The 115,343-nt window shown below is 44.4% G+C and carries 102 protein-coding genes, 1 tRNA gene and 3 pseudogenes (1 of these 106 running past the window's edge); 54 read left to right on the top strand and 52 right to left on the bottom strand.

The window, feature by feature from the left end:
- Positions 1 to 1,158, top strand: the 3' portion of a protein-coding gene (locus tag ACFI6J_RS01505; RefSeq protein ID WP_239246607.1) for a TonB-dependent receptor plug domain-containing protein. Its footprint begins 729 nt before the window's first position; the window shows 1,158 of its 1,887 coding nt (coding positions 730–1,887); its start codon lies beyond the left edge, outside the window; its stop codon occupies positions 1,156 to 1,158.
- A 10-nt stretch (positions 1,159 to 1,168) separates the two neighbouring features.
- Entirely contained in the window at positions 1,169 to 1,612 is a 444-nt protein-coding gene (locus tag ACFI6J_RS01500; RefSeq protein WP_462556266.1) for a DUF6314 family protein, read from the top strand.
- A gap of 18 nt (positions 1,613 to 1,630) precedes the next feature.
- On the opposite strand, the gene ACFI6J_RS01495 is transcribed toward ACFI6J_RS01500, so the two are convergent.
- Both ACFI6J_RS01495 and ACFI6J_RS01490 read right to left on the bottom strand, forming a co-directional pair.
- Entirely contained in the window at positions 1,631 to 2,494 is an 864-nt protein-coding gene (locus ACFI6J_RS01495; protein WP_462556263.1) for a DMT family transporter, read from the bottom strand.
- Between the two features lie 92 nt (positions 2,495 to 2,586).
- Positions 2,587 to 2,778 carry a hypothetical protein gene (locus tag ACFI6J_RS01490; protein WP_462556260.1) on the bottom strand — a complete coding sequence of 64 codons (192 nt, stop codon included), beginning with the start codon at positions 2,776 to 2,778 and terminating at the stop codon, positions 2,587 to 2,589.
- Positions 2,779 to 3,016: 238 nt separating this feature from the next.
- Between ACFI6J_RS01490 and ACFI6J_RS01485 the strand changes: the two genes are divergently transcribed.
- From ACFI6J_RS01485 to ACFI6J_RS01475, 3 genes are all read left to right on the top strand, one after another.
- Positions 3,017 to 3,397, top strand: coding sequence for a Dabb family protein (locus tag ACFI6J_RS01485; protein ID WP_462556257.1), 381 nt, complete (start codon positions 3,017 to 3,019; stop codon positions 3,395 to 3,397).
- A 193-nt stretch (positions 3,398 to 3,590) separates the two neighbouring features.
- Positions 3,591 to 3,923 carry a DUF1904 family protein gene (locus tag ACFI6J_RS01480; RefSeq protein ID WP_283627746.1) on the top strand — a complete coding sequence of 111 codons (333 nt, stop codon included), beginning with the start codon at positions 3,591 to 3,593 and terminating at the stop codon, positions 3,921 to 3,923.
- 127 nt (positions 3,924 to 4,050) lie between these two features.
- Positions 4,051 to 5,223 carry a thiolase C-terminal domain-containing protein gene (locus ACFI6J_RS01475; protein WP_462556253.1) on the top strand — a complete coding sequence of 391 codons (1,173 nt, stop codon included), beginning with the start codon at positions 4,051 to 4,053 and terminating at the stop codon, positions 5,221 to 5,223.
- Between the two features lie 114 nt (positions 5,224 to 5,337).
- Here the strand turns inward: ACFI6J_RS01475 and ACFI6J_RS01470 are convergent, their stop codons facing one another.
- Together ACFI6J_RS01470 and ACFI6J_RS01465 are read right to left on the bottom strand one after the other, a co-directional pair.
- Positions 5,338 to 6,657 (bottom strand): histidine kinase dimerization/phospho-acceptor domain-containing protein, encoded by a 1,320-nt coding sequence (locus ACFI6J_RS01470; RefSeq protein ID WP_348670620.1) that lies wholly within the window; start codon positions 6,655 to 6,657, stop codon positions 5,338 to 5,340.
- Positions 6,658 to 6,662: 5 nt separating this feature from the next.
- Entirely contained in the window at positions 6,663 to 7,328 is a 666-nt protein-coding gene (locus ACFI6J_RS01465) for a response regulator transcription factor (RefSeq protein ID WP_283626948.1), read from the bottom strand.
- Positions 7,329 to 7,436: 108 nt separating this feature from the next.
- On the opposite strand from ACFI6J_RS01465, the gene ACFI6J_RS01460 reads away from it, so the two are divergent.
- The 3 genes from ACFI6J_RS01460 to ACFI6J_RS01450 all read left to right on the top strand — a co-directional run bounded on the left by ACFI6J_RS01460 (position 7,437) and on the right by ACFI6J_RS01450 (position 10,179).
- The gene (locus ACFI6J_RS01460) at positions 7,437 to 8,246 is read left to right on the top strand and encodes a prolipoprotein diacylglyceryl transferase family protein (RefSeq protein ID WP_283626949.1); all 810 of its coding nucleotides are present in this window, start codon (positions 7,437 to 7,439) and stop codon (positions 8,244 to 8,246) included.
- Between the two features lie 23 nt (positions 8,247 to 8,269).
- Positions 8,270 to 9,016: a thiol:disulfide interchange protein DsbG gene (dsbG, locus tag ACFI6J_RS01455; RefSeq protein WP_348670619.1), complete on the top strand. Its 747-nt coding sequence runs from the start codon at positions 8,270 to 8,272 to the stop codon at positions 9,014 to 9,016.
- A 152-nt stretch (positions 9,017 to 9,168) separates the two neighbouring features.
- Positions 9,169 to 10,179, top strand: a complete 1,011-nt coding sequence (locus ACFI6J_RS01450) for an NAD(P)-dependent alcohol dehydrogenase (RefSeq protein WP_348670618.1) — start codon at positions 9,169 to 9,171, stop codon at positions 10,177 to 10,179.
- Positions 10,180 to 10,472: 293 nt separating this feature from the next.
- Here the strand turns inward: ACFI6J_RS01450 and ACFI6J_RS01445 are convergent, their stop codons facing one another.
- From ACFI6J_RS01445 to ACFI6J_RS01430, 4 genes are all read right to left on the bottom strand, one after another.
- Complete coding sequence (locus ACFI6J_RS01445; protein ID WP_348670617.1) at positions 10,473 to 11,909, bottom strand: PepSY-associated TM helix domain-containing protein; 1,437 nt, start codon at positions 11,907 to 11,909, stop codon at positions 10,473 to 10,475.
- A gap of 1 nt (position 11,910) precedes the next feature.
- Positions 11,911 to 12,468, bottom strand: coding sequence for a hypothetical protein (locus tag ACFI6J_RS01440; protein WP_049588169.1), 558 nt, complete (start codon positions 12,466 to 12,468; stop codon positions 11,911 to 11,913).
- Between the two features lie 11 nt (positions 12,469 to 12,479).
- Positions 12,480 to 14,651 (bottom strand): TonB-dependent siderophore receptor, encoded by a 2,172-nt coding sequence (locus tag ACFI6J_RS01435; RefSeq protein ID WP_348670616.1) that lies wholly within the window; start codon positions 14,649 to 14,651, stop codon positions 12,480 to 12,482.
- A gap of 193 nt (positions 14,652 to 14,844) precedes the next feature.
- Complete coding sequence (locus ACFI6J_RS01430) at positions 14,845 to 16,005, bottom strand: AI-2E family transporter (protein ID WP_348670615.1); 1,161 nt, start codon at positions 16,003 to 16,005, stop codon at positions 14,845 to 14,847.
- A 191-nt stretch (positions 16,006 to 16,196) separates the two neighbouring features.
- Between ACFI6J_RS01430 and ACFI6J_RS01425 the strand changes: the two genes are divergently transcribed.
- Positions 16,197 to 19,028 (top strand): hybrid sensor histidine kinase/response regulator, encoded by a 2,832-nt coding sequence (locus ACFI6J_RS01425; RefSeq protein WP_462585619.1) that lies wholly within the window; start codon positions 16,197 to 16,199, stop codon positions 19,026 to 19,028.
- Between the two features lie 237 nt (positions 19,029 to 19,265).
- Positions 19,266 to 20,354 (top strand): Gfo/Idh/MocA family protein, encoded by a 1,089-nt coding sequence (locus ACFI6J_RS01420; RefSeq protein WP_278343891.1) that lies wholly within the window; start codon positions 19,266 to 19,268, stop codon positions 20,352 to 20,354.
- A gap of 83 nt (positions 20,355 to 20,437) precedes the next feature.
- On the opposite strand, the gene ACFI6J_RS01415 is transcribed toward ACFI6J_RS01420, so the two are convergent.
- The 3 genes from ACFI6J_RS01415 to ACFI6J_RS01405 form a co-directional block, all read right to left on the bottom strand.
- Positions 20,438 to 21,511, bottom strand: a complete 1,074-nt coding sequence (locus ACFI6J_RS01415) for an ADP-ribosylglycohydrolase family protein (RefSeq protein ID WP_069944886.1) — start codon at positions 21,509 to 21,511, stop codon at positions 20,438 to 20,440.
- A gap of 89 nt (positions 21,512 to 21,600) precedes the next feature.
- Positions 21,601 to 22,389, bottom strand: coding sequence for a lipase family protein (locus ACFI6J_RS01410; RefSeq protein ID WP_014950619.1), 789 nt, complete (start codon positions 22,387 to 22,389; stop codon positions 21,601 to 21,603).
- Between the two features lie 223 nt (positions 22,390 to 22,612).
- Complete coding sequence (locus tag ACFI6J_RS01405) at positions 22,613 to 22,792, bottom strand: transposase (protein WP_053103825.1); 180 nt, start codon at positions 22,790 to 22,792, stop codon at positions 22,613 to 22,615.
- Positions 22,793 to 22,866: 74 nt separating this feature from the next.
- Between ACFI6J_RS01405 and ACFI6J_RS01400 the strand changes: the two are divergent.
- Positions 22,867 to 23,209: pseudogene (locus tag ACFI6J_RS01400) on the top strand (integrase core domain-containing protein); the annotation flags it as partial.
- A gap of 41 nt (positions 23,210 to 23,250) precedes the next feature.
- On the opposite strand, the gene ACFI6J_RS01395 reads toward ACFI6J_RS01400, so the two are convergent.
- Together ACFI6J_RS01395 and norR are read right to left on the bottom strand one after the other, a co-directional pair.
- Positions 23,251 to 24,156: an HPP family protein gene (locus ACFI6J_RS01395; protein WP_156078793.1), complete on the bottom strand. Its 906-nt coding sequence runs from the start codon at positions 24,154 to 24,156 to the stop codon at positions 23,251 to 23,253.
- 67 nt (positions 24,157 to 24,223) lie between these two features.
- Entirely contained in the window at positions 24,224 to 25,804 is a 1,581-nt protein-coding gene (gene norR, locus ACFI6J_RS01390) for a nitric oxide reductase transcriptional regulator NorR (RefSeq protein WP_061095597.1), read from the bottom strand.
- A 197-nt stretch (positions 25,805 to 26,001) separates the two neighbouring features.
- Here norR and hmpA point away from each other — a divergent pair, with 197 nt between their 5' ends.
- From hmpA to gdhA, 3 genes are all read left to right on the top strand, one after another.
- Entirely contained in the window at positions 26,002 to 27,192 is a 1,191-nt protein-coding gene (gene hmpA / locus ACFI6J_RS01385; RefSeq protein WP_348670614.1) for an NO-inducible flavohemoprotein, read from the top strand.
- Positions 27,193 to 27,596: 404 nt separating this feature from the next.
- A complete protein-coding gene (locus tag ACFI6J_RS01380) occupies positions 27,597 to 27,998 on the top strand; it encodes a GreA/GreB family elongation factor (protein ID WP_049588182.1) in 402 nt (133 codons plus the stop codon).
- A gap of 25 nt (positions 27,999 to 28,023) precedes the next feature.
- Positions 28,024 to 29,376, top strand: a complete 1,353-nt coding sequence (gene gdhA / locus ACFI6J_RS01375; RefSeq protein WP_049588184.1) for an NADP-specific glutamate dehydrogenase — start codon at positions 28,024 to 28,026, stop codon at positions 29,374 to 29,376.
- A 189-nt stretch (positions 29,377 to 29,565) separates the two neighbouring features.
- Here the strand turns inward: gdhA and ACFI6J_RS01370 are convergent.
- From ACFI6J_RS01370 to ACFI6J_RS01345, 6 genes and pseudogenes are all read right to left on the bottom strand, one after another.
- Positions 29,566 to 30,369: pseudogene (locus ACFI6J_RS01370) on the bottom strand (cytochrome d ubiquinol oxidase subunit II).
- A 156-nt stretch (positions 30,370 to 30,525) separates the two neighbouring features.
- A pseudogene (locus ACFI6J_RS01365) lies at positions 30,526 to 30,753 on the bottom strand (IS5/IS1182 family transposase); the annotation flags it as partial.
- A gap of 109 nt (positions 30,754 to 30,862) precedes the next feature.
- Positions 30,863 to 31,648 carry an alpha/beta fold hydrolase gene (locus tag ACFI6J_RS01360; protein WP_348670613.1) on the bottom strand — a complete coding sequence of 262 codons (786 nt, stop codon included), beginning with the start codon at positions 31,646 to 31,648 and terminating at the stop codon, positions 30,863 to 30,865.
- Between the two features lie 9 nt (positions 31,649 to 31,657).
- The gene (gene pcaF / locus ACFI6J_RS01355; RefSeq protein WP_069944880.1) at positions 31,658 to 32,860 is read right to left on the bottom strand and encodes a 3-oxoadipyl-CoA thiolase; all 1,203 of its coding nucleotides are present in this window, start codon (positions 32,858 to 32,860) and stop codon (positions 31,658 to 31,660) included.
- A complete protein-coding gene (locus ACFI6J_RS01350; RefSeq protein ID WP_069944879.1) occupies positions 32,860 to 33,678 on the bottom strand; it encodes a CoA-transferase subunit beta in 819 nt (272 codons plus the stop codon). The genes pcaF and ACFI6J_RS01350 overlap by 1 nt, the downstream gene beginning before the upstream one ends.
- 2 nt (positions 33,679 to 33,680) lie before the next feature.
- Positions 33,681 to 34,493 carry a CoA transferase subunit A gene (locus ACFI6J_RS01345; protein WP_348670612.1) on the bottom strand — a complete coding sequence of 271 codons (813 nt, stop codon included), beginning with the start codon at positions 34,491 to 34,493 and terminating at the stop codon, positions 33,681 to 33,683.
- Positions 34,494 to 34,690: 197 nt separating this feature from the next.
- On the opposite strand from ACFI6J_RS01345, the gene ACFI6J_RS01340 reads away from it, so the two are divergent.
- A complete protein-coding gene (locus ACFI6J_RS01340) occupies positions 34,691 to 35,470 on the top strand; it encodes an IclR family transcriptional regulator domain-containing protein (RefSeq protein ID WP_187447495.1) in 780 nt (259 codons plus the stop codon).
- Positions 35,471 to 35,476: 6 nt separating this feature from the next.
- Here ACFI6J_RS01340 and ACFI6J_RS01335 read toward each other — a convergent pair whose 3' ends face one another.
- Positions 35,477 to 36,385, bottom strand: coding sequence for a LysR family transcriptional regulator (locus tag ACFI6J_RS01335; protein WP_348670611.1), 909 nt, complete (start codon positions 36,383 to 36,385; stop codon positions 35,477 to 35,479).
- Between the two features lie 103 nt (positions 36,386 to 36,488).
- On the opposite strand from ACFI6J_RS01335, the gene ACFI6J_RS01330 reads away from it, so the two are divergent.
- The 19 genes from ACFI6J_RS01330 (at position 36,489) to ACFI6J_RS01240 (ending at position 57,935) form a co-directional block, all read left to right on the top strand.
- Positions 36,489 to 37,604, top strand: a complete 1,116-nt coding sequence (locus tag ACFI6J_RS01330; protein ID WP_348670610.1) for a muconate/chloromuconate family cycloisomerase — start codon at positions 36,489 to 36,491, stop codon at positions 37,602 to 37,604.
- Between the two features lie 9 nt (positions 37,605 to 37,613).
- Positions 37,614 to 37,892 carry a muconolactone Delta-isomerase family protein gene (locus ACFI6J_RS01325; RefSeq protein ID WP_014977317.1) on the top strand — a complete coding sequence of 93 codons (279 nt, stop codon included), beginning with the start codon at positions 37,614 to 37,616 and terminating at the stop codon, positions 37,890 to 37,892.
- A gap of 49 nt (positions 37,893 to 37,941) precedes the next feature.
- Positions 37,942 to 38,880 (top strand): catechol 1,2-dioxygenase, encoded by a 939-nt coding sequence (gene catA / locus ACFI6J_RS01320; protein WP_069944874.1) that lies wholly within the window; start codon positions 37,942 to 37,944, stop codon positions 38,878 to 38,880.
- A gap of 25 nt (positions 38,881 to 38,905) precedes the next feature.
- Complete coding sequence (locus tag ACFI6J_RS01315) at positions 38,906 to 40,273, top strand: Rieske 2Fe-2S domain-containing protein (RefSeq protein ID WP_187447493.1); 1,368 nt, start codon at positions 38,906 to 38,908, stop codon at positions 40,271 to 40,273.
- Positions 40,274 to 40,285: 12 nt separating this feature from the next.
- The gene (gene benB / locus ACFI6J_RS01310) at positions 40,286 to 40,768 is read left to right on the top strand and encodes a benzoate 1,2-dioxygenase small subunit (RefSeq protein ID WP_187447492.1); all 483 of its coding nucleotides are present in this window, start codon (positions 40,286 to 40,288) and stop codon (positions 40,766 to 40,768) included.
- A gap of 15 nt (positions 40,769 to 40,783) precedes the next feature.
- Positions 40,784 to 41,806 carry a benzoate 1,2-dioxygenase electron transfer component BenC gene (benC, locus tag ACFI6J_RS01305; RefSeq protein WP_187447491.1) on the top strand — a complete coding sequence of 341 codons (1,023 nt, stop codon included), beginning with the start codon at positions 40,784 to 40,786 and terminating at the stop codon, positions 41,804 to 41,806.
- Positions 41,803 to 42,582: a 1,6-dihydroxycyclohexa-2,4-diene-1-carboxylate dehydrogenase gene (locus ACFI6J_RS01300; RefSeq protein WP_187447490.1), complete on the top strand. Its 780-nt coding sequence runs from the start codon at positions 41,803 to 41,805 to the stop codon at positions 42,580 to 42,582. Before benC ends, ACFI6J_RS01300 begins: the two co-directional genes overlap by 4 nt.
- A 53-nt stretch (positions 42,583 to 42,635) precedes the next feature.
- A complete protein-coding gene (locus tag ACFI6J_RS01295; protein WP_187447489.1) occupies positions 42,636 to 43,991 on the top strand; it encodes an MFS transporter in 1,356 nt (451 codons plus the stop codon).
- A gap of 154 nt (positions 43,992 to 44,145) precedes the next feature.
- Positions 44,146 to 45,339 carry a benzoate/H(+) symporter BenE family transporter gene (locus tag ACFI6J_RS01290; RefSeq protein ID WP_187447488.1) on the top strand — a complete coding sequence of 398 codons (1,194 nt, stop codon included), beginning with the start codon at positions 44,146 to 44,148 and terminating at the stop codon, positions 45,337 to 45,339.
- Positions 45,340 to 45,773: 434 nt separating this feature from the next.
- Positions 45,774 to 46,943 carry a DcaP family trimeric outer membrane transporter gene (locus tag ACFI6J_RS01285; protein WP_187447713.1) on the top strand — a complete coding sequence of 390 codons (1,170 nt, stop codon included), beginning with the start codon at positions 45,774 to 45,776 and terminating at the stop codon, positions 46,941 to 46,943.
- Positions 46,944 to 46,974: 31 nt separating this feature from the next.
- The gene (locus ACFI6J_RS01280; protein WP_187447712.1) at positions 46,975 to 48,159 is read left to right on the top strand and encodes an ABC transporter substrate-binding protein; all 1,185 of its coding nucleotides are present in this window, start codon (positions 46,975 to 46,977) and stop codon (positions 48,157 to 48,159) included.
- Between the two features lie 48 nt (positions 48,160 to 48,207).
- Entirely contained in the window at positions 48,208 to 49,071 is an 864-nt protein-coding gene (locus ACFI6J_RS01275) for a branched-chain amino acid ABC transporter permease (RefSeq protein ID WP_069944866.1), read from the top strand.
- A gap of 9 nt (positions 49,072 to 49,080) precedes the next feature.
- Positions 49,081 to 50,049: a branched-chain amino acid ABC transporter permease gene (locus ACFI6J_RS01270; protein ID WP_069944865.1), complete on the top strand. Its 969-nt coding sequence runs from the start codon at positions 49,081 to 49,083 to the stop codon at positions 50,047 to 50,049.
- Positions 50,046 to 50,804, top strand: coding sequence for an ABC transporter ATP-binding protein (locus tag ACFI6J_RS01265; protein WP_069944864.1), 759 nt, complete (start codon positions 50,046 to 50,048; stop codon positions 50,802 to 50,804). The genes ACFI6J_RS01270 and ACFI6J_RS01265 overlap by 4 nt, the downstream gene beginning before the upstream one ends.
- 1 nt (position 50,805) lies before the next feature.
- Entirely contained in the window at positions 50,806 to 51,519 is a 714-nt protein-coding gene (locus ACFI6J_RS01260) for an ABC transporter ATP-binding protein (protein ID WP_069944863.1), read from the top strand.
- Between the two features lie 67 nt (positions 51,520 to 51,586).
- Complete coding sequence (locus ACFI6J_RS01255) at positions 51,587 to 52,408, top strand: IclR family transcriptional regulator (protein ID WP_069944862.1); 822 nt, start codon at positions 51,587 to 51,589, stop codon at positions 52,406 to 52,408.
- A 1,538-nt stretch (positions 52,409 to 53,946) separates the two neighbouring features.
- The gene (locus tag ACFI6J_RS01250; protein ID WP_015067954.1) at positions 53,947 to 54,579 is read left to right on the top strand and encodes a cation diffusion facilitator family transporter; all 633 of its coding nucleotides are present in this window, start codon (positions 53,947 to 53,949) and stop codon (positions 54,577 to 54,579) included.
- Between the two features lie 203 nt (positions 54,580 to 54,782).
- On the top strand, positions 54,783 to 55,994 hold the full coding sequence (locus ACFI6J_RS01245; RefSeq protein WP_061095220.1) for a permease: 1,212 nt from the start codon (positions 54,783 to 54,785) through the stop codon (positions 55,992 to 55,994).
- Positions 55,995 to 56,648: 654 nt separating this feature from the next.
- On the top strand, positions 56,649 to 57,935 hold the full coding sequence (locus ACFI6J_RS01240) for a site-specific integrase (RefSeq protein WP_348670606.1): 1,287 nt from the start codon (positions 56,649 to 56,651) through the stop codon (positions 57,933 to 57,935).
- Between the two features lie 23 nt (positions 57,936 to 57,958).
- Here ACFI6J_RS01240 and ACFI6J_RS01235 read toward each other — a convergent pair whose 3' ends face one another.
- Both ACFI6J_RS01235 and ACFI6J_RS01230 read right to left on the bottom strand, forming a co-directional pair.
- Positions 57,959 to 58,474 (bottom strand): PIN domain-containing protein, encoded by a 516-nt coding sequence (locus ACFI6J_RS01235; RefSeq protein ID WP_015067951.1) that lies wholly within the window; start codon positions 58,472 to 58,474, stop codon positions 57,959 to 57,961.
- A complete protein-coding gene (locus ACFI6J_RS01230; protein WP_069944860.1) occupies positions 58,458 to 59,528 on the bottom strand; it encodes a helix-turn-helix domain-containing protein in 1,071 nt (356 codons plus the stop codon). The genes ACFI6J_RS01235 and ACFI6J_RS01230 overlap by 17 nt, the downstream gene beginning before the upstream one ends.
- Before the next feature lie 698 nt (positions 59,529 to 60,226).
- Between ACFI6J_RS01230 and ACFI6J_RS01225 the strand changes: the two genes are divergently transcribed.
- Complete coding sequence (locus ACFI6J_RS01225; protein ID WP_015067949.1) at positions 60,227 to 60,811, top strand: hypothetical protein; 585 nt, start codon at positions 60,227 to 60,229, stop codon at positions 60,809 to 60,811.
- Between the two features lie 783 nt (positions 60,812 to 61,594).
- On the opposite strand, the gene ACFI6J_RS01220 is transcribed toward ACFI6J_RS01225, so the two are convergent.
- Positions 61,595 to 61,900, bottom strand: coding sequence for a hypothetical protein (locus ACFI6J_RS01220; RefSeq protein WP_139125438.1), 306 nt, complete (start codon positions 61,898 to 61,900; stop codon positions 61,595 to 61,597).
- A gap of 82 nt (positions 61,901 to 61,982) precedes the next feature.
- Here ACFI6J_RS01220 and ACFI6J_RS01215 point away from each other — a divergent pair, with 82 nt between their 5' ends.
- From ACFI6J_RS01215 to ACFI6J_RS01195, 5 genes are all read left to right on the top strand, one after another.
- Positions 61,983 to 62,879 carry a tyrosine-type recombinase/integrase gene (locus ACFI6J_RS01215; RefSeq protein ID WP_049588295.1) on the top strand — a complete coding sequence of 299 codons (897 nt, stop codon included), beginning with the start codon at positions 61,983 to 61,985 and terminating at the stop codon, positions 62,877 to 62,879.
- Between the two features lie 7 nt (positions 62,880 to 62,886).
- Positions 62,887 to 64,920 carry an AAA family ATPase gene (locus ACFI6J_RS01210; RefSeq protein ID WP_462585613.1) on the top strand — a complete coding sequence of 678 codons (2,034 nt, stop codon included), beginning with the start codon at positions 62,887 to 62,889 and terminating at the stop codon, positions 64,918 to 64,920.
- 18 nt (positions 64,921 to 64,938) lie between these two features.
- Entirely contained in the window at positions 64,939 to 65,385 is a 447-nt protein-coding gene (locus ACFI6J_RS01205) for a DUF6641 family protein (protein WP_348670604.1), read from the top strand.
- A gap of 199 nt (positions 65,386 to 65,584) precedes the next feature.
- The gene (locus ACFI6J_RS01200) at positions 65,585 to 65,995 is read left to right on the top strand and encodes a DUF2787 family protein (RefSeq protein ID WP_348670603.1); all 411 of its coding nucleotides are present in this window, start codon (positions 65,585 to 65,587) and stop codon (positions 65,993 to 65,995) included.
- 65 nt (positions 65,996 to 66,060) lie between these two features.
- Positions 66,061 to 66,204 (top strand): ribonuclease H1 domain-containing protein, encoded by a 144-nt coding sequence (locus tag ACFI6J_RS01195; protein ID WP_458726395.1) that lies wholly within the window; start codon positions 66,061 to 66,063, stop codon positions 66,202 to 66,204.
- Positions 66,205 to 66,378: 174 nt separating this feature from the next.
- Here ACFI6J_RS01195 and ACFI6J_RS01190 read toward each other — a convergent pair whose 3' ends face one another.
- The 12 genes from ACFI6J_RS01190 to ACFI6J_RS01135 form a co-directional block, all read right to left on the bottom strand.
- The gene (locus ACFI6J_RS01190) at positions 66,379 to 67,128 is read right to left on the bottom strand and encodes an NYN domain-containing protein (RefSeq protein WP_348670602.1); all 750 of its coding nucleotides are present in this window, start codon (positions 67,126 to 67,128) and stop codon (positions 66,379 to 66,381) included.
- A 12-nt stretch (positions 67,129 to 67,140) separates the two neighbouring features.
- Positions 67,141 to 67,899 (bottom strand): DUF2034 domain-containing protein, encoded by a 759-nt coding sequence (locus ACFI6J_RS01185; protein WP_348670600.1) that lies wholly within the window; start codon positions 67,897 to 67,899, stop codon positions 67,141 to 67,143.
- A gap of 312 nt (positions 67,900 to 68,211) precedes the next feature.
- On the bottom strand, positions 68,212 to 69,099 hold the full coding sequence (locus ACFI6J_RS01180) for a DNA adenine methylase (protein WP_020746530.1): 888 nt from the start codon (positions 69,097 to 69,099) through the stop codon (positions 68,212 to 68,214).
- Complete coding sequence (locus ACFI6J_RS01175; RefSeq protein WP_348670599.1) at positions 69,099 to 70,625, bottom strand: ParB/Srx family N-terminal domain-containing protein; 1,527 nt, start codon at positions 70,623 to 70,625, stop codon at positions 69,099 to 69,101. Before ACFI6J_RS01175 ends, ACFI6J_RS01180 begins: the two co-directional genes overlap by 1 nt.
- A gap of 203 nt (positions 70,626 to 70,828) precedes the next feature.
- Positions 70,829 to 70,915, bottom strand: a tRNA-Leu gene (locus ACFI6J_RS01170).
- Positions 70,916 to 71,241: 326 nt separating this feature from the next.
- Positions 71,242 to 72,375, bottom strand: a complete 1,134-nt coding sequence (locus ACFI6J_RS01165; RefSeq protein WP_348670608.1) for a HupE/UreJ family protein — start codon at positions 72,373 to 72,375, stop codon at positions 71,242 to 71,244.
- Positions 72,368 to 73,438 (bottom strand): hypothetical protein, encoded by a 1,071-nt coding sequence (locus tag ACFI6J_RS01160; RefSeq protein ID WP_342325778.1) that lies wholly within the window; start codon positions 73,436 to 73,438, stop codon positions 72,368 to 72,370. Before ACFI6J_RS01160 ends, ACFI6J_RS01165 begins: the two co-directional genes overlap by 8 nt.
- A 62-nt stretch (positions 73,439 to 73,500) precedes the next feature.
- Positions 73,501 to 74,079: an Ig-like domain-containing protein gene (locus tag ACFI6J_RS01155; protein WP_342325779.1), complete on the bottom strand. Its 579-nt coding sequence runs from the start codon at positions 74,077 to 74,079 to the stop codon at positions 73,501 to 73,503.
- An 11-nt stretch (positions 74,080 to 74,090) separates the two neighbouring features.
- Entirely contained in the window at positions 74,091 to 75,683 is a 1,593-nt protein-coding gene (locus ACFI6J_RS01150) for a DUF4331 domain-containing protein (protein ID WP_348670598.1), read from the bottom strand.
- Between the two features lie 153 nt (positions 75,684 to 75,836).
- Positions 75,837 to 76,574, bottom strand: coding sequence for an anti-sigma factor (locus ACFI6J_RS01145; protein WP_462585609.1), 738 nt, complete (start codon positions 76,572 to 76,574; stop codon positions 75,837 to 75,839).
- Entirely contained in the window at positions 76,571 to 77,104 is a 534-nt protein-coding gene (locus ACFI6J_RS01140; protein ID WP_014977297.1) for a sigma-70 family RNA polymerase sigma factor, read from the bottom strand. Before ACFI6J_RS01140 ends, ACFI6J_RS01145 begins: the two co-directional genes overlap by 4 nt.
- A gap of 151 nt (positions 77,105 to 77,255) precedes the next feature.
- Positions 77,256 to 79,331, bottom strand: a complete 2,076-nt coding sequence (locus ACFI6J_RS01135; RefSeq protein ID WP_341459741.1) for a TonB-dependent receptor — start codon at positions 79,329 to 79,331, stop codon at positions 77,256 to 77,258.
- A gap of 175 nt (positions 79,332 to 79,506) precedes the next feature.
- Here ACFI6J_RS01135 and ACFI6J_RS01130 point away from each other — a divergent pair, with 175 nt between their 5' ends.
- Positions 79,507 to 80,091 (top strand): RDD family protein, encoded by a 585-nt coding sequence (locus ACFI6J_RS01130; RefSeq protein WP_156086876.1) that lies wholly within the window; start codon positions 79,507 to 79,509, stop codon positions 80,089 to 80,091.
- A gap of 96 nt (positions 80,092 to 80,187) precedes the next feature.
- Here the strand turns inward: ACFI6J_RS01130 and lptG are convergent, their stop codons facing one another.
- Entirely contained in the window at positions 80,188 to 81,249 is a 1,062-nt protein-coding gene (gene lptG / locus ACFI6J_RS01125) for an LPS export ABC transporter permease LptG (RefSeq protein WP_014977294.1), read from the bottom strand.
- Positions 81,250 to 82,350: an LPS export ABC transporter permease LptF gene (lptF, locus tag ACFI6J_RS01120; RefSeq protein ID WP_014950603.1), complete on the bottom strand. Its 1,101-nt coding sequence runs from the start codon at positions 82,348 to 82,350 to the stop codon at positions 81,250 to 81,252. It lies immediately after the preceding gene.
- Between the two features lie 263 nt (positions 82,351 to 82,613).
- On the opposite strand from lptF, the gene pepA reads away from it, so the two are divergent.
- From pepA to ACFI6J_RS01105, 3 genes are read left to right on the top strand one after another with little or no spacing between them, the layout of a single operon-like run.
- A complete protein-coding gene (gene pepA / locus ACFI6J_RS01115; protein WP_014950602.1) occupies positions 82,614 to 84,119 on the top strand; it encodes a leucyl aminopeptidase in 1,506 nt (501 codons plus the stop codon).
- A 6-nt stretch (positions 84,120 to 84,125) separates the two neighbouring features.
- Positions 84,126 to 84,548: a DNA polymerase III subunit chi gene (locus ACFI6J_RS01110; RefSeq protein WP_039226120.1), complete on the top strand. Its 423-nt coding sequence runs from the start codon at positions 84,126 to 84,128 to the stop codon at positions 84,546 to 84,548.
- Between the two features lie 35 nt (positions 84,549 to 84,583).
- On the top strand, positions 84,584 to 87,358 hold the full coding sequence (locus tag ACFI6J_RS01105) for a valine--tRNA ligase (protein WP_168462826.1): 2,775 nt from the start codon (positions 84,584 to 84,586) through the stop codon (positions 87,356 to 87,358).
- A gap of 85 nt (positions 87,359 to 87,443) precedes the next feature.
- Here the strand turns inward: ACFI6J_RS01105 and ACFI6J_RS01100 are convergent, their stop codons facing one another.
- Both ACFI6J_RS01100 and ACFI6J_RS01095 read right to left on the bottom strand, forming a co-directional pair.
- Positions 87,444 to 90,122 (bottom strand): ATP-binding protein, encoded by a 2,679-nt coding sequence (locus tag ACFI6J_RS01100; protein ID WP_462585606.1) that lies wholly within the window; start codon positions 90,120 to 90,122, stop codon positions 87,444 to 87,446.
- A 55-nt stretch (positions 90,123 to 90,177) separates the two neighbouring features.
- Positions 90,178 to 91,461, bottom strand: a complete 1,284-nt coding sequence (locus ACFI6J_RS01095) for an ABC transporter substrate-binding protein (RefSeq protein WP_269350658.1) — start codon at positions 91,459 to 91,461, stop codon at positions 90,178 to 90,180.
- A 187-nt stretch (positions 91,462 to 91,648) separates the two neighbouring features.
- Here ACFI6J_RS01095 and ACFI6J_RS01090 point away from each other — a divergent pair, with 187 nt between their 5' ends.
- Entirely contained in the window at positions 91,649 to 92,497 is an 849-nt protein-coding gene (locus ACFI6J_RS01090; protein WP_014980187.1) for an SPFH domain-containing protein, read from the top strand.
- A 70-nt stretch (positions 92,498 to 92,567) separates the two neighbouring features.
- Positions 92,568 to 92,774 carry a type II toxin-antitoxin system antitoxin gene (locus ACFI6J_RS01085; RefSeq protein ID WP_039235341.1) on the top strand — a complete coding sequence of 69 codons (207 nt, stop codon included), beginning with the start codon at positions 92,568 to 92,570 and terminating at the stop codon, positions 92,772 to 92,774.
- Between the two features lie 56 nt (positions 92,775 to 92,830).
- On the opposite strand, the gene ACFI6J_RS01080 is transcribed toward ACFI6J_RS01085, so the two are convergent.
- The 3 genes from ACFI6J_RS01080 to ACFI6J_RS01070 all read right to left on the bottom strand — a co-directional run bounded on the left by ACFI6J_RS01080 (position 92,831) and on the right by ACFI6J_RS01070 (position 94,916).
- Positions 92,831 to 93,643: a choice-of-anchor H family protein gene (locus ACFI6J_RS01080; RefSeq protein ID WP_462585604.1), complete on the bottom strand. Its 813-nt coding sequence runs from the start codon at positions 93,641 to 93,643 to the stop codon at positions 92,831 to 92,833.
- Between the two features lie 116 nt (positions 93,644 to 93,759).
- The gene (gene rraB / locus ACFI6J_RS01075; protein WP_014950594.1) at positions 93,760 to 94,158 is read right to left on the bottom strand and encodes a ribonuclease E inhibitor RraB; all 399 of its coding nucleotides are present in this window, start codon (positions 94,156 to 94,158) and stop codon (positions 93,760 to 93,762) included.
- A gap of 32 nt (positions 94,159 to 94,190) precedes the next feature.
- Entirely contained in the window at positions 94,191 to 94,916 is a 726-nt protein-coding gene (locus ACFI6J_RS01070) for a 1-acylglycerol-3-phosphate O-acyltransferase (RefSeq protein WP_014950593.1), read from the bottom strand.
- Positions 94,917 to 95,121: 205 nt separating this feature from the next.
- Between ACFI6J_RS01070 and ACFI6J_RS01065 the strand changes: the two genes are divergently transcribed.
- Positions 95,122 to 96,261 carry an HD-GYP domain-containing protein gene (locus tag ACFI6J_RS01065; protein WP_462585603.1) on the top strand — a complete coding sequence of 380 codons (1,140 nt, stop codon included), beginning with the start codon at positions 95,122 to 95,124 and terminating at the stop codon, positions 96,259 to 96,261.
- 62 nt (positions 96,262 to 96,323) lie between these two features.
- Here ACFI6J_RS01065 and glnG read toward each other — a convergent pair whose 3' ends face one another.
- From glnG to glnA, 4 genes are all read right to left on the bottom strand, one after another.
- Positions 96,324 to 97,733: a nitrogen regulation protein NR(I) gene (gene glnG / locus ACFI6J_RS01060; protein WP_014980179.1), complete on the bottom strand. Its 1,410-nt coding sequence runs from the start codon at positions 97,731 to 97,733 to the stop codon at positions 96,324 to 96,326.
- The gene (gene glnL / locus ACFI6J_RS01055; protein WP_014950590.1) at positions 97,723 to 98,808 is read right to left on the bottom strand and encodes a nitrogen regulation protein NR(II); all 1,086 of its coding nucleotides are present in this window, start codon (positions 98,806 to 98,808) and stop codon (positions 97,723 to 97,725) included. The genes glnG and glnL overlap by 11 nt, the downstream gene beginning before the upstream one ends.
- 130 nt (positions 98,809 to 98,938) lie before the next feature.
- Entirely contained in the window at positions 98,939 to 99,565 is a 627-nt protein-coding gene (locus ACFI6J_RS01050) for a hypothetical protein (protein WP_014980178.1), read from the bottom strand.
- A 239-nt stretch (positions 99,566 to 99,804) separates the two neighbouring features.
- Complete coding sequence (glnA, locus tag ACFI6J_RS01045) at positions 99,805 to 101,214, bottom strand: glutamate--ammonia ligase (RefSeq protein WP_462573570.1); 1,410 nt, start codon at positions 101,212 to 101,214, stop codon at positions 99,805 to 99,807.
- A 456-nt stretch (positions 101,215 to 101,670) separates the two neighbouring features.
- Here glnA and typA point away from each other — a divergent pair, with 456 nt between their 5' ends.
- From typA to ACFI6J_RS01030, 3 genes are all read left to right on the top strand, one after another.
- Positions 101,671 to 103,503 carry a translational GTPase TypA gene (gene typA, locus ACFI6J_RS01040; protein WP_462585601.1) on the top strand — a complete coding sequence of 611 codons (1,833 nt, stop codon included), beginning with the start codon at positions 101,671 to 101,673 and terminating at the stop codon, positions 103,501 to 103,503.
- A gap of 362 nt (positions 103,504 to 103,865) precedes the next feature.
- Positions 103,866 to 104,243, top strand: a complete 378-nt coding sequence (locus ACFI6J_RS01035) for a response regulator (protein WP_014950586.1) — start codon at positions 103,866 to 103,868, stop codon at positions 104,241 to 104,243.
- Between the two features lie 263 nt (positions 104,244 to 104,506).
- Positions 104,507 to 105,682, top strand: coding sequence for a MalY/PatB family protein (locus ACFI6J_RS01030; RefSeq protein WP_462585599.1), 1,176 nt, complete (start codon positions 104,507 to 104,509; stop codon positions 105,680 to 105,682).
- A gap of 215 nt (positions 105,683 to 105,897) precedes the next feature.
- Here the strand turns inward: ACFI6J_RS01030 and ACFI6J_RS01025 are convergent, their stop codons facing one another.
- The gene (locus ACFI6J_RS01025; protein WP_462585598.1) at positions 105,898 to 107,094 is read right to left on the bottom strand and encodes an Nramp family divalent metal transporter; all 1,197 of its coding nucleotides are present in this window, start codon (positions 107,092 to 107,094) and stop codon (positions 105,898 to 105,900) included.
- Positions 107,095 to 107,347: 253 nt separating this feature from the next.
- Between ACFI6J_RS01025 and ACFI6J_RS01020 the strand changes: the two genes are divergently transcribed.
- A complete protein-coding gene (locus ACFI6J_RS01020) occupies positions 107,348 to 108,049 on the top strand; it encodes a UPF0149 family protein (protein WP_462585596.1) in 702 nt (233 codons plus the stop codon).
- Between the two features lie 61 nt (positions 108,050 to 108,110).
- Here ACFI6J_RS01020 and ACFI6J_RS01015 read toward each other — a convergent pair whose 3' ends face one another.
- The 3 genes from ACFI6J_RS01015 to ACFI6J_RS01005 form a co-directional block, all read right to left on the bottom strand.
- Positions 108,111 to 108,302, bottom strand: a complete 192-nt coding sequence (locus ACFI6J_RS01015) for a hypothetical protein (RefSeq protein WP_187447142.1) — start codon at positions 108,300 to 108,302, stop codon at positions 108,111 to 108,113.
- 196 nt (positions 108,303 to 108,498) lie between these two features.
- Positions 108,499 to 108,927, bottom strand: coding sequence for a CopD family protein (locus ACFI6J_RS01010; protein ID WP_014950581.1), 429 nt, complete (start codon positions 108,925 to 108,927; stop codon positions 108,499 to 108,501).
- Position 108,928: 1 nt separating this feature from the next.
- A complete protein-coding gene (locus ACFI6J_RS01005; protein ID WP_039235311.1) occupies positions 108,929 to 110,605 on the bottom strand; it encodes a chloride channel protein in 1,677 nt (558 codons plus the stop codon).
- Between the two features lie 106 nt (positions 110,606 to 110,711).
- Here ACFI6J_RS01005 and ACFI6J_RS01000 point away from each other — a divergent pair, with 106 nt between their 5' ends.
- Entirely contained in the window at positions 110,712 to 111,419 is a 708-nt protein-coding gene (locus tag ACFI6J_RS01000) for a DUF6776 family protein (RefSeq protein WP_049588142.1), read from the top strand.
- A gap of 58 nt (positions 111,420 to 111,477) precedes the next feature.
- Here the strand turns inward: ACFI6J_RS01000 and ACFI6J_RS00995 are convergent, their stop codons facing one another.
- Positions 111,478 to 112,587, bottom strand: coding sequence for a putative manganese transporter (locus tag ACFI6J_RS00995; protein WP_462585593.1), 1,110 nt, complete (start codon positions 112,585 to 112,587; stop codon positions 111,478 to 111,480).
- 202 nt (positions 112,588 to 112,789) lie between these two features.
- Positions 112,790 to 113,239 carry an azurin gene (azu, locus tag ACFI6J_RS00990; protein WP_462585591.1) on the bottom strand — a complete coding sequence of 150 codons (450 nt, stop codon included), beginning with the start codon at positions 113,237 to 113,239 and terminating at the stop codon, positions 112,790 to 112,792.
- Positions 113,240 to 113,429: 190 nt separating this feature from the next.
- Here azu and ACFI6J_RS00985 point away from each other — a divergent pair, with 190 nt between their 5' ends.
- Positions 113,430 to 113,768, top strand: coding sequence for a hypothetical protein (locus tag ACFI6J_RS00985; protein ID WP_014980170.1), 339 nt, complete (start codon positions 113,430 to 113,432; stop codon positions 113,766 to 113,768).
- Between the two features lie 153 nt (positions 113,769 to 113,921).
- Positions 113,922 to 115,295 (top strand): class II fumarate hydratase, encoded by a 1,374-nt coding sequence (locus ACFI6J_RS00980; protein WP_239218456.1) that lies wholly within the window; start codon positions 113,922 to 113,924, stop codon positions 115,293 to 115,295.
- Positions 115,296 to 115,343 lie beyond the last annotated feature (48 nt).

The following is a 115,343-nucleotide window of genomic DNA, read 5'->3' as shown; positions in this document are numbered from 1 at the left end:
TACACGCCTTTTAATGTAAACGAGACAGAAGACATTCAAACCCGTTTGGTCATGCTAAATCACAAACAGCGCTACGGCGAAGAGAGCATGAAAAACACCTTTGAAGTTTCTGCTTACTACAGAGAAAATGACGACCATTACGTATACTCACGTGAAAATCCTGAAGCGTTTCAGGCGTTTCACGAAACCAAAGTGAAGTCATTGGCGTTTTCCGGTACTCATCATGTATCGCAAGAATTTGGTATCAACTACGCAGCACAGTTTACTGCAGACGACATCACATCAACCACGCTAGAGAACAATTTCACCTCTCGCGACTACTACAAAATAAGCCTAGTGCCCGAGTATCGAACTCAGTTGAACAGCAATGAATCGCTTACCGTTCGTTTAGGTGCGGCGTTTGACGATACAAATCGCGACGACGACCGACTGTCTTTTGTGGGCGATATTAGTTGGCTTACCCAAACAGGGGGCAATGCCTCGCGTACACTCTATCTTTCGTATGCAGAGGCGACGCAGGTGGCTGGCTACACTGCTGTAGGCGGCAGCACCACAAGGGGTCTGTTTAGAAGTAACAACCAGTTACAGCGAGAAGTCAGCAAAAACTTAGAGTTTGGGGCGTCATTTGATAAAACGTCTTTCAAAGTTGATACCGCTGTATTCTATCGCTGGGATAACGAGCTGACAGATTGGACATATAGCTTCGACGCTACTTCAGCACGCAGTGCAAACCCCGTTGATATCGAAACCCTGGGTGTTGAGGTAATTGCCATTAAACGCTTTGATAGCGCAGATGTAGTTGCCAGCTATACCTATTTAGATAAGTCTGAAGACTACCGAATTGACGAGGTAGACGCGAGCTTTTACGCGCTTAACTATCCGCCGCATCGCGCAACCCTAGGGGTAGTGTGGTTTGCAACTGATACGATTGAAATTCGCGTGGATAATGAATGGAGAAAACAAGAAAACAATGCCCTTAGAAAAGGGAGTGACTCTGCATTCTTTTCTCATGTCGCCCTCACGTATTCACCGGCGCAGATTGAAGGGTTAAATCTGGTGTTGGCAGTCGATAATTTGTGGGATGAACGCTTTGAAGAAATCCCAGGAACGCCGGGTCGCGGCGACCAATATTCTGCCACTGTTACCTATTTTTGGTAAGGACGGCGCAATGACAGTTAATTCTCCTCATACCTCGGACGATTTTGCTGGACGATGGACGCTAACGCGCAAAATCATCCAGCGAAATGGCGATGTATTTACCTTTTCTGGCGAGGCTGAATTCAGCTGGCTGGAAGGCAGTGTACAAAAAGAAAAAAGCGGCTTGGCGTATTACGAAAAAGGCGAAGTAACTGCGCCTAACGAAAGCGTAATGCCCGCAGAACGTCGGTATTTCTGGCAGCAGCCTCAAACTGGTTTATTTGAAGTGTTGTTCGATGATGAACGTTATTTTCATTCTTTCAGTGCGACCAACCCAAACGCTGAGCACTTGTGCGGCGATGATAATTACGTGGTGCGCTATGACTTTACAGCGTGGCCTGTGTGGCGCACTACGTGGCAGGTCATTGGGCCGCGCAAAGACTACACCATGGTGAGTGAGTATAGTCCTGTGTAGCTTTGGCCTTTTTGAGGCTTATAACTGTTTCTGCTTCTTAGCGTGTTGATGGGACATCCAAAGTGCAATAGCAATGATGACACCACCAAGAAGCAGGCGAGAAAAGTCGGTGTCTTTTTGCCAAAGCAGTAAATTAACCACAAGCCCCGCTGGAATAAGTGCGTTATTCATAATAGCTAACGTACCACTAGAAACGGCCAGCGCCCCCTGGTTCCAAAAGTAGTATCCAAGCCCTGATGCCACAATACCCAACCACAGTAGCACTCCCCACTGCTCGGTATTTTGCGGTAGTTGACTTGGGTTGCCGAATAGGAAAAATGCGGGCAAGGCTACAACTAACGCGCCTAAATAAAACCATGCGAATACGTTGTGATAGGGTACTTGAGCTGTAAAAGTCGAGGTCAGCTTTTTATAACCCACTTGTCCTAGTGCAAAGGAAAGATTAGCACCCTGAACAATGGCAAAACCAAACCAGTAGTTATCAGTCACGCCATCAAAGCGAATTATGGCTGCACCTGCGGTGGCAATAAGTGCGCACAATAAATAAAACGGGGTAAACCGCTTAAACAGGGCGTCGTTCAAAATGGCGACATAAAGCGGCGTAAAAATGGTGAAAAGCAACACTTCTGGCACGCTTAAAAACAAAAATGCGTGATAGAAGAAGATATACATCAGCCCTAACTGCACAGCGCCTAAGCTTGCCAAAATCGCTTTTTGTTTAGCACTTAGCAGTGACAATTTAAGAAAGGGAAGGAATACAGCCGAAGCGAGAATAATGCGAGTTAATACCGAAAAGTAGCTATCTACTGCGCCCGCCAAAAACTCACCAATAAGTGAAAAGGAAAAAGCCCATAGGACAGTAACTGCAACAAGGTAAAGCACGCGATTCTCTTCTTCAAAATAATACGCGCGCTAAGGTATTTCAATGTGCCGTTTTAATCAACCAATGCTTGCTTAAACCTTAATTTATAAGGCTAGTGAACAGCGCTAGATATTACAGGTGTCGGCGTGGGTTTTGATTTTTTATCGTCCTTGAGTTCACCAGCCTCTTCAACCAGTGCCGTCATGGCGTCAATAATATCTAGGAAACTCGACAGTTGTTCTGGCGTTAGGCCGTTAGATAAGTGCTCGATTTTATTGATAAGCTGTTTAGTAGGTAAGCGCATAGCGTCAAAATCTCGTTGTTTACGTGTTTAAATTTCGTTTCTTTTAAATGTCTTTCAAGTTGCTTGCCAAGATGCAAATTATTAAGTTCAAAAGCCTTGTTAATAGATGGCAATTTATGCCGCTGCGCAATGTTAGGTGACAGATGACTCATCAACGGGTTCTTATTGCTTCAATGCGCGTCCAGTGTCATTGTAGAAATTCAGTTTTTTTACCCGTTATGAAAAAAGGATGAAGGCAATGACAGATACAAAAAGAAGACAATTTTTAGCAACCGCAGGAGCGCTAGCTTCACTATCTGCATTGCCGGCTTCTGCACAGGCAACCCCCCGTGCTAGCGCTGAGTTACCACCTATCCTTCACATGGTTTACTTCTGGCTTAAAGACACAACGTCAACAGAAGATAAGCAAAAGCTTATTGACGGCTTACAATCGTTGCGCGCCATTCCACAGGTTCACTCGCTCCACATAGGCGTGCCTGCGAATACACTCAAGCGGGATGTAATCGATAATTCCTTTGATGTCTCTGAGCTTATGTTTTTTGAAAGCGTTGAAGCACAAGATGAGTATCAGATTCATCCTATCCATAAAAAATTCATAGAAGACTGCGCTCACTTATGACGCGAGGTAGTGGTGCGCGATTCCATATCGGTTTAACTATCCGTAATTCCCAAAATAATATATCTGTCGATGTTATACGGAGCCTTTAAGCGTGCTTAAAAAAGCCCTTAGTTTAGCGATTTAAAATGCGTGGTATGATGTCGGTAAAGACATGATAAACAACAATTTGAGCGCTTTAAAAAGGACCAAGAAAATGCCACATATTCGCGCAAGAGGTATTGAGCAAACTGTATTAGAGAAAGTCGCAGGGGACATTGTTGAGCAGTTTGCGAAGCTCACTGATACCCCCAACGATCACTTCACGGTAGAGCATATTGCGAGTCAGTTTGTTGCGGCTGGTGGAGCCTCATCAGGCTATCCTTTCATAGAAGTGTTGTGGTTTGATCGCGGGCAAGATACCAAAACCGCGGTGGCTACCCTTATCGATGAAGCGCTTCGTCCGTTCGTAGGAAAACATACGGACATTACCGTACTTTTTGAAGACCTAAACGGCAAAGATTATTACGAGAATCGCGAGCACTTTTAGGGCGTGTGCTCAATTCTTTACGTGTTGAGCAAAGGCCGCTGGTAGCAGGTTGAACGAAATAATACGCTTTAATTTGTACAAGTCTCATTATCAGCGTCGCCCGAGGCAAATATTGACAGAGACAGACATGAACAACGTTAAAATTATAGGTGCCGGCATGACAAAGTTTGTTAAGCCAGGTAGCCAGTTACCCTATCGCATTATGGCTTCGAATGCCGTGGAATCAGCCCTTAAAGATGCAGATATTGACAAAAAGCATATTCAGCAAGTTTTCGCATCTTATATCTATGGTGACAGCACCTGTGGTCAACACGCTTTTTACGACGTGGCACAGCTTGGCGTGCCAGTTGTCAATGTAAATAACAATTGTGCAAGCGGAGCCAGTGCTATTTATCTTGCCCGACAGGCAATTCTTTCCGGAGAGGTCGACTGCGCTGTAGCTTTTGGTTTTGAGGAGATGCAGCCGGGAGCTTTGGGCAGTCATTGGCAGGACAGAGAAAGTCCGTTTGACCGTTTCACGCCTGTTTATGATGAGTTTGATGTGCCTCCAGCTCCTATTGCGTTGAGAGCGTTCGGTTCAGCTGGTAAGCACTACATGGAAAAATTCGGTGTAAGCCCAAATCTTTTTGCTGAAGTTTCGGTTAAGTCTCGACAGCACGCTATCAACAACCCTTTTTCTTTGTTCACTTCTCCACTTAGCGTGCAAGAAGTGCTAGCAGACAAGGTGATTTTCGATAGCTATTTAACGCGAACAATGGCTTGTCCACCTACCTGTGGCGCTGCAGCAGTAGTGTTGTGTAGTGAAACATTTGCCAAGAAACACGGCATAACAAATGCGGTGTCTATTCTTGGACAAGGAATGGCTACGGATACTGTTGACTCTTGGCGTGACCCCATTTCAGCGGTGGGGAGTGAGATGACAAAAATAGCATCTCACAAGGCATACGAGGCTGCAGCGGTCTCTCCACACGATATAGATGTAATAGAGCTGCACGATTGCTTCACAACGAATGAGATTATCACTTATGAAGCACTTGGGTTGTGCCTTGAAGGTGAAGCTGAAAAGCTCGTCATTGACCGAGACAATACTTATGGTGGTAAATACGTTGTTGGACCGTCAGGTGGTTTGATGTCAAAAGGCCATCCCATAGGGGCGACGGGTATAGCGCAGTGTGTGGAATTATCATGGCATTTAACTAACAGAGCAGGGCAGAGACAGGTAGAAAATGCAAAGCTTGCTCTGGCTCATAACATTGGTCTGGGTGGCGCGGCGGTAGTGACTATCCTTGGCGCCGACTAGCTTACAATACATGCCCAGCAGTAAAGTGTAGCTGAACTGTGTTTGGGCTTGACGGGCTAAACGGGCTCGTTGAGCTAAAAAGAAGCTTTCGCTCAACTACAGATTCGGTGTGCCTTACTCGGTATTTGTTGAAGTGGGGAAGGTGATCATTACGTGTAGCTGGTCACCTTCGTAATTGACGTTAAATGTTCCATTCAGCGCTTCTACCAGTGCGTTCACTATCGCTAATCCAAGCCCGTTTCCTTGTGAATGACTTTCACGCCAAAATCGTCTTTTCATGTACGCTAGCGTTTCAGTATTAAGCGTTGCATGATTGGAAACGCGAATAACAAACACGTTGTCGTCTTCTTCAATGGCTATTGAAATCGGCATGCCTTTAACACCGTGTTGACGGGCGTTATCTATAAGATTTTTCATGACAATAGTGAATGCGAATACGGGGATGTGTGATAACCGTTTTGAAGCATTGGTATGAACCTGAATGTCGCTATTTTCACAGCTTAACTCTGTCAGCAGGTTATTAAGTTCTTTAGATAGTTCCCACGGTTGCACATGCTGCTCAATTGGCGCTTTGTCTATTCTTGCCAGCAACAGCAAATTTTCTAATAAGCTTTGCAAGCGACTTGCACTAAATAAACTCTTCTCAATAGCACGCTGTTGCGTTTCTCCTTGCGTGACTTTTGCTACCTGTAGTTGACTAATAATGCCCGTCAAAGGTGTTCTTAATTCATGAGCAGCGTTATCGGTAAACGCTTTTTCCCTTTCAATAGCGTTTTCAAGCTTGGTGAACAACTGATTCTGGCTATCAATTAGGGGAGTAATTTCTTGCAGGTTATGCTTTAACCGAATTGGATTTAAATCGTTTGGTGAGCGATTGGTGATGGCGTCTTTTAGTCGCTGAAGCGGCCTCAACTCTCTTCCTAAGGCAAACCAGATCACAAGCAGCGAAACCACGAGGGAAATGAGTGTTGGAAGGGCGCTGACGATTACCATCTGGACAAATATTGCATGTCGCTCAGAAAGCTTTTCAGCGATAGAAATGGTGTGCTTTTCTGTTTTTAAAGAAAATACCCGCCACTCGATGTTTTCAACAATAACGGTATCAAGTCCCGATGGTAGCGTATTAGGTAGTGTTAGCTCTTGAGGGTGGCTATTGGCAATAATTTCACCATTTAACGCGCTTATCTTACAGGCAAGTCCTTTTAAGGTGCCCGCATCGTTGAACGTACCGTTTGGGGAAAGACCCAAGTTGCTCAGTGAATTTTGGTCGGACAGCATAAGGTTATTCATCATTCTTGCCGTGGAGGCAAGGCGGCTATCCATGGCTTGGTTTATCTCGCTTTTCAGCTGGGTAATAGAGAAATAACTGGCTGTCAGCCACAAGACAAAAAATACAGGAGCAATAATTGCGATGAGCTTTAGTCGAAGACTCATGTTTCTTATTCCTGCTGATGAGCGAGGCGGTAGCCCAGACCACGTTCCGTGATAATGATATGTTTACCTACTTTTTTTCTAAGATTAAACAAATGCACGTTTAAGGCGTTGCTATTCACATCATCGTTGACGCCATATAAGTAGTCTTTAAGCTGTGCTTCACTTAAAATTCTGCCTGGGTTTGATAAGAATAAATACAGAAGTTTCAGCTCACATGGAGATAAGGATAACTGCTCGCCGCGCACTTCTACGCGTTTGGCTTTAGCATCAAACGTAAGCTCTTCAAACTTCAATATCTCGTGTAAATGCTGATCTTGTCTTCTCGTTACGCTGTAAATCCTTGCAATTAACTCTTCAAAGTCAAAAGGCTTTGTCACGTAGTCATCTGCACCTTTATTCAGCCCCGTCACCTTATCTTCAATGGCATCTCTTGCCGTTAAAAGAATGATCGCCATTGGCAGCTTTTTCTTCCTGACTAACGATAACATTTCCAGTCCGCTTCCATCGGGCAGTGCGATATCTAACAAGCACACGTCAAACTGGTTAATTGATACATAGTGCTTAGCCTCACTTAACGTGACGGCGTGGGTGACTTGCATGAGTTTGCTTTGAAGGTAAACACATACTGCGTCTGCAATAACGAGGTCGTCTTCAACGAGAAGAATATTCATAGTTTTTCACAAAGCGGTTTGATGCGTAGTAGCTAATGGGTGAACATTAATATTAAATTAATCTTTGGTAATTAGTTTACCAGCTTAAACTTACTAAGTGCATTTAACGTGAATACGATCAATTTAGGCCCTTTCGCTATGATGACCAGCACCGCATTAATTATTGCGGGTGTAATTATTTTCTGGAGCCTTGTCGGCTATTTGGCAAGAGCCAGCACGCAGAAGAACGAAGCTACTGACACTATATTCTGGTCTATCGCAGCCGGGCTAGTTGTGGCACGTTTAATCTTCGTCATAGATTTGTGGGAGATTTATCAAAAAGACTGGCTTTCCGTACTCAATATTAGAGATGGTGGTTTCAACAGCTATTCTGGGTGGTTTGCGGGCTTAACGGTTCTTTTGGTTAGAGCAAAAAAGCATCGTCAGCTTATGTCGTTTTATCTTAAATCTGGGGCTATCACCGCGGCTGCGTTGTTTCCACTAGTTGTAATTCAAACCTTATATAATACCTCTCCTAGTCCGCTAAATATCAATGCTCAGACTTCAAGTGGCGAGTATCAATCACTAGAGCTAAATATCGGTAAACCTGTCGTCATCAACTTTTGGGCTTCATGGTGCCCTCCGTGTCGCCGCGAAATGCCCGTTTTAGCGCGGGCACAACAAACGCAGTCAGACGTAAAATTTATTTTTATCAATCAAAGCGAAGCGCCCACGAAAGCAGAACGCTTCTTAATGAGCCAAGGTGTTGACCTTGAAAATACTTACTTTGATTTTGCAGGCAATATCTCAAAAAGCTTTGGCGCATATGGCCTGCCAACTACGTTATTTTTCAATGCAAAAGGCGAGTTAGTTGACCGCCACATGGGTGAGCTGTCTGAGGCTAGCCTTCAGCATTACCTCCGTCCTCTTCTCAAGTAAATTAAGTACCTCAAGGAATAAGAATGCTAAAAGTAGTCTCTTGGATGTTAGCTTTCTCTAGCTCATCATTCGCCACTGATAGTGAGCTTCCAAAGCCTCTCGGCATCGTTGAAAAGCAAGGCGGAGAGGTGATAAGTCGCTTTGATGCGCCATCCCAAATGACAGGCTATGTCATTGACTTCAAAGGTAATGCAATCACGGTTTATGTCACGGAAGATGGTCAGTATATGTTGGCTGGAAAAATGTTCGACGCAAACGGACAAGATGTTGGAGCTAACGAATTAAATAACTACATAAACGGTGCGCAAAGCGAAAAAATATGGCAGCAGTTGAGTGAGTCGAGTTGGGTTTTAGATGGTAACCCTAATGCTAGTAGAGTTGTCTATGCCTTTACCGATCCGAACTGCCCTTATTGTCAAAAGTTTTGGCAGCAGGCCCGACCGTGGGTTGACGCCGGTAATGTTCAAATTCGGCATATCCTGGTCGGTATATTGAAGGCTGATAGTTATGGAAAATCTGCAGCCATTCTTAGCGCAGAAAACCCTAGTGAGATTCTTCACAACCATGAAGCTGGTCAATTAGCGCCGCTTAAGCCTTTGAATAACCCGACACCAGAGGTGAAAAAGGAGCTTGATGACAACCACAGGCTTATGCGACGACTGAGCCTTTCCGCTACGCCTGCCATTTATTTTAGGGATGAGTCTGGTGCTGTGAAATTACAAATGGGGCTTCCGACCACAGCTCAATTAGAAACGGTGCTAGGCGATTGAAGATAAAGGGAGAGACGGAATTAACAATGGGTACAAAATGTTCCCTTAAGTCAGGAGCTACATTTACTATTTATCTCAGATAAAAACCTTCAGTAATCTCATTTGAATCGTTTACGTATATTACTAATCAAAATTAAAAGAGATATCCGTACATGAGAAAAGTTGTTATTGGAACCCATGATGAAGGGCTTAAAAGATTAAAGACGACAGACGTTGACGAGCCTCAAACAGTTGGAAGTAAAGAAATTAAAGTACGTGTTCATGCGAGTTCATTGAATTACCATGACCTTAGCGTTGCTAATGGCACTATTCCTACGGCGCAGAATCGTGTACCTCTGTCTGATTGCTCTGGCATCATTACTCAAGTTGGTGAGGACGTTGATGAGTTCAAGGAGGGCGATCATGTTGTGTCGACATTTTTTCCGGATTGGCTGAACGGTGAACCTAGGTGTAGCGATTTCAGTCGAACGCCTGGTGATGGCCTTGACGGATACGCAACAGAATATGTCGTTCGACCAGCCACATGGTTTACTAAAGCTCCACAAGGATGGAGCCATGCAGAGGCCGCCACAATTACAACGGCAGGGTTAACAGCGTGGAGAGCATTAGTTGTTGAGGGGAAGCTAAAAGCTGGCGACAAGGTGCTGTTGCTAGGTACTGGTGGTGTCTCAATATACGCACTTCAAATAGCCAAAGCGATGGGGGCATATGTGGCTATCACTTCCTCCTCGGATGAAAAGCTTGCAAAGGCTAAAGCCCTTGGCGCTGATTTCACCGTGAACTATAAAGCAGAACCCGAGTGGGGGAGTGCGGTTAACGCGTGGAGCGGAGAAAAAGGTGTAGACCACGTCGTGGAAGTGGGTGGGCCCGCTACCCTAGCACAGTCAATCAATGCGTGTCGTGTGAATGGAAATATTGTCCTCATTGGCGTATTGACCGGCGTGAAAGGAGATGTTCCAACAGCAGCGCTGATGGCAAAGCAGATCAATCTTAAAGGGATTATTGTTGGGAGCAGGGAGCATCAAAATGACTTCGTAAATGCCCTAGAGGCGAGCGGAATAAAGCCTGTAATTGAAACAAGTTTTTCACTCGATGAACTCGCTAAAGCGTTTGAATATGAGGTTAATGGCAAACACTTTGGCAAGATTTGTATTGATATCTAAGAGTGCTGGCATTGTTTGTGACGCTATCAAAGGTAATGCTTTGCAAATCAAGTGATGCATTGATAACAAGACTTCTTTGTCATCGTTGGATCATTGGCAGTTAAGTCGCCACTTGAATTAAATGATAATGGGTTAAGTGTACCAGCGATGTTTCTCAACAGACTTCAAAAGCAAAAAGCCTTCCACACGGAAGGCTTTTAAATATCAATTATGCTCAGACTTAGACTATGTAAAAATGCTAATTTTTACTCAAACTCAAACTCAAACTCAAACTTCACCTTCATCTGGTTGAGCTAAATGTTCCAGCCTTTCTTTAATCGCGAGTACAGGTATCGCCACACGCATAGGGCAAAAACGATAAACGCACTGTCTATAATGAGCGAGTTCATCACTAGTGAACTGGGGTAGTGAACAACAAAGTGAGTAATTGCCAATACAACTAACAAGGTGGCGAGACAATTCAACAGCATTAAGTGGGTTTTCATAAGCACTTTTTGCATTAGTGAAGCGATAAGAATAGCTGTCAATGTTACCCAGAAAACAGGTTTTGTGGGCAGCGCCAGCGTTAACTCTAACAATGCAGCCCAAATAAATGCGATAGGCGTGCCCCACACAAAACCGAGCCAAAGCTGGTTTAAGGCATCTTGCTTAGCGCGTTTTGCCAGCCACAAATTTATGCCGGTAACAGAGATAATGGTTAACGCGAACCCCATTAATCCGAAGAATATCTTCATTGCTTCTGGACCAAAGTGGCCGAAGTGTATGCGATATACAGAAAATATCGCTTGTTGGCCAGCATCACCATCTGAATAACCGACTTTATCGATGTATTGTCCACTGGCATCAAAGCGGTATTGTTCTGAATAAATGAGCTTATCCAAGTGCTGAGAGCCGAGCAAAATATACTGATTGTCTTTGGTCGCGTTTTCCAAAGTAACAAAAATGGGCTGGGTATTGGGCTCCATTTTCATTATGTCGGTCAGCGCTTTTTCTATATTCGCAATGGCTGGCTGATGTTCAAGCTGAATTGATGAACCATAAATGTCGGCAAACAGATCAAGCTTGTTTCCTTCATATAAGGTATCGGCATAAATGGACGTTAAAAACGATGCTAAACCAAAATAAACGCCGGTTAGTGCAATCATCAAGTGAAAAGGCAAGCCCCACACGCTCATTCTGTTGTGTAAGTCGCCTTGTGTAAGTTGCTCGTTGTTACCTGTTCGCAAGCGAAAGGCATCTTTAAAAATACGTCTGTGAGCAACAATGCCAGAGATAATCAATGCACTCAAAATAGCACCCAATACACTGACGGCCATCATTCCGATGTCTTCTGGCAAATGAAGAGCGGTGTGTAAATCAACGATTAAATCAGTAATAGGTGTTGTGGATGGTTCACTTAATTCGCCGGTTGGAGAAATATTCCAATACTCACCGTCTGCACTAATGCGTGCGCGTGGCAAATCGTGCGTAGGCAAGCGAATGACAATGTTTCCCTGTGTTTGACCCTCTTTCATTGTGAGAAAGCGTTCATAAGCATTTTGAATGCTGCCAGGGGTGTAATCTAGATTATCTGCAATATGGGGTTGTTCCCACCGCAGAAGTTCTTGAGAGAAAACAGATAAAGTGCCTGAAAAGCACACCCAATACATCAATACACTAACGGCTAGTCCTAACCAAGCGTGACTTTTTAAGGCGCTTTTATTTGCGCTGGGAGAAATAGAAATACTCATTTTATATACTATACAAGTAGAAGTAACTTAACGCGCTAAGTACACTCAACACCCCAACCGGGCGCCATAGTTTACTGTCTGCACACAGCCAGTATGCGCCACATCCCCATAAAAGAGGCATGGTGTAAATTCCAAGTGCAATCTGATTCACTTTGCTCATGCTAAGTGCTGTTGTCCACACTACAGTAACTAACATGGCGCAAATAGCACTTAAAAACACACTGCCAAGTAGTTTTACAAGGGCGTTAAAAGCAATAGAGGTAGACGGGGTAGTCAATCCAGATGCGAACGGTAAATTGACGCGTTTTACATCTTTACTTATTCGTTGTCGGGCGAGATAAATCCAACTCCATGCTTGTAACGAGAAAGCGACCACTGCGTAACAGGTACCTAATTCAGGGCCGTACTCTGTAACCCAAAGGCTTAAACTCGCCAGCATTAACAACAATGCCGAGAGTTTAGATATACGTTTAAAGGCGATCTGTGTGCTTTGCCAAGCGCGGTAAAACAAACCTATCGCCAATGCGCTGCCTAAAAAGGCAGCGATTGACAGCAGCATAACTTAATCCGTTAAAAATTGAATGAAGCAGACAGTCTGAATGTCCGAGGTTCACTTAATACAAGGTAGTTTGAGCCAGGGAAGCCTCCTACCGACGCCCAGTAATTATTGTCAAAGACGTTATCTACACGAGCGCGAAGTGTGATGTCGGTCATTCCTGCAAAGAAGCTGTAACGAACGCCTAAATCGAAACGATTGGATGCATCGACTTCAAGGCTATTATCGGCACTGGCATATTGTTTCGATGTATAGGCCGCACGTGCATCGACAGTAAGCCCTGGAAGGGCATCAACATCCCACTCAATATTAATGTTAGCTTGTAAATCAGGAACACCAATGGCCGTTTTGCCATCTAGTGTACCGTCTTGAGTTTTCGTCATTTCCGCATCGAGCCAAGTGAATCCGCCCAAAACACGTAAATTTGAAGTTGGCATGCCAAATACGCTTAACTCAAGCCCTTGGTTTTGCTGTTCACCATCGGTACTGAAAACATTGTCTTTAATAATTGAGCTTTGCTTTGAGGTGTTGAAAACACTCAATGAACCACCGTATTGGCCAGCATCATATTTCACACCTACTTCTATTTGCTCGGCGCTGTATGGGTCAAAAGCTTCACCCGCGTTTTCAATTGGTTCACCACCGCTTGATGCAGGCGCTACCTCACCAGGAAGCAGCCCCTCGATATAGTTGGCGTAATAAGACACCTGTTCTGACGATTTATAAACAATGCCCACAACCGGCGTGAATTGAGATTCGTCGTACCCTGACAACTCATCACCTGTATTGTAATCAAAGGTGCGGGTTTCAATGTTTTGAACACGGCCACCAAGGGTTAAGAGAATTTTTCCATCGTTAAACGAAATCATGTCTGCAAGAGCAAAACTAGAAAGGTCTGTTTTTTCTGTGATTAGTGGGTTGCTAAGGTCGCCACCAATAAAGAAGTCAGCATCGGGCACGGTTGCCGTTACCGGGTTATAAATATTTCCAGCAAAGCCGCTAAAATCTGAAAACGCATAGGCATTTTCAGATTCTAGAAAAAACGTTGATGCAGACGTAATGATCGTGTGTCCCACGCTTGCGGTTTTGAATTCGATATTGAGACCCACTTCACCTGAGCGAATTTCATCATTTCTAACGTTATCAAAACGGTAAGCGGAAAAGTCGCCATTTGCTTCTGCCTGTCTAGGGTTAGCAAACACATTATCTTCTTCACCCGATCTGAAACCATACGCCGCCCATGCAGTGATGTTGTCGGTAAAATCGTATTCTCCACGAACCGCACCGAAAAATTGACGCTCGTTAGTGTAAGTCCACTCTTGGGCAAAATTGGTGTCGCTGTCAGGCGCTTCTGGAATTGCACTGCCAGGAGTGACTGCAGGGCGTGGTGAGTCAACCTGATGGTCTTGGTAGCCCAAATCCAAAGAAAGACGGAAGTTATCGCTATCGTGATCAATGCCAATAGCAGCAACGCTCAATTCACGATCTTGGTTATCGATACTTGTTTCGCCGCCTCGTTGTACAAAGTTAGCTCTTACGCCGGTACTTTGACTGTCGTCGCCAAATCTGCGGCTAACATCTGCTGCGCCATACCAATGTCCTTGAGACTCGTATCCAAGTGTTACACGGTTTAATGGGTCATCGCCCGCGCGCTTAGGTACTATATTTACCGAACCACCTAAGCCGCTTCCTCCCGGTGCTGCGCCGTTTAGAAATGCACTGGCACCACGGAAAACCTCAACGCGTTCTGACAACTCTGCAGCAACATATTGGCGAGGTAAAACACCGTACAATCCGTTGTAAGTCATATCGTCAGAATAAACGGGAAACCCGCGCATTACGTATAGCTCTTGAAAATTACCGAAGCCTTTTGCCACACGAACCACCGGATCGTTTTGCAACACATCGGCGATACTTCTTGCTTGCTGTTCCCTTATGATGTCTGCGGTAAAGTTGGTGCTTGCAAATGGAGAGTCCATCATGTCGAGATTACCTAAAATACCCGCACGACCACCGCGAGATACTTGGCCTCCTGCAAAGCTATCTCGTAATTCAACCTGAGATGCATCAACAGTAATATGCTCAATGTCATCATTATTATTATTTTTTTCTGTCTGTGCATATACAGGCGCGCCTGCACACGACAGGCCGATCATCACGGCCAAGGCACTTTTAAGCAAATTCATGGGAGCTCCAAAAATCAAAAGACAACGAATATGATAACTATTTTCATTTTAAAAAGGCAGGATATGTTCCTTTAAAATATGCATTTCGTCTTTTATTTGAAGAGGACTATCGTGCTTTGTGCCTAGATTTTAGGTAAAAGTCCGCACACGCTGCTATCCATGCAACGTGGTTGATGGGGCGAAAAGAGTGAAATTATTTTGACTCGAGAAGTTTAATCCAGTGATCAAATACGCCCAGATTCTCGAGTATGATCTTAAAACACATTAGAATAGGCACGGCGAGTAAAACGCCTACCACACCCCATAGCCAACCCGTTATTGCTATCCAAATTATGATTATTAACGGGTTAAGCTGCATACTTCTTCCTAGCACCGCAGGCGTGATGAGTTGTGATTCAATAATATTCAATACTAAAAACAGACCCGCAGGCAGAAATGCACTGCTGGTAAGCCCAAACTGCACAAGCCCAACTACCAGCAATACCACGCAGCTCGCCACACCACCCAAGTAAGGGACAAAGTTCATCAGCGCAACCAACGCTCCCCAAAGTAACGCATCGTCTATTCCTAAATAGTAAAACACGCCTGCTGTAGCTAGCCCTAAGCAAGAGTTTATGATGCTGATGGTGACGATATACGAAGACAGCTCCCGTTGAATTTGATCTACCAACACCAGCGTTCGTCGCTTGTTAGTAACTATGGGGAAGTCTCTTACAAAAACATTGAATAGGTTGGGGCCAAAAACCAACAAGAAGAAAATTAAAACGATACAGGCGAGCACCTGTGCCAGTAAAAATGGCGCGTTACTGAAGAGTGTGAGCCCAATATCTATTCCGCTTTGTTTAATTTTGTCCGTCACAGAGTTTGTGTTGTCTTGTGATGGAGAAAGTTCAGGTGACTTTTCATCGTCACCAAACCAGCTAAAGAATGAACGTTCTTTTTCAACGGGTTCAGCTGGAGGCGTTGCATAAGCGTCGATGTTGCTGCTTATCTCTTCAATTTCTTTGGATATCTCGGCAGCAATTTTGGGGAGAGATTGCATCCAGCGTTCTGCCGGCTCAGCAAGCTCTATACCTAAAAATGTAAACGGCGCGACCAGCAAGACAATCAGGGCTCCTGCTGACAGGGTACGAGGTATGAATAACTTGCGTGCGAATGCAACAAGAGGGCTCAAAAGCAGAGCAACAAAGGCGGAAAAGAAAAGAGGAACAAGTAAAGATTTGGCAAGGTACAACGTATAAATGACAGCAAAAATCACAAGAATATTTAGCAGTCTGGTTTGTTGGGCTATTTTGGGGAACTTCCCAGCATACTTCCCGTTCCCTTTATCTTGATTCGAGCCAGCGTTGTCCATGTCTTAGCCTTGGTAGAAAGTGATCTTGGTAGAGCTTTTACTTGTAACAGCGTAAGTGTTACGAAAATTTAATCATTTAAGTTCACTTACCGCACCGCTAGAGAAGTCGCTTTGTACTGCTTAACGTAAATCGTTAGCTAAATAGTGATTTCTACTTTAGTATAATTTTTTCTACATTATTTGAGCGAATTATGTCTGAGCCAATAAGTAAGGCTTCATCTTCTTTTACCGACGACATCCCCTTTCAAGCTCTTATAGAAAATATAACTGATGCGGTGATATTTGCCGATGTTAAAGGCAATGTTATTTACGCTAACCATCAGGCCCGTTCCATCTGTGGATTAGACAAATCTGATCTCTTTGACAGCTCGGTGTTTAGTTTGTTTCCCCAGTCGCAAGTACCGAATATTACTCAGCAGTTTGAACTGGCAATAAAACAGGAATCCGGTAAAACAACGGAAATTCGGTTTGGTATTGACCACGCCTGGTTCAAGCTCACCATTTTCCCCGTTGCGGCAGGTGTAGTGGGGTTTTCGTTTCATGACTTCTCTATGAAGCGCAGGCTACAGATCATTTCTCAGTCTCAAAGAGACGCCATGAGACTCGCGTTATCTGGCGCTACACTAGAAGATGTGTTGACCGTTTTAGTCAATGCAGTAGAAAAGGTGACAGATTTTCAAGCTGTAAGTGGAATATCCTTGGTATCTGAAGATGGGTTATCACTCATTAGCGCGGCTGCACCGTCGATGCCAGAAGAAACTAGGCGGTACTTCAAGAATATTACAATTGATGAACTAACGCCGTTAGGACAGTGTTGTCAAACTCGTGATGTGGTAAATGTTCATTTCAACGCCCAAACTGATTCGAGTGATTTTAGTCTCTCCACTCAGGCATTAGGACTTCAATCATTTTGGTGTCGTCCCATTTTATCTGCAGAAAGTCGCACGGTACTGGGTACCTTCTGTTTATTTCATCGCGAGCGATTTACCCCATTACCCGATGACATTGACGTCATTAATGCACTGTCTAAAACCGCTGCAATCATTATTGAGCGCAACAACGAAAATCGCGCCCGACGGGTTGCGGAGTCGGCGTTACTAGAGAACATTGAGTCTTTTAATAAACAGCGCAGGCTTTACGAAACGGCTCTGTCGAATACGCCCGATTTGCTTTATATCTTCGACCTTGAGGGGCATTTTACGTATGCCAACGACGCGTTGCTGCAAATGTGGGGGCTGAGTTGGGACGAAGCGATTGGCAAAACATGTTTAGAGCTTGGGTATGAACCTTGGCATGCAGATATGCACATGCAGGAGATTCGTCAGGTAATTGAAACAAAGCAACCAATTCGTAGTGATGTTCCTTTTACCGGTACTCATGGTCGCCGTATATATGACTACATATTTGTTCCTGTTATTGGTGAAGACGGAAACGTTGAAGCCATTGCTGGTTCGACGCGAGATGTTACTGAGCGTAAACACGCTGAAGAAATGGCCAAGCGAGCAGAGTCTCGCAGACGCTTAGCACTGGAAGCATCACACAGCTTTGGTATTTGGGATTGGGATATTAAGCAAAACTTGTTCACGGCAGATGAGCGTTTGGGAGAACTCTTTAACCTCAGTAGCGATGAAGCTGAAAACGGTGTAGCCATTGAAGTGCCCAAACAATATATCCACCCAGACGATTTAGCTGCGTGTGAAGCTGCTATTTGTGAAAGTATTAATAACCGCACCCCATTTGATGAAGAATACCGTATCTTACAAAAAGACGGCACTGTCCGCTGGGCTTCCTTCAGAGGACGAGCCATTTATAACAGCTCTGGCGAGCCGGAGCGTTTTCCGGGAGTAGGTGTAGACACCACGAGAGAACGAAATGCGATAGACGCGCTTCAAGAGGCCGATCGCCGCAAAGATGAGTTCCTTGCTACGTTGGCACATGAATTACGTAATCCGCTTGCACCAATTCGCAATGCGTTGGAAATTCTGCAGTCAGACGACTACAGCCAAAATCAGAAGAGTGAGGCGTTCGGTCGAGTCGAACGACAAGTAACGCAAATGATACGGCTTGTCGATGACCTTATGGATGTGTCACGAATTACCCGAGGGAAAATTCGAATTCATCGAAAACCTGTGAACTTGTGTGAGATTTTGGGTACGGCGATTGAGACTATTCAGCCCCTGATTGATGAAAAACAGCATACGCTGCTGGTGGAAAAAGTAGCAGAGCCTGTTTGGGTAAACGGAGACCTTATTCGGTTGTCGCAGATTTTCTCGAATATTATCAACAATGCTGCAAAGTACACTCCACCGGGTGGCAATATCGAGGTCTGCATTAGTACTTGCGACGGTAAGGTAACCATTGCATTTAAAGACAATGGAGAGGGCATTCCAGCAGACAAACTTAAATCGGTTTTCGATATGTTTACTCAGGTAGATGGTGCCCTTGAACGTTCTCAAGGCGGGTTGGGGATTGGTCTTACTCTGGTGAAGAAACTCACTGAATTACACGATGGAACGGTAATTGTGCAAAGTGATGGCGTTGATAAAGGTACAACGTTTATCGTTACCTTACCCGTTTTAAGTAAAGTACCCAAATTAGCCAGTAAACCGGAAAAGGCCCATGACGTAGTAGACGCTACCGCTGAAAAGCTCAACGTTTTAATTGCCGATGATAATCAAGATGCCGCTATTACCATGGGATGGATATTGGAGGTAAAAGGGTGTCAGGTTCAAGTAGTGGAGGATGGGCCATCTGCATTAAAGACTGTCGCGTCTTTCACGCCCGATTTAGTGTTGCTGGATATCGGCATGCCGGGTATGAATGGTTACGAATTATGTACGGCACTTCGTCAAAATCGCGCGTTAGCTGACGCAGTATTTGTCGCGCAAACGGGGTGGGGACAACCATCGCACATCCAGCGTTCGAAAGAAGCTGGATTTGACCATCACCTTGTTAAACCTTTGGATTTGAGCGACCTTGAACCTATCGTGGCAGAAGCTTGGCGGGCAAAGCGCAAACAGTAAATTATGCTGTCGATAAAAGTGGGCTGCTTTTCGTCTGATATTGTTGTAAATCGTTTCGCGTTACCAAACGGCACGATGCGCCATAGGGCTTTAAAGCTGTATTGATTGTCAGCTATAAACCTTCGATGGTGTTACAGGTAACACATTCGATAATATCGCAACGGTGTTGTGATCTTTCTGAGTAAGAAAGGTACTACTAAAACCATGCACGGATTAATTTCTTAATGGAGAGTACTAATGCCCCGCATTACTCGTCGTCACTTCCTTCAACTAGCCGGCTCAGGTTTGCTGGTTGCGCACAGTCCTTATTTAATGGCACAGCCTTCGAAAAGGAAAATAGGCGTGGCGCTGTTAGGGTTGGGCAATTACAGCACAAATTTACTCGCACCTGCCTTACAGGACACTAAACACTGTGAATTACGGGGGATAATTACGGGGAGTGAGAGTAAAATCCCGCAGTGGCAGAAAAAGTACGGCATTAAAGACAGTAATGTGTACACGTACAGCACCATGGAAGATATTGCGAATAATGACGATATTGACGTTATTTATGTCGTAACGCCTACCGGAACACACAAGGACTTTGCGGTACAAGCCGCAAATACTGGAAAGCATGTGTGGTGTGAAAAGCCAATGGCCATGGATAGCGAGGAATGCCAAGCTATCATCGATGCGTGTGACAAAAATGGCGTGCAGTTGTCGATAGGTTATCGCATGCAGCACGAACCCAATACCCGCACTTTTCATCAGTATCTTGAAACCAAGCCGTATGGAAACTTGACCGCGGTATCGAGCTTTGCTGGTTATGCAGGACAAGGAAGAGCGCCTGACAACTGGCGAATGAAAAAGCACATGGGCGGCGGTGCACTCTATGATATGGGCGTTTACGCGATAAACGGCGCGCGCTTTTTAACGGGCCGTGAGCCATTAGCGGTAACGGGAAGTCATCCACCACAGCGCTTTCCAGAGAAGTTTACTGAGGTTGATGAAACGACCTTGTTTACGATGGATTTCGGCGACGGACTAGTGGCCGATTGCGGAACCAGTGTAGTGAAAGGGTTCAATCATTTTAAAGCTGATTGTGAAAAGGGCTGGTATCAACTTAAACCCATGCAGAGCTACAGCGGGGTAACGGGCACCACGTCTGATGGAAAAACGCTGGCTCCTATAAACGGTATGCAGCAAACGCTGCAAATGGATAACGATGCACTGGCCATATTAACTAGACGACAGCCTATGGTGACTGGCGATGAAGGTCTGGCCGATATCCGCATTGTGAACGCTATATTCAAGGCGGCGAAAACAGGGGAAACGGTAGCGTTATAAGGCGCTTTACGCGAATACGCTACCGGACAGTGAATGCCATTTGCTCATTTTGCGACTGGGTCTACCAGACTTTTGTGTCTTAGTTACCGTTCATCAAGAAGGTTAATTAGCGCTTCCAAGTCCTTTTTGTCAGCTAATTCACTAAACCATTGGGACAGTTCCGTTGCCTGAATTAGCCCCATTATGGCCCCCAATACAAAACCGCGGTGCACGTTGTCGCCCCCCACGTTGGTGTTCGCAATCAACGCCTTTTTAGGCGTATCAGCATAACGGTAAGCGAAGTACAAAACGGCGGGCCACGCGTCTGAGATATAACACGCTGGCGAATACATACGCCCAACAATTTCGATATCGCTTTTGTTTTTTGCCGCTATCGCAGCCAAATTCATGTGCGCAGATTTACGGGCAATATCTTCTAAAATGGCCTTGGCTGATTCACCTTCGCGATGCACTAATTTGTAGATTAACTCCACATAGAAATCGCACACCGATGCTAAAGACTCATCTGGGTGAGTTAAATAAAGGTGACTACGACACAGGCGTTTGACGTCCTCAAGGGCTGTGCTTTTGCTTGCTTCTACTACCGCCAAAGGTGTTACCGACACAAAAGCGCCTATTGAAGCCGTATCATGTGTAACCGCCCCACATTTGTGTGCTGGAGTACCTTGTTCTAAGTTCGCAAAAAAGCCTCTGTGATAAGACTCAGCGTATGTGTCAGGATGTTTAGGTTCATCAGCGCGCATAAAGCTAATATATTGAGTTAAAAACTCGTTTTCGTCATACCCTTTAAGTGCGCATGATAAAACGATACGCGCGCAATGTGCATTGAGTGTATTTTCTCCCGCTTTCATACCATGATGGTAATGAATGTTGTCCTTGCCCCAATACTGCCTTTTACCTTTGAGAATAACGTCGCCCACTATCTCTTTTTGATTTGCAGATGCCTTATTCGCGCGCCCACCTTGCTGCGTGGAATGTAGCGACATTATTGAAGACGGATGAAATGATGGCGCATCCTCAAATTGCTCTATCCCTAACGGAAATGCCTTATAAATATCTGCTGGGTTGTAATACCAATGTACCGGCATAGCCAACGCGTCGCCGATAAACGCGTTCTTGAGTGCCGCTTTTGCTCGTTTGATTGACAGTGAAGACATTTCTTTAAGCCTACCTCTTACGCAGTACTGTGCGGGATTGAATAATCAAGTACCTTTAAATTACGCACTGTAGGTCGAAAATGATCGTTCTAATGCTCATCGAAAAGCGACTTGTTGCGGATATATTTTCGCATGTAGTGATAGGTAATTGGGCGTAACAACCAGCTGTGAAGCGACATCAAAAAGCGTTTATGGGTAGGCGTGTTTTCGTAAATTTTATCATCGTGCAGCCACAGCATCTTGCCAACGTGCCAGAAGTAAAAAGGGAAGGGCGGCATAAAGGTTATTACATCTAAATCGCAGCAAATGCGATACGTTCTATGGTGTAGCGTGTAGTGCTTATACCAAGAGCGCGTGCCCACTGCGGGCTGTCCGAAAGTCACTACCCTTTTTACTGACTTTGCGTATAAACGCTCAAAGTAATCAGCCATTAATACCGCTACTGCGCCGCCGGACGAATGGCCAATGAATGTAAAGCGCTTGCCTTGCTGCCTAAGTGGTTCAAGCACTTTTACAAGTAGCTCTCTCAGTGGTAATGCTTCATTAGATGTCTTAGTGCTGGAATACATAGGTTGAGCCAATAGCCGCGCAAACCCCCAGTGGACCCAGAATTTTCTGTTTAACTGATTGAGTTTGTTTGGGATGAAGAATAAATTCGCTAGCCAATCTCTTACTCCCAATGAGCCGCGAAAAACGATAATGACCTCTTTTTTATTCTCGACCCACAAGATTCTTACGCTCATTCTGCCGTACTTATCGACTAGCTGGCGTTCATAAAAAGGATCTAAGATTTTTTGGTATTGCTCGTCGGCATCAGGGTAGGCGAGTTGGCAGAGAATGGCATATCTTTCATATTGATAGCGTTTCAATTTCTTCATGAAAACTCGTATTGGAGCATTTAGCGTTTTTGAAGCTGAGCCGTTGAAGACTCTTTCACTGAATACTTCACGCTACAGGAAGTTTATTTCAGTGTTATGACGGGGCGCGTCATTTTTCTTTAAGTTGCTCAGAGTAAAGCCCCTTTTCACGGCAATACTCACTTAACTCAAACTCGCTCAATGCTGCTGTTTCTAAAACAATTGCGAACTTTTGCTCTGGTGACTAACCTTCTGAACTATTGCTACCTGCCAAACTAGAACCTGCTTGTAAATACTTATCTCGCCATGAATACAAAATAGATAAGTTGATACTCTCTAGCTTTGCGAATTGGCTTAATGATAAGCCACTTTCAACCAGCTTTCTAATGACGGTTTTCTTATGGTCTTCAGGATAATGCTTCACTAATAACTAACTTACCGCTCCTGTTATATTTTTATGAAAAACTGAGGCGACAACTATCCTGACACAGGGGGTATCGGGGAAAGCCTAAAAACGTGATGTTCCATAGCGACCAGGGATGTCATTATACGAGCCGAAAATTCCGTCAGCTAATTTGGCGGTATCGCTTAACACAAAGTATGAGTCGCAGGGGAAATTGTTGGGATATAGCCCGATGGAACGCTTTTTCAGAAGTCTCAAACCGAATGGGTTCCAACTACTGGTTACCGGAATTTTGCTGAAGCAAAGCAGAAGATTGGTGATTACATTTATGGCTATTACAGCCGACTGAGACCGCATTCATACAACGGTGGTCTAACACCGAATGAATCGGAGAAACGTTATTGGAATAGCTACAACGATGTGGCCAAAATGACTTGACCACTACAAGCTAAGTATCAGTTTGATTATTAACCAGCATGCTAAACTTGCGATGGCGTCATTTTCATTTTTGCCCATTCGGCAAATTCTTGATAGGTACAGCAATCGGAGAATCCCTTCCCATCACCTTCAACCACCCTATATATAAGCAAGTACTTATGCTTGCAATTATGTTTTCTTTCGTCTACAACCTGACGAACAGACCATAAACGCCCAGGTTGGTTATTTGTGTAGAATGCGCCCATTTCGAGCTCAAAACCGGCTATTAATTCTTCGTGTAAAATCGTATCAGCTAAGTCAATGATATGTTTAATTTGCTCGTCACTGGCATCAATAACCAATTCTGACCGGTTGATTGCCTCATGGATATGTCGCATTTTTATACGTCTCGTGTCAGGGTTATAGCCTATCCCCTTATATCGCATAAGACTTTGCGGGTAACGCCGCCAGTGAAAAAGATTGTTGAACAGTATCGCAACAGCAAACAGAATCATGCAGTTGATAATAGTTGGAGTGAGCACGTACCAATAACTTAAATCCGTTATCGCAGACCCACCAATTACAGCTGCCAAAGCGGTAGCACCACCTGGAGGATGTAATGAGCGAGATAGGTGCATAATAAATATCGAAAGCGACACTGCTACCGGAGCGGCAATAAAGAGATTTTCAATGTATTGTGCACTTGTAACGCCGACAATAGCAGAAAGAACATTGCCAGCGAAGAATGCCCATGGCGTCGATAGCTGGCCATGAGGAACAGCAAAAAGAAGGACCGTTGACGCTCCCATGGATGGTAAAATTGCCGCTGCTCCCTCCGTGCCTAGCAACCATGTTGTAAGAAAAAAGCATAAAAATATAGCTAGCATTCCACCGATAGTGGCAACGACTTTTTCTGATACAACTACGTTGTTTTGAAAACCCCAAAACCGTTTTAGTGTATTTAACATATATTCCTTTGTAAGGTCAGATATAGGAAACGTATAGACAATATCTATAATTTCTGTGAACGAAAAGCTACGTTCTTATCTTTTTCACTAGGGTGATATTAAGGCGCTTCGCCAGTCTGACAAGATTTGCACGGTCCATTGACAGAGATCTGGCTGCCTTAGACCAGTTGTTTTCTGCGTTATGCAATGCCTTGATAATGAGTTGACGTTGAAATTTATCTGTTGCTTCCCGTAAGTCGGTATGGCTATCGGTCTCGAAACATACGGTGGACGAATCTGTGTCTTTACTTGTTAAAGAGTCTGAAGACACGGTTAAACCGGTAATGTCAGATGGCTCAATTATTGTATTTCCGGTTGGATTCTTCTCTCGAGCATAAAGTGCTGCGCGTGATATTACGTGCTCTAACTCTCTTACATTTCCCGGCCAGTGATAAACTGTCAGTTTATAAATTGCTTCTTTAGCCAGTATCAACTTTTGCAGTCCCAGACTTCGCCGCATTTTCTCTGCAAAATAGCCAGCCAGAAGCGGAACATCGCTTTGTCTGTCTCTGAGAGGCGGGACATATATCGGAAACACTATGAGACGATGATAAAGATCGGCCCGGAAGCGTTTATTTTGAACTTCATGCTCTAACTCTCTATTCGTAGCAGCAATAATTCTAACGTCCACTTTTCGACTCTTATCCTGACCGACCACCTGGATTTCCTGATTCTGTATTACTCTCAACAATGTACCCTGAATTTCAAGCGGAAGCTCTCCAATTTCGTCCAGAAATAATGTTCCGCCATCAGCAAGTAAGAACTTACCATCGCGGTCGTTTGCGGCACTGGTAAACGCACCTTTCACGTGGCCGAAGAGTTCACTTTCTATCAGATGAACAGGAATAGCAGCGCAATTTACATATACGAGCGGTTTATTCCGCCGGTTTGATTGATAATGTAGCTCACGGGCAACAAGTTCTTTGCCCACACCAGTTTCACCTTGCACCAAAATTGTGAGGTCGGACGAAGCTGCCAGTCGAATGGTCTGCTTTAATTTTTTTGTCGTAACACTATTTCCTATCATTTCTTCACCCTGATGATGCTCAGAGCTATTCTCATTCATTGTCCGTAATACATGCTGAGTATGAGTCTTCTGTTTATTTAACTCTCTGATATATAACGCAGCATATAAAAGCCGGGCTGCCAGCCTGGACAGTGTGTCAACTGAAGCGGCATCAAGCGCATCATACTCATTAGGTTCCAGGCTATCGAGAGTAAGTACACCTAGCAACGTTTCATCTTTATATAAAGGAATTCCCATACAGGAATGTACGTTCATATTATGGTTATGACTTGCAATCATTCCATCATAGGGGTCTGGTAACGGCGAATCAGCTGAAAAGCGAGTGACCGCCCTCGTGCTACAGATTGCTTTTAAACGTGGATGTTGCTCTAAAATAAACCGTCTCCCCATGACGTCATCGGACAACCCTCTTTGCGCAACGGGAACAAGTGTCTCGTGTCGAAAAATCAATAGTGCTACAGCATCTGCTTTAATAGTTGCACAAACCGCAGAAATCAAACTTTCATAAAAACAATTCATCGAAACTGCGGCGGACAGATCAAGGGCAAAGTTAACCAAACTAAATTGAGATATTTTACTCATGAGACCATTTTATATTAACACGAAGCATAGGTCATTATGACACAAACGATCCTAATTAGCTCATTAAGTGATGAGTCATTTTGACACATAGCTTAAAGAGTTATTCGTAACACATTGATACTAAGTGAAATAAAATTTGGCACACGAGTCGCATTACTCATAGCTACCAAATACTTAACGTCATTAAAGGTATGTTAATGCTTACTCAAACTCATATAGATACTGTCAAAGCGACCATTCCACTACTTGCTTCGGGAGGAACCGCAATTACCGAACATTTTTACGCCCGAATGTTCTTACATAATCCTGAGCTTAAAAATATATTTAACATGACGCATCAAAAAACAGGTCGTCAGCCAGCGGCTCTATTTAATGCGATAGCTGCATACGCTGCCAACATAGATCAGTTAGAGCTACTGACAGATGCCGTTATGCGTATTGCACACAAGCATACCAGTTTTAATATCCAGCCCGAACAGTACGCAATAGTGGGACATCATCTGATTGAGACATTGAGAGAATTGGCTCCGGACGCGTTTACTCCTGATGTTGAAGAGGCATGGACAGCTGCATATGGTCAATTAGCAGACATTTTCATTAAAGTTGAAAGTGAATTGTATCAACAAAGAGCTGCTGTAAAGGGGGGCTGGTCTGGCTTCAGAGCCTTTTCTGTCGTCTCAAAAGAGACCGAATCCGAACTCGTAACCAGTTTTACCTTAATGCCCGTCGATGGCGGTAGTGTTATCGATTATAAACCGGGCCAGTATTTAGGAATAAAGGTGCATCCTCATGGTAGTGAGCATGATGAAATAAGGCAGTATTCACTATCAACTGCCGCGAATGGAAAATCCTATCGCATTAGTGTTAAACGGGAAGGCCTGGGTGAAATGTGTGGTGTAATGTCTAATTATCTTCATTTAAAAATAAATGTTGGCGATGAAGTCTTGGTCATGCCCCCTGCCGGGGACTTTTATCTAAAACAACTTGATACTCCGGTTATATTGATTTCTGCAGGTGTGGGTCTGACGCCTATGCAAGCGATGTTAGATTCTTTAGTAAAAGAGAACTTCGCACATCCGGTGACCTATCTTCACGCATGTAAAAATCGAAATCAGCATTCTTTCAAAGAACATGTTGAGAGTGTTAAGAATACTCTGAACCTGCAGTCGCACACGTGGTATGAAAATGACGCTAGCAGTAGTAAAAATGAAACTACCGGAAGAATGAAAATAGAAGACGTTAAAGGTTCTTTACCACTGAAAGAGGGCGAGTTTTATCTCTGTGGACCTTTGCAATTTATGCTTGCTATCAAGCATGAATTATTAGCCTTGGGCGTCAGTCAATCGCGAATCAATTATGAATTATTCGGACCGCATCAAGAAGTTTAATCAAGTTTCAACGATGATTGACGCCAATAAACTCTTTGATAAATTAGCCAAAAAAACACTTTAAAGAATAAAATATTGCTCATGGCGAAAAAATCAGAACTTTTCACTGCTAATTCCATAAATACGGAGCGTTATAATCTTAAAAGTTCTTGTTATTTTTTTATTAAGTATTAATATCAGTGACAGCAATGAGGAAATCATGACTAAGCACTGTAATCTCAACAAGAGCATTTTACTCACCTTACCCAATTAAGCCGGATGCAGTTCTGCATTCGGCCGCCTCTTATTTATCTAAAACCAGAAATTCCGTACCGGAATAAATTAAAGCTATAGATTAAATTTATATTTCCTCACAGGAAAGGCTCTCCTGCGCGTGATTTTTAATTCAAAGAGGAAGGATTATCATGTCAAGAAAACCTAACATCACAATTTCATATGAAGACTTGAGTGATATTGAAGAACAGCTAAGAAAAATTAAATTACCGACTGAAAGGTTTGACGAATTAGAAAAAGAATTAGTTCGCGCCAAAGTCGTTAACATTAAAGATCTTGCTCCAGACGTTGTGGCAATAGGTTCTCAGGTTACATTTAAAATAAGTAAGTTTGATAAATACTTGACTAAAACACTCTGCCTTCCATTGGATATGCATAAATACGAAGACGGCATTTCAATTTTCGCACCAATTGGCTCGGCATTAATAGGTTTAAGAGCTGGTCAAAAAATTAGCTGGAATACTAAAAGTGGCGAACAACAAATTGATATATTAGAAGTAAAAAGAAAAGTCCGTTATCTCGTCTGTGATTAAAAGGTAATCATTTACAGGTTGATTTATGAATTATTTAAGTACTACTATTTCTCAGCTAAAACAAAGCAGTCCGGCACAAACTGAATTTTATCAGGCTGTAGAGGAAGTCCTGCGAACTCTGGAACCTGTTCTGGAAAAAAACAACTATTATGCGAAGCATTCAATTATACAGCGATTAGTTGAACCCGAAAGACAAATTATGTTTCGGGTGCCCTGGCAAGATGACAGCGGAAATATACAGATTAATAAGGGATACCGCATCGAATTTAATTCGGCACTTGGTCCGTACAAAGGAGGACTTCGTTTTCATCCTTCGGTCAATGCCAGTATTATAAAATTCTTAGGATTTGAACAAATATTTAAAAATGCGTTAACTGGCCTGCCAATTGGGGGGGGCAAAGGAGGTGCAAATTTCGATCCAAAAGGACGAAGCGATGCCGAAATAATGCGTTTTTGTCAGTCATTCATGAACGAACTCTATCGTCATATTGGACCCAATACTGATGTGCCTGCCGGTGATATTGGTGTAGGCGCCAGAGAAATAGGCTACATGTTCGGTCAATACAAAAGACTGACCGGGAAATATGAGGGCGTGCTTACCGGAAAAGGTTTGCTTTGGGGGGGGTCGTACGCGCGAAAGGAGGCAACAGGATATGGAACAGTATATTTCGCAGATCACATGCTTAATGCACGAGGAGAAAACTTACAAGGACAACGTTGCCTCGTGTCCGGTGCTGGAAATGTCGCTATTTATGCAATGGAGAAGCTTTATCAACTTGGTGCTACTCCTATTGCCTGTAGTGACTCAACCGGTACGCTATATCATGCGCAAGGGTTGGATCTGTCTCTTATTAAGGAACTCAAAGAAAAAGAACGTACTTCGCTTTTACGTTACTTAAAGTCTCACCCCAGGGCACAGTTCATTCCGATCAGTGAATATCCTTCAGGAGGACATACTATTTGGCGATACAAGGCAGACTTAGCGTTTCCATGTGCGACACAAAATGAGTTAACAACTCGTGATGCCGAAGCACTGGTTTCTAACGGATGCAAATTGGTTAGTGAAGGTGCAAATATGGCTTCTTCACAAGGTGCGGTAGAGTACTTTCTTAAAGCCGGTATTTCTTATGGTCCGGGTAAGGCCGCTAACGCCGGGGGAGTAGCGACAAGTCAGTTAGAAATGGCGCAAAACGCCAGTATGCAAAAATGGACTTTCGAACAAGTCGATTGTCAATTACTACAAATAACGAAGGATATTTATCTACGAGCCAGTGAGACTGCAAGAGAATTCGGTGCGCCCGGTAACCTTGTATTAGGAGCTAATATTGCTGCCTTTCGTCGGGTTGCAGACGCAATGATTGAGCAAGGTGTAGTTTAAAAAACGCATAAAGTGAATTCAGATCGCCTCGAAATTCATGTCAAATCTAGTCTGAATGCAAGAAACAAATAAATATCAGAACCTCATCATCATCTAGTCACGGTGACGGGACTGCAGCTGACTTTTATAAACATCACTTTAATTACTATTAAATACAGATGAGGCAAATCTACAGCCTGTTTACTGTTCTTAATAATAAGAAAGTTTTTCCGATTTAGCGGCTAATATTCGGTATACCATGACAGTGTAAGCGAGAATACAAGGGACAACAATCACGGTACCTACCAACAAAAAGCTAAGAGAATTCGCGTCTGCCAGCGCATCCATGATGGTGAGCTGACCCGGTACAATATAGGGATAGTAACTTATCCCAAACGCAGCAAAACATAGTAGAAATACAAGCAGAGCTAACGCAAAAGGCAGCCGTTCACCTTTCCTGTCCGCCTACGGCAGCCCTTGTAGCACGACACTACTTAAAGTCAGTAAACCAAAACACGTTACAGGTATAGCCATCAACAAAAAGCCCAGGGGGCTTTCTAACCAGAGTGCCCTCACTTCTGCGTGCAGCGTTAAATTTAAAAAATTTACGGCAATAATGCCCCCAGCCAGGATCATCAGGCATCGCTTTGCCCAGTAGAAGGCTTTTCGTTGTAAGTCACCCTCTGTTTTGAGAATAAGCCAGCCAGCACCGATAAACGCAAAAGCTGCGGTAACGCCGAAATCGGATAGCAAAGCAAAACCCTGCGCATACAGATCGGTACGCAGGCCGGTTACCCATATTCCTAACATGTATCTCTGAGAGAGCGTCGTCAACAGCGAACCGTATTTAAAACAGGTGTCCCACTTTTTCTTTTCCGTTTGAGCAACTTTCGCGCGGAAGTCGAAAGACACTCCCCTTAAAATAAGCCCCATTAGCATAAAAGTGGCGGGCAGATATAAAGTTTGTAAGATTGCACTATGCGCCTGTGGAAAGGCAATTAAAAGTAAACCCACCGCTAGCTAGGGAAACTGCGAATAAGTCCTGCAATTTAGTTCTTGAACCAGCCTTTGCATTCGCCGTCTAATTTTTGAACGCTAAATTCTCAATTCAGGCCAATATACTACCTTTTTAGGCCTGATTTCGGCCTTATTCCGGGTTATTTCCAGATCTCAGATAGATCTTGGCTGTCGCCTTAGCATCTGGTCTACTTTAAACAGGTTTGCCAAGGTGAATAACATGGCTAACTGTGAGTCATTTTTCATCAGTCCTTTATAGCGTGCTTTGATAAAGCCAAACTGACATTTGATGATCGGAAACGGATGCTCCACTTTCGCCCGGATGCAGGCTTTTAAGTATTCAATGTTAATGGCAGTTTTGTTCTTGCGAGGATGCATCTTCCTTAGCCAAGTAACATGTTTTCAACTTGAACCTTCACTTATCTTTTTTAGAAGACACGCTCTTATGTTGTCTATTACTAGGGTGACTTTCGGTGTAAATAATATGTTATTAATTCGTTCCTAAGTGCTCCTTTATCAAAGAAGTAAACTCGCGACTTGCTTCAACCGAAGGCACATGCCCAGTTTGTTTTAATTCCGTCACAGGTGCACTAAGGGTTTCTCCCAATGCTTGTAATGATGAGGTGGGTGTAGCGACATCATCTTCACCTGCAATAAGCAAAATAGGTGCACCATTAGGTTTAAGTTGAGTATGTGTGTCTCTTTCGCCTAACCACGCACACAATAAACCGTAAGAGTGATCGTCAACGTTCGCGAGTGATCCTTCCCATTGAGACAATAACGTGGGGAAACGTTTGGTACTAACCGGGCTAAACCATCTTGGAACTAAGCTGGCTGCGAGGGTTTCAAGCCCTTGTTGAGTCACACTTTTCTGGCGCTCCAGCCACGCTTCAGTGGAACCTATTTTCATACCAGTATTAGTTAACACGGTGCTTAACAAGCGTTCTGGATGGGAAATTAATAGCTGTTGCCCCAACATTCCGCCAATTGACGTACCCACGAAATCAAACTTATCGATACCTAACGAGTTACACAGGGTTAATAAGTCGTCAACTAACTGTGATTCACCAAGGTTTTTCGTGTTTGCGGGGAACGCTTTACTGTCACCGTGTCCAGGTAGGTCATAACGCAAAATGCTGAAGTTCACCATTAAGTCTGGTACCAAGTAGTCCCAAACACGCATATTCATACCCAACGGGTGAGCTAGCACTACAACAGGTTTGTGCTTAGTCTCAATGAACTGGTAGTGAATACCTTGCTCTGATAATGTCGCCATGTTGAGCCCCTAAATGCGTTTTAGCAATGTCGCTATACCTTGGCCAACACCAATACACATACTGCATAGTGCATAATCGGCCGAGGTTTGTTCAAATTGTAATGCGGCAGTATGCAGCAGGCGTGCCCCCGACATACCGAGTGGATGGCCAAGTGCAATGGCGCCGCCATTGGGATTCACTCTTGGATCATCTGCACTAAGTCCAAGTTCCTGCATACAGGCTAATGCTTGCGCTGCAAATGCTTCATTAAGTTCAATTGTGCCAATATCGTCTAGGGTCAACTTTTGTTTTGCAAGCAATTTATTAATTGCAGGTACTGGGCCTATACCCATAATAGTGGGTTCAACACCAGCGGTAGCCATCCCTTTAATTTGAGCAACAGGCGTTAAGTTATAGCGTTCAACTGCAGCTTCACTTGCGACAAGCATGGCAGATGCGCCATCGTTAATACCCGATGCATTACCTGCGGTAACCGAGCCATTTTCACGGAACGGAGCTTTTAGTTTTGCCAATGCCTCTAATGTTGTTTGAGGGCGTATGTGTTCATCTTTGTCGATGACGATGGTATCGCCTTTTCTAGGCTGAAAGGTCACAGGTGCTATTTCTTTAGCAAAACGGCCAGACGCTTGAGCAGCAGCCGCTTTTTGCTGAGACTGATACGCAAAGTTGTCTTGTGCTTCTCGGCTAATCGAGAATTTCGCTGCTACATTTTCTGCAGTCTCAGGCATGGTTTCAGTGCCGTATTGCTGCTTTAACGCAGGATTAATGAAGCGCCAACCCATGGTGGTATCTTCAAGTATTTGTGAGCGGTCAAATCCGCTTTGTGCTTTGCCCATCACAAATGGCGCTCGCGACATAGACTCAACGCCGCCAGCAAGAATAAGGTCTGCTTCACCTGCTGCAATTGAACGGTAAGCAAGACCAATGGCATCCATACCAGAGCCACACAAACGATTAATTGTGGTGGCTGGTACCGAAAATGGCACGCCTGCAAGTAAGGTGGCCATTCTAGCAACGTTTCGGTTGTCTTCACCGGCTTGGTTGGCACAGCCGAAAAACGCATCATCAATGCTTTCTGCTGGTAGCTGAGGGCACTGCGCCAGAACTGCGCGAATAACTTGTGCAAGTAAATCATCAGGACGAATGCTGGCTAGCCCACCAGCATAACGTCCAATGGCAGAGCGGCTGGGGTTACATAAATAAACGTTCATTACGCAGTCTCCGTTTGGCTGTGCGCCGCTTCAGTAACGCGCTTTAGTTCTCTTAATACTTCGATTTCGCTGCTGGTGGGTTCATCAGTGGTTTGAAGTGTGTCAGCAAAGCGAATGTCCCAGCCAGTGGCATCGATTACCTGTTGCTTTGTAACGCCTGGGTGCAAACTCACCACAATAAGTTCATTGGTTTCATCTTCTGGCTTTAATATACAAAGGTCAGAAATCACCAAAGTTGGGCCTTTACCCAGCGTAGACTTGCCTTTGCGACCTTGACCGTCTCGGCCAAAACCCAATGTGGTAATGAAGTCGACATCTTTAACAAAAGTGCGCTTTGAATGCCTTACGGTGATGATCACTTCTTTGGCATTGGTTGAAATTTCTGGTGCACCGCCACCGCCAGGAAGGCGAACTTTAGGGTTGGCATAACTGTGAGCGCCATCAGGGCCACTGTCTTTGTGCGATGCAGCGATAACTGTGGTGTTAATGTTGCCGTATCGGTCTACTTGTGCGGTGCCAAGGAAACCCACATCAATATGACCGCCTTGCAGCCAGTAACGGAACATTTCGGGAACCGAAACGGTGGTAAGCGCCGACTCGCAAAGTTCACCATCCCCAATAGATAAAGGCAAAACCTGCGGCTTGGTTTCTATGGTACCTGACTCGTAAATAAGTGTTATGTCAGGGGCATGAGTAAGGCGTGCTAAGTTCGCTGCAGCACTTGGTAAGCCAATGCCCACAAAACAAGTCGAATTGTTATTCAGAGCACGGGCAGCGGTAATCGTCATCATTTCGTCTGAAGTATATTGTTCGGTCATGATTATTCTCCTGCTTGAAATACTTCTTCATCTAACCACTTTAAAAATGGCTCGCGCTCTCGGCTTATGCTGTCCCACTTCTTGTAGTAACTGTTGTCGCGCGGGTAGTAACCACGTGTATAAGACGGTTTAGCGCCAAACGGTACGGTGGCAATGGCGTTGATTGTCCAAGCGGGAAGTACACAACTATTTGGACCTGCTTCTAAGTCGTCCACAATTTCTTCGACGGTGACGATGCTATAGCGAGAAGAAAGCACAACTTCCTTTTGAACCCCTAAAATACCTTCAATGAGTACGTTTCCTGCGCGGTCTGCTTTTTGCGCATGAACTATGCCCACATCGGGTTTAATCGATGGCACTGCGGCAAGCGCTTCACCCGTAAACGGACAAGTAACGGTTTTGATGTTGGGGTTAACGTGCTGTAGATCACTACCTACATAACCCCTGAATACCGCCATGGGTAAGCCTGATGCACCCGCTTCATAAGCATTTGCCATTGCCGCGTGACTGTGCTCTTCAATTTCGAGCGGAGCTGGATAGCCGTGCTCAATGGCGTCACGTACGCGGTGTAAAGAACCTACACCTGGGTTTCCTCCCCATGAAAACACAAGTTTGCTCACACACCCGGCACCGACTAGCTGATCGTAAATAAGATCAGGGGTCATTCTTACCAATGTGAGGTTGCGACGTCCTTGGCGAATAATTTCATGCCCTGCGGCGAAAGGAATAAGGTGAGTAAATCCCTCTAATGCAACTGTGTCGCCGTCCTTAACGCCATCTTCAATAGCTTTTGAAAGTGTTGTAAATAGTGTCATAATAAAAGTTCGCAATACGAATGTTGATTCATAATGCGAACAAATTAATGATTTTGATTGTTTAGGTCAAGTAATAAATGTTAAAAAATTGCTAGGGCTATCAGTCAAACCAATTTATGTTGCTGAATTCATAAGAGAACTGGCACTTCGTTTAACAATAAGAAATAATTCGCAAGAACTAACAAGAGACACAGTGCATGAGTGAAGAAAAAATACCGTCAACCCATCGCGATTACATAAGCGCGCTTGCTACCGGACTAGAGGTGTTAGGGGCGTTTGATGGTCAAAACAAAGAGATGACCTTATCGCAAGTAGCTGAAAAAATGGGAATTGATAGGGCTAAAGCCCGTCGGTTTTTACTTACATTGCATTCTCTTGGCTATATCCGTCGCGAGGGGCGACTCTTCGCCTTGGCACCTAAAGTGCTGTCGTTAGGGCAAGCTTATACCAGCAGCAATGGTTATATAGCAGTGGTTGAGCATTATCTTAAATCGATTACCGCAGAATTAGGGGAGTCGGCGTCTCTTGGGAAGTTAGATGGACAGTCAGTGGTGTACGTGGCGCGTTCTCCGGCATCACATCGTCTTATGTCGATTAACATAACAACGGGCACTCGACTGCCTGCACCGTATACGTCAATGGGAAGAGTACTTGCAGCACATCTTGACGCTTCAGAATTAACAGCATGGGCGAATGAAGCACAGTTACACCCACACACTGAGAAGAGTATTACCACTGCACAGGCGTTAGAACAGGAACTGATTAGGGTTAAGCAACAAGGTTTTAGTATTGTTGATCAAGAGCTTGAAGCGGGGTTGCGCTCGGTTGCTGTACCTGTATTTAATGGCAAAGGTGAATTGCTGGGGGCGATGAACTTAAGTACCAATGCATTAAGGGTGAGCTTAGAGACCATCACCGAGCATTGTATTCCAGTACTTAAGCATGCTGCTGAACAAATAAAACAAGATCTGCGCTAACCCCTTTTAGGGGTAGCGACCTTCTATTCGGTTTTGCACCAACTCATCTAATATCAACATGGCCGCAGCCATAATGTCATCTTCGGGTTCCTCACGTTTACTGAGAAATACCGGGCTGTTTATGCCGTCGTCTTTAAGCCGAACAAACGCTACACCATCTCTATTCGTGCGCATCACTTGTTCAGGCACAAGGGTGAAGCCCATATCTGAGGAAACAAGACCCAGTGCAGTACCTATATCATTAACTTGTTGGGCAACTCTGACTCTCAACCCGCGACTGGCAAACAGATCCAAACAGATGTTAGCGAACGTTGGAGGCTTACCACCTGGGTAAGTAATTAATGGCAGTGTTACGAGCTCTGCCATATCAACATCGTCATTAGCAAGTGGATGATGGATAGGTAGAGCTGCAAGGATAGGCTCGCTGAACAACAACTTCTGAGTCACATCGGCTTCTAGTGATGGCATCACAACCCGACCAAAACCCATATCAATTTTACCTGACTTGAGGGCTTCTATTTGTTCACCAGTTTTCATTTCGTGCAGTTCAACATCCACTTTGTGCTGCTGTCTTAAGCGCCTAACAAGCTGAGGAAGTTGCCCGTAAAAAATGGATGGAACAAAGCCAATTCTGAAAATTCGCTTTTTTCCTGCATCAATTCGCCGACTTTCTTCAACACATGAAGCTAACTTTTCAAGTATGAGTTGAGCCTGTTTCCAGAAGTATTCGCCAGCGGGGGTTAGGGTAATGCCACGGGCTTCTCGCTGAATGAGTTGAACGCCGACTTCTTCCTCTAACTGTTTGATTTGCCTTGTTAAAGGTGGCTGTGCCATAAATATCTTTTCGGCCGCTCTGGTCATGTTCTTTTCTTCCGCTACCGCACAAAAGTAGCGTAAATGCCTTAACTCCACCATACCTCCTAGGTATCGATACTAACTAAATCAATATTGGTTGTTAACAAAAAATATTTGTAGGTTACACGCAGACATTTACTGGCAACACAAAATTAACATTTACATGATATCACAAATTCAAACTTACATTGTCGATATTCCTACGATACGACCACACAAATTGTCCATGACATCTATGGCGGTTCAGTCGATGGTTATCGTAAGAATTACCGACGACAACGGCCTTGAAGGTATTGGCGAAGGTACAACAATAGGTGGTCTTGCGTACGGCGCTGAGAGCCCAGAAAGTATCAAAACCAACATTGATGCTTATTTAGCACCTTATTTAATTGGACAGTCATTTGCCAGCCCTAAAGCATTAATTAACAAGTTACAACTTGCTTTTAGAGGCAACCCTATTGCCAAGTCTGCGGTGCAAACGGCCCTGCTTGATTTACTTGGTAAACAACTTGGAGTGCCAGTTTCAACCTTACTCGGTGGTTCTTGCAATAATCATTTGTCTTGTCTTTGGGTATTGGCCTCAGGCAATACCGAAAAAGACATTGAAGAAGCGAAAGGCCTAGTAGCCGAAAAGCGCCATAACATTTTCAAACTGAAAATTGGCTCTCGTTCGGTACGTGACGATGTAGCGCATGTGGGCAAGATCAAAGCAGCGTTAGGCGATGACGTAAGTATTCGCGTTGATGTTAATCAAGCGTGGAGCGAGTCTCAAGCTACTTATGGTATGGCTGCACTACAAGAAGCCGGTATTGATTTAGTAGAGCAACCGACTCCTGCAAAAGATTTTGCCAGCCTTGTGCGTCTGTCTAAGAAATTTAACATCGGCATTTTGGCTGATGAATCTATTGCTGATAGCACAGATACCCTTTTGTTGGCTCAGCAAGGCTTCACAGGCTCAGTGGCCCTTAAGATAGGCAAAGCAGGCGGACTGTTTGGTTCACTTGATGTGGCTGCTGTGTGTAACGCGGCAGGTATTGGGCTATATGGCGGTACGCTGCTCGAAGGCACTGTGGGTACCACTGCCGCGTTACATGCATGGTCGACTCTACCTGTTATTGAATTTGGCACAGAGATGTTTGGCCCACTTCTGCAGTGCGATGACATCGTTAAATCCCCTCTAAATTATCACAACTTTGGCGTTGAAGTTCCTACGACAGCTGGGCTAGGGCTCGAAATCGATGAGGACAAATTACGTCAATACACCCGCAAGGCGAAGTAAGGAGCAAATATGTTATTCAAAGTTGAAATGACTGTGATACCGCCAGCACATCTGAGCGAAGAAGAATTTAATGCAATTAAGTTGAAAGAAAAAAACTATGCCGAAGGACTGCAGGAAGAAGGCATTTGGGTGCACCTTTGGCGAGTGGCTGGTCAATACGCCAATGTGAGCATATTCGAGGTGAAGGATAACCAGCATTTACACGACGTACTAATGGGCTTACCGCTGTACCCCTTTATGACGATGAGTGTGACGCCTTTGTGTCAGCACCCTTCATCAATCAAATAAAAAACTAACAGGCAAAAACTCGCTGCATTGCAGCGCGGAGACTAAGACTATGACTACTATCAATACTTTACAAACTGAACATGTTCAAACGTTACTTAAGCGTGCCGCTGGCCTAGACAACGACAAAGGCAATCCTCGCACTAAAGAAATTATGCACCGCTTGCTAACTGACGTGTTCAAGATGATTGAAGACCTCGACATTACACAAGAAGAGTTTTGGCAAGGCGTTAACTACCTAAATGAATTAGGTGCGAATGGCGAAGCCGTGCTGCTTGCTCCAGGTTTAGGTTTTGATCATTTTCTTGATGTTCGTGAAGACGCTAAAGACGCTGCCATTGGTGAGCTAGGCGGTACACCACGTACTATTGAAGGTCCGTTGTATGTTGAAGGCGCGCCGACAAGTGAAGGCGAAGCAAGAATGGATGATGGTCAGTCACCTGGCCAAGAAATGTGGCTACATGGTCAGGTTGTTGATGAAGAAGGCAACCCAATTGCAGGCGCAGTTGTTGATATCTGGCATGCCGACGTGAAAGGTGCTTACTCGCATTTTGACCCTTCTCAAACTCCGTTTAATTTACGTCGCCGCATCATTGCTGATGAGCAAGGCTGCTATCGCGCACGCAGTATTGTACCTAGCGGCTACGGTTGCCCTCCAGGTGGTTCAACGATGAAAGTGTTAGAAAGCCTTGGCCGTCATGGTAATCGCCCTGCGCACATTCACTACTTTGTAGCGAAAGACGGCTTTAAGCACCTTACTACGCAAATTAACCTAGCCGGTGATGAATACACCTATGACGATTTCGCTTTCGCAACGCGTGACGAATTGGTTGTTGAAGCAAAAAGTGTATCTGAGCCAGAGCAAATTAAAGCCATGGGCTTTAAAGACAATTACCTTGATGTGGAATTCAACATCACATTAATGGCAACGAAGAACGACGAGAAGCAAGACAAGCATGCTCGTGCCCGTGCAACTGTGGAGCAGGCGTAAGCCTGCTACCTTCGGGAGATAAATTATGTCAGCAACATTGAATCAACTAGAACAGAAGATCCGTGGTGCCGTTGAGGCCGACGAAGAGACGGGGCATTATCGCTGTGACCGTGGGATCTTTACCGACAAAGACTTATTTGATTTAGAAATTAAACACATCTTTGAAGGCAACTGGGTATTTTTGGCACATGAAAGCCAAATTCCCGAAATCGGTGACTATTACACTACTACAATTGGTCGCCAGCCGGTTGTTATTACGCGTAACAAAGACGGCGACCTAAATGCCATTTTAAATACGTGTTCGCACCGCGGTGCAACATTATGTCGTCGTAAACGCGGTAACAAAACGTCTTTTACTTGCCCCTTCCACGGTTGGACATTTAACAACTCAGGCAAACTTTTAAAAGCGCGTGATCAGAAGAAAGGTGGTTACCCTGAGTCGTTCAATGTTGATGGCTCTCATGACCTTAAGCATATTGCACGTTTTGAATCGTATCGCGGCTTTTTGTTCGGTAGTTTGAATGCCGATGTATTACCGCTAGAGCAATATCTAGGTGAAACCACGAAGGTTATCGACAATATTGTGGATCAAGATCCAGAAGGTATCGAAGTTATTCGTGGTACTTCAACGTACACCTACGAAGGTAACTGGAAGCTTACTGCTGAAAACGGTGCTGATGGCTATCACGTTGGAACTGTTCACTGGAACTACTTATCAACGATGAGTCACCGCAACTACGAAGAAGGCGGTACAGAAGCGGTTGATGCGAAAAGCTGGTCGGGCGAGGGTGGTTTCTATTCATTTGAAAACGGTCACATGATGTTGTGGACACGTTTAACAAACCCAGCTGCACGGCCTATTTACAGCCAACTAGAACGTCTTCAGCAGGAAGTGGGTGAAGCGCGAGCCGACACCATTGTAAATCAAACGCGTAACTTGTGTTTGTACCCTAACGTTTACGTGATGGACCAATTCTCAACGCAAATTCGCGTACTTCGCCCTATTTCTGTGAATAAGACGGAAGTGTCTATTTACTGCTTTGCACCTAAGAGCGAGTCTGCTGAAAATCGTCAAAAGCGCCTTCGTCAGTACGAAGATTTCTTTAACGTATCTGGCATGGGAACACCGGACGACCTAGAAGAATTCAGAGGTTGTCAGCAAGGCTACGAAGCGCGTGATATGCGTTGGAACGATATGAGCCGAGGTGCAGCGCACTGGATGGAAGGCCCAGACGATTATGCCAAAGGTGTAGGTATGGACACAGTTGCGTCAGGTATCAAACCAGAAGATGAAGGCCTATACGTTCATCACCACAAGCATTGGGTAGAAGAAATGCTAAATGCGATTGAGCTAGAAAGAGCCAGTCATATTCCTGTTGTGCAAAAAGATTAAGAGGTGGCCGAGATGACTTATCAGGAAATTCAGACGTTTGTATTTCGCGAGGCGCGGTTACTTGACGACCGTCAATGGGATGACTGGCTAATGTGTTATCACCCAAAATGCGAATATTGGATGCCAGCATGGGATGATGATGATCAATTAACCAACGATCCTCATAAAGAAATTTCACTCATTTATTATCCCAATCGCAATGGTTTGGAAGACAGAGTATACCGCATAAAGACTGAGCGTTCTGGCGCGAGTATGCCAGAGCCGAGAACCACGCATCAGTGTAGTAATTTAGAAGTATTGAACCAAGACGAGACAACAGCGGAAATCCGCTACAACTTCAATACGCTAAGCCACCGCTATCGCGAGACAACAAACTTTTTTGGAACTGTGTTTTGTTCGTTGGATATCAGTGGCGAAACGCCAGTTATTACGCGTAAAAAAGTGATTTTGAATAATGATTACATCAATCAGGTTATTGATGTATATCACCTGTAAAGACGGAGAATTATTATGTCTTTCAAAGTAGCTCTTAATTTCGAAGACGGCGTAACGCGTGTTATCGAATGTAATGATGGCGAGACAGTGCTTGACGCTGCCTATCGCCATCAAGTGAAACTGCCAATGGACTGCTCTGATGGTGTTTGTGGAACCTGCAAAGGTAGCTGCAAGCAAGGTACTTACGACTTAGGTGATGAATATATCGATGAAGCGTTAACTGACGATGAAGCTGCTGATGGGTTAATTCTTACCTGTCAGATGTTGCCTCAATCAGACGTGGTGGTTTCTATTCCAGCGGCCTCTTCGCTGTGTGCATCAGGCCCGCAAAGCATTACAAGCACTATTACCAGTGTAAATGCGTTGTCGGACACCACCATTGAATTAAATGTCGCTTTGTCTGAGCCACTTGATTTCTTGCCCGGTCAGTACATTAATTTGGGGCTGCCAAACTCTGATGAGACCCGTGCGTATTCATTTAGCTCTTGCCCGGGAAGCAAAGATGCAAGCTTCCTTATTCGCAATGTGCCTAATGGCTTGATGAGTACTTACTTAAGCAAAAACGCCAATGCTGGCGACGTGCTTCCGGTAACCGGTCCACTCGGTAGTTTTTACTTGCGTTCAGTAGAACGCCCAGTACTTATGCTAGCAGGCGGAACAGGGCTTGCACCTATTCTTTCTATGCTGGCGTCGCTTGCGCAGAACCCAACCAGTCAACCTGTGTATTTACTCTATGGTGTGACCAATGTGGATGACTTGGTGAAGCTTGAAGCCTTACAAGAATATGCCGATGCATTGGACAACTTTAGCTACGCCACTGTCGTTGTTAACCCAGATAGCGCACATGAGAAGTTGGGTTTTGTTACTGATCATATGGAAAGTGTTCCATTTGCACTAGCTGATGCAGATGCATATTTATGTGGACCTCCGCCGATGGTTGATGCCGTGCGTCAATACTTTAAAGATGCGGGTACAAACCCATTTTCGTTCCATTACGAAAAATTCAACCCCAGCCAGCCTAAAGAGGAAGCCGCATGAGTTTGCGCTTCGATGGGCAGGTCATTGTAGTTACTGGCGCAGCGCAAGGCATTGGCCTTCGCGTTGCACAACGAGCTGCTGCTGAGGGAGCTAAGTTGGTATTGGTTGACCGCTCAGCACATGTTCAACAGATTGCCGAGTCACTCAATGAAAACGGTGCGGATGCTATTGCTGTAGAGGCTGATTTAGAAACCTATGAAGGTGCGCTTAATGCTATGAATACGGCATCTGCGCATTTTGGGCGAATCGATAAGCTTATCAATAATGTGGGGGGGACCATTTGGGCCAAACCCTACGAGCATTATCAAGCTGACGAAATTGAAAAAGAAGTTCGTCGCTCGTTGTTCCCCACGTTGTGGTGTTGTCGCGCAGTATTGCCTGCCATGTTAGATAACGGAAAAGGCGCCATAGTGAACGTGTCTTCGGTTGCTACTCGTGGTGTAAACCGCGCGCCTTATGCCGCGGCAAAAGGGGGCGTGAATGCACTGACAGTGTCACTTGCCTTTGAGTATGCGCAGCACAATATTCGTGTGAATGCCACGGCACCAGGCGGAACCGACGCGCCTCAGCGCATTATTCCGCGCAACGAGTCTACACAAAGTGAGCAGGAAAAAATTTGGTATCAGCAAATTGTCGATCAGACCATTGATACCAGTTTTATGTCTCGTTACGGCACGCTAGATGAACAAGCATCTGCCATTTTGTATTTAGCTTCAGATGAAGCCAGCTATATTACAGGAACTATTTTGCCTGTTGCTGGTGGAGATTGTGGGTAAAAAACAAGAATAAAAAGCCGCTTTTAAGCGGCTTTCTTTATGAGAAAAGAGTTATGAGTAATGCACTAACCGCATTAATTGACAATGCAAAATTTAACCGCTTTCATTTGCGCACGTTACTGCTGTGCGCACTGATCATTATATTCGACGGCTACGACTTAGTTGTGTACGGCGTAGTGCTACCTGTATTAATGGAACAGTGGTCGTTAACACCTGTACAGGCAGGCGCGTTGGGTAGCTATGCGTTATTTGGAATGATGATTGGGGCAATTGTTTTTGGACAATTGGCAGATCGCATCGGGCGTCGCTTGTCTATTGCTATCTGTATTGCACTGTTTAGTGGTTTTACCTTCATCAATGGTTTTGCGTCCAATGTAACCGAGTTTGGTATATGCCGCTTTATTGCCGGGCTTGGCATTGGTGGAGTTATGCCTAATGTAGTTGCGCTTATGAACGAGTATTCGCCTAAAAAAATGCGCGGAACACTGGTGGCCATTATGTTCAGTGGCTATTCTGTCGGTGGTATGATGGCAGCTTGGTTAGGCATGCAAATGATTCCACAGTGGGGGTGGCAATCGGTTTTCTATGTGGCTATTTTACCCCTCGTGTTACTTCCTTTAATTCTTGCCTTTTTACCTGAATCACTGGCGTTTCTCATTCGTCAGGGAAAAAGAGACACCGCCAAGAAAATCATCTCGCGAATTGCTCCTTCAAATACAGATGTGCCTCTTAAGGGTGACGAAGACGATACTGTAGTAGCACCAAGCCATTTTGGCGTTAAGCAACTCTTTAACGGTCAAAATGCGTTGCCTTCTATTTTGTTGTGGTGTGCGTTCTTTTGCTGCTTACTGATGGTATACGCATTAACGTCTTGGTTACCTAAACTGATGAATAATGCAGGGTTCTCGTTGGGGTCTAGTTTACAATTCTTATTAGTGCTTAACGTTGGTGCTATCGCTGGTGCTATTTATGGCGGGTGGCTTGGCGATCGTTCTAATTTGCCTAAAGTACTCACCTTCTTCTTTATTGCTGCTGCGGTATCAATCACCCTTATGGGCTTAGATATACCAAGCTTTGTGCGCTATTTGGCTATTGCTGTGGCGGGTGCTGCAACAATAGGTAGTCAAATACTCTTATATGCCTGTGCAGCGCAGTACTATCCGTTACACATTCGTTCTACCGGCCTTGGTTGGGCATCGGGGATTGGTAGAAACGGCGCTATCGTCGGGCCTTTACTGGGCGGCTATTTATTGTCAGAACAGCTTGAGCTACACCTTAATTTCATGGTGTTTGCTATTCCAGGCATTATTTGTGCGCTTGCCATGGGGATATTTTATTTTCACCAACATCGCGCCAGTAGCGCAAAACACATAAGCGATGTACAGCCTAGTGTGGTTGAAAACGCTTAATTTACAAAGCGCGTAAATTCACTGTTTACTCGTCTTGTATTACCTACTACACGCATCTTAAACCGAAATATGTAGTTTAAGTAAACCGCGTTCCCAAGCTGTGCTATTCGCAGGTGATTTCTTGCGGGTAGCACGGCAACCAATGGAGTGACTTATGCAAAATCAGCCTAGTTTCATTTCTTTTCCACCGTTAAAAGACTGGTCGTTGTCTGCCGCAGTAGCGGGGGTCCTTGCTTCGACAATGGGCTATGCAGGTCCACTGGTTATCTTGTTTCAAGTTGCCGAATCGGCGAATTTGAGCAGTGAGGTACTGACTTCTTGGATTTGGGGGATGTCTATTGCTAGCGGTTTACTATGTGGTTGGTTTAGCTTGCGCTATCGCATGCCCTTGCTTTTTGCATGGAATGCACCGGGTTCTGCCTTGCTCGTTACCTTAGTGCCGGGTATGCCGTGGAGCGATGTGATAGGCGCGTACATTATGTCTGGTGGCATTTTGTTGTTATTAGGAGTAACAGGGGCATTTGAGCGGCTAGTGAATCGATTGCCTTTGGCCTTAGCTGCGGCACTGTTGGCAGGAATATTGGTTAACTTTTCTCTCGATCTCTTTTCTAAGATGACACAAGCGCCTTTACTGGGGCTGGTGATGTTCGCAGGCTATATCTTATTGCGTCACTTGCTGCCGCGTTACGCCATCATGCTTACCGTTGCTATTGGGGTAGGGGTACTGGCCTTAAACTATGATTTGTCATTTCAACAAGTTGACTGGCAAATATCAACACCCAATTGGTACATGCCTAGTTTCTCACTCACTGCATTATTTAGTATTTCAATACCGCTCATGCTAGTTGCTGTGAGTGGCCAATTTATTACTGGTATCGCCATACTAAGGCAAGACAAGTATTCACCACCGTCAAATCAGATTGTTGCAGGTAGTGGGCTTATGAGTATTCTGTTTGCTCCAACGGCGTGTCATGGGGTGAATTTATCTGCAATAACCGCTGCCATTTGCACCGGCCCAGATGCCAACCCCGACCCTAAAAAACGCTATTTTGGCCCTGCTGTCGCCATGCTGTGGTACATTATGTTTGGGCTATTTAGCGCCGCGCTAGTGAGTGTGATTCAAGCGTTTCCCGCTGCGTTTATCGCAATGGTGGCCGGTATTGCACTTTTGGGGGCGCTGGAAGGGTCACTTTCTACAGCATTAAGCCAACCTGCAGACCGAGAAGCGGCGTTGTGTACCTTTCTTATTACCGCATCGGATTTGTCGTTATTAGGGCTTTCCTCCGCGTTTTGGGGGCTAGTCATTGGCGGCACTATCATTGTTGTTCAGCGCTATCTTAAAAAGTAACACCAGCAACAAAAGCAACACCGCTCCCAAGCAATTTTGACCCGCCAAATGGCGGGTTTTTTACTTGTTTTTTTCTTTATGTTTGCTCTTTTTTAATTATTGGTGAATTAATTTATAAATAATGAACAAATTGTGGTGGGTAATTTTTGTCTATAGAAGCTATCAATGCTCTTCCAAATCTGCTTGTGATTATCAATTAATAACAATGGTTTACATGTTTTTTAATGCATTGTTGTTCAACCTATATACCGCAAAGCCATACCCGTTAAGTATTGAGAGTCACTCATTTGGTATTGGTTTGTGATTTATCTTCACAGTAAGTTCCCTGATTAGAAACAATTGCATAACACAAAATTTACAAAGGTGGGTTGCCTTAACGTCAGTTGTTTCTGTTTATCACACACATGCTTGGCACATTTACAACGGAGAACTGAATGAATACTTTAAAACAAAAAACACTCATCAAGCCCCTACTTGCCTCGTCACTATCGGTTGGTTTAGCGCTTGCTACTGGCGCAGAGGCAGCGAACCTAGCTGACACCGAGGTGAAATTCTCTGGTTATATCAAAGTTGACGCAATGTATAGCGACTACTCAAACGGTGAAGGTGTTGGCCCTGGACGTGATATTTACGTACCGTCTTTGGTACAAACGGGCGCCACCGACGATGGGCTAGGTGGCCGATTTGATGCGCACGCGAAACAGTCTCGTTTCAGATTTACTACCAATACGCCAGTAGACGGTGAAGACGTCATTACCGGTGTGTTTGAATTTGACTTTCTATTGACATCTGGTGGTGATGAGCGAGTGAGCAACTCCTATACGCCACGTATGCGACATGCTTACTTGAAATACAACAACTGGCTTATTGGTCAAACTTGGTCAACTATCATGGACTTAGGCGCTTTGGTTGAATCAGTAGATTTTATTGGTACGACAGACGGTGTGGCTTTTACTCGTCAACCACAAATTCGTTATTCAAATAACGGTTTTGAAGTGGCGTTGGAAAACCCTGAGACAACCGTTGGTACTACCACTACCGCGCAAATTATGACAGATGACAATTCTGTACCTGATCTCATTGGTACTTATACGATGAAAGCCAGCTGGGGTCATGTGAAAGTGGGCGGTATCTTGCGTCAGCTTGCTTATGAAACACAAGGCGAAGATTACTCAGACACGGGTATTGCACTATCGCTTTCATCGCGCATTAACTTGAGCAATGGCGATGATATTCGCATTCAAGTAGCTAGTGGTTCGGGCTTAGGTCGTTATGTTGGCGTAAATGCTGCCAATGGTGCCTTCCTAGACGATGAAGGTAACTTTGATGCCATTGATGCAACCGCGGTTACTGTAGCTTACCGCCACTTATGGAGCGAAAGCGCTCGTACCAATCTTATTTTCTCTTCATTAGATGTAGACACTGTCGAGGGCATGGTGGGCTCGCGTACACATGACGTTTACAGCGCGCGCATTAACTACATCTACAACATTACTAAGCCGCTATCGGTTGGCTTGGAATATACCTACGCAAAGCGTGAAACTGTTGACGGTTTCGACGGCGATATGAGCCGCGTTCAAGCAATGGCGAAATACGCTTTTTAACATTCACCTACCACAATACGAGTAACTTACCATGATATTTAAAAATAAAACGCTTAGAAAAGTCGTCTTGGCCAGTAGTGTGATGGCGACAAGTGTGTTGTCAGGTATGTCTGCACATGCCGACGAATCGCCCATAAAAATTGGCGTAATGCTGCCATACAGTGGTGTTTATGCTGGGTTGGGTGAGGCTGCTACTAACGGCCTGAAACAAGCCCTAAAAGAAAAGGGCAATACTATTGCCGGTCGCCCTGTTGAATTCATCATTAGCGACACTGAAGCAAAGCCAGCACGCGCTCCAGAGTTAACCTCTGCAATGACCGATAAAGACGATGCCGATTTCATTATTGGCCCAGTTCACTCAGGGGTAGCAATGGGCATGATCAAATCGGTTAGAAACAAAGACTCTATCATGATCATTCCCAATGCAGGTGCTAACGCTGCAACAGGTGCATTCTGTCAGCCGAATGTGTTCCGCACATCTTTTTCGTCTTGGCAAACTGCTTACCCAATGGGTAATCAAGCCATTGAAATGGGCTATAAAAAGGTGGTGACACTAAGTTGGAACTACGGGTTTGGAAAAGAGTCGCTTGCCGCGTTTTCAGAATCATTTGAAGCTGCTGGTGGCGAAGTGGTTAAGGAAATTTTCGTACCGTTTCCAAAAACAGAGTTTCAGTCTTACCTAACTGAAATTGCCTCAATAAAGCCAGATGCTGTATTTGTGTTCTTTGCCGGTGGTGGCTCGGTTAAGTTTGTTAAAGACTACGACGCCATGGGGCTTAAAGGCAAAATTCCACTTATTGGTTCTGGTTTCTTAACAGAAGGCACCATTGAAGCGCAAGGTGAAGCCGCTGACGGCCTATTCACCACACTACACTACGCCGATACCTTGGATAACCCTAAGAACAAAGCGTTCAGAGCCGAGTATTTGTCATTGTACAACAAGCCTGCTGACTTATATGCCGTTCAAGGGTATGACGCCGGTCAATTGATTATTCAAGCCGTGGAAGCAACCAAGGGTAATACCGCTGACAAAAAAGCTCTGATAAAGGCAATGGAAGGTGTTGAAATTGATAGCCCGCGCGGCAGCTTCCATTTCTCTAAGGCGCACAATCCAATTCAAAACATCTATTTAAGAAAGGTTGAGAACGGAGAAAACATGGTGGTTAAAACCGCTGCAGCGAACCTGAATGACCCAGCACGTGGTTGTCGTTTATAAGTTATTGCAAGTAGGGAAGCCCATGGGCTTCCCCATAGAGGTATAAAAATGGAAATGTCGCTTTTCCTCGTGCAATTACTAAACGGTATTCAGTATGGGCTGTTACTGTTTTTGGTTGCATCAGGTCTCACATTAGTTTTTGGCGTTATGGGTATCTTGAACCTTGCTCATGGCTCTATGTATATGATTGGCGCCTATTTGGTGTATTACTTTGCCGCCATGACAGACAGCTTTTGGTTAGCTGTGGTCATTGCTTGCAGTATTGCTATGGTCATAGGCGTAATTATTGAGCGCTTTCTTATAGTGCATTTATACAAGCGCGACCACCTTGATCAGGTGCTGCTAACGGTTGGTTTAATCTTTATTTTTAACGCCGCACAAAGCTTCATTTGGGGTAACGACCCTCTAGGGGTTGATGTACCTGAGCTGCTGTCATCGTCTATTCAAATTACCGATATTGTTGAATATCCGGTTTATCGCTTGTTCCTGTCGGTATTGTGTGTGGGTATTGCCGTAGGCATGTATTACGTCATCAACAATACCAAGCTTGGCATGATGATCCGCGCCGGTGAGTCTAACCGTGAAATGGTTGAGAACTTGGGCGTGAATATCGGCACATTATTTACCGTCGTTTTCGCCGTTGGCGTTACCTTATCTGCCTTGGCCGGTATTGTTTCTGCGCCTGTGGTGAGTTTAGTACCTGGTATGGGCGAACGCGTACTCATTTCATGTTTTGTTGTGGTGGTTATTGGGGGAATGGGCTCAATAAAAGGGGCTTTTGTGGCGGCCTTGCTAGTAGGCATTGTTGATACGTTCGCATCTGTGCTGTTGCCCGGCATGTCGAGCATGACAATTTACTTGCTAATGGCACTTATCCTTATTTTTAAACCACAAGGGCTTTTCAAAAGTTAAGGTTGTACGATGTCTGTATTTTCTAGCAAAGCTGAAAAAGTATTTATTTTTGCGTTTTTCTTTATTGCATTGGGTATTCCCTTATTTTTCAATGAGAACACGTTTTACGTAAACAAAATCTCCACCATGCTGATTTTGTCTATTTTTGTTATGTCTTTGGACTACTTGGTGGGAAGAACTGGCCTTATCACCCTTGGTCACGCCATGTTCTACGGATTAGGCGGATACTTATTTGCCATTATGATCCCCGAATACGAAGTGGTTAACTTTTGGTTGTATACCTTTTATGTCATGGCCGCTAGCGGTGTTATCGCACTTATTGTTGGTTTGATTGTGCTCAGAACCAGCGGTATTTATATGATCATGATCACGCTGGCATTGGCGCAAATGACATTCTATTTCTTTGCCGACTCAACGGAATACGGCGGCTTAGACGGGTTATTTATATATCTAAAACCCGAAACCAGCATTTTTGGTTTGAATTTCTTAGATTTAGATAACGAGAAGCACTTCTATTACCTGTGCTTGCTATCGCTATTTAACTGCTACGTGTTTTGTAAAGTTAGTTTGCATTCTCGGTTTGGGCGTGTGATTGACGCAATAAAAGAAAACCCTGAGCGTGCCACTGCACTTGGCTACAACATCTTTCACTTCCGTTTAGTGTCGTATGTATTGTCTTCATCACTAGCAGCTTATGCAGGCTACTTGTTCTCGCTTCAATACGGTTTTGTAAATCCAACCATGATGAGTTGGGAAGTCTCAGCCTCTGCATTAGTAATGGCTATTTTAGGTGGTCTAGGCACTATTTTTGGGGCAATTCTAGGTGTATTCGTTTACGAGAGCTTGCACTACAGCATTGAACACATGACACAGTATTGGATGTTCTGGATGGGCTCGCTCATCATCTTAATGGTATTGCTACTTAAAAGTGGTATTGCTGGACTAATTGAACAGTTGGTTGGAGGGAAGCGCAAATGAGTGAATGTATTTTACAAGCTGAAAACCTTTCAAAGCACTGGGGCGGGTTAAAGGCGCTCAACGAATTTAATATTAAGTTTTACGACAAGTCACTGCATAGCATTGTGGGCCCTAATGGCGCGGGCAAAAGTACCATGCTGAATATATTGTGTGGTACGTATCCGGCAACTAAGGGTGTAATTTTGTATCGCGGTGAAAATATTACGGGGCTTAAAAGTCATCAGTTCTGCCGCAAAGGCATAGGGCGAAGCTTTCAGAAAACCAATATTTTCAAAGATGCCACATGCTTGGAAAACTGCTGCATTGCCGCACAGCAACGGGTGGGTAGCAGCTTCAATATGTTTAAGTCGAAGCATTCAAGTAAGCATGTAACTGCGATTGCCGAAGATGCCCTTGAACAGGTAGGGCTATTGAAACAAGCCAATACCAAAGCCAGCGCCATTAGTTATGGTGAGCAGCGCCAGCTTGAAATAGCCATGGTATTGGCGACCGACCCCCAAGTGCTATTGCTCGATGAGCCAATGGCGGGCATGGGCCATGAAGAGTCGCTGATCATTATTGACCTGCTTAAGTCGCTGAAAAAGCGCTATTGCATTGTGCTGGTAGAGCACGACATGGATGCCGTTTTTGAGCTATCTGACCTAATGACTGTGATGGTGGACGGGCAGCATTTGATTACCGATGTGGTCGATAACATTCGAGCAAACCCTTTAGTTCAAGAAGCCTATCTAGGCAACGATGACGAGGTATTTTAACGTGACAGACAACATTCTAGAGGTAAAAGGCATTCATACCTTATACGGGGAAAGCCATATTCTGCACGGGGTATCTTTTGCTATTAAAAAAGGGCAGACAGTAAGTATTATGGGCCGCAACGGAATGGGTAAGTCCACAGCGTTGAAATCTATCTTAGGTCTTGTAAAGCCGCGTAGTGGCACTGTGTTGTACAAGGGCAAAGAAATTGATTTACTACCCACGTGGAAACGCATGCGCAACGACATTGCTTATGTGCCAGAAGGGCGGGGCATGTTTCACAACTTAACAGTGAAAGAGCACTTGCAAATGGCTGCGCGCAAAAATTCGCGAGGTGAAGCGCACTGGACTTATGCCAAGGTGCTTGAGGTATTCCCTCGTTTAAAAGAGCGCTTGACCAATAAAGGCACTCAACTCTCTGGCGGTGAGCAGCAAATGCTAGCTATAGGTAGGGCCCTTTTGACCAACCCAGATTTGCTGATACTTGATGAAGCCACGGAAGGCTTAGCACCGCTTATTCGCAAAGAGATTTGGGATGTTATTCGCAAAATTAAAGAAACCGGTGTGTCGACCATTATTGTGGATAAAAACATTAAGGTATTGCAGACGCTGTGCGACCAGCACATTCTTATTGTGAAAGGGAAAGTGCAATTTAACGGTGACTCGCAAGCCCTTGAGGAAAATCGCGCATTTATTGAAACAAGCCTTGCGGTTTAATTGCGCTGTAATACGGTGAAAAGCTGGGGTAGCATGACGCCCACTTGGATGAAGAGGCAGCAACACAATGGATGACGACAAAGCAATTGCAACCCGAAAAGGCATTGGCTCTCTTGAACTAGGGCTTGAGGTATTAGAGTTAATCTCTGAGCACAGCGGCCCTATCTCGCTAACCAAGTTATCTGAGCTGGCAAAAATGAGCCCCAGTCGGCTTCATAAATACTTGGTTAGCTTGACCAAGCTTGGCTATGTGTCGCAATTAGACAATGCCAAATACATGCTTTCAAACAGCAGTATTCGCTTGGGGATGTCGGCACTAAAACATTCAAACCCCGTTCAAGTGGCCTTTGAATATGCAGACAAGCTACACCAAGAATTAGATAAAACCATTACTGTAACCATTTGGAATGGTGATGTACCGTTAGTGATAAAGTGGTTAGACTCTAGTCACTTTTTGGCGGTGAATATTCGTTTGGGCTCAGAGTTGTCGCCATTTACCTCTGCCGCTGGGCGTATTTTCTTATCCCACCTACCTAAACTGCGATGTAAGACGCTAGTTGAACACTACTACGATTCCCCTGCACCTATGCCACGCTACATGGGTAAGCCTATAAAAAAAGCGATGTTCTACGAATTGCTAGAAGAAATAAAAAAAAGCAACTTGTGTTGTTTTAAAGAAGATTTCTTGCCAGACATTAATGTTGTAAGTGCACCTATTTTTAGTTTAGATGGTTCGGTAAGCACTGTTATTAGCTTGGTGGGCAACAGCAAGGAAACCCCAGTTAATGCAAAAAGTATATATGTACAAGCCGTGAAAAAGGCTAGTAATGAAGCTACCCGTAAGATATCTGGACAGCTTAGAGCAACCTCAGAATGTTACTCTTTTTAAGTTCAGCCTTTAATGATAAAAAAACGGCTTTACTCCCAACTTGGCTTTTTTAGACATGAAGTTATGCATGTGTGACTTTGTAGAAGTGGTGTACACTAATACTCCAACTACATTTATTCAATGCGCTAATAATACTGCTCTTAAAATTAGCATTTGTCCTAGAAGGTAGATATCTGAGCCAAAAGGAGCATGCAAACGAAAAAGATAAAGGGACTTAAAACTTGGGTTCAGTTATGAGATGAGTTTGATAAATTATCATTCATTGAAACTAGTGAAATCAAAAAATAAAAACCGACTCAAAGGTCGGTTTATCGAATAAGAGTGATGACCCATTGCGGATGGGATGGTGTTATCAATCGTGTAAGGTGAATGCTGATCCCCCGTATATGGGGTAGAGCCTAGAGCCGTATCTTCTTCTAAAAGAAGAAGATGGTACCAGTGGGCGGACTTGAACCGCCACGCTATCGCTAGCAACGGATTTTGAAATAAATGCGCATACATTACTTTATTGAAATCATGGGTATATGTTTACATTGAGAAGCTTTGCAAATTCTTTGCAAAGTCAGGCCTCATTCCTACGAACAATGTCAAGAAATCTCTTCCGCTTACTTATCAGGTTGTAATAGTAAAAATCATCAAATGTAATAGTCTTCCGGAACACCTCATCCTGCCAACGGAAGCACGTCACCAACAGAATATGACAGGCAGTATTTTAAGGACATAGAAAGTGTCTAGGAAAGTCAGGCCTTGCCAAATGATCCCCGCACCAATAGTTAAAGTACAAATACGCAACAATCCATAAAGCCATTAATTGAATCAGGGATGGATTAACATCGCCAAAAACGTGGGAACAATGAGTGAGTTTTTAACGCAATGGCAAGAGACTGCTCATACTACCTTGGCACTGTTTATATGGCTTTTTAGGTTTTCGTGCTTGGCTACCTAATAAGCTCAATGAGCCAAGTCTTTGTCAACAAAAAGCGAACGCAAAAACCTATGGAAAAATTGGAGCCAAGAGTGCCCGCCTACCTCTAGTCTAAGGGTACTGCACTCTAAGGCCTATGATGGTTCAATTTGACGTCATTATGGCTTTGCCGGTTTACATAAATGCGGGTGGTTCAATTAGGGAGTACATAAATCATGATGAATTGTATGGGAGAGACGATGGGGGTTGAAATGATGATAGGTATGGGTTTGATCTGGCTACTGGTAGTGATGGTCCTAATCGGGGCAGTGGCTGCGTTGTGGAAATACTTACGTTCAGATAAAGCGCGTGATGAATAGAATTAAACATTTGTCTGCAAGCCCGCAAGCAAATGTCATTTCTTTTCCTTTTTAGTAAATGTTGTCTGGAAAATGTGGTAGGCCCCTTTTATAAAACCTGGTCACAATGGACCCCATGTACGCAGTGCTTATCTGTACTCAGGCAAGTTTTGGAAATGGCGTAATTAGCTTACTTGACTTCTAAAGAAACAAGTATAGAACGAGTGCGAAAAAATATGAAGATTTTATTGGATGGAATATATAAAAGGTAAAACATGGAACCAACAAGAAAAAGTGATTTAAAAAAGGCCAGAACGCTTCAAATATTAAATGTCATCTATGATGCAATTGAAGTCATAGTAGCTTTAATCGCAGGAATAATTGCTAATAGTTCAGCGCTCATAGGGTGGGCATTGGACAGTACAATAGAGGTGTTAAGCGCTACCACGCTAGGCTGGCGTCTACACGGCGAACTTAAGGGAATTGATAAAAAACAAGTAAATAGACGGAAGAAAATCACTCTCTACGTGATTGCCGTATCATTTACTTTGGTCTGCATATTTATATCTTATGATTCCGTTACAAAACTTCTTAGTCAGCAAACGTCAAGCTGGAGCACTATGGGGTTAATCATTTTAGTTACTTCCTTGCTTATCAACCCGATTTTGATTCATTTCAAAAGAAAATATGGCCGCAAGCTGGATAGCCCGGCGTTACTCGCCGATGCTAAAGATACCTTTATCTGCTTATACCAAACGATCGTTGTCCTTGCCGGTTTGCTATTGGTAAATTGGTTTGGTTGGTGGTGGGCTGATCCTGTGGCGGCATTGCTCATTGTACCTTATGCAGCAAAAGAAGGTTGGGAAGCTTACACTAAAGCAAGAGACATCAGTATTGATGAGAAGTAATACCCGCATCACCTTAAATAATTCATTCTCTTAGCACTGACTTGTTTCGTCACGTATCAACCAAGTGCTTCAGGCTCAGGCATCATGATACAGCACAGAATGTAATGTTCCATGCACCGATGGTTGAGATACAAATACGCAGCAATCCATAAAGCCATTAATTGAATCGGCGATTGATTAACATTGTCTTAAAGGAGAGAACAATGAGTGAGTTTTTAACGCAATGGCAAGAGGCGGCTCACACTACCTTGGGTCTGTTTTGGATGGCTTTTTGGGCTTTCGCGCTTGGTTACCTAATAAGCTCAATGATCCAAGTTTTTGTGACCAAAGAGCGCATGCAAAAGTCCATGGGAAAAGCCGGCCCTAAAAGTGTGGCATTGGGCACTTTCTTTGGTTTTATTTCCAGTTCATGTTCCTTCGCTGCGTTATCGACGACGCGTGCCCTATTTGTAAAAGGTGCAGGCTTAGTTCCTTCGCTTGCTTTCATGTTGGCGTCCACCAACCTGGTGGTGGAATTAGGCATAATCATTTCTATTTTTCTTGGGTGGCAGTTCGTTGTAGGAGAATATGTCGGTGGTATTCTGCTTATCCTGGCCGTGTGGCTTTTGGTCAAACTGACGTGTAAAAAAGAGCTTGAGGAAAAAGCGCAATCACACGCGAAAAAAGCAGAGGGAGGCGACAGCCAGGCAAATAGTAAGGAAAAAGGCTGGAAAGATAAAATAATGAGTAAAGCAGGATGGCACCAAGTTGCCAGCCGTTACACAATGGAATGGAAGATGGTATGGAAAGATGTAACCATTGGATTTACGGTTGCCGGTATCATCGCGGTATTCGTTCCCACTGAATTTTTTCAATCTCTCTTCATAGGGGCCGGACAGGAGTCGAATTCCTTTTTACAAATTCTCGCACAGACAATCGTAGGCCCAGTCGCGGCTTTTTTTACGTTTATTGGTTCAATGGGCAACATTCCGCTAGCGGCGGTGTTATTCGGGCAGGGGGTCAGTTTCGCCGGAGTAATGGCGTTTATTTTTAGTGATTTGGTGGTATTTCCAGTGTTGCGGATTCAGGCGCAGTACTATGGCTGGAAAATGGCTATCTATATACTGATTGTATTTCTATGTGCCCTTGTAGGAGTCTCGCTCGTCATGCACTACGGACTCGATCTCTTGGGGCACTTACCAGATGCCTCCGGGTTTCAGTCGATGACCGATCGGGAGTTCTTCAACATTGATTACGCTTTTTTCTTGAATGTGGCCTTTCTTACATTAACCGGCGCATTCATCTTTTGGCATTACTCCAAAAAAGAGAAATCGACCTCAGGCAGTAAAAGCCTTGGCGATTGGGTATTGCTGACGCTTTCGATAATCGCGTATGTATGGCTTGCAATTGGTATTGCTGTGCTTCCATTTTTATAGTTTACAAGCGCAACTTTATGAATTAGTTAACTTTCATTTTGAGTTTTAATATTAGAAGTTGTTCTAAGTTTCAAATCAGTCCCATAAACGAGCAAAGTTTCTTTCATTTAAAACAAGGAGCCAGTGAAAGACGCTTGGAACGCCTTTCACTGGTATTGTGACAGTATAATATCCTCAGCTTCAATATAGCGACTGCTCTTCATTTTAATTGTTAGCCCATTTCTCAATTAGATCTTTGTTCATATTAAAAGGCTAAGAACTTCGGCTGTGTGGGGGATTTATAAAATCAGCTGCCATTATCAAATATAGCTAGGGAAAGTGACTGTCCTATTTACTTTCACAGTGAAACTATGGCTTAGTCGGTCGCAGCGAACGCTGAAGATTCGAAGGTTATGCGTTAATAAAGCGTTCAACGAATTTCAGACACAAAAACCGACTTGCGTCGGCTTATTGTTATCTCTTTCATTGGTAAGAAAAGAGATGGTACCAGTGGGCGGACTTGAACCGCCACCAGGTTTCTAGATTCAGACTAATAGGTCACGTTAATGTGTATTAACATAACCTAAAAATATCTATATAAAACAGGTAGCTATTGTAACTAAGCCATATATACTCGAAGTAAGCGCATTATTTTTTCTTTGCAAATGGGTATTTATGGCTAAGCAGTTAGCAAGACATGACATCGACGACACGCTCTACGTTTTCCTGCAAGATAACAGCAAAAAGTGGTACGCCCGTTTTCAACTTTTCGGGAAGTGGCATTGCAAATCAACTAAACAAGTTGATAAAGAAGAAGCTGTAGCAGCGGCTAGACTGTTACGTATGGAGTGGAAAATAAAAGCGGAAACCGGAACACTCACAACGAGCAAGCGTTTTCGCGATGTAGCTGCAAAAAGCATTCTTGCTATGGAACATGAGCTTGCTCACGGCGGTGGAAAAGTTAGCTACAAAGACTACATTGGGGCTTTGAAAAAATATCATATTCCATTTTTTGACCGTACATATATCACTTCTATTGACCAAGACAAGCTTAAAGAGTTCGACATTTGGCGAATACAAAAGGCTGGTAAGGTTCTTAACAAATCGACTCTTCTAAATCATAACGCTGCGCTACAAATGGTGTTTAAAGCAGCGATTGAAAACCAATGGATGTTGCCAGTTCAGGTTCCAGTATTAAGCAACAAAGGAGAGCAGGGGGCTAGACGTGCTGCTTTCAGCGAAGTTGAATATGAGAAGGTCGTTGAAACTCTCGAAAGTATGAGAGACAACAGCCGTAAGGAAAAGACAAGGCAAATAAGAGAACTTTTACTTGATTATGCTGACGTAGTTGTCAATACAGGTATTCGTCCTGGCACTGAAATGGAAGAACTGACTTGGGCTGACATCTTAATGACGAGACAAGAGCACCAAGTTATTTTTAAAATCAAGGTACGAAAAGGCAAGAACACTAAACATACTGGCACTAGAACCGTTGTGTGCAAAGATGAATTTGTCTTTCCCCTAATGAATTTAATGGATCGTTTTCCTAATCGCCGACCGTCCGACAAGATATTTCTCTTAGCAGACGGTTCAAGTACCAATGAACTGGGTAGAACCTTTGTATCTGCATTAGAAGAAGCAGAGCTGAAGACCAGCCCAGATGGACCAAGAACACTCTATTCGCTGCGCCATACTTACATAACTTGGCAATTACTTAGCCGAACTTTAAGAGTTGATGTACTTGCTCGACAATGCGGTACTAGCATTGCGATGATAGAGCAACACTACAGTCATGTCGTCCCTAGTATGTTTGAGCAGGAGCTATCCGGAGTAACGTTCGAAAATAAAGAAGAAAGGGCAAAAAGCAAACGTGCGCTCGCACGAGGTTTAAAAACCAAAGAGTTACTTACACAGCGCTTCAAGGTTTGGGAGGCTGAGTACAGAAGGCGTGGTTGTATTTAAAGCAACGGTATAGTTCCTGATACTCATGGCTCAAGTGTATGTTCTTTCAATATTTGCTGTTCTGCTTCTAAAATATACTCTTCAGCTCTCCGCCATGGCAGCCTACGGCCAGCATTTTTCATTAGAGTTAATGAGGTCCTCGCTTCGTCCGCTGTAATAAGCTGTAGTATTACAAGTTGTTTTAAGAGCCACACTGTGCCCATGACAACAACAGCTTCATTTTCTGCTGCGGCTCGTAAATCTTTGTCTCCAGTAAGAAGTGGGCACTGATGATGTTTCGCCAACGCAAGCGCAAAACAATCATTGCGGCTAGGTTTTCGATATTGCTCAACAAGCGCTACGCTATAACTTACTAACTCTCCCTCAAGCTCATCAAGTCTCAAACCCAGCTCAATTAAATGGTTGTGTTCTTGTTCTAGTTCTTCGTAAAACAAGATATCGGGGATGGAGAAGTTATAAGGAAGTTGGAACATTTGTGGCAGCAGTTCCCCTTCTTCCATATCAATTAGGATGTTTGCGTCACTAATTAGTAATTGCATCAGCCATTCCTAGCTTACGTTCTTTGTGGAATGCTGAAAGTGGCATTTTTAAAAATTCAGCAGCTTTTGATTCTGTGATGTAATCTTCCGCTAACGCTCGATAGACGAGCTGTTTGTAAAGAAATGTTGTTTCTTGAGGGTAGGCGGTGCCTGGTTCCCGTGTACGCCACTTGAGCTTATTGAATTTCATGTAATATTGCTTTTGCAAAGATGATGAAATTACGTTTGCCTGACCCGCACGAACCAAAATGCCCATCATACTAATGCCAAACTCTTGCTTAAGCATAAATAGCTCACGCGGCTCAAGAGCCTGCCGATATGTGCCAAGGTGTTGTTTGATTGCTATCAAAGGTAGTAAAAAGGCACCTGCAAAGTGGTTGCATGCTTTCTCTTCGTCAATAGTATCAGGTAACCGACCGTGCAATACTAAATGACCTAGCTCATGAGCTAGTGTAAACCGCTGTCGATCTCCAGGCTGTGTTGTTGATACAACAATAACTGGTGACTCGTTGATCTGTCCGGCTAATCCATCAAACTTATTACCTATATTGACGTCGGTACAGATAACCATAATGCCTCGAGATTCAAGGCAATCGATCAAATCAGGAATAGGGTTAAGACCTAACTGCCACTCTTTCCGCATTTGTTCAGCAATAGATTCAATTGCTTCTTCAGAATCAACTGTCTCGGGTAAATTACCTGGTAGAGTAAATTTACTTATCGGACGGACAGAATCTGGAAAAAGGTCTAGCAATTCAGTCCATAATTCAGCTTGATCTAGAACATCGCCATTTATACGGTCGAGAGTTTTCTGTGGGGTATTAGAACGTTTTCGGTACTCAACATGTCCCAACTCCACTTTTGTTGGTCGAAAAAAGTATTCTGAGCGGACTCCTAAAGTCTTTGCGAGTTTATAAAGCTTCCCTGATGACGGCATTGCTTCGCCATGTTCGTATTTCTTAATAGCATTAGCAGATACACCAATTGCAATGCCCAGAGCGTTCATAGACATACCTGCAGCTTTACGTGCTCGCATCAAACGTTCTGAAAACATAGTCAATCTCCAAGTGGTTTATAAATTTTATTATTTCCACTAAATTATAAACCATGGGTGAGTTGATGTCGATGTTTTAACTAGGCCGCAATTAGTGGACTTGTGCTAATTCCTCTAATGAGACCTACGAGTCTATGGCTTATCACCATCGGTTTTTATCGCTATTTGAATTAAAGAGAAAAGATATATCTAACTTGGCCAATTAATACCTTATATGACTTTCTGTGGTGCCCCAGTAAAGAAAATTGCTATTCCAGGCAAGGCTGTTCATGCACGGCAGAGCATCAGAGTTAAGATACTTTGGTACATCACTTTGTCCTAAAAGAAGTAAATCAAGCCAATGCTTCGTTATGAGTGATAAACCACAATAATCTTAATATGACTGTGCAGCGTGCTTAATAGAGCACATTTTGATAATGGAATTGATGTTCTAGGTCACTTTTTGTCGATTATCATTAATTCGTAGTTGTGTAATTCAAATTTATAAGGGTGCTTACTAATCCTGAGCTCAGGATTTACTTCTAAATAATGGTGTAAGGGTATGATTAATAACCTTATATTACTTGAGTTGGTTGTTATTCCTAATTGTTCTGCTTTTTTATTTATTTTTTATGCAGATCGCTGTCGTTTTTTCTAATTCCTCCGTGAGCGGCAATTTCGTGTCGCTGATAGTCAGTCAATTTGTTACGGAGATTAAAATGAGTTTATTAAATGAAGATAAAATTTACGATCTAATCGATCTTATAAATGATTCACACTGCGATTTTGCAGAAAGTGTTACAACCCTTTACATCAATCAGGCTTATAGTGTTATTGGCTTCCCAAACTTCAAGAGTTTCTGTACTGAAACCTTTCCGAGTATAAGTTACTCAATGCTGTTTGAACACGCAAAAGCAGGTGAGATAGCTTTAAGCTTATCTCTACCTGTTGGTAAGTATTCCAATTCATCACTACTAGCAATGCGCAAACTTCATGTTGATGTAAGGTATCGAGTATGGCGTAAGGTCTGTGAAAATCTGAAAATAAAATCTAAGCCCTCACCGGAAAGCGTCACAAAGAAATTTGTTGAACAATGTATTAGCGAAACTGTTGATGCCCCCAAAAGTGGGCCAACTAAGGATGTTGACTTCTCTCGGTTGAAAGAAGCGCTAACGGTCAAAGATGAAAAAGCAATTGCAAAAATAATATTTACGCTAATTGACGACGAAGAGCTAGTGCAAGCGCTAATTGAAGACCTCGAGAATTGCCTCATAGAACTGGAAGAATCAGAGGAGGAACTTTAATATGCGCGGAAATACAATCAATGTAGACATAGACGCCCTAAACATCTTAGTGACCGGGCTATCAAATGAAAACTTGGCCCAATTTGAGCAATCTTTGTTCAAATGTGTGGAAAAGCTTTCGTTCAAGAACCATTGTTCACCATACGCCATCATGAAGCGCTCTAGAAGTTACCAGCAGAGTGTAATTCTGCCGCTGTGCAAAGAATTTCAATATGGAAAGATAAACACTGAAACACCTTGTTTAGTTATAAGCACTGGTTACAGATACTCTATCGATGAAAAGCTTCTAATTCAGTTGAAAGGTTTTCCGCTAACCAGATATCACTATGACGTTGCTCGTTTAAATATCTCACCCGAAAATGTAATAAGAGGCAAGGCTTTACTCCCTTGTTCAGTATATCAATGTTTCATCTAGCGACTGATTTCTTTCGCCCGCTTGGGTCAATTGGCGTTGAGCTACGCGGAAGCAAAAAAAGTGCGTTTTATGTTGAAAATGGATCACTAACAGGAGTAGGTATCGGAAGTTTGCGGTCCACAGTTAGAGTCACAGCGTACAGCCGAAACGAAAAACTCTTGAGGTCTGGCAGACCGAGTGCACCCAGTCTAAACAAGCCTTGCACCCGCATCGAGAAGAAAGTAAAACTGAAGAATGCAACCTGTTGGGAGGAGCTGATTTCACTAGTTGATAAGCATATAGCTCTCGACAATTTGTTTATCTACGACCTCGATAAGTTATGTACATCGACTCAGTTAGACTTCAGATTACTAAACTGTATTAAGAACTTAGGTGCTCATCAAGTTATTGCTGCTCAGCAAAGTGATAATGAGCGGAGAAAGCTGAGAAGGTTGATGGCTCGTCATCGAATAGATATTCATTCCGGGGAATTCAGCTGGGATTATGGACCTTCTATCAAGTACCTCAAGCACTTTTGCAGCCCTTTTCGTAAGTGGGTTAGTAATAGGGGGCGATGTACCCAAAAGGAGTTCGTTGAAACCTTCTTGAAGCAATAACAACAAACCATTAAAGCTAAGGTGCCTGCGTACCTTAGCTTCACTAAACTGGTACAAAACAGCCGTATTACCTTTCACCAACCCTCGCTATCATATATTTAGCTTTTCACAGCAATCCTATTTTATTTCAATACTTTTAAACTAAATATAGGAGCATTTTATGAATGCTGCATGCCCCTATACGCTGTATTTAGGTCGACTTGCACCTAATAGTCAGCGTTCTATTGCTTCACAGCTCAATAGTATCGCCGATTTGCTACGTTGGCCCGAAAAAAAGCGTGAGATGATGTACCACAAGATAGACTTTCAGCAAGCTAGTCATATCAAAGCATTGCTTATTGCTAATGGCTGGTCTGCACGGTCTATAAACAGAGCAATTACAGCAATACGCAGTATTGTAAGCGTGGCTGTTATGTCAGGTCTTGCGCCTGAAATACAATTAGTTCAGCTCCGCGCTATCAGCAAAGTGAGCCACGGCGCGCATGACGGTAAGCCGCTTTCGGTCAAGCAGGTTCAAACGCTATTCGCATATTTGAAACAAAATACGTCCGTACTCGGTATCCGTAATTATGCTGTATTGGCAACACTCCTTGGAACGGGGCTACGGCGAAGTGAGCTAGTTGCGCTATTACTTCAAGACTATGTAGCAGGCTCGGCACTTATTGTGAGGAAAGGGAAGGGGAACAAGAGCCGTACCGTTCACTTACCGGAGTGGGCGCAGCACGCGCTAAACGAATGGCTAGCGTTACGTGGTAAACACAAAGGTTATTTGTTTCACAGAGTAGCGAGAGGTGGGAACATCCAACACGATACTCACTTATCTTCATGTGCTGTTTATTCTCTAATTCGTAAATCATTGTCTGCCATTGGCATTGAGAGAGTGTCACCACACGACCTTCGACGTACTTTCATCACACGTTTACTCGAGCAGAATGTCGATTTAAATACCGTTCGACAGATGGCAGGGCATGCAGATATCAGTACGACGATTATGTATGACAAACGCAGTGAAAAGGTCATGCAACAAGCTGCCTCCTTACTTTCCTACAAATTGTGAGGTCTATATGTCTCATAAAGTGTTAAGAAAGTCTGGTGAGCTGCATTATCTTGCGTGTGAGTGGGGCAAGCGGTTACTTCGATATTTGTCATCAGTTGATACCGATGTACTTAGTAAAAGCCTTGCGTCTAATCTGCGCGGAAGCAGTGTTTCAAGCGTACCGTTTTTCACAGACAGAAATGAAAGCGTTAACTATAAAGCATGCCTAACTATTAGTGATAGGCAGCCTAAGATTACCAAAACGTTTCTAGACAACTGTAGTTTCATCAGAAGCCTAATGGATTTACCGAAACAAACCGATTTGCTTGTTCAGTTCACCTTGCTCTCACAAGTAAATCAGTGGTTAAGGGCGTTAGCTTCATCCGTGCAATTACAAGCTAACCATTTGTCTCTGAATGAAGTTGTTAAAGACATAACAGGTGTTAATGACGAGCAGTTTACTCATGCTACAGCGCGATTGAATCAATATGGTTTCTTACCGGATGTGGATTTTTTATCGTATGATTTTGGTGAAATGCCTAAGGTGCTTATCCGTAAGTTACTTACTGAAAAAATAACTTCCAGAGAGATGCTGGTCGAGCCGCTGCTTCACCCGTCTCCTAACGCTGCATTTGGGCTCAAGGATTTTCCGCATGTCAATACAGAGCTTTTAACGCGATACTTAAATGCTGCTACGCAAGCCAGAAGCGTGGGTACAAGTATATTGCTGTACGGTGACTCTGGAACCGGCAAAACGGAATTATCTCGCGCTTTAGCGAAAAGTTGTGGCAGAACGCTCTATGAAATCCGCTCTACGGCACTAGCTAGCAACTATGCCGATGATGAATTTAACAGCCGTTTCCCTAACAAGGACAGGCTTCGTTATCTTTCGTTACTTAACTCATTACTCACTAAAAAATCTGACGCTATGTTGTTAGTCGACGAGTGTGAGGGCTTATTTGAAAATGCTGATAGCCAGTATAGTAAAGAGCACCTACAGCGTTTCATCGAGCACAACGATATCCCTTGTATTTGGATAACCAATTATGTGCAGAGCCTTGAAGTCAGCTTTATCAGAAGGTTCAAGCTCGCTATTGATGTACCGTCATTGAAACCTGAAGAAATAGAAAGCGTTACGCGCTCCTACTTTCGTGGTTTGGGTTTGTCTCTTGCTGCTCGAAAGCAAATTAGTCAGGTAGAGAATATCACGCCTGCGATAGTGGCAAATGCAACTCACATTGCGCATACCATCAAAGCGAAGAACGTCGATGCAGAGGCTGTGGTAAACGATGTCGTCGAGTACTCTCTCAGAGCGACAGAGCAGTGGCAAGACAAGCTTAACTACAAGGGCGAAATTCTGTTTGATGCAAGCTACCTCAACATCAAGCAACCACAAGTCTACCTTGATGATATTACTTATGCACTTAAGCACAATCTACCTAGTCGAACGTTAATTTCTGGCCCACCGGGAACAGGGAAAACCGCCTATGCTCATTATCTTGCTGAGTTAAACAATAGGAAGCTCTTGCGGGTTAAATGCTCGGACGTATTAAGTAAATGGGTGGGTGAAAGCGAACGGAAAATTGCTGAACTCTTCCAGCGCGCACACACAGAAGAGCAGGTTATCCTTCTTGATGAAGTTGACAGCTTACTCAGTGCTCGTGAAGGTCTAAATGCTCAACATGAACTTCAGTTCGTTAACGAGTTTCTAACGCAAATAGAGTGTTTCACGCAGCCCTTGTTTGCTGCTACAAACTTTGTTACCAAACTAGATAAAGCGGTATTGCGTCGTTTCGACTTCAAGATTGATTGTCAGTACTTAACTTCAGTGCAAGTGCTAGAGCTGTATAAACAAATAACAAGAGTTAAAAGGCTAAGCAAGTCAGAAAGTGCAACGCTGCTTCAACTGAAATACCTAACTCCAGGTGACTTTGCCATCTTAGCGCGCCGCACTAAGTTTAGCTCTAACGCATCAATTCGAGATTTTGCCATCAACTTATTGGCAGATGAAAACCAACGTAAGCAAGCAAAACCCCAACCGGGCTTTATTCGCCCTCACTAACCCATAGAGGTAAACATTATGTCTACATCCGTATTGAGTTCGCTCAAGGTCATCGCTCGCCCTAAAATTGAGCCTAAGCCTCCCGTTATCGGTAAGCGTTTAAAGCTTATTGAGAGACTAGAGCAACAAAAAGAGATGGCGCAATGCCTAATCGACAACAAACGTTTTGAGGCGTTTAAGGAAAAGAAAGTTAAGAACCCTGAAACAGGTGAAATCATCATTCAGCGCAGACCCACCACTGTTCGACCGTGGTATTACGATAGCGACGAATACTACTATCTTGAAATAAAAGTAGGTAATAAACCTATTGAACTTCAAAAAGGTAAACCTGCGATAGATGTTGGCGATAAAGCCAAGCTACCTGAGATTATCGATACCGTTATACAGGCGATTGAAAAAGGTGAGCTTGATAACGCTCTACTCAAACCAGCTGTTCCTAAAAAGGCGGGCCCAAAAAGCCAATAAAAGTAGAACCGCTGAAAGGGTGATAATTAGTATCGCCCTTTCTCTTTCCATGGTTCAGCAGTCAAAGGCTAAATGGCGAACCATCACCCTTTGTTTCTATAAGCAACTTAACGCTGCCTATACAACTAAATTAGCTTTTTACGCGACTGGCTTCGACAAAAAGCCAACCTATTTCAAATTAACATCAAGGAACCAAATTATGCGCATTCTCCGCGAAGGGTTAGCTTTGCCTGTTACTCACAAGTTTACTAAGGCAATAACGGTTATGCTCAACGAAGAGGGTATTTCGGGTGATAATGTGACTATCAACTTTCGTGACCCGGCTTACTCGGCCGAGAAAGGAGGTTTTCATCCTGTCGAGATTAGACTGGAACGGCAAAATAACACTTGGCACCCGTGCTACATCACAGACTTCGTTTACGTTGGGAGTGGCCCTTATGCAGAGTTAGCAAAAGATCTCGATTTTGATTTTCAGGCTGGCGTATTTCAAAACCTTTTCGGCGTTTTTCCTATCGAACAGGCAACCGATATGTATCAGATATGGGAGGGTAATTTTCTGCATTACTGGCAAGTTTTAAAGGTTTTTTTTATTCAAATCTCCAGCGACTAAACCGGCCAAGTCAAAAACTGTAAAGCGTAATTAATAATTAACGCCATTGTTTACAGGAGATTAAAATGGCCAGAGACTTAAGTATTATTAATCGAGTAGGCAATTCCAGACGAGCGGCTTATGTCGTATTCATAGGTCGTAACCCCGGGGTATATTTATCTTGGAAGGAAACTAAACTGCAAGCAAGTACATCTGTTTTCGGGGAATGATTATAAAGGTTTTGACAGTTTAGATGAGGCTCGCGAAGCGTTTAATAAATATCAAAACGGCACAGGCGTTCGCCAAACAACTAAAATCGACTTAAAGGATATATCACCGAAACGCAGAACGGTAAAAAGGCGACAAGCTCTAAAAATAGATGATCTGCCGCCTTGGGAAATTGATTAAGACCTTGCAATCTTGGGGCGATAGAAGATTCCATTTGTCGCCCCTTTTCCTTTCAACTTAGTCATCTCGAATATGGCTGACAGGCCAGCAACCACGCCGGTTACTTTGGCTGAACCATATGTCCGAGGGTCGAAATCTGGTTTTGTGCGTTTTAAGAAGCTTCCCGCCGGACCAACGTTAACCCAACCATCATCGTTCTGATACAGCTCCCATGCTTTAAATAAAACAGGGATCAGTTCTTCTGCTCCATTGGTGGATATCGCGTTATCCGCCTTTGGTGTATCACTATTTGATACCTGCTCAGCACTTAAGTTCTCGGTGAAGATGAAGTCATCACAGGCGTTACGGAACGATACCGGAGTTTTCTTCTCTCCTACGCCAAACACAAACTTTTCCGATTCACGTAACCGAGAAGCTAGCTTGGTAAAGTCGCTATCACTGGAAACCAATGCAAAAGCATCAATGCGGTCGGAATATAGTAAGTCCATGGCATCAATAATCATCGATGCATCGGTGGAGTTCTTACCAGTGATATAGGCAAACTGTTGAATAGGCTGGATCGCCAGTTCATTAAGTAGCTTCTTCCAGTTCTTCAAGGTGTCGGCCGACCAATCACCGTAAGCTCGTTTTATGAGTACATGCCCGTGCGCTGATATCTCGTCCAATATGGGCGATAGCTTGGCTAACTGAGCATTATCGGCATCAATCAGTACGGCCACTTTCTTATGAACATCCAGGTCTTTCATCTCTATCCTTACTTATTCTGTGTAACGGCATTTCGGAAAGCTGGAACACCCCAAAAACGTATTACCGGCATTAGGGCCACGTTTCGCCGTTCTTTCTATTAACTCACCAGAACATTTTGGACACGTCTTGGATTTTTCAATAGTTACCTGAGGTGAAACCTGCACATCGTTTACCAGTGCCAATAGTTTTGAACCATCAATCAGCTCGATAGGTTTGCCAGCCGAAAAGTCGATAGCCTGTTGGGTGAAGGTGCCAGAACTGATGATAATAAAGTGGTTAGCATGATGCGCAGTCAGCACTCCAAACATTTCCCTCACCACATTCACGCCAACTTTTTGCGTTTTCCATTGTTTGCATTGCACTAAGGTAAGCTGACCATCCTTTCGAAGTTCTAAGTCAATACCGCCGTCGGCACCATAACCGCCTTCTGCTACCCGATAACCTAGCCTGCGATAGGCTTCGGCCACCAACTCTTCAAAGTTACGCCAGTGCAATTCATGCACGGTTTGGATATTACGCTGGGTATCCAGTTGTTTGGCTTTACGGCGAGCATTCAAAAGCGCAAAAGGGGCGGCGAGCAATATCATGCCAGCGATATAAGGGGCAGGGAGCATAAAAGCTTTCAACACCATGGCGGTGATTTGGTTATCGGTTTGAATGGATGGCAACACATAGGCCATCATTATATAGGCCGTAGCAGATACGAGTATAGATACCCACCATGGTAACTCTACCAGCATATCAATAAAGGTGGTTTTGTTTCTTGGCATTCACAAACATCCTTGTTTTAATTACCTAAAGTGTACTCTATAGTTAAAAATGAAAGGGTATGAATCTTTGTGTGAAAGTATCCATTGCTAGTTAGACTAAGGTTGAACACCATTGTGAAATTACAACTGAACAACTCTTCTTCTGATTCAGCTGGGTTTGTAGCAAAGAGATTTAAAATGAACTGGGGTATTTATCAGTACTTACTTGCTAGATCAAGATTCGTCCGGGTTATCGGAGAACTTTTGTGTCGCCAGTGAGATCTTTTGATACTTAGAAGCTGAGCTGACATTAAAGGAATTGTTCATGTCAGCTCATGACATTCGACTTTTCTTTATTCGTTCAAGTTCTTTAAAGGTCACATCTGGCTTTAGGTTAGATGTTTTAAGGTGGGGGGCATGTATTATTACCTCAGTGCCTTTCCTCTTCTCTTGAGCGGTATAAGTCAAGCCAAATGGTTTTGGTGAGAATTCACTGTAAATATCATTTATTTCTGGAGTATCGTCGTAGGTAACGATCCAGGGGTGTGATATGTTCTTAACGCTTTCGTACAATCTGAAATGATCGTCGTGCTCAAAAAAATTCTGATATAAACCTTTCCCTTTCACATAGTATGGGGGGTCTATATTAACGAGGCATTTATTTTCGATTCTTGGTAATACTTCATCAATAAATTCAGCTGCATCATAATTAGTCAGGAATATAGACTCTCGATATTTAGAAATTTTTTGGATCTGTTCTAAAAGTTTACTTTTGTTAAATCTACAGTCAATTTTATAATTTCCGGTTTGTGATAGACCGCCAATTACCCCTGCTTTAATTATTCCCGAACGGTTTGTACGATTTAAAAAGAATGTAGAAAAACCTCTTTCTAGAAGAGTCGCGCTGGTGTCAGTTTGTATTGCTTTTTGTTTATGCCATTCGTCTATTGTTACTGATACCATCTCAATCAATTCACATAGCTCATCGCACCTGTTAAGAACACTATACCAAAAAGCGTAAATAGAAGGATTCAGATCATTTATATACACTTGCTCTACGTGCTCTTCTAAAAGCAAATACCAAGCTATTGCAGCACCTCCCGCAAAAGGCTCAACATAAGTACCACCAACCAAGTCATTCTGCTTCATTGTTTCCAATATATATGCTGAAAGCTTAGATTTTCCTCCAGGGTACCTTAAAGGAGAATAAGATAGGGCCATTAAGATTCCTTTAAATCTACTAATTTAGACAAAAGAGGAAACAGAAAATCCCAGAACCTATTTAAAAAGCGCCTATCAACATGTACAACACTGCTGCCATGAACGTAAGAATTTAAGGTATCCAAACTAAAGTCATTAGCTGGGTTTAGTAATTTTTCAACAACCTTATGTGCCTGAGACTTGGCTGTAAGCCTATTTTGCTTTATATACTCTAGCCTATGGCGTAGCATAATTTCCTGTAAATCTCTTTTGTACCGCTGTGCCATAGCCGTTCCAATATTTTCACTCACAATATATTCTGCTACTGACAAATCAAGGAAAACTCTTAGTGAAGCTGCCAAGCAATTTTTATATCGTTCCATTGGCACCCTTTTTAACTCCCCAAAAAGTGCATTCAACTTATAATTTCCTGTATTGAGATTACACTCTGGGATAACTAGGTTCAGGCGATCAGGATTCTTACTTTGAGATGCTTTCTGCTTACTATTTTCTGTTTCAAGGCTTTCTATATTCTGGTTAGAACTTGAATTACCATCTTCATTCGCGCTTTCCCTATTGTTAGTTGCATTATCATAGTTCTGACTTGACGAAATTTCTTCCTGATTTCCGCTATTTTTACCAACAACCGCTGGGAGAGCAGACAATATGCCGTCAAAGTTACTATCAATTGTTCTTGTATTAATTTTTACTTCGACGTCAGGATCATCCCTTCTAATTACATATTTCAACCAATGTAAATAGGCATTAAAAAATGACGCTTTGTCCGAAGCTATCACTACCTTTTCTGATTCAATCTGAATACCCCATGCTTCACGTAACTTACTATTAAAAAACCAACGCTCTAAAATAGTCATAGGTATACGATGAGATTTCACACTCTCTTTCTCTGATTCATCAAGGTTATCAAATATCGCCGGTTGAAGAGCTAGATCTCTGATTTGCAATATCCTGAGAGTATGATCTAGTTCACCTTTGGAAAATTTTGTAATTGCAATAACTTTTTCAAGGTCACCTTTATACTTATCATACAGTCCAGCAATCCAACGTTGCTGCTGCAATCGTGACCAAGACTTTTGCAAAGAGCTACCAGCATGCCTTTGGTTTATGTACCACTCGCAATCTTCATAGGATGGAGCCACACAAACTCTGATTTTTTCGATATCATCTCTATTAACGCTAAATGCTTTCTTTCTAATGTAAGAACGAATGGACTTCGGTGCTTTATCTGGGTGGCGCAATAACTTAAGTGCAAGAACTCTTCGATTACCTTCTGCAACATAATACTTTTCGTTAGAAGGCTCTTGCCATACAACAACTGGATCAGCAGGTATAAAGCCGTCAGTCGAAATTGAATCGATTAAATTGAAAAAGTTAGTTTTTTCTGAAGGGTCAGAAAGTAAGTCGGAGACAAAATCTGCAATGTGGATATGGTTTTCCTCTGGAACCAACCGAGGATTTCCATCCCACAATCTTAAGTTATCGACACTTCTTGGGGTTCTTTTTTCAAGCCATTCATATTTATTCATCGCAACTTCCATATTTGCACTTATCCTATAAGCGAAAAACACTACATCTATATCGTTCAATATAACATTAGAACAACCTTAGTCCATAAAAGACAGATAAAATGGTATATGTGTCTATGAAGGCAAATGAAATATTGAATACAAAAAAACCGACTCAAAGGTCGGTTTAATCAAGCAGATAGCTTTGCAAAAAATTTTAAGAATGGTACCAGAGGCCGGACTTGAACCGGCACGCTATTTCTAGCAACGGATTTTGAATCCGTCATGTCTACCAATTTCATCACTCTGGCATCAAATTTTAATATTTACGAGGTTTAAAAACTTTGCAAATCTTTGCAAGCATATTTTAGCTTGTTTGAGTCAAAGGGCGCTTACCTTTCAGTGACTTGCCTTAGTTTAATTGTTAGACACTATCAGTTTTGAATCCGTCATGTCTACCAATTCCATCACACTGGCATTGTGTATGGTTATCAACGTGGTGTTGATGCATGGCATTATAGCGATGCGGCGCGCCTATACAACAACTTTTTAAGCTTTTTGTGATTAAGTGCCGAAAGATTGTTCAAAAGCGTATTTTGCTTTATCTATTTCTTATTAATCAACAGAACGCACACTTTTACCAACGCTGAAGCGTCCAATTAATCGCTACTACCGCGATTACTGACGATGCAATTGGCATTATGGCTTTTGAATATAACCTTACGTTTCTAAGTAAGATAAGTAAGGGCAATAGCAGCGTGACTATGGCAAGTTGACCCAGCTCTACCCCTATATTAAAAGCGAATACATTCATTACCAAGCTGCCCGACTGGGCATTAAGGTCGCCAAACACGCTCGCAAATCCCATTCCATGGAGTAGGCCGAACCCAAAGGTAATAAATCCTAAACGCATGATGATAGGGTACACATTGTTAAGCGCAGTTATAGCCACTGATATAGCAATGCCTAGCTCAACAATACGGCTATTTAGCGTAATAAAATCCAGTGCTGTGGCAGTTAATGTAATCGAGTGCGCTAACGTAAACGTGCTTACTAATATCACCGTACTTTTTATAATGTGCCTTTTGCTTTGCTCTTTAACCCAGCGCTTATTTTCCCTGTAAAGATTAACGGTGAGCAACGTAGCAACCAAAAATAGTATATGGTCTAGTCCAATGAAAATGTGCCAAATTCCCTGATAAACCATCTCCCCAAACTGCGAAATCCAGCTGTTTCCTGTAGCAGAAGCAGTGATAAAAGAGCGTTCATCGCTTAGTACATAAACACTTGTGTGATCGTTTAACGTTACCGTTGTGAGTAGCTTGTGGGTGGGGAAATCGCTAACTATGCCAGTGTATTGTATCGATACTTCGTTTACATATACGCAGTTTACCGACAGCGGGTATACCAGTAATGACTCTGCAGATATATCTCGTATAGAAGGGGGAGCAATACTAACCGTACATCGCGTTTCGCTATCTCGAATCACTAGGTGGTTTTGGATATAGTCGTTTGCCATAGTGTGGCTTCTGTTGACTTCACCCCAGGTCAAATTACCGTCATTATTACTATCTAGCCCTGCTGCTTGTCCTATATCTTCAGGCTTTAGCAAAAGCTCGCCAGACAAAGTGTTATTTGAATCGTTTTTAAGCGTTAAGTAGCCGTTACTCAGTTCGTGTGAATGCGTGAAAACGCTGAAGGCGGCGAAGATGAAAAATGTGATAAATCTAATCATGACTCGTTTACTGAAGGGGTTGAGAACATTAGGCATTGGTCGATACTTCATTAGCCTGTCGAGCGCGCTCTAGGAGGTTTTTGTCATCTAATGACTGTGCGTATTGCCAGTTAATTTCGGCAAATCTAAGCGCCAGTGGGTAATTGGGCTCAATCTCTAAAAAGTAAGTGGCGACCTGTGCGGCGTGAGAACTGTCTTCTCGCCACACTCGAATTTCCATGTTCTTAGCAAGTTGAGTTTGTACTTCAGAGCGCACAATACCTTGCGCTCGTTCCGCAATTGCCCATTTAAGTAGCAAGCCATCGTCGGCTGTCAATATATCGGGTACGGAGTTGCTAAACCCAGAACTCACTGCCTTATAGTTATTCAACGCAAAATGTGCGTCGGCCCAAACTAACATTGCGCTTATAGGTAGCTTTTCGAATTCTGTTTGTGACAAGTGCTCGAGCGCGGCTTCAGCGTTACCAAGTTGAAGCGACATGTCTGCGAGTACTTCATAAAACCACTGGCGCTCCGCAGGCCTCACTGTACTCGTGTAGGTCTCAAAAGCGCTAAGCTTTTTTAAAAATTTTACGTCTTTATTTTGTGAAAAATCAGCGTTAACCATACACGTGAAAGCGATTAAAAAACTTGTTTGCCCTACCAGCTTTTCACAGTTTTCTTTCGCCTTTTTAGTGTTACCTTGCTGAACGTTTATATCTGCCAACAATAACTGTGCAGCAGGAGAGCGAAAGCGGGCTATTTGATTGAGATGTTGCTTGGCTTGTTCGAACTTATGAATGCCTTGAAGTAGTCGAGCTTCTAAAACAACTAAACGCTCTTTTTGACCTGCGTTCAACGAATCGAATTTTTGTCGCATTATGTTCGTGAACCTAACAATACGCTCTCTCTCATCACCTTTTGCTTGAAGGTATCTACTTGAAGTTAAAATTTTTTCCGCTTCGTCGATACTTGCTATGGATAGCTGTTGAGGCTGCCACGTTGCGATGACGGTATCATAATTGAGTTTTTCAGACTGAGCAGATACCGAACAGACTGTTAGGGCTGACAATACGCTCATTATAGGGAGTATGAGAGTACTGCTTCTCATCAACTTCATCTGAACTTCCTTTATAAAAGCCGTCCTTGGCTTTACGGTTGACACTGTGTACTGACCGTTCGTTATTGACCAATCAATAAATCATCGAACGTGGTGTCGTCAGCATCTTGGGTGAACTCGCGCCCGTTAATTGGCAGCGGTTCATCGGTCGGTGCTTGATTAAAGGCATCACGGGTATAGCTAGAGAGCGATACCTGCTGTGCCTCAATCGTAACGCTAACGGTGGCCGTAACTTCTGGATTTACGCCGTCAGAAACGGTGAAGGTGAAGCTATCGCTACCCGTTACCTGAGCGTTAGGTGTGTACGTAAAGCTGCTATCAGCATTAACTTCTGCATTACCTAACGTACCGTTTTCACCAAGCCCGAAGGTGAGTGCATCACCATCGGCATCGGTTGCTGTCAACGTGCCATCAAACGCAATATCTGCTTGCGTCGTTAGCATTTCATCAACGGCTACGGGCGCTACATTTTCTTCTGGCGCTTGATAATCGTTATCGTCATCACTATCGAAACAACCAGTTAGCGCTAGTACCAATCCAGAAATGACCCACAACTTATGTTTCTGCAAAGGGGCTTGACCCGACTTAACAAACGCGGGTGCATTTGGATTCTTGTTAAATAACCTAATCTTCATAGACATGATGGATCTCCTTATTCAGAGCCAGCAAGTGGTGTTTTTAGGTAAGGAAACGATGAATCAATCATGCTTGCATCTACAGGTGCACCATCAGTGAAAGGTACATTACCTACGCTGGCGTCCTCTGGTGTACAAAGGCCAAGGTCTGTATCTTCACCTGCTACCGGGATGGGATAGCACAAACGGCCCATAACAACGCGAAGGGCAATATCAACCACGTCATCACCTGGGCGGCGACCGTTAGGGAAACCCGCTAAGTCATCGCCTGCCACACCGAATGCTGACTGTGATTCGGCTGGTGTTGCTGGGATCCCAGTGTTTAGGCGCAGCATTTCTGATGCTGTTACAGTTGCTTGCTGGTTAACGCCTGGGAAACCTGTAAGGAACGCTGTTACTAAGTCCATACGCGGGAAGTTAGTCGGCGCAAGGGTCTCAATATCCGTACCCAGCGTAGTATTCACTGCATCTTTAAACAGAATGTTCAGTAGTTCTGGTAAAGAAGGGTGGGTTACATAATCAGCGAATTGACCGTCTGCACTTGGATGAGAAGTAGAGAATTTGTCTTTATCGCCAATACCGATAACAAGCTCATTTACTAGCGGGCTACCTAAACGAGACACTTGAGTCATCGCACCACCATTAGTCTCAGGTTTCGCAAAGGTGGCATCTGGGTTTAGGATACGCGCTTGCGGCAAGCTTGCCGTGGTCCAGCTACCAATTACGCCATTACCTTCACCGGTAACACACGCCTTGGGTACTTCAATAGATAACGCTGTCACGTTTTTATCGGCTAAGTCATCATTCATGGCACTTTGCGTTATACCGCCAGGAAAACCTTCACTATCGCCTGCGCCCGGTGCGCTATCGCCCTCAACAGGTACATAATTTACCAAGTCGAATGTTTTGCCTAAGTTAACAACGAAGGGGTCTTTACGCTGACCAACAAATACTTTGGCCATGTCATCGCACCCAGGGATGCTGAACGAATAAATAAAGCTTTCAGCATAGCGTGCGTATTCCGCTTCACTGGTAAAGGTTTTATTACCAATGTAATCAAGCGGCTTTTTAAACATATCACCCATGGCGGGAGTAAGAGTAGTGCGCGTGCCTGTCTGCATGTCGCCACTTACCATAGTAAGGCTGTACATTTCTGAGAAGTTTGCTGCGCTTGAATCGTCTGCGCTGATTCCGCCTACATTTTTAAGCGGTACTTTCACCATTTTCTGTTCGCCTTCAGGGCCTATAGGCAAGGCGATACCTTCGTTATCGGCAGCAAGCATAGTGTTAAACTTAAAAACAAAGCTTAAGTCTTCAACCGCGTCGCCATCACTATCAATATGAATGGCGTAGTGCGCATTCGGGTCCATTGCAAAGTAGTTAGGGCCACCATAAGCATCTTGCAGTGGAATATAGTTTGCTATGAAAGTCACATAATCTTCACGGCCTTGTTCATAGCTATTGAAAGCATAAAAGTCGGTGCTATCTAACGCTGGGTGGCGAGTGATATTCGGTGCTTCTCGGTGACTTGACGCTATTGCGCCAGCAGTTACGGCTGCACATGTCACGGCGACAGCCAGTGACAAAGTTTTGCGTTTGAATTGGATCATGTCGAGTCTCTCTGTTTTTTTATGAGTTCAAGAGACCAAACGACTGAGGTTTCACCTTAGATGCAAAAATATTTAAAAAATTAAAATAAAGTTTTAATGAAAAGTAAAAGGCCACGTTTCGTGGCCTTTTGGTGTGCCGCTTAGTGCGTAAAATTACACGGAAACAATCGGCGCTATATATAGCACTTCCGTTGGTGCGCCTGTTACCGAGCCGCCTGGTGCTTCTAAGCTCACTGCTAACGCCGCGATACTTTGATCTTGCAAGATATCTGGTGTCGCGCGCGTGTCGCCATTAACTTCAGGCATCAAACCGAGGGAAATTGGCGCTTCGCCGTTTGCCGGCACCATCCAAAGCTCATAGTCTTTGTCTGCTAACGCCACAAATGCATCGGTGACCTTAACATTCATGGTTGTGTCAGATACTTCTATTACCCACAATGGCGTGTTATCAGCATTATTGACTACGGCAATATGGGAAACCTCTGGGGTAGGCACAGGTTGCATCAGGAAAAGCAATACGGCTAACACCAATGCAGCAGCTGTGGATATGAACGATAAGTTCTTCCAGCGTTTCTGCTTTTCTTTTTCAAGATCAACTACATTGTCGCTACTGGGTATACTATTAGTAGTCTGACCGACAAACTCTGTATCATTGGCCGCTTTGTGGCCAAGCTTCACTTGTATGCTCTCCCACACGCTGTCAGGTGGTGTCACCGGAGGCAAGGTTTCAGCAAATCCAGTAAGGTATTGCTCCCATTGTGCGGTTGCATCGCTAACAGCCTGATACTGCATCATTAACTTTTGATAGCGCGTACGCGCTTTGCCGCGCAGCGTTCCAACTACATATTCAGCGGCGAGGGCGTTTAATCGCTCTTCTTTTAAATAATTCATAGTGATAGGCACCTCTGCAAGCTTTGCAAGCCTCGTCTTATCCAGCTTTTAATGGTTCCAAGTGGTGACGCCAAGTGAGTTACCACCTCTTGATGCGACATACCATTCACATAGGCTAAATGGATAGCCTGACGCTGCGGTCCATCAAGTTCATCTAAACAAGAGGCCAATTTTGCTTGCTCTGCCTCTAACTTTATTGATTGCGTGGTTTCCATACCTGACGGTGCGTCATCATTTAATTCGACTTCATTTCTTACGTTGTGATAGCGGATTAAATCGAGCGCACGATAGCGAGCTATACTGACCATCCAGGTAAGTACCGTACCTTTGCCTCGTTGATAATTACCGGCGTTATGCCAAATTTTTATATAGGCGTCTTGTGTGGCTTCGTCAGCGAGTTCAGGGCGTTTCAAAAGCCTTAAAGCAACAGCGTAGAGCTGTGGACTGGTTATCTTATAAAGCTCTGCGAACGCTTTTTTGTCGCCGTCTGCGGTTTTACACAGCAGAGGAAACAGAGTTTCGTGTTCCATTGTTGCTCCTATTTTTATCGTTGTAGCGCGGCCATTTGTTTATTGCTCTAACTATTTGGCGGCTACTTCTTAAAGTAGCATGTTTTATATACAACTGCCTGAATGGTTACCTAATCAATAGACAGACCCCAAACAGTAAAGCGTTTATGTATTAATACTTTACTGAAAAGGTAAGGCGAACATTTCTTGGCTCTACAGGGTGATAATGCAAATCCTCAATCCCTTCCTCTGGCTCTCCGGGCAGCCTAGATGCGTAAAAATAATCAATATCGTGATCGTCACTGTCTAGGGCATTGAGTACTTCTAACGTTACGTCCCAAGTTGGCTGGCGATAGGCAACTTGAGCATTCACTAAAAATGTTGACGGCGGTGAAATTTCATCGAAGCTTTCTACGGTGCGAGAGCTTAGGTAGCGGCTTCGTAAGGTATAGCTGAACCCTAGTTGGTTACTTCTTTGATAGTAGGTTAGCCCTGCACTCACCACACCTGGCACGGTGCCATCGATGTGGCGACCTTCGCCTTCAACGCTGTCGCTAAATCGGGCTTTGGTCCACGCAGCTTCAATGTCTGTTGTTAGGTGATGGCTTATCCAGTAGTAGGCACTCACTTCAATGCCGTGTCTCTCGGAGGGGCGACTGGCTTCAGTAAAGCCTGCATCACCAACATATACCAGCTCGCTATCAAGCTCTAGGCGCCACAAGGCAGCAGACAGGTTATAGGTTTTGTTATCGGTATAGTTAACGCCCGCTTCATAGCCAAGGCTCTTTACTAACAAGGGAGCAGCTTCGGTGGCGTCACCACTTACCGGGTCTATATTAATGGTGGCTCCCCGTGCATCGTTGGAATGAAAGCCCTGCCCAACGTTGGCAAATGCGGTAAGTTGGTCTGATACACTGTACTTCAAGCCTGCTTTAAGGGTAAATAAACCGTCACTTTCGCTTCCTGAATTAGCACCAAGATTACTGGTAACGTCCACATCTAAGTAATCGTATCTGCCTCCTAATGAAAGGCTTAATGCGTCACTTAGCACAATGTTTGACTGGGCAAAAAGTGCATAGCTGTTACTGTCTATTTCGTCTTCTCGAATAGTGCCAAAGCGGGTTAAGTTTTGGGTGCGATACAAACCCACGTTTTCAATATCGTCGAAACGCCACTGGCCGCCTAAGGTAATACTGCTTCCATCCGTAAGCGCCAAGGGAAGGGTAGTGAATATTTCACCACCATAAATTTTTCGGTCGTCGGCCTGTTCGAATTGATCGCCTCTCTCTGGGTTATCAAGGAAGTAAGTGAAATTAGAAAAAAGGCTAAGCGTTGTATCTATGGCATACAGTGAAGCATTCCATGTATCACTGGTATAGTTTGCGGAGAGACTATAGCGAGACGAATCGCCGCCAACTTGGGTGTCGATAGAGCCAAGACGGTCTATTATGCCGCTTTCAATAGCGCGCTCAGGTACTTGGTCAGCACCGTTCCAGCTATTATCGTAGGCCATTCCTGTAATGGTGAGTTGGCCGTCTAACAAAGGCGTAATATAACGAATATGGGCGTTTTTCTTTTTTACATCTTCGTCAACGTCAGTCCACGGGCCGTCATAGGTTTGATATTCCAACGCTGTAACAACGCGGTTCTCTCCTGCTTCAAAGTGATTTAATGCAACAGCGCGCTTGAACCCATATTCTCCTAAACCTAAGAACAACTGGTTTTGCTCAAGTGAATCTCTTAAATTGAAGAATGCCCCGCCAGCGCTAGAAAAATCGCCGATGTTGGCATAATAGGTGCCTTTGAAGTAGCTTAGATTGTCGATAAATTCGGGAATAATAAAGTTAAGGTCACTGTAGCCTTGGCCATGTCCGTGGCTTCGCATGTTCACAGGCATACCGTCTACACTCACCGTGAAATCCGTGCCATGGTCGAGGTTAAAACCGCGCAGGAAGTACTGGTTGGCTTTTCCCGAACCACTGTGTTGGGTCACCATCATGCCCGGGATGAATTCGAGTATTTCACCGGCGCGCAACATTGGGCGTTCAATCAAGGTGTCACCAGACACCCATCCCTGCGAAGCCGAGATAAACTCTCCGTCTTTTACAGATGAGTCACCACGTACTCGAATATGCTCAATATTACCTTCGGGGTCGTCTAACGCCATTGCAGCGCCCATACCAAGCGAAAATGAGCTAGCGAGAAGTGTTGTTACCAGAGTTTTTGCTGTCACCGTATTTACGTCCATTATCCGTTTGTAATAGCAATAACGATTAACAATGGTTAATGGATGCAAAAAGGTGGAAATCATTTTTCTTTGCTTATTGCACTATTAAATGCCGTTAACTAAGGCTTATGTTGTTTAAGCGATGTGGCGCTTGTGTCAAAATAAACGCTGTTGTTAATGAAGCGAAGAGAAGCCCGTGGCGAGACACGACAAAAAAGCCAAGAAGAAGTCCTCATCATCTAATCACTTAAAGGCGAAGGATGATAAAAACGCGCCCAACTCAGAATCAGACAGTTCATCGCTTGAGCGAGCTGGATTCGTTAGGCGTTTGTTGGCAATGATTTACGACACGCTCGTGGCTACTGCCGTAGGGATGTGTGCGGCCATGGTCATGATCGTAACGCTGGTGGTCATGCTGAAAAATGGCGCCCTTGACCTGCAAGGCTATGCTGAACCTGCCGATCTGATTCAGGCCTCTTTTGGTTATAAGCTGCTTATTCAAACGTGGGTGGGCTTGTGGATAGCTGGGTTTTTCTTGTGGTTCTGGCGCAGGGGCGGGCAAACCCTAGGCATGCGTGCATGGCGTTTGCGAATTTACAGCACGGTTGAAGAGCCAATGACCTGGCCACGCTTGTTCATTCGCCTAATAGCATCGTTAGGTGGTCTAGGCACCTTACTTGTTTTGTTTGATTTTAAAAATAAACAATCACTGCAAGACCGACTGGCAAAGACCGAAGTGCTGAAGTTGACCAAAGAAGCGAACGACCACAAGAGCTGGTAAACGTGCTTTGTAAGGCGCTAAAAAATAACAAAAAAAGAGGCTGCAAGCTCTTTTTATTAGTTTTGACTGTTGAAGTAGACGAATGTGATAGCTTGATCAACGCCTCAACATTACCCCTGCAATGGCCGCAAACAGTAAGCTAGGCAGTAAGGCGCCAAGGAATGGTGGCAGCTGATAGACTAAACTCACTGGGCCAAATACTTCATTGAGAATAAAGAAACCGAAGCCTGTCAGTACGCCCATGATCACGCGAGCGCCCATTGTAACGCTACGCAGCGGGCCAAAGATGAACGACAATGCCATTAACAGCATTACGCCTACCGAAATAGGTTGGAATACCTTGCGCCACAAGGCGAGTTGATAACGAGAAGGGTCTTGATCGTTATTTTCTAGGTAGTTCACGTAATCCAGCAGCCCAGTAATAGATAAAGCCTCTGGCTTAACCGCAACAATGCCTAGTTTGTCTGGTGTCAGTGTTGAATTCCAACGCATGCGGTTATTTTCATCTACTGTAACATTCGTTTCAGTAAACTTGGTTACTTCAACGTCGCTTAGCCACCAACCGTCGCCGTCGAAGGCCCCATTTTTAGCGTGAGTAATGCTCTCTAGCGACAAGTCAGGGTTAAAGCTAAATATGCTCACATCTTTGAGAGAGTCTTGGCTTAACACCTGACCTATGCTTACAAATCGGTCGCCATCCTTTGCCCACACCAGCTTATCGGAAGAAAATAAACTACCGCCTGAAATGGCTTCAGTTCTTATCTGTTTTGCCTTGGTTTCACTGTACGGGGTGACCCACTCGCCAACGGCCATCACTAATAAGATCATTACAAGGGTCGACTTCATGGCTGAGTTTATGATGTTCCAGCGGCTCATACCTGCGGCCTGCATCACTACCAATTCGCTATTGCTAGCCAGTACGCCCATGCCAATAAGGCCGCCCAGCAATGTTGCCATAGGGAAGAACTGCTCTAAGTCGCGAGGCAAGCTTAGCAATACGTAGATAAATGCGACCAGCATGTCATAGTCGCCTTCGCCAATTTTTCGCAGCTGTTCTACAAATTTAATAAGCGCGCTTAAGCCAATTAGTACACTAAGCGTAACGGTAATAGTGCCTAACAGCGTACGGGCGATATATAAATCGAGGATCTTAAACATCTACTTTTTCCCCAATATCCAAGCGCGAAGCTCAGTGCCGGTTTTTCTGTCTCGCACAATCAACATGACACCAATAATCAGCATGATGGTATGCACCCACCATAAGCCAAGCTGAGGTGGCATTTTGCCGTCTTCTAACACTCGTCTACTCGCAAGCAGCAGCAAGAAGTATCCCAAGTAAAGCAGGATGGCAGGGAACATTTTACCAAAGCGCCCCTGACGCGGGTCGACTGCGCTTAGCGGCACAGCAATTAGTACTAAAAACGGAATGGAAAGCGGTATGGCAATACGCCACTGAAGTTCTGCTCTAGCTTCAATACTGTCGTCTTCCCACAGTTCGTTAGTAGGCAGTACGCTTACCTTACGACGAGTTTCGTCGGCAGGTTTATCGGCAATCTGAATTTGGTATTCGTCAAATTCTACTTTGCGGAAAGCCTTTTCAGATTGCTTTCCTTCGTACTGTACCCCTTCTTTCAGTACAAGGTTTCGCGTGCCGTCAGGGTTATTTGCCACTTCACCAGTTTGTGCATACACAACGCGCACGTCGCCTTCGCTATCGTCTGTTTGATTTTGCGATAAAAACACACGTTGTAGCTTATCGTTATTGTCTACATCGTGAACAAAAATAACCGCTTTTTCGTTACCGGTTTGCTGGAATCTACCTGGCATTAGCGCCGATATTCCCGCCTCATTTCTGGCTTTTTCTCGCAGCTGATACTCGTTCTCTGCAGCCAATGGCGCGAAATAAAGGGTAATTGCGCCTGTGACTATCATGATAAGTACAGACAAGAACAGCATTACCCGCGTTACATACCATTCACTGATACCACAGGCTCGCATTACGGTCATTTCACTGTCTACATACAGCCTGCCATGTGCCAGCATAATGCCCAAATAGGCGCTGATAGGCAGCACTAATGAAGAGAGGATAGGGGCATATAAACCTAGGAAGCCAAGCACTAGCCCAGCGGGAATATCACCGTCCGAGGCGTCGCCCAAAACGCGCACAAATCGCAAGGTGACAAAAATTGCCATTAGGATAAAGAAAATCGCTAACTGAGATTTCAGCGTTTCCTTAAGTAAATAGCGGAATATCAGCATCTCAGCCCTTCCGGAAAATTAGGAATTTTAGTGAAAGAAAGCACAATTTTGTTTAAACTTACCGTTTTTACAAGTTTTGCCTGCAATCATAAACCGTTTGCATGGTGTTTTGACGCAAATTTAACCTATATTCAATAGGTCTTTAAGCGTGAATTGCAGCGAACTAAAAAGTTATGCTGCGTATTAAAACATAAAGCAGCGCGAAACGTTACGTGATTTTAGTCATCGTGCAAACCATAAACGACGAAAAGCGAGGTGATATCGTGGAGTTTAGTGTAAAAAGTGGCAGTCCTGAAAAGCAACGCAGCGCATGTATTGTTGTAGGTGTCTTCGAGCCGCGCCGCCTAACGGCAGTGGCTGAACAGCTAGACGAAATCAGTGAAGGTTATATCAGCAACTTGTTACGCCGTGGCGACCTTGAAGGTAAAGCCGGCCAAATGTTGTTGCTACACAACGTGCCAAATGTACTAAGCGAGCGCGTGCTTCTAGTCGGTTGTGGTAAAGAGCGCGAATTAGACGAGCGCCAGTACAAAAACATAATCGCCAAAACCATTCAAACATTGAATGAAACAGGCTCGATGGAAGCGGTATGTTTCCTTACCGAACTTCACGTTAAAGGTCGCGATACCTACTGGAAAGTACGTCAGGCAGTAGAAGCAACTGAAGACACGCTTTACACCTTTATGCAGCTTAAAACCAAGAAAGGCGAACCACGTCGCCCACTGCGTAAAATTGTATTTAACGTACCTACACGCCGTGAACTTACTGTGGGTGAACGTGCAGTTGAGCATGGTTTAGCGGTTGCTCGTGGTGCGAAAGTGACCAAAGATGTGGCTAACATGCCGCCAAACATCTGTAACCCAGCGTACCTATGGCAGCAGGCGCAAGAGCTTGCCAGCCAGTACGACAGCGTAACCGCTGAAGTCGTTGATGAAACCCAAATGGCAGAGCTTGGTATGCAAGCGTATTTGGCTGTAGGTCGTGGTTCAGACAACGAAAGTATGATGAGTATTATGCATCATCGCGGTGGCCCAGCTGATCAAGCCCCAATTGTACTTGTAGGTAAAGGCCTTACGTTCGATTCAGGCGGCATTTCAATTAAGCCAGGCGAAGCCATGGATGAAATGAAGTACGACATGGGTGGTGCTGCAGGCGTACTGGGTACCATGCACACTATCGCGGCGCTGAATCTGCCCATTAACGTTATTGGTGTATTGGCAGGCTGTGAAAACATGCCAGATGGCAAAGCGTACCGTCCGGGTGACATTCTAACGACTATGTCGGGTCAAACCGTTGAAGTGCTAAACACTGATGCCGAAGGCCGTTTAGTATTATGCGACGCGCTAACCTATGTAGAGCGCTTCGACCCAGAGCTAGTAATTGACGTAGCCACGCTAACTGGCGCAGCGATTATCGCACTTGGTCACCATGCAACAGCGGTAATGAGTACGCACAATCCGCTTGCTCACGAACTACTTAATGCGTCAGAGCAAAGCTCAGATCGCGCATGGCGTCTACCGCTATGGGACGATTACCAAGAGCAGCTTGAAAGCCCGTTTGCCGACATGACGAACCTTGGTGGTCGCCCAGCAGGGTCAATTACTGCGGGTTGTTTCTTGTCGCGCTTCACTAAGAAGTACAACTGGGCTCACCTTGATATTGCCGGTACGGCATGGCGCAGTGGTAAGAACAAAGGCGCAACAGGCCGTCCAGTGCCTATGCTGTCTCAGTTCCTAATGAACCGCGCTGATATCAAGTTAGAGGACTAATCATTCATGCCACAAGTGATATTTTATCAACTTACCAGCAGTGACAATGGTGTGGCAGGCCGCGCCAGCGAAGTTATTGCATCAGCGTTTGCCAATAAGCAAAAAATTAGCGTGCTGTGCGATACACAGGCGCAGGCTGAAGAAGTTGATGAATTGTTGTGGCAGCTGCCGGCTGACCGCTTTGTGCCCCATAACCTTTATGGTGAAGGGCCGCAATCGGGAACGCCGGTGGAAATTTGTTGGCGGCCAGAGCAGGTAGCCAGACGACAAATGGTGGTTAATGTGGGGTCCGGTATGGTGCCTACACCCAACCAGCATCGTCAAATCATCGATTTTGTACCCGTGGACGAGAACGCCAAACAGGCCGCGCGGGTAAGATACAAAAACTATCAGCAAGCTGGATGCAACATGCAGTTCAAATCTGCATAAGTCATTCGCGTTTAGCTTCAATTTGAGAGTGTGTAATGGATAAAACCTTCGAACCGCAGTCCATCGAGCAGCAATGCTACAAGTCATGGGAAGAGGCGGGTTTATTTAAAGCTTCAGGTAGCGGCGACCCTTATTGTATTTTGCTTCCGCCACCAAACGTTACCGGTAGCCTTCATATGGGCCATGGTTTCCAGCAAACCATTATGGACGCCTTAACCCGTTATCACCGCATGAAGGGCGACAATACGCTATGGCAAGTGGGTACTGACCACGCCGGTATTGCTACCCAAATGGTGGTAGAACGCCAACTTAACGCACAAGGCAAGACGCGCCACGATTTAGGTCGCGAAGACTTCATTAAGAAAGTGTGGGAATGGAAAGAGCACAGCGGCGGAACGATCACCGGTCAAATGCGCCGTCTAGGTACGTCTCCTGACTGGTCTCGCGAAGTGTTTACCATGGACGAAGACCTGTCTAAAGCCGTAACTGAAGTATTCGTTAAGCTACACGAAGAAGGCCTTATTTACCGCGGTAAGCGTTTGGTTAACTGGGATCCAGTGCTTCACACTGCAGTATCTGATCTTGAAGTACTGAACGAAGAAGAAGACGGCCACATGTGGCACATGCGCTACCCACTTGCAGATGGTAGCGGTGAGCTAGTGGTTGCGACAACGCGTCCTGAAACTATGCTAGGTGATACCGCGGTTGCGGTACACCCAGATGACGAGCGTTACCAAGGCTTTATCGGCAAAGAAATTAAGCTACCGATTACTGGCCGTTTAATTCCGGTTATCGCCGATGACTATGTCGATCAAGAATTCGGTACAGGCTGCGTTAAAATTACGCCTGCTCACGACTTCAACGACTACGATATGGGTAAGCGTCATAACTTGCCTATGATCAACATTCTTACCGACGATGCGAAAATTAATGATGATGCGCCAGAAGCATATCGCGGTTTAGATCGCTTCGACGCCCGTAAGCAAATTGTTGCTGATTTAGACGCACAAGGCGCATTGGTTAAGATTGAGCCGCACAAGCTTAAAGTGCCGCGTGGCGACAGAACAGGTGCGGTAATTGAACCCTACCTAACTGACCAGTGGTATGTAGCCGTTGAGTCTCTTGCTAAACCTGCAATTGAAGCGGTTGAAAGCGGCGAAATTCGTTTTGTGCCAGAGAACTGGAACAAGACTTACTACCAGTGGATGCACAACATTCAAGACTGGTGTATTTCACGTCAGCTGTGGTGGGGACACCGCATTCCGGCGTGGTACGACGAAAACGGTAACGTTTTTGTTGGCCGCACCGAAGAAGAAGTGCGTGAAAAACACGGCCTTGGCAGTGACGTAACCCTTTCACAAGACGATGATGTACTAGATACCTGGTTCTCAAGCGCACTATGGCCGTTCGCGACCATGGGCTGGCCAGAAGAAACGCCAGATCTAGAAACCTTTGTACCGTCTTCAGTGCTAGTAACCGGCTTTGACATCATCTTCTTCTGGGTTGCCAGAATGATCATGATGACCAAGAAGTTCACGGGCAAAATTCCGTTTAAAGACATCTACATTACTGGTCTTATCCGTGATGAGAATGGCGATAAAATGTCAAAGTCGAAGGGCAACGTGCTTGACCCCATCGATTTGATTGACGGTATTGATATTGAATCGCTTGTGACTAAACGCACTGCTGGCATGATGCAGCCTCAGCTTGCTGAGAAGATTGCCAAGCGTACTCGCAAGCAATTCCCAGACGGCATTCAGGCCTACGGTACAGACGCATTGCGCTTTACCTTTGCCGCTATGGCGTCAACCAGCCGCGATATCAACTTTGATATGGCCCGTGTTGAAGGCTACCGCAACTTCTGTAACAAAATTTGGAATGCATCGCGTTTCGTATTGATGAACACAGAAGAGCACGATACAGGTCGCGACGGTGGTGAAATGGTGCTTAGCATGGCCGATCGCTGGATTTGGGCTAAGTTCCAACAAACGCTGGTTGAGTTTGAAAAAGCGCTTGAAGACTACCGTTTCGATATTGCAGCACAAACCGTTTACGAGTTCACCTGGAACCAGTTCTGTGACTGGTATCTAGAGCTTACTAAGCCAGTGCTTAACAATGACGCCAGCACCGAAGCTGAAAAGCGCGGTACACGTCATACGCTTATTAACGTACTTGAAAGCCTGCTTCGCTTGTTGCACCCACTAATGCCATTTATCACCGACACTATCTGGCAGCGCGTTGTGCCACTAAGTGCACTTAAGGTGGAAGAGGGCGCAAGCATTATGGTTCAGGCATTCCCTGAAGTTGATGCAGCGAAACAAGACGACAAAGTACTAGCTGATATCGAGTGGGTGAAGAAGTTTATCGTGGGTATTCGTAATATCCGTGGTGAAATGGATATCTCGCCAAACAAACCACTTAATGCGCTACTTAAAAACGTAAGCGACGAAGACGCGCGTCGTCTTGATGCGGCTAAGGCATTCCTAGATAAGCTTTCTAAGCTTGAAACCGTAACCATATTAAAAGACGGTGAAGAAGCGCCAGCCAGCGCAACAGCACTTGTGGGTGAGATGGAAATTCTTATCCCAATGGCAGGGCTTATCGACAAAGACGCAGAGCTTGCTCGTATTACTAAAGCCATGGAGAAAATCGAGAAAGATGTATCTCGTACTCGCGGCAAATTGGGTAACGAGAAGTTCGTAAGTAATGCGCCAGAAGCGGTAATTGAAAAGGAACGCGCTAAGTTGGAAGAGGGTGAAAAAGCCCTAGCCAAACTTAAAGAGCAGTTCGAGACCATTAAAGCGCTTTAAGTGCAGCCCCTAGAACGGGTTGTGTCGATACAAATTAGAAGGGTTACCGAAAGGTAACCCTTTTTTATTAGCAATTGAACAGGCCCTAAACATAGCGCTGTTTGCCTAAGTACTGTTTTAACATGCCTATCAATGATTTTTGCTTTATTGGCTTGGTGAGGTAGTCGTTCATACCCGCGTCTATCGCGCTTTGTTTATCTTCCTTCATTGCATTGGCCGAAAGGCCGATAATAGGTACGCCAGTAAAGCCTTTTTCGCGGAGTTGTTTGGTTGCCTCATAACCGTCCATCACTGGCATTTGTACATCCATCAATATTAGGTCGTACTGCGGGGCATTTTCTACTTTTTGCACGGCTTGCTTGCCGTCTTCTGCAATATCGAAAGTAAGCCCAAGATTGGTAAGCATTTCTCCGGTGACGAGTTGATTTATATTGTTGTCTTCCACTAATAGAACGTGGCCTTCTAGTGACGTTGCTTCGGCTTCTTCACTGAAATGATGTCCGTCATAACTTGCATCTTTAGATATCACCTGATGAACAAAACGCTCAAATTGCGCAGGTGTGAATGGATGCATGATAAGTGGGCCTCTCCATAGCGTGTCATATTTAGCTTGTAGCGCGCTGCCTGCACTCTCCATTACCAGGCCTACCGACTTCCCTTTTTCTAGTAAGGCGTTTAACCAAGCAATATTCTGTCTGAACTCACTGAACTCATGGATATCTACAATGATATGTTCAGGTAAAGCGGCGATATTTTTGGCTTCTTCTATTGATAGCGTTGATTTAGTCGGCAGCTGTATCTGGTTGCAATACGCCGCAGGCAGCAATGCTACTTCAGTAACATAAAGGCTATCAACAGGTAGCTGAGGTGTTTGTTCAAGCACGCCTGGTTGGTTTTTGAATGCTTTCAGCGGTAGTTCAACTTCAAACGTACTGCCTTTTCCCATAGTAGAAGTGGCATCAAGGCGGCCGTTCATAAGTTCAGTAAGCTGGCTTACAATCGCAAGGCCTAGGCCGGTACCGCCATATTTTCTGTTGGTTGAACCGTCTGCTTGAGTGAAAGGATTAAATATTCTATCTAGCTGGGCTGCACTCATACCTATGCCGGAATCGGTGATTCGCATGGTAAGGTTTAACACGTTCCCTTTTTCGTTCAAGTTGCCGTCAAACTCAATATCTATACGCCCTTGCTCGGTGAACTTCACAGCATTGTTGCCTATATTCATAATTATTTGCGCGATACGCAGTGGGTCGCCAATTACTTGCGGAGGTATCTTTGGATTTACCGTAAAGTGCACCGATAAGTTCTTTTCTTTTGCGCGTAGTGCAATGACTGCAATGAGGTTGTCGAACAGTGAATGCAAAGAAAAACTCACTTCCTCAATCTTCAATTTACCCGCTTCAATTTTTGAGAAGTCGAGAATATCGTTAATTACGCTCAGTAATATTTGCCCTGAATACGCTGCCTTGTCGAGATACCCTTTAACAGTAGTGGACAGCTCTTGCTGTTGCGCCAGTTCTATTAGTCCGATAATACCATTCATCGGCGTGCGGATTTCATGACTCATATTGGCTAAAAACATACTCTTTGACGCGGTTGCTTGCTCCGCTTTTATTTTCGCCTCAGTAATCGCTTTATTTAAGCTTTCAAGCTGCGAGTTCATGGTTCTTGCTTCACCTAGCAGTTTTTCTGTCTCTCGGTTTTTATCACTAAAAACAAGCGCCGCTTTTGCTAGCTTGCCAATTTCATCTTTTCGACTGCTGCCAGGAATATTGGAAATTTGTACGCCTTGGGCAAGTTTGTTGAAAACTTGAGTGATAGAGCGGATAGGACCCAATATGCGAAACATGGTAAACAGCGCGGCTGAGAGGGCGAGTAGAATGGAAACAAGAGAAAATAGTTCTCCGTTACGCTGTGTGCTTTCAGCCAGTGTATAGGTGCGTTGGGTCGCAATTTCAGAGTCTGTGGTTACTTTTTTGGCCAGCTCACCGCTTAAATAGAGAAATTCATTGGCAGAACCTGCCATGACTACGTTAACCAAGAATAAATTACCTTGAGTTATCTGGGTTAGCTTAACGAAATCGGCTTTAATGTTTTCCGATAATCGCTCAACTCTTTCCTGAAGAGATGTATTTTTCGTTAGCGTTAATTTTCGTAGTGAATCTGTGGCTTCGTTGAATGCTCGAATAAAACCCATGTCGGGTTTCATCAGATATTTCAACATCGCACTTTCTGCCCGAATAAGAAGCGACTTTGCTTGTTCTTCAGAGGCAGCAGAGATATCCCCGTTTGCTTTAGCGTCACTCAGTATCTTTTCCAGTAACGTAATATCAGATAGGGTGCCTCTTGCAATAAGATTATCCCTTTCAGAGCGCGCATCGACAACTTGAGTAAAGTTCTCTTGATAGGCGTTAAGATGCCCCTTCATTCTAGAAAGGATATGGTTGCCTTCCTGTTCTTCGTTGTCTTCGTCTACCAGAGCCAGCTTGTCGAGCTTGTTGTTAATAGTCACCATGAGTCGACTGAAGCGAGTAATGGCTGATTTACTCGCATTCTCTTTGAATATGAGCACGTTGCGCTGTAAGTCCACCACATCCCGTTCAAGTTCCTTAACAAGTGCAACATCAACTACTGCCTTTGACGCTGATGCCACGCCTTTGTTTAGGACTTCTTGGTTTTCTCTAGCAATAAACCCCTGTGCCAATATAAGCGCTATAAGAGCGAGTAGCACGGTGATAAGCTGAATTCGAATTGACGATAACATGTGAACTAAAAAAGCCTTATTCCATTAACGTTATGAGTTTTTACTTAACGCAACATTATGCAGTGATGAATTCGTACCACTTCTGCAAACTGTATTCGTAGGTTGGCATAACGGTATTCCATACGGCAACATTACTAAAACGCTCTTCATAACTCCCACCAGTGCGCTGGGCGCCTTGTCTAACACTAATATTTCCGTCGGGCCCTTTAAGCGGCTCTGATGCTACTTGCCCTTTGTACCAGTAATTCCATTCGGCGTCTGAAAGATATTGAGCTGAACGTTTAGGGTTGGAAATATAATAGCCCTGTCTGGCAATAAATGCGCCAGGCCACCCCGACAGCCACCAATTCATATATTCGTAAGCCACGTCCTTTATTCTACCTTGTGTGGCAGAGGACATGCACATTACACCGTGCCATCCGCGATAGCCTTCTTTCGGAGCTGCAAACGTAACCGGAATATCTTGACCGTTCAGTGCAGAGACCGCAGGCGAAAACATGCTTTCGATTGCAACCCGTCCACTTTTCATGAACTCTACAGATTCAGGGACCGAGGTCCAGAATCCATTGAAATGGTTTAACTGATTCAACTCTATAAGTAAGCTAAACAAATCATCAAGCTCATACTCGGTCATGGCACCGATATCTTGGAATTGAATGAATCCTTTAGCTTGTGCGGCAAGTGCTAAATCGAAAAGTCCGATAGTGGGGTCGTTAACTATGCCCACTTTTCCTGAATAGCGACTGTCTAAAAGCCAGCCCCAGCTTTCTTCTTGCCCTTGCAGTTCTTTGGGTAACTTTGATGTGTCATAGCCAAAAGAGTCAACATTGTGCACATAAGGTAAAAAACTAATTGTGTCAGTATGGTTGGCGCCTAGAGTGCCGTCGTCCTGTACGTTAATAATTTTATGAGGTGCGTCGCCAGCGCCCATTCGCGCGTTCTCGGTAAGTTTTCCAGTTTTGCTTAAATCGTTTATTTCTTCCCAATACTGAAGGCGTTTCTTCTCTATGGGCTGAATAGCATGAGCGCGCCACAATACATTAATGCTATTAGACCACTGCTCATAAAGGTCGAATGACGTGGGGTTCATCGACGCCTTTTGAAGAACGGTTGCACTGCCACCCGGCTCGAACTCAATATTAATGCCTAAGTCTTCCATGGCGCGCTGACGAATGGCTTCTTGAAGCGTGACATGAGTGCCTAATACGCGCAGCGTCGGTTTTTCTTTTCCGATTGAAAAAGGGGTAATGCCCGCAGTAAGGCCAAAGGCGAGACCGCCCTTTAATAAGGTACGGCGCTGGAAAGAAGAAGCGACGTTTTTATCTGAGTTTGAAGGCATTAACGTACGTCCATAGTAAACGATGACCCTCCATCATTCTGGCATCTATTTCATAGAGTTACCAAAAAATGTTACCTCATAGTTAAAAATAAAACGCTGCTTTGACATATTTGGTAACACATCAAAATTAGCGAGTAGTTAAATTTTGTATTATAAAGATATCAAAATGATATCAAAGGTGAGTGATATGAAAGAAAAGAAAGGGTTTTCGGTAAACGGTTATTTGATGATCTGTATTTTGCTAGTCGCACAGGCTGCTACGTTTTTCTATGCAGTGTCGGGTAACCCCGAAGCTGGTTTAATTCTAAGCGTTTTAGTGGGAAGTTTGTGGTTGGGCTATTTCATGGTGCAACCCAACCAAGCTAAGGTCATGACGTTTTTCGGCAGCTATGTAGGTACTGTCTCTGATGTTGGATTACGCTGGACAATTCCTTTGTTCCGTAGAGCTAATATTTCTTTGCGCATAAGAAACTTTGAAAGTGCCAGAATTAAAGTTAACGACAATCAAGGAAACCCCATTGAAATCGCCTCTATTGTCGTGTGGAAAGTGAGCGATACTGCTGAAGCAATGTTTGACGTAGACGATTACGAAAGTTTTGTGCGAATTCAAAGTGAGTCCGCAATCCGCAATATGGCAAGTAGCTTTCCTTACGATCCTCGTGACGACGAGCAAGCGGAAGTCGCGCTTCGTAGCCACCCGATAGAGATATCAGCGCGTTTACAAGAAGAGATCCAGGCTCGCCTTGCGAAAGCTGGGATCACAATCTTGGAGTCTCGTATCAGCCACCTTGCCTACGCGCAAGAAATCGCAAGCGCCATGCTACAGCGTCAACAAGCATCAGCTATTGTGGCTGCCCGGAAGCAAATTGTAGATGGTGCTGTGGGAACGGTAGAAATGGCACTTCAGCGATTAAATGAAAAGGGTGTAGTAGAGCTTGATGAAGAGCGTAAAGCGACGATGATCAGTAATTTATTAGTTGTGCTTTGTGGTGATAAGTCGACGCAACCGGTTATTAATACAGGTACAATCTACTAGCTCGTTTTTTAATTTAAGTTTGAAATTGTAGTGCCGCAGCAATGCACTGCGGCACATAAGGTTTGTGATTTTGGCAAAGAAAAAAGCGTATCCACTTAGGATAAATGAAAATGTACTTGCCGCCATGGAGCGATGGGCTGCCGATGACTTGCGCAGTGTAAATGCGCAAATAGAGTATGTATTAAGACAAGCGCTAGTGAAGCAGGGAAGAGTGAAGCTGGTAGAAAAAGTGGTAGTAGAGGTTGAAGAAATAGACTCCACTCAAAAAGATAACTGAACGCGAAATAGCAGGGTATCAGCTATCTTTTCGATATGATTATCACTAGCTAAGGCTTAGATATTCCGCTTGATTCTGCGTCTAACAAGTACAATGCCACCTAATAGACACAGTGGGAGTAAAGACCATGCTCCGCCATGCTCTTCTACTATGACTACCGTATCTTCAACCACATATTCATTATTTTCACTTTCAAGGGGAAGATAGGCGAGTGCACTGTCATCATAGGCATCGGTATACGCCACAAGCATTTCGGTATCTGCATCATAAAGCTCTAATAGAATGTCGTACTCACCGGCCGGATAGCCAGAAACTAATGTGCTTTCAATGGTAAAGGTATCTGTTGAGTCTTCTGAGTAGATGTAAAATTCAGACGACACGTGAATCGACTCGTACACGTCGTTTTTTCCCAAATACAGGACCGCGTATACTGGCGCGCGAGTGAAAATGGTGTCGGCGTCAAACTCAATCGAAAACGTAGAGTGATAACCATCGTAATCAATGTCCTGCTCAAGCGTTACCCAGCTTTCATAAATCCAAAACTCATTAATACTGCTGACTACGATATCGCTAGAGGACTTACTCACGGCTAAATGCTGTTGATGCTTACCCGCTTTGGCAAGGGACTGTTGGTCAGTCTCAACGTTATCAACAGATTGAGAGATTGTTTCTTCGCTTGTCAATGCTGCTGAGGTTTTAGGCAGCAGCGATTCAGCGGCAATAAATGGTTTGTCGTAACGGTATTCGTTAGAGGTAACGTTTTTGTTTTGTGCGCTATTTTCGGTACTGGCATGCACAGGTGACATAAGCGCAAGCTGTATTGTTGCAATAGCAGAATATGTAGTAAGTGAGAAAAGTAGCTTTTTCATCTGTCCATCCTTTTCCAATCGATAATGACAGTGTCATTGTTGACGGAAAAAGATGAACAAAAGCTGAAGGGTAACTTAACGCCTTCTCAGTTAAAACGGTGAGGGTGCCTTAGAGATCAGTCGTCGAAGTAGTGATCTTCTTCTTCGTATTCACCTTCTTCACGCGGCTCGAAGTAAGTACCCCAACCGTCGTAGGTTACATCATGCTTGTCGGCAATTTTAAGCAAGGTGTCAGAGTCCGCATTAAGCTTTTCAATATCTAGCTTTCGCTCTGCAACTGCGTCGAAGCAGAAAATGGTTTCGCCATCATCAAGAATAAGCTCTTCTGCGTCGGTGACTTCAAAACCAGCTTTAAACGCATCAACAGCTGCCTTTTCTAGCACGTCGAAGTCAGTGCTGGCGAAGTGGTGCTCAATGGTATAGTCGGCATCGGCTTGGCTGCCGTCTTCTAGAAGGGCATCAATAGTTTCTTGGTTAAACTCGTACCACTCTTCTCTTTCATCGAACTGGGTCATAATAAACACTCGTTAGCAATTTTGACGCAAGTTTACCTGCTTTTTTCCAGTTCATCGACCTGTGTATTAAGCGCATCAAACTTTTGTTTCATTTCATCGTTAAAATGCACCATCCACTCTTTAATTGTCTTGTCTTCGCTCAAAGCCTGAGGGGCGGCAATATCAATTAGCACAATGCCGTTATTCCAACGGTTCCATTTTACTTTATTGTGCAAATTGCTGGCGGTTACCATAACAACCGGTTCGTTGGTGGTCTTAGCTAGGCGAAACGCACCTTGCTTAAAAGGTAATATGCCTCTGCCATAGCTTCGTGTACCTTCTGGGAATAACCATACCGACGTTTTCTTTTTCGCAATGCGTTTTGCAGCAATATCGAGTGTATTACGGGCTTTACCGGAATTCTTTCTATCAATCATGATATTGCCTGACAACCAATAGATTTGGCCGAAAATAGGGATCCACTTTAAGCTCTTTTTGCCAATGGTTACCACGCCAGGCAGTGCAGCTTTACAGATAGTGATAACGTCGAAACTGTTTTGATGATTGGCGATGTAAACGTAGGGCTCGTTTATTTTAACCGCAGGATCTTTCTTTATAATAATTTTGAGACCTACGACCTTAGCCATAAGTGAATACATACTACCCGCAATATGCACGTTATCTTTGTGAAAAGGTCGTGCGATACAAACAATTAGCAGAACGATGTTAATGAGTAAAAAGGCGATAAAAAGTGCCGGAATGCGGAATAAAGCGATCAAAACAACTCCTAGATACAATTGACGCGCGCAGTATAGATGAAGTTTCAGCGTACACTTGTCCGATGAGTTTTTACAGTGCGGAAGGTATAGTTGAGCAATAAGTTGGAAAAGTGGCTATGTTTCTCACCTTTAGTATGAGGAAATTTTGCCGATACCCAATTACAATAATAAAAAGCGCAATCGAACCTAACTCGGTAACCACTATATGCAGACATTTACTCCAGACGACCTAGAAGAAGATATTCTTGCTGACCTTATGGAGGAAATAAACGAACTCTATGAATCAAGTGAACAAACCTTGATTGAATTAGAGCTTCGTCCGGAAGACAACGAATTGCAGCGTGCTCTGTTTCGCTCAATCCACACCATTAAAGGTGATTTAGGCCTGGTTAACTTCTCTCCCATGATCCCGCTTTTGCAGCATGTAGAGGACTTGCTAGATTATTTGCGCAAAGGGCAGGTGGCCTACACAAGTACTATGAGTGACTTGGTATTGCTTACTATGGACAGAGTAAAAGCCTTTGTAGAGGCTGTAATGGCCAATGGCAAAGCCGAGTACGATGACAATCTTCACAATCAGCTGGTTTTAGCTATCGGTCGTGTGACACCTGAAAATACTGCTGAGCATGAAAAACGCCTTACCGAAGCGGTCTTATTACTTAACCCAGCGTTAGATATTGTTGCGGATGAAGACGACCCACAAAACGTTCAGATAAAGCCCCCTTCGTTAGCGGCTACAGGTATCCCTAAAGATATTAGTAGTGAAAAGAAGCAAGATATTCTATTTTTCCGCGACTTAATGCAAACCATTGAACGCCGCTCTAACTACTGGTCTGGTCGTGGTGATCGCATTGCCAAACTGGCTATGTATATTAACGATGTGGCCGAAAACCCTATCGACGAAGATCAGCTTGCCGTAGCCAGCTATGTGCATGACTTCGGAATGGCCTTCATGCCATTGAAGCTTTTGCACAAAGGCGATGCGCTAAGCGATATCGAATTTAATCTTATGCGCTCTCATGTGTATAAAAGTGCCCGTTTGTTAGAGCACCTAGACCAATGGGATATGGCGCGCAAAATCGTGATGCAGCACCATGAACGCACTGATGGAACAGGTTATCCATTGGGGCTAAAAGAAGACGATATATGTGAAGGTGCGAAGTTACTTGCCATTGTTGATACCTACGATGCAATGACACACCCAAGAGCGCACAATGAAGACAACGTACTTTCCAAAAAAGAGGCGGTAATAGAAATAAATCGAAGCGCCAAAGGCCAGTTTAGTATGAAGTGGGTAAGGCATTTCAATCAGGGAATGACGGCGCTACTGACGAAAGGACATTAGGTAGCAAGCCGCTCATAAGCTAGCAGTGAGTTCCCTGCTAGCTTTCGGCGTAGTCACTAGGGTTAATTCACACCGAGTTCTTTCAGTTTACGGGTAAGCGTATTTCTTCCCCAACCCAAGCGTTTAGCCGCATCTTGTTTATGACCATGAGTGTGCTGAAGTGCTCGCTCAAGCATAATACGCTCAAACGTCAGCATCGCGTCGTTAAGAATATTGTGATGGCCGTCGCGAAGCTGTTTATCGGTCCAGCTTGCCAACAAATCTGGCCACTCACCCGATTCAGCGCTAGGTTTTTCAATACTGCTGTCGCTGTGAATTTCCGGTGGCAGATCGCTGGGCAGCACTTCTTGACCACTCGCCATTACTGTTAACCAGCGACACACGTTTTCTAGCTGCCTTACGTTTCCAGGCCATGGTAGCTGAGACATTACGCGCTCAGCGTCTTTCGATATGCTTTTAGCTTCTACATCAAGTTCTTTGGCTGCTCGGCGCAAGAAGTGACGGGTCAGTAATGGAATATCTTCGCGGCGCTCGTTAAGTGAAGGAAGGTGCACTCGGATAACGTTTAAGCGGTGGAACAAATCTTCCCTAAACTTACCTTCAGCAACCCTTTGTTCTAAATTCTGGTGAGTTGCAGCGATGATGCGTACGTCCACACTCACTGACTGATGGCCACCGACACGATAAAACTGGCCGTCTGCAAGCACACGTAAAAGGCGGGTTTGTACATCTAACGGCATATCGCCTATTTCATCTAAGAACAATGTTCCGCCGTCGGCTTGTTCGAAGCGGCCTTGGCGAGCTGCCTGGGCTCCGGTAAACGCGCCCTTCTCATGGCCAAATAGCTCTGACTCTACAAGGTCGGCAGGAATGGCGGCCATATTAAGGGCGATGAAAGGTTTACTTGCTCTTGGGCTGTGCCTATGAAGGGCGTGCGCCACAAGTTCTTTACCCGTTCCTGATTGCCCGTTAATTAGCACGCTAATTGAAGAGCGAGACAAGCGACCTATGGCACGAAACACTTCCTGCATGGCAGGTGCTTCGCCAATAATTTCCGTTACTACGTCTTCAACTTGCGCTTTAGATACGGTGGACTGCTCTCTGGCATGTGCCAGCGCCCGCTGGGTTAAGGTTACTGCCTCGTCGATATCAAATGGCTTTGGCAAATATTCAAAGGCGCCTTTTTGATATGCGTTAACTGCGCTGTCTAAATCCGAATGCGCCGTCATAATGATAACGGGGAGCATAGGGTGCGAGGCATGCACTTCGTTCAGTAACGTCATGCCGTCCATTTGTGGCATTCTTATGTCTGAAATGATGACTTCAGGGGCTTGGCTGCTTTGAAGTTGAAGCAATAAATCTTCAGGGTTTTCAAAACTTAAGCAGCTGATATCTGCTGCTTGTAAGGCCTTTTGCAGCACCCAACGAATAGAACTGTCATCATCGACAATCCACACAGACTCATTCGTCATCGTCTGTCTCCTTACGATCTATTGGTATGTAAATTACGAACTCAGTGTGACCAGGGTAGCTATCTACATCTATTTTGCCGCCGTGGTGGTTTATAAGGGTCTGTGAAATAGACAAACCCAACCCAGAGCCATTTTGCTTGCTTGTGACCATGGGGTAGAAAAGTGTGTCTTTTACTTCAGCCGGAATACCCGGGCCGTTATCAATAATTTTTATTTTTGCTACCAGCGCGTGACGCTTCGTTTGAATTGTCATTTGGCGCTCTATTCGCGTAATTAACCTAATTTGTGGGTTGGGGGTTTGACTCTCGGTTAATGCCTGAACGCTGTTGCGCACAATATTGAGCACCGCTTGCTGAATCATGTCAGGGTCTAACATAAGCGGTGGAATGCTGGGGTCATAGTCGCGAACTATGGTAATGGGATTGTCTGAGTCAAAGCGCATTAAGCTGCGTATTTTTTCAAGCGCTTGATGCACGTTACTTTCTTCAAATCGAGGTAGTGAATTAGGTCCAAGCAAACGATCAACTAAGTTTCGCAGACGATCAGACTGCTCAATGATCATGCTTGTAAATTCTTTATGCTCGTCAATCAGCTCTTTTTCTAATAGCTGTGCTGCACCGCGAATACCACCAAGAGGATTTTTGATTTCGTGTGCAAGGCCGCGAACCAATTCTCGTGCTGCGTAATGTTGCGCGTTTTGTAAAGTTTCTCGAGAAATTCGCTTTTGCTGGTCAATCTTTTTAACTTCAAATAGCAGTCGTGGGCCGTCTTCGAAGTGCAAGTTGGTAACGGTTAGGTCGGCAGATACATAGCGGTTATCTCGAAAAGCCAACTTAATTTCGTTTTCGGTGAAATCTTCACCTTTTCTGATGGCAGCTTTAAGTCGGGTGGTTTCTATTGTGCCCGGCAAGAAAAAATCTTGAAGTGGATGCCCAATAAGTTGTTTTAATCCAGTCTCAAACAAAGCTTCACCAGCGTGGTTGGCATAAACAATCGTAAGTTTGTTGTCTACCATTACCAGTGCGGTATTTAGGCTATTGATTAGCTGTTGTGTTTCTAACTCGGTGGAATGCATCCGAGCTCGTCTCCTTTGCTCCATAATTGTGCATTGTAGCTTGCAATGATGCGTTGCGCGAATAAAGAGCTCAAGAAGAAATGTTCACTGAACCTCTATGGTGCGCATACATAACAATGGTTGCACGCTATTAGTTATTAATTAACGCCGATGCCTGATGCAGGTAAAGGGTTTGTAATGGAGACGATGCAAGAGTCTTGCCCGTATTGTTCGTGAGTTCAACTTTATAAGTATGTGCCCCACGATGGATACCAGAAAGCTTAAAGACGCCTGAACTATTGCTAGCTAATGGGGCGTCGTCAAAGATTAATCGGTAGATTGGCGCTTTGGGTGCACCAGGTTGTGCGGCAGAGATAGTGAATTCTCCCAAGTTATTGCGAATTGTCGCTTCTGGTGCAGGTGACTTAATGACTACGCGATAGTTGGGCTTGGGGGCAGCCGGCTTCGCAGGGGGAGGTGGAGTAACCTTTGCCGCGGTTACTACGTTTTGCGTTTTTACATCGAACGCTAGGGGTTCTGCGTTTTGCTGCGGCTTGTCAGTGTAAGTCACAGAGCCGTCTTTACCTACCACCTTGTATATGGTCATTGGAGAGGTAGCTGCAGCTGATGTTGCATTGCCGCTTTGTTCGGTTTCGCTTTCTTGTGCTTCTTGCTGGGTACTTTGTTGGCTCAGCATTTCCGCTTGCACAGGCAGTAAGCCGTTGCCGCTACTTAGTAATAGCGAAATTAAGCAAATGTGTCGCGTCATGTTGTGCACGTGTCGTTACCTAATTAATGTGGTTTTGGCTAGCTGGCTAATTCACATAGCTTGCTACGTCTGGCTTATTGATAACCTCTTTAGATGTATGCAAGTGCAGCGGGGCAAAGCCCTGTGCGCAGTTGATGTAGCATGAAAGAGTATTCGTTAGCATAGCTATAAAAACATAGTAGATAAATCGTACGCATAAAAAAAGCCCGCAGAGCGGGCTTTAGTATAAATTGCTATACAGTGCGAATTTACACGCTGTAGTACATGTCGAACTCAACTGGGTGAGTAGTCATGTTAAGTTTGGTTACTTCTTCAGACTTAAGGTCGATGTATGCATCAATCATGTCGTCAGTCATAACGCCACCTGCTTTAAGGAAGTCGCGGTCGTTATCAAGGGCTTCAAGCGCCATTTCTAGCGAGCTTGCAACTGTTGGAATTTCAGCAGCTTCTTCTGGCGGTAGGTCGTACAAGTCTTTATCCATTGAATCACCAGGGTGGATCTTGTTCTTAATACCGTCGATACCCGCCATAAGCATAGCAGTGAACGCTAGGTATGGGTTAGCTGTTGGGTCAGGGAAACGTACTTCAATACGACGTGCTTTATCGCTAGTTACGTGAGGAATACGAATAGATGCAGAACGGTTACGTGCAGAGTATGCAAGCATTACCGGTGCTTCGAATCCAGGAACCAGACGCTTGTATGAGTTAGTAGAAGCGTTAGCAAACGCGTTGATTGCGCGCGCGTGCTTGATGATACCACCAATGTAGTAAAGTGCTTCCTCAGAAAGACCTGCGTACTTGTCACCTGCAAAGATGTTTACGCCATCTTTAGAGATAGATTGGTGACAGTGCATACCAGAACCATTATCGCCAACAAGCGGCTTAGGCATAAAGGTAGCTGTTTGACCGTATGCGTGTGCAACGTTGTGAACAACATACTTGTAAACTTGAATTTCGTCAGCTTTCTTAACTAGCGTATTGAATTGGCAAGCAATTTCGTTTTGGCCAGCAGTTGCTACTTCGTGGTGGTGCGCTTCGATAACAAGGCCCATCTCTTCCATAACTAGACACATTGCAGCACGGATATCGTGAGCAGAGTCCACTGGTGGTACTGGGAAGTAACCGCCTTTAACGCCAGGGCGGTGTGCCATGTTGCCGCCTTCAAACTCTTCGCCAGAGTTCCACTTTGCTTCAGAAGAGTCAATCTTGTAGAAAGAACCCGCCATGTCAGTGTGGAAGCGTACGTCATCAAAAAGGAAAAACTCTGGCTCTGGGCCGAAGAAACATGTGTCACCGATGCCAGTTGATTTTAGGAATTCTTCTGCACGACGAGCAACTGAACGAGGGTCACGCTCATAACCTTCCATTGTTGAAGGTTCAACGATGTCACAACGGATGTTTACTTGTGTTTCCTCAGCGAAAGGGTCAACTACGCAGCTTGTTGCGTCTGGAAGAAGAACCATGTCTGATTCGTTGATGCCTTTCCAGCCAGCGATTGAAGAACCGTCGAACATTTTACCTTCTTCGAAAAACTCTTCATCAACTAGGCCCGCAGGGATAGATACGTGTTGTTCTTTACCTTTTGTATCGGTAAAACGTAAATCTACAAACTTCGCTTCACTTTCTTTAATCAGCTCTAATGCCTTTTCTACTGACATCGTGTCCTCCAGGTTTAATGTAAAAATGCGGAATGATCAGCTTCACTCCAACAGTGGCAAAAGTGAAAGCGATTATCATGCCATCTATATGTCTACCGATTTCAGTGGCATAGACGGACATCTATCACTTCCGCTTGGATTAAATTGCATCATATTGGTGCAATGTTGCACCAATATGGCGTTTCATGCTCATTTGCACGTCAATCAGCCTAGATTACTTTGTAGCGTATAGCTACCAAATATGATTAATTAGGTGCAACGGGGCTGGTTATTTGTTGAACAAGTGTTTAAAAACCAATAAAACTCGTTTCCATCAAAAAAAGATGCGCAAACGTCGTGGTTTTTCTGTACAATCCGCGCAAATTTTTCTATCTGCATTTTTTTGCAACAAATCTAACGCATACTCCTTTCCACTGAATTGAAGTAGACGTTGATTTACACAGGCTCTATATAAGCATGAATACCACTGATATTAATAAATTGCGTAACATCGCAATCATCGCCCACGTTGACCACGGTAAGACCACCCTGGTAGACAAACTGTTACAGCAGTCTGGCACCCTTGAATCTCGAGGCGAGCAAGAAGAGCGCGTAATGGACTCGAACGACATCGAGAAAGAACGTGGCATTACCATCCTAGCTAAGAACACAGCGATTAACTGGAACGACTACCGTATCAACATCGTAGACACTCCAGGACACGCTGACTTCGGTGGTGAAGTAGAGCGTGTAATGTCGATGGCTGACTCTGTACTTCTACTTGTAGATGCACAAGAAGGCCCGATGCCACAAACCCGTTTCGTTACGCAAAAGGCATTTGCTCAAGGTCTTAAGCCAATTGTTGTTATTAACAAAATCGACAAGCCTGGTGCGCGTCCTGATTGGGTTATGGATCAAGTTTTCGACCTATTCGACAACCTAGGTGCAACTGACGAACAGCTAGATTTCCAAGTTGTTTATGCGTCTGCACTTAACGGTTGGGCATCACTAGATGCAGATACTAAAGAAGACGATATGACGGCATTGTTCCAAACTATCGTTGACCAGGTTTCTCCTCCTGATGCAGATATCGACGGCGCATTCCAAATGCAGATTTCTCAGCTTGACTACAACTCATACGTGGGTGTAATAGGCGTAGGTCGTGTTAAGCGTGGTTCTGTTAAGCCAAACCAACAAGTAACGGTTGTTACTGCAGATGGCAAAAAGCGCAACGGCAAAGTTGGCTTAGTTTACGGCTACCTTGGCCTTGCTCGTCACGAAGTTGAATCTGCTCACGCGGGCGACATCATTGCAATCACAGGTCTTGGCGAACTTAAGATCTCTGACACCATTTGTGACATCAACACGGTAGAAGCACTTCCTCCACTTACGGTTGACGAGCCTACAGTAACCATGACGTTCCAGGTAAACACCTCGCCGTTTGCAGGTAAAGAAGGTAAGTATGTAACGTCACGTAACATTCTAGAGCGTCTTAAAGACGAACTAGTACACAACGTTGCACTTCGCGTTGAAGAAACTCAAGACCCTGATAAGTTCCGCGTATCTGGTCGTGGTGAACTTCACCTAGGCATTCTTATTGAAAACATGCGTCGTGAAGGTTACGAGCTTGCTGTATCTCGTCCAGAAGTAATTCTGAAAGAAGTAGATGGCGAAACACAAGAACCTTACGAAACGCTAACTATTGACTGTGAAGAGCAACACCAAGGCTCTATTATGGAGCAGCTAGGTCTTCGTAAAGCCGAAATGACTGATATGTCCCCAGATGGTAAAGGTCGTGTACGTATCGACTTTATCATTCCAAGCCGTGGCCTAATTGGTTTCCAAACAGAGTTCATGACGTTAACGTCGGGTTCTGGATTGCTATATCACACGTTCGATCACTATGGTCCGTACAAAGGCGGTATCATTGGTAAGCGTAAGAATGGTGTACTGATCGCTAATGCAAACGGTAAAGCACTAACTAACGCTCTGTTTAACCTTCAAGAACGCGGTCGTCTATTCATCGGTCACGGTGTTGAAGTGTACGAAGGTATGGTTATCGGTATTCACAGCCGTGACAACGACCTTACTGTTAACGCGCTTAAAGGTAAGCAGCTTACTAACGTTCGTGCATCAGGAACTGATGAAGCGCAAACACTTGTTCCGCCTATCAGAATGTCACTTGAGCAAGCGCTTGAGTTCATCGATGACGACGAACTAGTAGAAGTAACGCCTGAATCTATCCGTATTCGTAAGAAGCTTCTTACAGAAAACGAGCGTAAGCGTGCATCACGTGCACCTAAGTCTTAATAGCTTCTAAGACTTACATTGATTTTGAAAATGCCAGCGTCAGCTGGCATTTTTTTTCCATTTTGCCGATGAGTTTGGCCTGCAATCGTTCAAATCGTGTCTCAACTTACACACCGTCACTTCCCATCAGAAAAGCTGCTTTCTAGCATTATCACTAAAACGTTAGAAAAAGTTTAAATATCGACCAAAGGTTAGTGGTCAAAAGCGTTCAGAGATTCTATCCTTGAAAATATCAGTCCGCATAGATCAATACCCAGCGAGCATTTATCTATGCGGATTGGTACAATTGACTGACGTCTTAACACGTGAGCTAAGTCGTTGTAATATTTACGGCTAATGACCTAACAAAAAGGGGAAGGGTAGTGTTTTCTGTAGCAGTAGTTGAAGATGATCCTATCACGCTTGACCTTATTACTGACGCGTTGGAAACGCAGTTAGACGCCACCGTGTATCCATTTACACGTAGTAAATTTGCAAGGGATTTTTTGCTGCAACAAACCGCAGAATCTATCAGCTTGATCATCAGTGACCAAGTAATGCCGGATTATGATGGACTAAGTCTTCTAAAAACCTGTCAGTCTTCGGGGTTGGACGTTCCATTTTTACTCATTACTGCCGACCCTAACAAAGAGTTAGTGATAGAAGCGCGTAAACTTCAGGTTACCGGTTTTCTTGCTAAGCCACTCAATATGGAAGAGCTAGTTCAAAAATCGAGAGAGGCGGTGTCGCAGGCCAGCTAAGCCTGTAGGTTGTTTTTCATTTTATGTATCGCACGCTAAAGGTGTGCATGAGAGCCAAAAATCTACTTCGTGGTTAACGATGACAACGTAAAACAGGTTAGGACAGCAAAGCGCAATTTACCTTTGGCTTTAACGTGTTAATTTATCTCTATTAAAGTACATTTCGATATAGAAAATTCGGGTTAATTCATCTCACGCCCCTAGTTTATGAGGCGCTAAAATTCTACACTGGTGGCATAAGTTTTTATGCAACAGGATGTAATGTGAGCGCCTTATTCGATAATACCCCTCCCAGAAAAGACACGTTTTCGTTCAAATGGCAAAAGTACAAAGGGAAAGACATCATTCCTGCGTGGGTTGCCGATACTGAGTTTCGTTGCGCGCAGCCAATTCTAGACGCCATTTCGGGTCAGGTTGAGCATGGCAACATGGGTTACATACTGCCTGAACATCACGAAGGCGCCATTCAGGCTGTAGTGAGATGGCTTAAAGATAAGCATAATTGGGAAATTCAACCCGAGTGGCTAGTGTGGACACCAGGCGTTGTGCCAGCGTTTAACGTAGCGTGTAAAGCCTATTGTGAACCCGGTGATAAAGTACTTATTCAAACACCTAATTATCCGCCTCTACTGGCTGCCCCAAAGCTAAATGGTCTCGAACGGGTAGATATAGGCACGGTAGTGCAAAATGACGACGGCACAAGTTCTGAAACTATCTCGAGTGTTGAAGGTGCGCGCTATACGTTAGATTTTGAAGCATTAGAAAGAGAAGCGGCTGATCCTAAATGTAAGCTGTTTATTCTTTGTAACCCAATGAACCCGGTAGGTTCGGTGCTTACTAAAGCTGAATTAGATCGCATTGCCGAGATCTGTAACGCGAACAACGTTAAGCTATGTTCTGATGAAATCCACTGCGACCTTATTCTAGAAGATGGCAAGCAGCACATACCGGCGGGCCGCGAGTCCAACCTTGCTGAAAATAGCGTTACGCTAATGGCTGCCAGTAAAACATTTAATATTGCTGGTTTGGGAACGTCTTTTGCCATCATCCCTAATCGCCAGCTGCGTCAGGCATTTACCAATGCCGCAGCGGGCATCGTACCTTGGGTTACTGTATTGGGCTTAGCGGCTACAGAAGCAGCATTCACTCAATGTGATGAGTGGCATCAGCAGCAACTTACCTACTTGCGTGAAAACAGAGATATGGTGTTTAACACAGTAAACAGCATTGACGGGCTTAAAATGCTCAAAGCCGATGCGACGTTCCTTGCGTGGGTAGACGCCAGTGGACTAGGTGTAGAGAACGTCCAGCAGTGGGCCGAAGAGAAAGGCGTAGGCCCGTCACCAGGCATCGATTTTCACAAGGCGGATCATTTCAGAATTAACTTTGGCTGCAGTAAAGCGATGCTCCAGGATATTCTGCAACGCCTCGCCAGCTAAAAATAGGGGTCAGAGTACTTTTTCAGCCCCAAAATGGGGGCAGAGTACTTTTTGCAGCTACGCTCTCTATTAAAAAAGGCCAAAGTATTACTTTGGCCCTTCTCATATGCAGTTAGTTTGTTAGTCACGTAATTTCATTGCTATCTGCGAGTGCACACTATAATGACATACAAAGGGAGAAAATTACTCTGACCCCATTTTTGCCATTTTGGAGATTAGCTAAATACGCCGATTAGTTTATACAGGCCTAAACCAATCACAGTACCTACTACTAGAAAGCCTGCCAGGTTACTTTTCCATGTGTTTCTAAATTCACCCAGTGCGGTGCTTTTATTCATAACGATCAATAGGAATATGGCAATAATTGGCAGCAAAAGAGCATTGGTCGCTTGAGCAAACAAGATGGCGGGTAGGGGCTTAAAGCCAAGTGCTGCAACGCTGACACCCACTACAATGATGATAAACCATACCGCTTTAAAGCTCTTGCTTTGCATATCGTCAGAAAGCCCTAGTGCTCCTGTTACCGCATAAGCGGCTGCTAGCGGCGCAGTGATAGCACTGGTTAAGCCTGCGGCGAATAACCCTAGTGCAAAGAACCACTGAGCTTTGTCACCTAAAACCGGTTTAAGCTGTTCGCCCATGTTTGAAGCGTCCATAGTGGCAGCTTGATTGAAGAACGCCATCATTGCTGTTGCCATTACGATAAGCGTAATAAGCCCACCCATACTAATAGCTCTAGCAGACTGGTTTCGGCACGCAACGACCGCGTCTTGTTTATCTTGGCCTTTCGATGATTTTGCAACTAGGCTCGCGTGAAGAAACAAGTTGTAAGGCACGATGGTGGTACCAATAAGCGCCAGCACCGTGGTAATGGCGTCAGCGTCCAGCCGCGGAGACATTAACTGACTAAACATCGCGGCGATATCAGGTTTGGCTACCAACAGCGTGATAAGAAATACGCCAGCCATAATAAAGACGAGATAAACCAGTACTGTCTCTATCCACTTGTAGCTGCCCGACCAGAGTAAAACTATAGCGATCGTGCCCAAAATACTGGCCCAGGGACCAATGCCTATACTGATAAATGCGTCTAGCCCGATTGCAGCGCCGGTTAGGTTGCCCGATTCATAGGCTGCGTTGCCAATGCCGATAGCACTGACAATAAGCACGATAAAAAGATTCTTTAGCCATGGCTTGTAAGCCATGTTTTTCATTGCACTGGCTAGGCCTTGGCCGCTGGCCACACCTAAACGCGCAGCCATGTCTTGCAATACTATGGTTGCGAATATGGAGAAAAGGAGCGCCCATACTAGGTGAAAGCCAAAGTTTGCACCTGCCAGACTTGCCGTAGTTACTGTTCCAGGGCCAATAAAGGCGGCCGCGATGATGTATCCTGATTTATCTTTTGCCATTGCAACGACTCTTAGTTAAGTTTTGCTATCATGACAATAGGTAGGCGAGCACGCAACAGTACCGCTAAACCAATACAGTAACAGATTGGTTTTAAACCTATTGTCGCGTACCCAGTGTAGAAGTTTGTTGTTTACTCTCTACCTTATTTCCCATTATTTTGGGTAGATATAAGGTTACAAAACATGCCCTCTACAAAGTGGCCGCGCAGACTACCGTTTCATAAAAGAGAACGCAAATTAAAATAGGATGGTAATGGTGAAAGATGGGTTTCCAATAAACACAATCAGCGATATTGTTTCGCTTCCCAGTTTCGAAAATGTGCTTCCGGATGCTTATTACGTAGATGGAATGATCTTTGCCGTTGCCTCCGCACCAGAAATTCCCATGCCCGAACAGTGGATGCCGTGGCTCATACAGTCTAGTGACAGCCACCTTGTAGACAAAGATGTAGATAAGCTTGCCGATACATTAATGAATGGCCTGCGGGCGCATTTGGATTTTATGCGTCAGGATAAGTCGCCCGTGCCTAGTGAATTAACCGTTGCGATAGAGGTGCAAGGAACGACAAGGCCTTCGAAAGAGCTCGAAAGCTGGCTAAATGGACTTTTACACGTGCACAAGCAATTAGAACCCGTGTGGCAAAAAGCTTGGAATCATTGGGAGAAGCATTTAGAAAAAAATAAAGGGAACAAGAAAGACTGTGACAGTAACGAGCCTGAGAAAACAGAACCTGCAGAAGCTCGTTTGTCTCGATGTTTAAAGCTTTTCTCAACGCTTGCTAATATTGAATTAGCCTTGTCTTACCGAAACGACAAACAAACTGCTCAGCTTGAAAGTAACATAAACTTGCTTGTTAAACAGCTTCCTTCGGTGCTGGCAGATTACACTAAGTTGTCAGGGGAGCTAGCAGGCACATTACCCAATCAATTTGAAACCTTTAACAAAGTAACCTAGGGCAAATTTGATAACTGGGAGCCGTAGGAGAAGCAAAAAAACAAAAAACGCTAATTCAAAATTAGCGCTGTCTTTGTTGTTGATGCCGTTGATTCAATGTGTGTTTAAGCGAAGCGGTATAGCTGTCTAGTTCAAGTTTCGCCTTTTCGTATTGCTCGTTAAGAAGTCGTGAAGCAGGTTCTCTCATAAGCGCCTTAAAGGTAATGTCTGTCTGTTTGAGCAAATACTTGAGGTGTTGATTACTGTCATCCATGTATAGCATTCCGATAAAAACAATTCATTAAACCCGAGAAACAGCAGGTTCTGGGCGACTATGTGCAATGCTTACAACACTCTCAACAACAAGCTTAAAATTACTTCTCACACTACACAGCAGTACTGGTTCCTTGAGTACTGACTTTTCAATAATTTTGTACGTGCGCCTTTACTATTTAGTTTGGCTTAAACTTTTATAAAGGTTTTACCACAGCCAGGCAAACGATGGCGAGAATGATAAGCACCGGCGCTTCATTTAAAAAGCGATAAAAGCGCGGAGAGTGTCTATTTTCGTCGCGTGCAAATTGCTTCATTAACTTAAACAAATAGAAGTGATAGCCGTAAATAGCAAGAAGCAGCAGCAACTTTATATGAAGCCACCCCGACATTTTAAACCAAGTTCCACCATAGCTGACAATAAGCGCAACGCCGAATGCCAGAGTTAACAAGGCGAATGGAGTAACAAAGAACCACAGGCGGCGCTCCATGACCTTAAATTCGTCTTTTACCACTTGAGATTTCGTTGTCGCGTGATACACGAAAAGTCGCGGTAAATAGAAAAGTCCTGCCATCCAAGCCAGCATGAAAAAGATGTGCAGCGCTTTAAACCATAAAATGTACATACTAATAATGAGCCTTTTGTAAGAAGCTTTGTAAGATATTCCACGTTACTACGCCAATAATATCGTTTAGCTCCTGATCGTAAATATAAACTGCGCCAGAGCGCGAGTTTTTAAGGTGTTCGTATACTTCGTGCAGCGTAGACTGCGCGCTAATACCTTCCATTTCGTAATAGTTTAACGCTGTTGCATCGTGTTCCAAACTCACATTGTATTGGACCAGCTTATACTGCACATCTATTTCAAATTTTAACTTCTGAATGACAATTTTTGTTGGATCGCTTTCTAAGTAGTTAATTAACGCTTGCTCCGGCGCATCGTGAAATAGCTTGTACTCGGTATTCATCGCTGCAAGTACGCCCGTTTTCTCAAGTGCTTCACGAATAGACGAGATAGCGTAAGGGAGATTTTGATAATCAAGCTGGCGTATGAAAATAGAGCGGTTGCCAAAGAACTGCGTAGAAGTCACGTAAGCAGGCACAATTACCAACATGGCTGGTAGAATAATTTGCGGGCTGTACGATAGTTCCATAACCGCGGAAAGCGCTGCAAGAGGCGCGTGCAATACTGCGGTCAACATGCCTGCTATGCCTAACAGGGCAAAGCTGTTGGTAAATTCGGGTACGTCAATAAAGTACGACAGTGGCAATAAAAGTACGGCGCCAGCAAGCATGCCAATAACCATCACAGGGCCAATGATCCCTCCTGGAATACCGAGGCCAATAGCAAAAACCGCCAAGATAACTTTAAACACCAAAGTAGAAACCAACAGCAGCGCGCCGGGGGAGCTATCAAATAAGTGCTCAACATCGATAAAGTTGGCGCCAAGGGCTTCAGGTATAAACATACCAATGGTACCGGTAATTAGCGCAGCAAGTATTAAACGCCACACCATGGAAACCGGCCTGAACCACGTCATCACCCGCATAAGCTGGCTATTGAATAAAACGGCCAGCATGCCCAACAGAATGCCTAGCAGCACCAAGTAAAAATACATCCACTGGCTAAATGCATTAAACGATAAAAACGAAAGCTCGTTTACTTCTCCAAATACAATGCGAGTGAGCACCGAGCCACAGGCAGCAGCCAGCATGACAGGAACAAAAATATGTATTTTGTATTCCCTAAGTACCACTTCCATCACGAATATTACGGCAGCAAACGGGGTGTTGAAGGATGCGGAGATCCCTGCCGCAATGCCGCAGCCTGCAAGTATTCGAATACTGTTGTAGGGCAAGCGAAGCCATTGCCCTAAGAAACTACTGCCTGACGCGCCTAAATGAACGGAAGGGCCTTCTCGACCAACAACGAAACCGCCGGCCAGGGCTAGCATGCCCCCAAAGAACTGGTTAATGGTGGTTCTAAATGGAATATGACCGTAATAGTACTTCACTCGATGAATAACGAAGGGAATACCCAAACGGTAGTGCTTGAAGCCCGTAAGAAAGGCGATAAATAGAATTAACCCTACACTGATAAATGGCATGATAAGCCAAACCAACCAGTCATAGGTAAGCACCGACTGAAGCGACGAAACGCCTGTTTCTTGTAGCCATTCTACGCACAGCCGAAACAGTATAATGATAAGCGCCGCGCAGGTTCCCCCTACAATGCCCAGCATGCACAACTGAATGGATGTGCGTGGATGAGCTACTTCCTCTCTTAAAGCCTGCAAGCGCATGTTGTGGTACAGTAGATTAACGTAAAAAGAAGCTTACCATAAACACCTAAAATTCATAATGTTTAGAGCGCCTTAGCGCACGGTGTTTTTTGTTGATGTAGATATCATGACGACAGATCAGTTAAAAGAAGTTTTAGGCAACTACAAGTGGACACTGTTAGTGGCGCTTATTATGTTTGCCATGGTTGGGTTCGGCTATAAGCTAGCGCGAATTATTGACGAAGGTGACAGCAAGAAAGTACAGGCTCAGCAAGAAACTATTGCTATTTTGTCTGAAGAAAATCATGCGCTTACTACCAAAGTGAATCAGCTGGAAGTCGCCATGGAGCTTGCCACGCTCGAGACAGAGAGCATTACCAATACATTAGGCGAACAGAAAAAAGAATTAGAGGCACAACAAGAATTACTGAGTTTCTATGAACGCGTCGTGGCGCCTGAGAAAACCGACGAAGGTTTTGCCATTGAAGGGGTAGAAGTTTTTAAGTTAAGTGACAATACCTATCAACTTAGGTTGGTTCTGCTGCAGTCTAAACAGCAAAAAGCAGTGATAAATGGCAGTTTAGATATTGCCGTAGTCGGTGAGCGAAACGGTGAAGCGATCACGCTGAAATCCGGCGAATCGAGCCTGCTGGCAGAAGATATCAAATACCGCTTTCGCTTTTTCCAAGCCGTGAACGCAACTCTCACTATCGAGGAAGATATAAACCCCGAATCCATCAGTTTTTCTACAACGGTCTATCAATACAAAACCCGTAAAGGCAACTATGAGATAAGCGTGCCGTGGAGTGAAGCGCTTTCTGTCGAAATAGAGTAATCGCTGTGGGGCAGCGCTATCCTTTCCGTTAATTCAACCTTTTAACGCATCGAAAGCTTTATTCAAACAAATACCAGTAGCCATAACCCACAAGAAACGCAGGAATAGCAGAGTACACTGTGGCAATAAGCGCTGCTTTGGGTGAGAGCGCAATGGCGGGAAACAACGCGTCGCCGTCATTACTTATTGCATTGCCAAGTTGGGCTGAAAACGGAACTGCGCCATTAAGGTATAAGCTGGTTACCAATATCTGCGGACCGCAACCAGGTAAGAACCCGATGATGATCGCCAGGCCAACTAAGCCGGGGCCCATGGATTGAAGCAGCCCTGTAATGTCTAGCCCAAACCAGACAACAGACAGCTCGAACATAAGAAACGCGAGTACTACCCATGCCAATACAAACTGTGTGTCTAATGCGGCTTTCTCTTGCCATTTAGGCGGAGGCGGAATTAAATCCTCTTTCGTAATCGAAGCGTATCCGCTTCCCGAACCACAAAAAGACCATAGTCCAAGGCTCGACATACATAACGCGGCACCAATCAGCGTTAGTGTACTTTCACTGATAGCAAGGTAACTGTGTACGGGAAGTTGAAAGGCCAAACCAAGCGCAATCGCCAACGAGGGTAAGCTCGCAATCATCCAGAATACTTTAGAAAGTGATATGGCTTTGTGGCTTACTGTTTTGGGTTTATCACAGTTTTGCGATTGTTGGAGCGCACCATCGGCTTCAGGAGCCTGGTAATTATGAAATTTATTGACCACTAGCCCCGTCATTGCACCCACCGTGACGCTGACGGCCATTACGGTTAAGGCATCTAACGGTGCTTGGGCGAGTAACAGAAATGCGGCATCGCCCATAGTGCTGGTTAGCACTGCTACCACAGCTCCAAAGCTTGTCACACCTCGCGTGTACTGAGTGACAACGATAATAGCACCGCCGCAGCCTGGAAGAGCACCAAGTAGGGCAGATAATCCTACCTCATGTACAGGGTGCGCTTTCATATAATTACCAATGGCTTCGGCCGAAACGCGCAACGTGGCGACGTAATAAAGCGCAAGCGATGCATATACAAACGCTGCCACTTGAAAAAATGCATCTGACAACACCGATAAGGTAACCGCACGGGTGCTGTTATAAGTAAGAAGAATGGCTATAAACAGCGGCATCAACAGCCGTTTATTGGTTAAGTGAGGAAAAAAAACGTTTTTTAATAGGGCGCTTGTAAAAGAAGGTAAGTGCTTATACCGGACCACCGCCTTAGCGCTTTTTGATGTGTGAGACGCCGTATCCATTACAACTACACCCTCGACCTACTGATATTCATGTTTAAGGCGTGCCTAATCAAGCACGCCTAGTTTTCGCAACGCCTTAGCTCGAAAGCGTAACTATGCCTTTCATGATGCCGATGTGACCAGGGAACGAGCAGAAAAACATGTATTCTTCATCTTTGCTTAACCCTTCAACAGAAAAGGTCGTAGAAGTCTGTTCACCGCCGCCAATAATGTCAGTCGCGCCAATTACACGCTCATCGTCTGGCTTAACGTAATTGTTGTCTAAACCCGCACTCATACCGTCTGTTGCCACTGCTTGTCCGTTGGCTTTTGTTGTCATCACCCAGTTATGGCCCATAGCTTGTTTAGGTAACTGACCTGTGTGCTTCAAGGTCACGGTAAACTCACTACAACTCGCCGGGATAACAACGTTCGACGTATTGAATTGCATGGCGTCGTTTGATTCCACAGTCACTTCGCATTCGTTAGCAAATGCACCAGAGGCCATAAGAAAAAGGGCTGTGCCACCAAGTAACTTCTTGATCATAAATAATGTCCTTTGAATTTTGGTTAACTTCACCTATCGGTGGAATTGGAAGATCCAATTTTCTTTACGAAAAAGAATAGCACTGGATCATTGTAAATGCTAACGATTATCATTTATATTGAGTGGTATATAAAGAAAGCGCTTTTATGTACATCGAGCTTTTTTGTTTTTTCACGCACAAGGGATGCACATGTCTTCGATACGAAATGCAGTTCAACACGTTCGATTTGGATACAACGACAATGAGCTGAACTCAACGCTTTTAAGAAACTATCTAGATGGCGTAACTTTCGTTGCCAACTTATTGCCAAGTGATAGAGACAAATTTTCTATCTATAAAAATGCGGTTGAGGTGCTTTATGAAACCCTGTGCGATCCGCAGGTCAGTCAGCAATGGCGGCATAGTTGTTTAGAGCATTTGTACAAGCCGTTGCTTAAAGCTGAGCGCTACGCGTGTAACGAGAGTGATCGAATTGCGCTTGCGAGAATAAAAATAGACATGAACACCAGAGAGCCTGTTGATCTTTGATGTACAGGAAAGGTCTGCAAGCGCTAGTGCACCATTTTTTATAATTCACTTACTAGGGCCTAGTTTTCTAATGCCACTAGCCCTAATAGGATTCTGATAAAAACGTGGCAACCACGCCGAAAAACTAGCTATATCAACACAAGGATACGAGTCATGACAGCAACACGCACAGAACGCGACAGTATGGGCGAGCTACAGGTCCCCGAAAATGCACTCTACGGCGCGCAAACTCAGCGTGCCATTCAAAACTTCCCTGTAAGCGGGCAGCGCATGCCGGAGGCCTTCGTACGCGCGTTGATTACAGTAAAAAAGGCCGCAGCACAAGCCAACATGAAACTCAAAGTACTGGATAAAGATCGCGGCCAAGCGATAGTTAAAGCCTGTGATGAGCTGTTGGCACTTGATGATGTGATGCAGCATTTTCCCGTTGATATATTTCAGACTGGTTCAGGCACCAGCACAAACATGAACGCCAACGAGGTCATTGCTCGCTTAGCCTCTCGTTATTCCAGCGAAGAGGTTCATCCGAATGATCATGTAAATTACGGGCAAAGTTCAAATGATGTGATCCCTACCACCATTCATGTTAGCTCGGCTATTGCATTGTCAAACGAGCTTATACCGGCCGTTGAAAGTTTAGTTCGTACTATTGAAGTTAAAGCAAAGTCGGTAGCGCAATACTGCAAAACCGGACGCACTCATCTCATGGATGCGATGCCTGTAGGCATGGATCAAAGCTTACTGGCTTGGGCTTCTCAGCTTAAGCAGCAGATTAAAACCCTGCGCGCTGTGCAGCCAGCTATTCAAACCCTTGCCCAAGGAGGCACTGCCGTGGGAACAGGTGTAAACGCCCATGCGGATTTTGCTACGACATTTTCAGATGCGCTAGGGGAGCTGACCGACATTGCGTTTAAGCCCGCTGACAATTTCTTTGCATTGATTGGCTCTCAAGACACAGCAGTGACGCTTTCCGGTGCGACAAAAAGTTTAGCCGTCACCCTTATGAAAATTGCTAATGACTTGCGCTGGATGAATTCTGGGCCTTTGGCTGGTTTAGGTGAGATTGCGCTGCCTGCGCTACAGCCAGGTTCATCGATTATGCCCGGCAAGGTAAACCCGGTCATTCCGGAAGCAGTGGCGATGGCTTCAGCACAGGTAATAGGTAACGATACGGCGATTACCGTAGGTGGGCAGTCTGGGAATTTTGAGTTAAATGTAATGCTACCAATGATTGCCAGCAATTTGCTTTCAAGTCTGTCGCTAATGACCAACAGTGCGACGCTAATCGGCGAGCAGGCGATCGAGGGCTTTACTGTAAATCAAGATAACATTGAAGCTGCGCTTTACAGAAACCCCGTGCTCGTCACCGCGCTCAACCCTGTTATTGGCTATGCTAAAGCCGCAGAAATAGCAAAAACAGCCTACAAAGAAAACAAGCCTGTTATTGATGTGGCTGAAGCGATGACAGATATCCCCAGAGGCGAGCTAGAATCACTACTAGACCCGAAAAAACTTACCACACCTTAAGCGCCGTGAGAAAACGAAGATGATAAAAAGTGCGATCTACGATCGCAT

Source organism: Alteromonas sp. G4i13 (assembly GCF_054960505.1).
This window is presented reverse-complemented; position numbering and strand designations above follow the sequence as displayed.

What these genes read in the sequence shown, in the direction of transcription:
- ACFI6J_RS01500 (WP_462556266.1), top strand. Translation starts at nt 1,169, where the DNA reads ATGACAGTTAATTCTCCTCATACCTCGGACGATTTTGCTGGACGATGG.
- ACFI6J_RS01490 (WP_462556260.1), bottom strand. Translation starts at nt 2,778, where the DNA reads ATGCGCTTACCTACTAAACAGCTTATCAATAAAATCGAGCACTTATCT.
- ACFI6J_RS01485 (WP_462556257.1), top strand. Translation starts at nt 3,017, where the DNA reads ATGACAGATACAAAAAGAAGACAATTTTTAGCAACCGCAGGAGCGCTA.
- ACFI6J_RS01480 (WP_283627746.1), top strand. Translation starts at nt 3,591, where the DNA reads ATGCCACATATTCGCGCAAGAGGTATTGAGCAAACTGTATTAGAGAAA.
- ACFI6J_RS01475 (WP_462556253.1), top strand. Translation starts at nt 4,051, where the DNA reads ATGAACAACGTTAAAATTATAGGTGCCGGCATGACAAAGTTTGTTAAG.
- ACFI6J_RS01470 (WP_348670620.1), bottom strand. Translation starts at nt 6,657, where the DNA reads ATGAGTCTTCGACTAAAGCTCATCGCAATTATTGCTCCTGTATTTTTT.
- ACFI6J_RS01465 (WP_283626948.1), bottom strand. Translation starts at nt 7,328, where the DNA reads ATGAATATTCTTCTCGTTGAAGACGACCTCGTTATTGCAGACGCAGTA.
- dsbG (WP_348670619.1), top strand. Translation starts at nt 8,270, where the DNA reads ATGCTAAAAGTAGTCTCTTGGATGTTAGCTTTCTCTAGCTCATCATTC.
- ACFI6J_RS01450 (WP_348670618.1), top strand. Translation starts at nt 9,169, where the DNA reads ATGAGAAAAGTTGTTATTGGAACCCATGATGAAGGGCTTAAAAGATTA.
- ACFI6J_RS01445 (WP_348670617.1), bottom strand. Translation starts at nt 11,909, where the DNA reads ATGAGTATTTCTATTTCTCCCAGCGCAAATAAAAGCGCCTTAAAAAGT.
- ACFI6J_RS01440 (WP_049588169.1), bottom strand. Translation starts at nt 12,468, where the DNA reads ATGCTGCTGTCAATCGCTGCCTTTTTAGGCAGCGCATTGGCGATAGGT.
- ACFI6J_RS01435 (WP_348670616.1), bottom strand. Translation starts at nt 14,651, where the DNA reads ATGAATTTGCTTAAAAGTGCCTTGGCCGTGATGATCGGCCTGTCGTGT.
- ACFI6J_RS01430 (WP_348670615.1), bottom strand. Translation starts at nt 16,005, where the DNA reads ATGGACAACGCTGGCTCGAATCAAGATAAAGGGAACGGGAAGTATGCT.
- ACFI6J_RS01425 (WP_462585619.1), top strand. Translation starts at nt 16,197, where the DNA reads ATGTCTGAGCCAATAAGTAAGGCTTCATCTTCTTTTACCGACGACATC.
- ACFI6J_RS01420 (WP_278343891.1), top strand. Translation starts at nt 19,266, where the DNA reads ATGCCCCGCATTACTCGTCGTCACTTCCTTCAACTAGCCGGCTCAGGT.
- ACFI6J_RS01415 (WP_069944886.1), bottom strand. Translation starts at nt 21,511, where the DNA reads ATGTCTTCACTGTCAATCAAACGAGCAAAAGCGGCACTCAAGAACGCG.
- ACFI6J_RS01410 (WP_014950619.1), bottom strand. Translation starts at nt 22,389, where the DNA reads ATGAAGAAATTGAAACGCTATCAATATGAAAGATATGCCATTCTCTGC.
- ACFI6J_RS01395 (WP_156078793.1), bottom strand. Translation starts at nt 24,156, where the DNA reads ATGTTAAATACACTAAAACGGTTTTGGGGTTTTCAAAACAACGTAGTT.
- norR (WP_061095597.1), bottom strand. Translation starts at nt 25,804, where the DNA reads ATGAGTAAAATATCTCAATTTAGTTTGGTTAACTTTGCCCTTGATCTG.
- hmpA (WP_348670614.1), top strand. Translation starts at nt 26,002, where the DNA reads ATGCTTACTCAAACTCATATAGATACTGTCAAAGCGACCATTCCACTA.
- ACFI6J_RS01380 (WP_049588182.1), top strand. Translation starts at nt 27,597, where the DNA reads ATGTCAAGAAAACCTAACATCACAATTTCATATGAAGACTTGAGTGAT.
- gdhA (WP_049588184.1), top strand. Translation starts at nt 28,024, where the DNA reads ATGAATTATTTAAGTACTACTATTTCTCAGCTAAAACAAAGCAGTCCG.
- ACFI6J_RS01360 (WP_348670613.1), bottom strand. Translation starts at nt 31,648, where the DNA reads ATGGCGACATTATCAGAGCAAGGTATTCACTACCAGTTCATTGAGACT.
- pcaF (WP_069944880.1), bottom strand. Translation starts at nt 32,860, where the DNA reads ATGAACGTTTATTTATGTAACCCCAGCCGCTCTGCCATTGGACGTTAT.
- ACFI6J_RS01350 (WP_069944879.1), bottom strand. Translation starts at nt 33,678, where the DNA reads ATGACCGAACAATATACTTCAGACGAAATGATGACGATTACCGCTGCC.
- ACFI6J_RS01345 (WP_348670612.1), bottom strand. Translation starts at nt 34,493, where the DNA reads ATGACACTATTTACAACACTTTCAAAAGCTATTGAAGATGGCGTTAAG.
- ACFI6J_RS01340 (WP_187447495.1), top strand. Translation starts at nt 34,691, where the DNA reads ATGAGTGAAGAAAAAATACCGTCAACCCATCGCGATTACATAAGCGCG.
- ACFI6J_RS01335 (WP_348670611.1), bottom strand. Translation starts at nt 36,385, where the DNA reads ATGGTGGAGTTAAGGCATTTACGCTACTTTTGTGCGGTAGCGGAAGAA.
- ACFI6J_RS01330 (WP_348670610.1), top strand. Translation starts at nt 36,489, where the DNA reads ATGATATCACAAATTCAAACTTACATTGTCGATATTCCTACGATACGA.
- ACFI6J_RS01325 (WP_014977317.1), top strand. Translation starts at nt 37,614, where the DNA reads ATGTTATTCAAAGTTGAAATGACTGTGATACCGCCAGCACATCTGAGC.
- catA (WP_069944874.1), top strand. Translation starts at nt 37,942, where the DNA reads ATGACTACTATCAATACTTTACAAACTGAACATGTTCAAACGTTACTT.
- ACFI6J_RS01315 (WP_187447493.1), top strand. Translation starts at nt 38,906, where the DNA reads ATGTCAGCAACATTGAATCAACTAGAACAGAAGATCCGTGGTGCCGTT.
- benB (WP_187447492.1), top strand. Translation starts at nt 40,286, where the DNA reads ATGACTTATCAGGAAATTCAGACGTTTGTATTTCGCGAGGCGCGGTTA.
- benC (WP_187447491.1), top strand. Translation starts at nt 40,784, where the DNA reads ATGTCTTTCAAAGTAGCTCTTAATTTCGAAGACGGCGTAACGCGTGTT.
- ACFI6J_RS01300 (WP_187447490.1), top strand. Translation starts at nt 41,803, where the DNA reads ATGAGTTTGCGCTTCGATGGGCAGGTCATTGTAGTTACTGGCGCAGCG.
- ACFI6J_RS01295 (WP_187447489.1), top strand. Translation starts at nt 42,636, where the DNA reads ATGAGTAATGCACTAACCGCATTAATTGACAATGCAAAATTTAACCGC.
- ACFI6J_RS01290 (WP_187447488.1), top strand. Translation starts at nt 44,146, where the DNA reads ATGCAAAATCAGCCTAGTTTCATTTCTTTTCCACCGTTAAAAGACTGG.
- ACFI6J_RS01285 (WP_187447713.1), top strand. Translation starts at nt 45,774, where the DNA reads ATGAATACTTTAAAACAAAAAACACTCATCAAGCCCCTACTTGCCTCG.
- ACFI6J_RS01280 (WP_187447712.1), top strand. Translation starts at nt 46,975, where the DNA reads ATGATATTTAAAAATAAAACGCTTAGAAAAGTCGTCTTGGCCAGTAGT.
- ACFI6J_RS01275 (WP_069944866.1), top strand. Translation starts at nt 48,208, where the DNA reads ATGGAAATGTCGCTTTTCCTCGTGCAATTACTAAACGGTATTCAGTAT.
- ACFI6J_RS01270 (WP_069944865.1), top strand. Translation starts at nt 49,081, where the DNA reads ATGTCTGTATTTTCTAGCAAAGCTGAAAAAGTATTTATTTTTGCGTTT.
- ACFI6J_RS01265 (WP_069944864.1), top strand. Translation starts at nt 50,046, where the DNA reads ATGAGTGAATGTATTTTACAAGCTGAAAACCTTTCAAAGCACTGGGGC.
- ACFI6J_RS01255 (WP_069944862.1), top strand. Translation starts at nt 51,587, where the DNA reads ATGGATGACGACAAAGCAATTGCAACCCGAAAAGGCATTGGCTCTCTT.
- ACFI6J_RS01250 (WP_015067954.1), top strand. Translation starts at nt 53,947, where the DNA reads ATGGAACCAACAAGAAAAAGTGATTTAAAAAAGGCCAGAACGCTTCAA.
- ACFI6J_RS01245 (WP_061095220.1), top strand. Translation starts at nt 54,783, where the DNA reads ATGAGTGAGTTTTTAACGCAATGGCAAGAGGCGGCTCACACTACCTTG.
- ACFI6J_RS01240 (WP_348670606.1), top strand. Translation starts at nt 56,649, where the DNA reads ATGGCTAAGCAGTTAGCAAGACATGACATCGACGACACGCTCTACGTT.
- ACFI6J_RS01235 (WP_015067951.1), bottom strand. Translation starts at nt 58,474, where the DNA reads ATGCAATTACTAATTAGTGACGCAAACATCCTAATTGATATGGAAGAA.
- ACFI6J_RS01230 (WP_069944860.1), bottom strand. Translation starts at nt 59,528, where the DNA reads ATGTTTTCAGAACGTTTGATGCGAGCACGTAAAGCTGCAGGTATGTCT.
- ACFI6J_RS01225 (WP_015067949.1), top strand. Translation starts at nt 60,227, where the DNA reads ATGAGTTTATTAAATGAAGATAAAATTTACGATCTAATCGATCTTATA.
- ACFI6J_RS01215 (WP_049588295.1), top strand. Translation starts at nt 61,983, where the DNA reads ATGAATGCTGCATGCCCCTATACGCTGTATTTAGGTCGACTTGCACCT.
- ACFI6J_RS01210 (WP_462585613.1), top strand. Translation starts at nt 62,887, where the DNA reads ATGTCTCATAAAGTGTTAAGAAAGTCTGGTGAGCTGCATTATCTTGCG.
- ACFI6J_RS01205 (WP_348670604.1), top strand. Translation starts at nt 64,939, where the DNA reads ATGTCTACATCCGTATTGAGTTCGCTCAAGGTCATCGCTCGCCCTAAA.
- ACFI6J_RS01200 (WP_348670603.1), top strand. Translation starts at nt 65,585, where the DNA reads ATGCGCATTCTCCGCGAAGGGTTAGCTTTGCCTGTTACTCACAAGTTT.
- ACFI6J_RS01195 (WP_458726395.1), top strand. Translation starts at nt 66,061, where the DNA reads ATGGCCAGAGACTTAAGTATTATTAATCGAGTAGGCAATTCCAGACGA.
- ACFI6J_RS01190 (WP_348670602.1), bottom strand. Translation starts at nt 67,128, where the DNA reads ATGAAAGACCTGGATGTTCATAAGAAAGTGGCCGTACTGATTGATGCC.
- ACFI6J_RS01185 (WP_348670600.1), bottom strand. Translation starts at nt 67,899, where the DNA reads ATGCCAAGAAACAAAACCACCTTTATTGATATGCTGGTAGAGTTACCA.
- ACFI6J_RS01180 (WP_020746530.1), bottom strand. Translation starts at nt 69,099, where the DNA reads ATGGCCCTATCTTATTCTCCTTTAAGGTACCCTGGAGGAAAATCTAAG.
- ACFI6J_RS01175 (WP_348670599.1), bottom strand. Translation starts at nt 70,625, where the DNA reads ATGAATAAATATGAATGGCTTGAAAAAAGAACCCCAAGAAGTGTCGAT.
- ACFI6J_RS01165 (WP_348670608.1), bottom strand. Translation starts at nt 72,375, where the DNA reads ATGCCTAATGTTCTCAACCCCTTCAGTAAACGAGTCATGATTAGATTT.
- ACFI6J_RS01160 (WP_342325778.1), bottom strand. Translation starts at nt 73,438, where the DNA reads ATGAAGTTGATGAGAAGCAGTACTCTCATACTCCCTATAATGAGCGTA.
- ACFI6J_RS01155 (WP_342325779.1), bottom strand. Translation starts at nt 74,079, where the DNA reads ATGTCTATGAAGATTAGGTTATTTAACAAGAATCCAAATGCACCCGCG.
- ACFI6J_RS01150 (WP_348670598.1), bottom strand. Translation starts at nt 75,683, where the DNA reads ATGATCCAATTCAAACGCAAAACTTTGTCACTGGCTGTCGCCGTGACA.
- ACFI6J_RS01145 (WP_462585609.1), bottom strand. Translation starts at nt 76,574, where the DNA reads ATGAATTATTTAAAAGAAGAGCGATTAAACGCCCTCGCCGCTGAATAT.
- ACFI6J_RS01140 (WP_014977297.1), bottom strand. Translation starts at nt 77,104, where the DNA reads ATGGAACACGAAACTCTGTTTCCTCTGCTGTGTAAAACCGCAGACGGC.
- ACFI6J_RS01135 (WP_341459741.1), bottom strand. Translation starts at nt 79,331, where the DNA reads ATGGACGTAAATACGGTGACAGCAAAAACTCTGGTAACAACACTTCTC.
- lptG (WP_014977294.1), bottom strand. Translation starts at nt 81,249, where the DNA reads ATGTTTAAGATCCTCGATTTATATATCGCCCGTACGCTGTTAGGCACT.
- lptF (WP_014950603.1), bottom strand. Translation starts at nt 82,350, where the DNA reads ATGCTGATATTCCGCTATTTACTTAAGGAAACGCTGAAATCTCAGTTA.
- ACFI6J_RS01110 (WP_039226120.1), top strand. Translation starts at nt 84,126, where the DNA reads ATGCCACAAGTGATATTTTATCAACTTACCAGCAGTGACAATGGTGTG.
- ACFI6J_RS01105 (WP_168462826.1), top strand. Translation starts at nt 84,584, where the DNA reads ATGGATAAAACCTTCGAACCGCAGTCCATCGAGCAGCAATGCTACAAG.
- ACFI6J_RS01100 (WP_462585606.1), bottom strand. Translation starts at nt 90,122, where the DNA reads ATGTTATCGTCAATTCGAATTCAGCTTATCACCGTGCTACTCGCTCTT.
- ACFI6J_RS01095 (WP_269350658.1), bottom strand. Translation starts at nt 91,461, where the DNA reads ATGCCTTCAAACTCAGATAAAAACGTCGCTTCTTCTTTCCAGCGCCGT.
- ACFI6J_RS01090 (WP_014980187.1), top strand. Translation starts at nt 91,649, where the DNA reads ATGAAAGAAAAGAAAGGGTTTTCGGTAAACGGTTATTTGATGATCTGT.
- ACFI6J_RS01080 (WP_462585604.1), bottom strand. Translation starts at nt 93,643, where the DNA reads ATGAAAAAGCTACTTTTCTCACTTACTACATATTCTGCTATTGCAACA.
- rraB (WP_014950594.1), bottom strand. Translation starts at nt 94,158, where the DNA reads ATGACCCAGTTCGATGAAAGAGAAGAGTGGTACGAGTTTAACCAAGAA.
- ACFI6J_RS01065 (WP_462585603.1), top strand. Translation starts at nt 95,122, where the DNA reads ATGCAGACATTTACTCCAGACGACCTAGAAGAAGATATTCTTGCTGAC.
- glnG (WP_014980179.1), bottom strand. Translation starts at nt 97,733, where the DNA reads ATGACGAATGAGTCTGTGTGGATTGTCGATGATGACAGTTCTATTCGT.
- glnL (WP_014950590.1), bottom strand. Translation starts at nt 98,808, where the DNA reads ATGCATTCCACCGAGTTAGAAACACAACAGCTAATCAATAGCCTAAAT.
- glnA (WP_462573570.1), bottom strand. Translation starts at nt 101,214, where the DNA reads ATGTCAGTAGAAAAGGCATTAGAGCTGATTAAAGAAAGTGAAGCGAAG.
- typA (WP_462585601.1), top strand. Translation starts at nt 101,671, where the DNA reads ATGAATACCACTGATATTAATAAATTGCGTAACATCGCAATCATCGCC.
- ACFI6J_RS01025 (WP_462585598.1), bottom strand. Translation starts at nt 107,094, where the DNA reads ATGGCAAAAGATAAATCAGGATACATCATCGCGGCCGCCTTTATTGGC.
- ACFI6J_RS01020 (WP_462585596.1), top strand. Translation starts at nt 107,348, where the DNA reads ATGGTGAAAGATGGGTTTCCAATAAACACAATCAGCGATATTGTTTCG.
- ACFI6J_RS01015 (WP_187447142.1), bottom strand. Translation starts at nt 108,302, where the DNA reads ATGGATGACAGTAATCAACACCTCAAGTATTTGCTCAAACAGACAGAC.
- ACFI6J_RS01010 (WP_014950581.1), bottom strand. Translation starts at nt 108,927, where the DNA reads ATGTACATTTTATGGTTTAAAGCGCTGCACATCTTTTTCATGCTGGCT.
- ACFI6J_RS01005 (WP_039235311.1), bottom strand. Translation starts at nt 110,605, where the DNA reads ATGCGCTTGCAGGCTTTAAGAGAGGAAGTAGCTCATCCACGCACATCC.
- ACFI6J_RS01000 (WP_049588142.1), top strand. Translation starts at nt 110,712, where the DNA reads ATGACGACAGATCAGTTAAAAGAAGTTTTAGGCAACTACAAGTGGACA.
- ACFI6J_RS00995 (WP_462585593.1), bottom strand. Translation starts at nt 112,587, where the DNA reads ATGCCGCTGTTTATAGCCATTCTTCTTACTTATAACAGCACCCGTGCG.
- azu (WP_462585591.1), bottom strand. Translation starts at nt 113,239, where the DNA reads ATGATCAAGAAGTTACTTGGTGGCACAGCCCTTTTTCTTATGGCCTCT.
- ACFI6J_RS00985 (WP_014980170.1), top strand. Translation starts at nt 113,430, where the DNA reads ATGTCTTCGATACGAAATGCAGTTCAACACGTTCGATTTGGATACAAC.
- ACFI6J_RS00980 (WP_239218456.1), top strand. Translation starts at nt 113,922, where the DNA reads ATGACAGCAACACGCACAGAACGCGACAGTATGGGCGAGCTACAGGTC.